This window comes from Maridesulfovibrio sp., assembly GCF_965230075.1.
GTDB lineage: Bacteria > Desulfobacterota > Desulfovibrionia > Desulfovibrionales > Desulfovibrionaceae > Maridesulfovibrio.
Map to the genome: position 1 here is coordinate 1899302 of NZ_OZ245945.1, position 115343 is coordinate 2014644.

Genomic DNA, 115343 nt, shown 5'->3' on the forward strand with positions numbered 1-115343 from the left:
ATGATTATGAAAGAGCAGGGTGGTAAACTGCTTACCCGGCATTATGAGCGGAATGTCGTGCTCGATGACCCGGGGCGTACACTCTATAAAAGATCGGCTTTGCTGCGCGTGCGACAGGCGGAGAAGGTTACCATGACTGTTAAACGTATACCTGCCGATCCTGTTTCATCAAAGGCTAAGGTTTATATTGAGCACGAGACAGAGGTTTCGAATTTTGATGAGACCGTGTCGGCGTTGCAGGTCCTTGGTTATGCCCCTGTCTTTCGGTATGAGAAAATACGCGAGGAGTGGGAATTCGCAGGTTGTCATATTTGTTTGGATTTGCTTCCGTTTGGCCCGTTTATTGAAATTGAAGGAACTGAAGACGGAATTTTGTCTTGTGCTGATAAATTGGAATTAAGTTCTGATGATGCCTGCAAGAAGACGTATCATGAGTTAAACCGCGACCATAGGAAGGAACACGGATTAGAGCCGGACGAAAATTTTGTTTTTACTCCTGAAGAAGCTCAAGGGTTACTTTAAGGTTTGATTTATAGCTATTTAGGTTTTTTATAGCACAAAAATAAATAAATCTTCCTCGACAGGTGGGGAAATTATTCTTATTGTTAACTATAGTAGAACATAAAAATATTTAAAGTTTAAAAAAATGGCTGAATATAAAGAAAATTTTGAGTCAGATGTACTGCTGGAGGACGAGCTGAAGGAACCGCGGAAGTTTCGGGTGCTGTTGCACAATGACGATTACACTTCCATGGAATTCGTAGTAGCCGTGCTCATGCAGGTTTTCAGGAAAACAGAAGAGGAATCCACGAAAATAATGCTCCAGGTCCATAATGATGGGGTCGGGGTGTGTGGAGTTTACACGGCAGAAGTTGCTGAAACTCGCGTTGAATTGGTCAAGCAGCTTGCGCAGCAGGCAGGCTATCCGCTGAAATGCACAATCGAAGAGGTCTAGTATGCTCAGTAAGGCATTGGAACAGGCACTGACTTCTGCGGTTAATGAAGTCAGGCTCAGAAATCACGAATTCCTCACTCTTGAACATCTGTTGTATGCGATAATTCAGGAGGAGATGGGTGCAGACATTCTCGCCGGGTGCGGGGCAGAGCTTTCCAAGCTTCGCAGCCAGCTGGAACGTTTTTTTGATGAAAACCTCGAACCTCTGCCCACTGGTGTGGATACCGAAGTTATCCAGACTTTGGGGGTTAGGCGTGTCCTGCAACGGGCCATCTGGCAGAAGAAGGCCGCAGGCAAGGATACCGTGGAAGTGGGGGATGTTGTCGCCGCTATGTTTGAGGAAGAAGATTCTTACGCAGTCTACTTCTTGAAGACCCACGATATTTCACGTCTTGATATCCTTGAATATATTTCCCATTCAATGACTGAGAACGATTGGACTGACGGGCTGGATATCAGTCCTAATCCACAGCAGGGCGGAAGCGGTGCTTCTCCCGAAGGTAAGCCTTCAGGCGGCAAGGACGATAAGAAGTCCCCGCTGGAAGAGTTCACTACCAATCTTACCCAGCGTGCCCGGGACGGCAAGATTGATCCGCTTATCGGACGCGACAGCGAGGTTGAGCGGACCTTGCAGGTACTTTCTCGCAGGCGTAAGAACAACCCCATTTTCGTGGGTGATCCCGGTGTGGGTAAGACTGCCATGGCCGAAGGTCTGGCCCTTGCCATTGCCAAGGATGATGTCCCGAAGTCTTTTGAGAACACCGATGTGTTCGCACTTGATATGGGCGCACTGCTGGCCGGGACCAAGTATCGTGGTGATTTTGAATCCCGTCTCAAGGGAGTGCTGGCTCAGCTTAAGCATAAGGAAGGGGCCATCCTTTTTGTGGACGAAATCCACACCATAGTAGGAGCCGGAGCAGTAAGCGGCGGTTCCATGGATGCTTCCAATATCCTTAAGCCGTTCCTTGCATCCGGTGAAATCCGGTGCATCGGTGCCACTACTTACGAGGAATATAAGAACCATTTTGAAAAGGACCGTGCACTTTCCCGCAGGTTCCAGAAGATCGATATCAGTGAACCCACTGTTGAAGAAACCATAGAAATCCTCAAGGGCCTCAAGCCTTACTATGAGGAGCACCACAACGTGCTTTATGCTCCTTCAGCAATTAAGGCCGCTGCCGAGCTTTCCGGCAGGCATATCAATGAGCGTTTCCTGCCGGATAAGGCCATTGACGTCATTGATGAGGCCGGGGCTTTTTATAATCTCAGCCAGCGTAAGCGTAAGGACAACCGCATTGTGGTTTCTGATGTGGAAAAGGTCATCTCCAAGATGGCTCGCATCCCCACAAGGCGTATCACCATGTCCGACCGTTCCCGCTTGCAGGAACTGGACATCAACCTCAAGTCTGTTGTCTTCGGACAGGACGAGGCTGTAGACCTGATCACCAAGGCTATCCTGCGCTCCCGTGCAGGTATGAAGCAGGTTGGCAGGCCCACCGGTTCCTTCCTGCTTACCGGACCCACCGGGGTCGGTAAGACTGAACTGGCCCGTCAGTTGGCTTCCACCATGGGTGTACACTTCATGCGTTTTGACATGAGTGAGTACATGGAGAAGCATGCGGTGGCCCGCCTGATCGGTGCGCCTCCGGGCTATGTTGGATTTGATCAGGGCGGTCTGCTTACTGAAGGTGTGCGCAAGAACCCGCATTGCGTTATCCTTTTTGATGAAATCGAGAAGGCTCACCCGGATGTATTCAACATCCTCCTGCAGGTTATGGACTACGCCACCCTGACCGACAACAATGGTCGCAAGGCTGATTTCAGGCACGTTGTCCTACTTATGACCTCCAATGCCGGAGCGCGTGAAATGGCTAAGGGCGGAATCGGTTTCGGTGCCAGCGTGAAGGGCGGCGAAGACAAGGGGCGCGGTCTCAAGGCGGTTGAAAAGATCTTCAGCCCTGAATTCCGCAACAGGCTCGATGGAATCGTACCGTTCAACTCCCTGCAGATTGATGTCATGGAGCTCATAGTTGAGAAGTTCGTCAAGGAACTCAATGGTCAGCTGCTCGACAACAGGGTCACCATTGAGCTGGACAAGAAGTCCCGCCGCTGGTTGGCTGAAAAGGGGCATGACCCGGCCTATGGCGCAAGACCCATGGCTCGTTTGATCCAGACTTCTATCAAGGATGAAATCGCTGATGAAATCCTCTTCGGTAAGCTGGTCAAGGGTGGAACTGTTCAGGTTACCACCAAGGGTAAGGGCGATGACGCAAAGCTCAGCTTTAAGTTTAAGACTTCGGCTAAGAAGTAAGGTTGTTAGGCTGAATTCATAAATAAGATTAGAAGGGGAAGCTCCGGTATGGAGCTTCCTTTTTTACTTGGCAGGTTATAAAATTCTTAGCCAATATTATAAGCCAAACTCTATTGCCAAATCATAATAATCGTTTATTATTAAGTATAGGCGGAAAACCAAAGGATTATTATGGTTGTTTACAGATTGATAGAAGACCCCATTTTCCCACATCCTGAAGAAGCGGAGCCGGATGGACTGCTTGCGGTAGGGGGCGATTTAAGCCCGGAACGGCTGCTCTCTGCTTATGCCTCTGGTATTTTCCCTTGGTATGATGAGCGTTCGCCGATTCTTTGGTGGTCGCTTGATCCCCGTTTGATACTTAATTTTGATAAGCTGCATATTTCCCGCCGTGTAAGGCGCAAGGTCAGGAAAAGAGAATACACTGTAACCTTTGACCGTGCTTTTGAAAGCGTGATCGCCAATTGCGCACGCAAATTTCGTCCGGGGCAGGCCGGAACTTGGATTCTACCTGAAATGATCGAGGCTTATGTGAAGCTGCATAAGCTCGGTTTTGTGCATAGTGTGGAAGTCTGGAATCGGGAAGGCAGTCTTGTCGGTGGGCTTTACGGAGTATCGCTTGGTAAGGTGTTTTCCGGTGAATCTATGTTTTTCCTTGAGCCGGATGCATCCAAGGTCGGTTTTTCATATCTCGTACAATGGTTGAAGAACCGTGAATTTCATTTTGTGGACTGTCAGCAGCCCACGGATCATCTCAAATCCTTAGGGGCTGAAGAAGTCAGCAGGGAGCATTTTTTGGAGTTGCTTGATGAGGCCCTTGAACACCCTGCCTTGAGAGGAACATGGGAGTTTATGGAAGGGGAGTATGAGATGATAACGGAAGTGTTGAGCTAGAATGATTAAAGCGGAGAATTCATGAAGAATCCTCCGCTTTTTTAATACAAATTATCGATGACCTAATTTATTAATTATCATCACCTTCGCGGGTTTCAACCAGCGGGCGGTGAGCGCCGAGGTTGTAGAGGCCGCGCAGGGAGAAGGGCAGGTCAAAGTGAGGTACTTTTTCAAATTTTATCAGTCCGATATCCTTGCCTTCGGTGATGGATGAAAGAGGCGGCAATCCGGTAGGCACGGGAAATTCCATGGGGGTGGAGAAGATGGACTCCAGCCTTGAGGAGTAATGCTCCTTGAGATAATCAACAACCTTGTCGCGTTCTTCCATGGTGAAGGATTCGAGGACGATCTTACGGTCTTTCTTCTCGTCGGGAATGGCATCAAGTGTAGCCGGACTTCCGAAAAGATTATCCCACTTGATTTCATTTTCGTCCGCTTCATCCCATTCGGGACGGAAAAGGTGTACTTCAACATCGCGGCGACCTTTGAAGCTCTTGATGACCATGGATACTGCGTATCCGCGCGGGCTGGGGATTTCTCCGTTTTCAATCTGGATTATAGGAATCATTGCTACCTCGCAAAATGAATGTTTTAATGAGCTTGTCAGCTTGTTACTTTCTTCTCATAACTATTTTAATTTAACAGCACAAGTCGGGAACCCATCATAATGGCGAACAATTTTGAGCTTGTAAGTGATTATACCCTTAAAGGCGACCAGCCCGAAGCGGTAAAGCAACTGGTCGAAAATATTAAGCATGGCGTTCAGGATCAGATTCTGCTCGGTGCTACCGGTACCGGTAAAACCTTTGCCATGGCTAATGTGATTAAGGAGCTTAATCGGCCAACACTGGTCATGGCTCCCAACAAGACCCTTGCTGCCCAGCTTTTTAATGAATTCAAGGCCCTTTTCCCTCATAACGCAGTTGAATATTTCGTCAGTTATTACGATTATTATCAGCCAGAAGCTTATCTTCCACATTCTGATACATACATTGAAAAAGATTCATCCATCAACGATGACATCGATAAACTTCGTCATTCCGCCACCCACGCTTTGCTGACCCGGCGCGATGTGCTCATTGTGGCTTCTGTTTCCTGCATTTACGGTCTTGGTTCTCCGGAATTCTACGCCAAGATGATCATCCCGGTGGAAGAGGGACAGGAATTGTCCATGGAAAGCCTCATGGATAAACTGGTGGAAGTACAGTACGAGCGCAACGATTATGATTTCCATCGCGGGACTTTCCGGGTTCGTGGCGACGTTATCGAAATCATCCCGGCCTACGCCCGAGAGCAGGCTTTGCGCATTGAATTTTTCGGTGACGAGATTGATTCCATTCTTGAAACCGATCCTCTGACCGGGGAAGTTACCGGGCGCAGGCGCAAGACAGTTATTTATCCCGCAAGTCACTTTGTCTCGGATCAGGATAACCTTGAGCGTGCGCGGGAGGATATTCGTAACGAACTCACCGAAACTTTGATCAGCTATAAAAATGACAACAAGCTGATCGAAGCGCAGCGCATCGAGCAGCGCACTATGTATGATCTGGAGATGATCGAGGAGATTGGTTACTGTAACGGTATTGAGAACTACTCCCGTCATTTGGATGGGCGCAAGGAAGGTGATCCTCCGGCGACCCTGATTCACTATTTCCCGGACGATTTTCTGCTGTTCATGGATGAGTCGCACATTGCCGTGCCGCAGGTGGGAGCCATGTATAACGGTGACCGTTCCCGTAAGACTACACTGGTAAATTTCGGTTTTAGGCTGCCTTCAGCGCTTGATAACCGGCCGTTATGCTTTGAGGAGTTTCTCGACAAAATAGGGCAGACCGTTTATGTTTCCGCAACTCCCGGGCCATGGGAAATGGAACGGGCGCAAGGGCTGGTGGTGGAACAGATCATCCGTCCTACCGGGCTGCTTGATCCTGAAATTGAGGTCCGTCCGGTCAAAGGGCAGATGGATGACCTGCTTGCCGAGTGCAAAGAGCGTGAGAAACGTGGCGAGCGTGTCTTAATCACCACCTTAACCAAGCGCATGGCCGAAGACCTGACTGACTATTTTAATCAGATGGGTGTGGAAGCCAAGTATCTGCACTCGGATATCGATACCATGGAGCGTATGGCGATTATCCAGTCTTTACGGGCCGGAGAATTCGTGGCTCTCGTTGGTATTAACCTTTTGCGGGAAGGTCTCGATATACCGGAAGTTTCCCTTGTCGCTATACTGGATGCGGACAAGGAAGGCTTTTTGCGCTCCACTCGTTCATTGATTCAGACCTTTGGCCGTGCTGCCCGTAACTCCGAAGGGCGGGTTATTCTTTATGCGGATAATGTTACCCAATCCATGCGTACAGCCATGGATGAAACTTATCGCCGCCGCGCCAAACAGATGGAGTACAATGAGGCTCATGGTATCGTGCCTCAGACCATTGCTAAATCACTGGATAATATGCTGGGAACATTGTACTCTGATAACTGGTCAGGAGGTGAGGTCAAGATTGCGGCTGAAGATGTGGCCGAATATGGGCTTGATCCCGCTAAAATGGAAAAAGAAGTTCGCAAGCTTGAAAAGGATATGCGCAAGTATGCGGCAGAGCTTGAATTTGAAAAGGCTGCCGAGCTGCGCGACCGCATTCAGAGTTTGCGGGAGAAGATTCTCAGTCTCGGATAATACTGTCGGTTAACAATCAACCTGGACTGTCAGGAATGAAATCCAAATCCATATTCGTAAAGCTGCTCCGTTTGAGACGGGAGTACGGAATGTTCTGGGGACTTATCTCCGGTTTCATTTACATGACTCTTGTCTTTGTCGGCGGGATCATAGGCTACATGTGGCTGGAAGGATGGAATTTACTGAACAGCTTCTACATGGTTGTGATTACCCTTTCCACTGTGGGATTCATGGAAGTATTGCCCCTGTCTGATCAGGGCAGGCTCTTTACCTCCATTCTCATTCTCGGTGGCGTAGGTGGTTTTGCATATTTGATCGGTGCTTTTTCACAGTTATTGGTGGAAGGGCGGTTGCAGGCAATTCTAGGGAGACGCAGGATGCAGAAGACAATCGGAAAACTCAAGAATCACTTTATTGTCTGCGGGTATGGCCGGATCGGTGCCATCGTTACCAAAGAAGTTTTGGATGAGGGATTGGATGTAGTTGTCATTGAGAACAACCCGGACTTGATCTCCCAGATGGAAGCTGCCGGAATTGCCTGTATCGAAGGTGATGCCACCAGCGATGAGACTCTCAAGCTGGCTGGATTGCAAAATGCAAAAACTCTTATTGCCGGACTCTCTGATGAAGCGGCGAACGTCTACGTGACCTTGATTGCCCGGCAGTCTAATATCAATGTGAATATCATTGCCCGCGGTAACGATACAGCAAGCATTTCCCGGCTTGAATTCGCCGGAGCCGACCGAGTTGTGCTGCCGCACACAATAGGTGGAATCCGTATGGCTCAGTCTGCACTGCGGCCCACAGTAACGAACTTTCTTGACATTGCCATGCGTGGAAATATCGACTTGCAGATGGAAGAACTTTTCGTTACCGATGCTTCCGAGCTTGTGGGGCTGGATTTGATTGAATCCAAGATTCGCCCGCGATTCAACCTGATAATCATTGCCATCCGTAAAGGAAACGGCGAAATGGTCTTCAATCCCGGTCCTAAAGAAGTCATCGAAGCTGGTGATACTCTGCTCACAGTCGGTAAGATTTCCGATCTTTCTGCTATTAGCAAGATTTTGTAAGAATGCCTCCGGCGGCTCTACCGAGAGTCCCTCCGGCGGCTTAAACCCTTTTGCAAAAGGGTTTAAGAATCCCAAAATCTTTTGTTAGGGCTTCGCCATTCTACTTTGAAAATTCCCATTAAAAATAAAGTTTACAGTGAAAAATAAAAATAAAGAAATTAAAGATTTAGTTGCGCTTCTTGAGAAGCATAACGAAGCGTACCGTCGCGGCATGCCTACTATCAGTGATGCCCGTTATGATGAGTTGACTGAACAGCTGCGTGACCTTGATCCTGAAAACCCGTTCCTGACTAATGTTGAGCCTGAGAATTTCAGCGAAAAGGTTGAGGTGCGTCATCCTCGGCCTATGCTATCCACTGAGAAAGCGTATACTACCGAAGAACTTGAACGTTTTGTCAGCCGTGTGGAAAAAGAAGCCAAGGCTATGGGAATTAAAGAGGTTACCTATAGGATAACTCCCAAGCTGGACGGCCTTGCTGCCCGTGATGACGGAAAGGTTTTCGCTACCCGCGGTAACGGTGAAGTGGGTTATGAAATTTCCAGTGCCTTTGCCAAGGGCGTGGTTGCTGTTGGCGGTCGCGGACAAGGTGTTGGTGAGATTGTTTGTAGCCTTGAATATTTTGACGAGCATTTGGCAAACTCTTTCGAACACCCGCGTAACATGGTCGTGGGGATCATTACCTCAGACAAGGTGAATGAGGCTTCCAAGCAGGCCTTGCAGGACGAAGCAGTGCGTTTTGTTCCTTACAGTACCTTGCCTAAGAAGGTTGTGAATGGCGAAGAACTTGTCAGCCGCGTCTGGAAAATTACCGACGAACTCTGGGAAGCAGCTGATTACCCGCTGGATGGCATGGTCGCCGAAGTGACCGATACTGCGCTTCAGGAACGTCTCGGAGCCACTGCCCATCACTATCGCTGGCAGATCGCTATTAAGAAAAAGGGCGAGTCTGCGGTGACTGAAGTTGAAGGTATCCGTTGGCAGGTTGGGCGTATGGGCGCAGTTACTCCGGTCATGGAAGTTAAGCCTGTGTCGGTTTCCGGCGCTACCATCCGTAATGTTACTGCGCATAATGCCGGGATGCTTCGTGATCAATCCATCGGTATCGGCGCGACTATACGCATTATTCGCAGCGGTGAGGTTATCCCCAAGCTGGAAGAAGTAATCAAGCCTGCTGCGGAAGTGCAATTGCCCGCTGAATGCCCCTCTTGTGGCGCGGAACTTTTCTGGCAGAATGATTTTCTGAAATGTTCTGATTTCAGCTGTCCGGCCCGTGTTGAGCAGCGTTTGGAATACTGGTTCAAGACCCTCGGCAATGCTGACTGGTTTGGTAAGAAGACTATCGCCAAGCTGGTTAAGGCCGGGCATAATTCTCTTGAATCAGTTTACACCATGGCCGAAGATGATTTTCAGAAGCTGGGCTTCGGTCCGGTGCAGTCCACCAACCTTGCTGAAGCTTTGTATATCAGCAAGACCAAGGAAACCGATGATTGGCGCTTCTTGGCAGCCTTCGGTATCCCTGATCTCGGCAAGGCGGACAGCCGTAAGCTGTTGGGCCATTTCAAGCTCGAAGACGTTGTTAACGTCAAACAGGAGCAGCTCATTGAATTGCATGGTTTCGGCGATATCACCAGTCATTCCGTTACCGAAGGGATCGCGGCGATCAAAGAAACCATCCTGCACATGTTGGAATTTGATTTCAACTTGCGTCGTACTCCACTTGTCTCCGAGACCGAAGCCATGGAAAGCCCCATCACTGGAAAAGGTATTGTTTTCACGGGTAAGATGGAGCAGGGCAGTCGCGAAGACATGCAGGCTATGGCAAGACGACTTGGCGCAAAGGTTCAGACTTCAGTTAGCGGCAAGACAGATTTCCTCGTCTGTGGTAGCAAAGTTGGAGCTAAAAAGATTGAGTCTGCCAAGTCCAAGGGCGTGGAGATCATGACCGAAGCCGAATACATGGATATTGTTAATAATTAGAGCAAATTTAAATAACAGTGGCGAAGCCCTAATAAAAGTTTTTGGGATTCTTAAACCCTTTTGCAAAAGGGTTTAAGGCCCCCGGCAGGGTCGCCGAAGGCAAAAGGAGCCAACTATGACTGATGTAGTAATTATTGGAGCGAAGGGTCGCATGGGCGACACACTGGTTCGCTGCGTACAGCAGAGCGAAGATCTGAACCTTGCAGCAGTCATGGAACGTTCCGGCTGCGAAGAAGGCCTTGATTCTCTGGGCTGTGTTTGCGGCACTGATGCTCAGGAAGTACTGACCAAAGTTCCGGGTGCTGTTGTGGTAGACTTTACCGCTCCTGCAGCGACCTTGAAACTTCTGGAAATCGCTGCTGTTACCGGCAACCCGGTTGTTATCGGTACCACCGGCATGACAAATGAAGAGATTGCGCAGGTGGAAGAATTCGCCAAGAAAGTTCCTGTCTTCCTCGCTCCGAACATGAGCGTGGGCGTGAACGTGCTGCTGAAGGTTCTGCCCGAACTGGTTCGTATGCTTGGGGATGCTTATGATATGGAAATGACTGAAATTCATCATAACAAGAAAGTTGACTCCCCCAGCGGAACTGCTCTTAAGCTGGCCCAGTGCATGGCAGAAGCACGCGGTCTTGTTTATGACGAAGTTAAAAAGCATTCCCGTGACGGTATCATCGGTGCAAGAACCAAGGATGAACTTGGCGTAATGGCAGTTCGCGGCGGTGACGTTGTGGGCGACCATACTGCATACTTCCTCGGACCCGGCGAACGCATTGAAGTTACTCACCGTGCTCATTCCCGTGAAACTTTCGCACAGGGCGCCCTGCGTGCCGCAAGTTGGCTTGCAGGCCAGAAACCCGGCAAGCTTTATGATATGTCTGACGTGCTGGATGTCTAATCCAGATCGTCGATAAAGCACCATCTGCTAAAGTTGATTATGAAAGGCTGCACCGTAACGGTGCAGCCTTTCTTGTATGAATACGAGCAAAGTCTGATGTTTTTACAGCAGCCTATACTTAGTATAAAGTTGGTTTAATCTAAAAATATAAATTTTAATCCATCAGGTTGAATATGTCTTTTTATGTAAGAGCTACAATTACTTATATACTGTTTTATTTGTACATCCGGCTTTGGATTTGCAGATTGCTGGTTGATAACCCCAAGATCAAGCGCGCTGTGCTTGTCGCTACAGATTTGATGACTCTGGTTATGCCGATTACGGTTTTCTTCCCAGAGCACCTGCCGTACCTGCTCAAAATTTTTATGCAGGGGGCAGGTTACAGTTGGGCTGCTATCATTGCCTGTATGGTCCCGGTAGGGCTTTGTTTTGAGCCGATCCGTTGGGGTGTGAAGATTCTTGGTAATGGGATTAAGGTTCCGCGGCTGAAGATTTTTGGTGTGCTTTGTCTGATATCAATTGTGATGACCGTAGGCGGATATATTAACGCCACCTCCCCGACGGTTAAGGAAATTGATTTTAATCTTTCCAAGGGCAGTAAGGATGCCAAAGAATACCGTGTGGTGATGTTCTCTGACCTGCATGCCGGGAAGCTGATGACCCGTGACCGTGTCGGCGCGGTGGTAAATATGGTCAATTCATTGAACCCGGACATTGTGCTTATGGTCGGTGATGTCTTGGATGATCATGATAGTGAATTGACCGGGGCGGTGGAAGAGCTGGCCCGGATTAAGGCTCCCCTCGGCAAGTTTGCCGTGCTGGGTAATCATGAGTATTACCTCGGCAACGGCTGGTCCCGGCGTATGCTGGAAGAGCAGGACGTGAAAGTACTGGCTGACAGCTCTACTGTGGTTGATGACCGGTTTTTGCTGGTGGGGCGCAATGATTTTGCAAACATACGCGGTGCGGGGCTCACCCGCGCTGCGTTAAGAAATGTAATCCCCGAAGGCAATAAGCTGCCGATTATTCTTATGGACCATACTCCGCATGAGCTTGAAGAAGCTGAGCAGAACAATGTGGCATTGCAGGTTTCCGGGCATACCCATAATGGGCAGTTGTTCCCATTTAATCTGGTAGTGAAGCGTATTTATGAAGAAGAATACGGGACTTACCAGAAGGGAGACACCATGTATTACGTCAGTTGCGGGGTCGGAATCTGGGGACCGCCACTACGGACGACTGCCAGACCGGAAGTGGTGCTTATGAAGATTCGAATTTAGATTGAATAGCTCCGGGGAGATTGTTAAATCTCCCCGGATTTTTAATTATCTGGGGAAGGAGCCGTTGTTGATATCAATGCAGGTGCCGTTGATGTATTCAGGGCAGTCTGTTGCCAGCCAGTGCATGGCGGAAGCAACTTCTTCGGGTTTGCCGAAACGTCCGGTGTAGACCGCAGCTTTGACCGCATCACGGCGGGCTTGGGGAATTGTGTGCAGCATGTCGGTTTCAATGGGGCCGGGGGCTACAACATTGATTACAATTCCGTGAGGTCCTAGGAGCTTGGCAAAGCTCTTGGTCATGTTGATTACTCCGGCTTTGGTGATACCGTACCAGACGTCAGGATGGCCGATCTGTCCGGCAATGGATGCGTTGTTGACGATCCGACCATACTTGTTGTCTTTCATTGATTTGGATACTGCGGTAATCAGGGCCACCGGAGCTTCGATATTGATCTTGAGGACTCTGTCAACATCTTCTGCAGTGTATTCATCATACGGAGTAGCAAACATAACCCCTGCATTATTGATGAGCACATCAATTGCGGGCAGGCTTTCAATGAAATCCGGAATTCCTGCTACGTTGGTGAAGTCATAGGTTTCCGTCCTAACCTGCGGGTGCTGGTTATACTTGAAGTTAGAGAAATCGCGGGCCGCGACAATTACGTTGGCTCCGTCTGCAATGAACATTTCTGTCAGCTCAAGGCCGATCCCTTTGTTGCCGCCGGTAATCAGAACAGTTTTATTTTCCATTATTTATTCCTTTTTTGAAGTGATACTTTAAGTTTAGGCGAGTCAGTAAAACTTAAACATTGTTGAAAATCAAGGTAATCATCCTTTTATCTGATCTCCCGATCGTTTGACTATGCTAGCAGATGAATTAAGAATTGAATTTCAGGGCCTGACCGGGAGAGCGGTTGAGGGCGAAGATTAAAGATATGAAGAATGATAGATTAAAAGAAATTGGTGCTTACCTGCTTGGAAAGATAGATTTTGTTGCAGGCAGGCATGCCAAGTTGTTGATAGAGCATCAGCCCCGCTGGTATGCGAGTATGGAATTTGAGGAATGTAAGAGGATCGCCACTTACGGCGTGAACATGAACCTTGAATGCTTTACCCGTGGTGATCTTGTTCCCTTGGAAAATTATTTCAAGAGCTGCGCCGGAATTAAGCTGGATCGCGGCGTGGGTATCCGTGATGTGGTTGAAGGAACCTTGCTTGCTAAGCAATCCTTTATTGCCGCAGGAATGGAATTCTACAAAGATCAGGATGCGTTCCTTGAATTCTTGCGGGAGCTTGAGGACTACTTTGCTCAAGTCCTGACCCTGACCACTGACCGCTATTCCGGGATGCTGCTTTCGCGTTTGAATGCGGAACATGTGCGCAATAAGCTTTTGTTGGAAGCTTCGCGGACAGTAACCAGTGCCCTTGATCCGGATGAGGTCTTGACCAGACTTGCAGAGGTTCTGGCCGGGACTGTGGGCGAGGGCTGCTGCACTATTTTTCTGGTCGACCCGGAAACAGGCGGACTCGCTCCTTGTGCCGGATATGGTTACGGTTCCAAGGAATGCCAGAGTGCTTTGCAGGGCTTAAGACTTTGTCCATCCGGCAATGCTCTTAGCGGTGTGGATGGTAAGAGTTACGGATTTTGTTCATCCAACAAAGCCAGCTTGTCTTTTGCTGATATTCTTCCTGAGGCTGTTCGCTCCGGTAGTGCTTCTCTTTTTCATATCACTAACAGTGATCGCATGGTCGGGGTTGCTCTTGTTTCTTCGGACCAGCCCGGATTTACTTTTGACGATGCCATCACTGAACTAATCGGCGGTATTTTGAATACTGTGGCAGTTGCCATTGAAAGTGCCGCAGCTGCCCGTCAAACCAAGCGTCAGCTCATGGAGAGTGAAAGTTTACGCCGGGTGGCTAACGTCCTCTTGCAGAGTCCTGAAGGCAAGAATGGCACTGTGCTTAGCCTTATTGCCGACGAGGCCCGGACTATTGTTAACGGGATGGGGAGTGCTCTGATGCTTCTTGAGGGCGATTCTCTGCATTATGTATGCGGCGCCGGAGCACCTAGTCCTCCCATGGAATTCTACCCCGTAGACTCCACCTATTACGGTAGTGTTTTTCAGGTTGGTGAAACTGCAATTGTCCGTGATGCCCAGAGCGAAATACCTGAAGCCGAGCGTAGTGACGAAGTTCGTACCCTGATCATTGTCCCCCTGCTGGAAGGTGATAAAAAGCTTGGCTTGCTCATGGTTTCCAATAAGAGCGGCGGTTTTGACCATGCAGATAAGCGCATCATGGAAATGTTTGCGGCGCAGGCTGTTCTGGCTTTGCGTAACAGCCGCATGTTTGAGCAGAGCGAAAAACTTGTTGTGCAGGGTGAGCGTCAGCGCTTGGCTCGTGAACTGCACGATTCAGTTACTCAGGCCCTTTACGCCATTACTTTCTGTTCCGATGCTGCAGTCCGTTCACTTGAATCCGGCAAGGGAGATGCAGCCATTGAACAGCTAAAGGCTTTGCAGGGTATGGCTCAGCAGGGTATGCGTGATATGCGTTCTCTTATTTTTGATTTGCATCCGCCGGAACTGGAAAGTGAAGGACTGGTGGGGGCCATTCAGGCCCGCTTGAATTCCGTGGAAATCCGTTCCGGTCTTGGTGCTGACCTTTTTGTGGAGGGAGACGAGAGACGTCTGCCTCTGCGCGTGGAAGAGGAGCTTTTCCGTATTGCCATTGAGGCCTTGAACAATTCCACTAAGCATTCCAAGGCGGAATCTGTTACTGTGAAAGTCGATTTTGCTGAAGGTGAGGCAATTGTCCAGATCATTGATGATGGGCAGGGGTTTGATCTCGCAACATTGCCCACTGGCGGTATGGGACTACGCGGTATTCGTGAACGAGCAGAGCGGATTAATGCCGATCTTGATATAAACAGCGATCCCGGAAAAGGGACTGTGCTGACTGTGAAAGTTTTTGATGTAGAAGGAAGCGGAGGCGGAGATGAGTAATGTGATTAAAGTTTTGTTGGTTGATGACCATGATATAGTACGTATTGGCGTGCGTAGTTTTCTGACCAGTTTTGACGATATAGAGGTAGTCGGTGAGGCTGCCAACGGTCAGGAAGCTGTGGAGATGACCGCTGAACTTTTTCCGGATATTATCCTTATGGATATGCTTATGCCGGTTATGGACGGGATTCAGGCTATCCGCGAAATACGGGACCGCAAGCTTCCGGGACGGATCATTGCCCTGACCAGCTTTGCTACTGATGATAAGCTTTTTCCGGCAATTAAAGCCGGTGCTATGGGCTATCTGCTCAAGGATTCCACCCCGGATGAATTGCTTGAAGCCATCCGCCGGGTGCATCGCGGTGAACCTTCCCTTGCTCCAGATATTGCCCGCAAAGTTCTTTCCGAACTTTCCCAGCCCGGTGAGGAATCCACAACTCCCACACCTGATCCGCTTACACCGCGTGAGCTGGATACTCTCAAGCTGGTAGCCAAGGGTAAGAGCAACAAGATCATTGCCGCGGAAATGTTCGTCAGTGAAGCCACAGTGCGTACTCATATGACCAGCATTCTTTCCAAGCTGCATTTGGCCAACCGTGTTGAAGCTACTCTTTACGCTCTTCGTGAGGGTATTGCATCGCTTTAAGCTTTTAGATTCTTAAGAATATTTGTGATCCGCTATGATGTGTTGTCATAGCGGATCACTTGTTTTTCAGTACTAACTGCTTATACTTTTTGATTATGCTCTTTATTGTCCCATCATTTTTCATTTCTTGAATAGCTTTTTCGAATCTGGGTAGTATTTTGATATAGTTGCTTTTCTTGCTGAATAGCAGATGGAAAGGTATGGAGTCGACAGTCCCATTTGTTTGCACTATTTTTTGTGAGAGATTTAGGCTTTTGATTTCCAGCCATGCCGCAATGGGCCATTCAATAACTATATCGCCTCTTTTGTGTGACAGCATAGGCCATATAGTCTCAGGGTTCGAGGCTTCATGTGTTATGATGCCCAAGGATTGAATGTTGTCTTTGTTCCATCCATTCCCGACATAGGTAATTACTGACAGTTCTGCTCTTTGTATGTCCTCCGGCGTTTTCACCATATCTATGAATTTTTCTTTGCTATTGTCTTTATAGGTGAATAGCTGGAGATGCTGATGGTAGAAAGGGGTTGGGTGGGTTACGGTGTACTCAGCTCTTTCATTTGTAGGGACAGTCATTATTCCATCGGCCTTTCCTGTTTTCACGTAGTTCTGGCACCTAGCCCAAGGGTAAGATTCCCATTTAATCTTTACGTCTATTCTTGTCATGGCTTCCGATACAATTTCATAAAATATACCGGACATAGTCCCGTTCTGTTCAGTTTTGAAAAGTGGCCAGAAATCACTGTATGTAATGATCATAGGAGCTTCTTTGGCGTGCAGTATCGGTTCGGGAATCATACAAATCGCACAGAGCAGGAATATATTTTTTAGCAAATATTTAAAGTTGATCCTCATCTTATTCTCCATTTCAATGCAAGAATAGCAAGTCCAGAAACAATCGCAACAGTTAATCTTCATATGTGCATTCAAGCATGTTTTTCACATGAGAGGGGATCGAATATTAACCTGTAATTTCTACGACAAATGTCGTGGATGTTACGGTTGTATGTTCATCTTTCCTGTGGATGTGGGGTGCTGACTCCTTTGACTATATAATTAGCAATGAAAGAGGGTGAACCCGAAAGCCCTTCCTAATTAAGTGATAATTAACCCACTCATATAAAAGGAAAGTAGAAATGAAAAAGCAATCCAGACGTTCGGCTATGAAGTTATTTGCTGCACTTGCTGCAAGCGGATCCATTCTTTCAGCCTTGCCCACGAAGGCGGCTGATACAGCGAAGAAATGGTGGACTCCTACTTCCATGGACGCCATGACCGCAATACGTACTCGCCGCAGTGTCCGTTCTTATACTTCCAAGGATGTCAGTGAAGGTCAGATTAATGAAATTCTCGGCGCAGCCATGAGTGCTCCCAGTGCAGGAAACGAGCAGCCTTGGGAATTTGTTGTTATCCGCGACAAAGCTATCCTTTCTCAGGTTAAAGGCATCAACAAGTATGCCGGATATGCTGCCAAGTCCCCGGTTTCCATCCTTGTTTGCGGTGATCTGAATCGTGATAAATTCGGCGGCTACTGGATTGAGGATGTTTCCGCAGCCACTCAGAATGTTTTGCTTGCTGCCCACGCCATGGGACTTGGCGCTGTTTGGACCGGAATTTATCCCATGACAGACCGGGTTGAAAAATTCAGGGAGTTGGTAAACTTGCCTAATAACATTGTACCCATGGCACTGGTTGTGCTCGGACATCCTAAAAAAGCACACAAGGCTGTGAATCGCTTTAAAGCTGAACGTGTCCACAAGGATACTTTTAAAGGTTAATATCATGTTTTGTAGGGATAATTTTATTCTGACTGCCCGTTTAAAAGCTCAGCCCGGAAAAGAGGGCGAGCTCAAGGAAGTCCTTGAAACGGGAGTGCGCGAATGTGTCGGGCAGGAAGGTCTGCTTATTTACAATTTGCATCAAGACAAAGATGATCCTGCAGTATTTTTGTTTTATGGTCATTTCAGTTCTGAAGCATCATATCGTATGCATATGGACAGTGAACCAATTCGTAAGGTTTATGATGCCGTCGCCGGGGTCACTGAAGCCGGAGTTGAAATAAAGTTCTGGACTATGCTTGAAAAAACAGGAGAATAGCAATGCCGGTTATTACTTATGCGGGAGCTGAACTTCCCGATGAAAAGAAAGAAGAATTGATTAAAAAGCTTACAGAAACAGCTTCCGAAGTAACAGGTACTCCTTCCCAGTTTATGACTGTTCTTATTCAGGAATACGCTGATAACAGCCTTGGTATGGGTGGTGAAACTGTTACTGAGATAAAAGCGCGTCTGGCTGAAAAATCCTAAGGAGGATTAAATGAAGAAATCTCTTAAGCCTAATACCATTGCTATGCCGACTCCTGTTTGGTGCGTCGGTAGCTACGATAAAGACGATAAGCCCAACGTTATGACCATTGCCTGGGGCGGCATTTGCAACTCTGCACCTCCCATGCTGACCATCTCACTGCGCAAGGCTACTTATACTTATGGCTCCATTATGGAACGCGGAGCTTATACTGTTTCCATCCCGTCCGTAGAGCATGCTGCTGAAGCGGATTATTTTGGCATGGCCAGCGGTAAGGATGCGGATAAATTTGCTGTTTCCGGTCTTAACCCGGTACGCTCTGATGTAGTGGATGCACCATACGTGGATGAGTTCCCCTTTGTTTTTGAATGTAAGGTTGCCCAGACAATCGAATTGGGGCTGCATACCCAGTTTGTGGGTGAAATTGTCGGCATCAAGGCTGATGAGAGCATTCTTGATGAGAAGGGCAAGCCTATGATTAACAAGGTTAATCCTTTTATCTACGATCACAGCAGCCTTGATTATCTGGCTCTTGGCGATGTCCTAGGTCGTGGATTTAAGATTGGTAAGAAATTTATGGAATAATTGGTGATTCTAAATGGGAATTTCTCATACACTACTTGGCGGCCATGTTGATGGCCGCCCTGATTACCTCCCCTTGATTGCGGACCCCCGTATTAACAACAAGTTATCCCTTGCCGCAATTGAGATTAAAAAAGGCAGCGAACTACATGCCCAAGTTCTGGAAGAGGGCAAATTCAGCCTGAATCTTTTTTCCGGTAAAATTTTGAGTTGTCTTAATCTGCTGCCCAGTCTTTCGGAAAAAGGTGGATGCACCGATTGTCGTTGTGTCAGCTTTTATGGGAACCTTGGAAATGTTCCCTTGCTCGAAGATGCGCCGCTGGCTCTTGAGTGTCGGATATATGAAGTTATAGATCTTGAAGATTCATCCTTTGTCATGGCTGAGATCACTGGCAGCTGGGTAAAGGGTATTTGTTTTAGAAGTAATTGTCGTCCGCCAGCAATTGAGACTCAGCCTATCTCTTTGTCAGATCGGGAAGGGCAGGGCGCCTCTATTTCAGTTATCCAAATGTAACCAGTTAATTCTGTGGGGTAGACATGTTGAACTTTTCGGTAAATGAAGAGCTTTGTGTTAAATGCGGCCTCTGCGCTCAGGACTGTTTTTACGGACTCATTGAACTGGATGAGTTTCCACGGGTTACTGATGAACAGAAATGTTTTCAGTGTCAGCACTGTCTTGCAATCTGTCCCACTGGGGCAATCTCCATTCTGGGTAATTCTCCGGAAGATTCCATTCCGCTTAAAGGGAGTCTCGCAGATGAGGACATGGTAGCTACATTGATTAAAGGACGCCGCTCAATTCGTGCTTACAAGGCGGAACCGCTGGAGCCTGAAAGAATTCAGAAATTGCTTGATGTTGCATGGCATGCTCCCACAGGTGTCAACTCGCGTTGCGTGCATATCACCCTTATGGATGATCCTGAGTCGGTAAAGAAATTTCGTGATGAAGTTTACGATCGCCTTGAAGATGCCCTTGAGAAGGGGACTTCAGAGATTCCTTATGTAGTGAATTTGTTCAAGATGGTCTGCCAGCAGATGAAGGAAAGCAATATTGATGTGCTTTTCCGTGATGCGCCTCATTTTGTAGTTGTGTCCGCACCGCAAAGCGCACCCAGCCGAGTTGCGGATATGACGATCTTTCTTTCCTATTTTGAGCTTATGGCTCAGTCCATGAAAATTGGTACTCTCTGGAACGGGATACTTAAGCGTGTAATTGAGTCCATCCTTCCGGACTTGAAAGAACGGCTTGGTATTCCCGAAGACCATGAGCTTGGTTATGCAATGCTCTTCGGCAAGCCTGCTGTTAAGTATCAGCGCACTATTGAGCGTGGGGAAGCACGGGTCAGGCGTGTTGAGTGGTAGAGTTAGTTGCGGATAAATTTAAATAGCCCGGTATTTCGGAATGAAATGCCGGGCTTTTTGTTGCCCTCTTAGATGGATTGCGTATTATGAAGTAATGGAAAACTCCCACCAATACACACAGACCGTTCGTTATCTGGGCATAACCGTTTTAAGCATTCTGGCCTTGCAATCCTGCATGGTTGTCGTGCATGAATTCACGCACAGCACCATGGCTTATCTGTTGGGCGAGATGAAAAGCCCTCTGGGGATAGTCTGGGGCAATCCGATCATGATGACCGGCTGGGATGAAGGAGTGAACTATACGCGTATTTTTGCCGAAGGAAACGATTGGCATGCAGCGGCCATAGGATTCAGCCCACTGGTAATGCACTCAATTGTGACCGGGATATGTTTGTTCCTGATGAATAGAGGCCGATTACGGGGGAAGTGGGCGTATCATATTGCTTTCTGGCTTGCAGTGGTCAACCTGATGGAGCTTGTCGCATACATCTACATGCGTGCCTTTGCTGACTACGGTGATGTGGGGCGATTCAATCAAGGTCTTCACCTATCCCCATGGTGGGTTTTCCTGCTGGGAGGAGCTTTTCTGACGTGGTTGATTTGGCTGCTCTTCCGATACGGTTTGCCGAGACTACAAAACTTCTTTGCTGCAGATAATCCTATATGCGCATGGAGTATGTTGATCCTGACTTCATTCACTATTTTTCTGTGGGGTAGCGGGATAAGGGTGATGGCTTACGTGGATGGTATGCAGAGTCTATTTGGAGTGGCCGGTATTTTTATCTTTATTGCAACTCTGGTTTTGTTCAGAGTGAAAGCTTGAATGAAACTCCCCGCCTTTCGGTTTGAAGGGCGGGGAGTTGGGGGTTATTGATTTAGTTCAAATTTATTTTTCCAAAATTTTATTACCTCTTGGGCTTCAGTGCTGTTCTTGGTTATTGTTTCAAGATTCGATATTGCCTGTTTTGCTGTTGCCGTGGCATTGTTATATCTTCCGGTGTATTTTGCTGTGCAATTTTTTTGAGTGCCTTTTAAGGCGTACTTATAACCTTTGTATAGATAAAAGTGCGTAAGTAGTTTGCACTCTGTCGCATATATTTTTAGAGGTAATTGGGTTTTTGGATCTTCTATTGCATTATTAAGAGTTTTTATGTTCTGTTCTGATAAAATGTTATCTGTTTTTTTAAGGTTGTAGCAGTTTTTATCAAAGTCTTCTGATGAGTTTGTATAATATTGTTTGGCTTCGTTTAACGCAATTATGCTGGGCATAATCTCAAGTATGTTTTTATCACGATTGGTCAGATTCGCAGCATTTTCATGGGCTAGATCAATTGTCTCATATGCTTCTTTATTTTTGCCAAGTTTCCATAAAGTTAACCCCTTAAGTATCAAGTAGTTGCCGTATAATTTGTTGTTTTTTAATGTAGTCTCTCCTGATTCTCCAATGCTATTGAGTGATTCCAATGTTTCATAATATAGTATTTTCGATGTGTTTTGTGTCTCTATTAGTGTTGCTGAAAAATTATCAGGAGTAATATTGTTAAAATGGTTGTTGTGGGCTTTAAAATTGTCCAGCTCGGCCGCCTTATTGAATGTCTCCTGTGCTGTTCTTAGTTTGTGTACAGTTTTGCATCCGCATAGTGCAAAAACTGAAATTATTATTAATAGAAATGTTATTTTTGAACGTTTGTTGCGATTTAGCATATTCTTCCCCTAAGTTATGTCTTGAAGTTTTTGGTTAGCATCTTTTTTCAATTTAACAAGGTCTATTTTGCCGCCGTCTTTTATCTCAGTGATGAAATCAGTCAGAATTTCATTCAAGGCGTCAACTGCTTTGGGTGCTGCATTTGATTCAGTCAATTCAGCTATAAGAATAGCTACTATTTCTTGTAATATCTCATCCCGGCAAAGGCGCCATTTTACCAAATCGTCCGGGCAGTCGAATATTGAGGATAAGATTGCATCAATTGCAGCTGCAGCGATATTTTTATGGCTTTGGTCTTCGAATATTGTTTCGGTAAGTAGCTCTTGGCGCAGGGCAATTCCTTTGATTACTTCAGCTATTATTTGAGCAGAGGTTTCGGCTGAAATTTCTGCTTTTCGGGATTTAAGACAGGCAATTGTCTGGTCTAAAGCTATAGCTAAAGCTTTTTCATAGTATTTATTGTCGGGATTTTTAGAATTGTCTGAAGTCCAAGCAAAAATCCAAGACGGGTTCTTCTTAATTTCGTCGCAAATAGTTTCAACAACCATGAGCATTTCGGTGTGGGTGAAGTCCGGTCTCCAATAAGGTGAAGTATTCTCTGGGGCTAAACCAGTGTCGGTGTTTGAAAGAGCTTCTAGGGTTGCTTTTGTGGCAATAAAGAGGATGTTTGTTTCTGGTTTATTTTGAGCTTCCGGCCAAACCAAATCGAGATTTTCACCTGTTTTTTCTAATACTATACGAGCCACTTCCGGTAGCATTGTATCGTCAAATAACGGCATATTAGTGCCGGCTATTCCTTTGGCTATTTCGGAGAGCAAACCGTTTATCTTGTCATCAGTTTGGGTTATTAATTTGGGGTGTTTGCTAACCACTTCAAGAGCTGTTTTAGTTAGTCTTTCTGCCCCTGATTGGCTGAATATGGGTTTGAACTTAATGGTGTCATTCCCAATCATCAAATCCAACACATCTTCTCCTACTTTCCGGGCTAGGAGTTGGCTGCCTTCTCCTTGTATGCCGAGGAAACTTCCGGGATCCGATATGGCTGTATGTCCGGCTGCGTCAAGTATTCCACGGAATATGAGTTCCCCCCATGCTTCCATTTCAAAACGTTCTTTTCTTTTTATGGTTTCGGTTTTGCTGCTTTGATTGATTGCATTGTTTTTAGCATTAACAAGGGTTGCAACTTTTTTTGCTGAATTTCCGATTAGTAGATGGACGTTTGTATTGTTTCCAAAAATTTGAGGATTTGCACCGACTGTGTCAAGTGTTGCAGTAAACAAGATAATCGGTAGGTTATCCAAGGAGTTAGTTGAGAATTCTATTTCATCAAGTTCATTGATAAAATGTTTAATTAGTTTGCCTTCAGTTGTGTTGGTGTTGAAAAGTTTTGGGTTCAATTGCAGGAAATCAATACCAACTTCTATCAGTGAGCCGGCAACTCTTTGGAGAGATGTGGCAACTGATGTTCCGTCTTCCCAACCTTGTACTGTGTATAGTGCTGCTGTGCTTTCTCTAGTGCTAGGGTCATACTCTTTTCCTGTTTGTGATCCTGCCCAGAGCATTAATTGATTCTGGGCTTGTATGGCCAAGGCAACTAATTCCTTTTTTTCGGCGTCAGACATATCAGTTAGCTCTTTATCGAGCCTAACGACCCTCGGCCATGGCTTTATGTCGCTTCCTTCAATTTTTCTCGCAAATTTTGCTCCTGGACATTTGTCATTTTCATAGAAAAATAACCAAGCGTCAGCTTTTGTCATCTCAGTTGGCAAATCAGGCAGCGGCAACACCAGTTCCCGGTTACGGGTAATATCCACATAACTCTTGTACCCGGCATCCCCGATTTTAATGGAAGCCCGTATGGCGAAGATAATTATTGTTGCGGTATCCATAATCATTATGCACCTCCGTCGGGTGTTGCTGGTGTTGATTCCGAATCGTCTTTAAGTTGGCGGATTTCTTCTTTCAAACGCTCATTTTCTGCTTTTAAATTGTCTTCTCCCTGAGCCTCAAGAAAACGTTTTTCTCTCTGTTTTGGATCACGCAATTTAAGCTTTTCGAAGAGGGAATTCATACTGCCGCTTCCTCCGGCTAAGAGCATGGAGGTCAGGAAGTAATCAATATTAGCATTCACAGAGTGTCCTTCGCCAAAGAGTATGGCGACCAGCTTTTGAACTATGTTCAGCTCTGCAGATTTGCAGAAAATGAACAGGGTGATGACGATGATGGGGGTTTTCCAGCCTTTGTTATAGGTATGCTTGATGAAGTATCTCCAGTCGAAGAGGGTGGTGAAGGATACTTCTATGAAGGTGGCGAGAATGAAGGTTTTAAAAAGTAAGGTAAGGGCTTGGTCGTATACTTGCTGGTCAGTAGTTGTTGTTGCTGGTTGAGTTGCATTTGCGGCAAAGACTGGGATTGCGCAAAGTAAAATAGCCAACACTGTTATCCAGAAGCTTGGCTTTGAAATTTTTGATGAGACTCCCATAAAACCTCCTATCTAAATCGCTTAGTGAACACTTATTATTGCTTAATGGTTATTCATAAAATACCTCTATTTTGTGGCTTGTCAATGAACTTTTCCCCGTAATCAAGCTTAAGATTGAATATCTATAAGGTGTTTAAATTGCAGTATGTTGCTCGTTTTGCGTAGTGGGGGACATTGTCAAGCTGGGCGCTGACCGCATTTAGCATCAATATGAAGATAAGCTTGGAAGTGAGTAAAGAACTTTGTTCAAGTTTAACTTTAACTTTTTGAGGATGATATTATGCGGAAAGTGGAATTGATACGTCTTGAAGCGACCGATGAGGCAACCCTTGGAGGGCTGCTGGTGGACGGGAAATCCATATGCTGGACACTTGAAGAGCCTTGGCGCGGAAACTGTCAGGACGTTTCGTGTATACCAGCAGGACGATATTCTTTGAGACTAGAATATTCGCCTTCAAAGAAATGTAAGCTATGGACTGTTAAAGGTGTGCCGGGTCGATCGTATGTTAGAATCCATAAAGGGAATACTGTTGATGATACTGAAGGGTGTCTGCTGACAGGAACTAACCCCGGATATTTGGAAGGGAAACGGGCTGTACTTGCTAGTAGGGTGGCTTTTGATGAGTTTATGCACGCTATGGGCGGAAGTCGGGAGGGGATTATTGAAATTTCATATTCTCCAACTCTGACACACGTAGAACATGTGGTTTATTAATATGTTGGCCCACCGGATAAATTCGGTGGGCTTTTTATGTATTTTACGTTTGACAATTTCAAACTATCCAATGTAATTGAGTTTGAAATTCAATTTCATAAATTAGTTCAAATTATAAATTAGGAGAAATTCCCATGCTTGACGGAGTAAACAGATTTGGAACAACAGCGGATATGATTATTCAGGAAGTGGAGTTTGATGGAGAAAAGAAACTTTTAGCCATAGATAACAAAGGATTGTATTTAACCGATCAAAGTCGGGTTGATAAAAAGCAGGCAGACATTAACAGGTACGGTGTTGATCGCCGTGTCTTTTGGGATTTGCTGGAAGAAAACGGATTTGAAACCGTTGAGTTGTTTGAAGAGAACAAGCACCTGATCAAGACTGTAACTGCCGGCAAATCTAAGATGGTCAACCCCCTTAAGGCTTCCAAGCGTAGTATGAAATAACCCTTTTCATACGAAGAAACTGAAATACCCCCTGCCATAGTGAAATGTCAGGGGGTATATTTTTCATGCTGGTTGAAAGATAAGTATTGTACCTAAAGGTATGTACTTGACTAAATGCAATGCTCGCCTATTTTGGGTTACAGGAAATAGGGGGGTAATTACTCAGTTTCAGATCTCATAATATGAACTTATTTTCCTTGATTTACAGCATGATAAGTAAGAGGATGGCTCGCAAATACAGGGGGAATTATGAAAATAACAAAATGGGGTCCGGAAGAAAAAAAGCAGTGGCTTGAACAGGCTGTCATAGAAAAGAACTACCAGCGCGATGTTTTGGATAGAATTTTTGCGTTGTCTAATTCATACCGTAGAGAAAAATACGGCCAGCTTTCCTATGATCCGGAACGTTATCCTATATATGCACTTCTTTCACAGAACTGGGTTGATGGTAAACCTACAGCGCTAATCACAGCCGGGGTACACGGGTACGAAGTCGGCGGTATATACGCAGCCCTTGAATTTCTTGAAACCACTGCACTTGAGTATGCGGATAAATTTAACCTTGTGGTTGTTCCGTGTGTAAGTCCTTGGGGATATGAAACCAACAACCGTTGGAATCCACATGCAGTCGATCCTAACAGGTCCTTTTGTGTTGAGAATAAAGCGGAAGAATCAACGTTATTGAAACAGTTTGCGGCGACGATTCCCGGAGAGATAGCTGTGCATATTGATCTGCATGAAACAACAGACAGGGATAAGACAGTTTTTCGTCCGGCGTTGGCTGCTCGTGACGGGGTAGATATTCCTATCGAGGAAATCCCGCAAGGATTTTATCTTGTTGCAGATGAAGAAAGGCCGGAACTTCCTTTTCAAGAAGCGGTTATTCGCTCGGTGGAGAAGGTTACCCGTATTGCAGATAAAGACGAGGAAGGTAAGATTCTCGGTAAGCCTGCGGTGTCTCATGGAGTCATTTATTACCCCATGCGTGAGTTGGGATTAAGCGGCACACTGACAAATGCGCGCTTTCATACGACTACCGAAGTATATCCTGATGGAGACTGGATGACAGCCGAGGAAAGCGTTGAAGGTCAGCTTGCAGCTATTCGGGGCGGATTGGACTATGTGATTAAGAATCCGGGGTAGTTAATCAGAAAGCATTGTTCAAATCAAAATCCCCTTGCCATGTTGAGGTTGGCAAGGGGATTTTAAGATTTGAGGCTATAAGTATTATCGACGGTCTACATGGATAATAACTTTTTTGGCGCCATGTCTGTCGTTGACTAAACTTACGTTGCTGAATTTTAAATCTTTAATTTCTAGGCCGCCGATTCTTATGGAATATGTTCCGGGGCAATAAACAAAGGCCATATTGTCAACTTTTGCTTCCAGAAGACAGGGACCACTTTGTGCCGGTGTTGGAGTTGAGAGCCTGCCGATAATGAAAGATGTTAATATTACAGTCACAAGCAGTATGCATTTCAGCATTTTGTTACGCACTGTTTCACCCTCGCTGTTTTAGTTAGGCTATATGTTTTAAACGCTACCTATTGGGTCCGTTCCTTCAAGCCCAACACTTCCTGAATTTTGAGATCATCTATATTCTCTTTGGTGATCAGATGTACATCGATTATGGTTTCCGGCGGTATTTTGCCGTCTCTGACTGCCATTGCAGCTTGAGTCACCGCAACTCTTCCTATTTCATATGGGTCCTGCGCTACACCTGCTGCAATTCTGCCTTCCTTAATGTCCTGAATCATTTCCGGGTCAGGGTTGAATGCAACAAAGCTGAGTCCGTCAAGCTTATTTAATTCTCTCAGTGTCTTAAGTAATATTTCACTGCTGCTTTCATTAAAGCCGACAACAGCATTGATAGTCTTTTTCTTGTTTGGATTGTCATTGCCATACATGGCTAAGCGAATTTGGGAGGAGCCTTTCTTGAGTTCTTCACCAACATAAATAGCTTTGCTGATTTTAAGTTTTGATTCAGTTTCCTTAAGCTGGGCCTTAAATCCTTCAAGTCTGCTATTTACAGGAGAGTTACCTCTGACAAACAAACCTAATACGACTGTTCCTGAATCCTTCAATTCGTCTTGCAGGAACTTTGCGGCCATTTTCCCGCCTTTGAAATTTTCAGAATGAACATATCCGGTTTTTTGATTACCGAAGACTTTTGAGACCATCTGAATGACCGGGATTCCTCTGCGCATAGCTTTAATGATGAAATCTTTCATTCTCAGGCTGTGTACCGGGGAAATCACAATGGCGTCCATTTTGTTGTTGATGCACCAATCTATTTCAAGTTTTTGCTCCCTGAAGTCTCCAAGCCCCGCGGGAGTGAGCCAATAAATTTTGACATTACCATCATTGGTCGCAGCTTTGACAGCGCCTTTTTTCAACAGGTGCCAGAAGTCTAGGTCCCCACGTTCCGGAATTACCGCAATTTTAAGTTTATTGGAGCCGGAAATGTCAGCCGCTTTTGCTGGGGGCGCAAAGATCAGGGTTGCGAAAATTAAAATTAATATAGTAGTTATTCTAGCTAGTTGCATGGTGCTGCGTGATGTCATCTTATCTCCTTGGACTGTTGGAAGGTGAGTGGTGATTTTGCGGGTAGTGTAACTTCAAGGAATTATTCATTCAAGGGAGAAGTTTTATTATTACGTAAGACGGCTATCTCTTAACCCATCCCCGAGCCCTCATGCATTTGTCAAATTCTTTGGTTCTGCTGTAATTAGCGGAAAATCTGGCACTATTGGTTGTCATTGTCCTTGATCTGTCTCCTTTACCCATTTGGAGCTTTTCTGTTGTACGCTCCTCGCATTCTTTTCTGTCTTTTTTGAATTCTGATTTGGCGACAGCCGGGTCGGGGTAGTTATCATTATGCCAAGAGGAACAACCACCGAGAACCATTAACAACACAGTAAGAGTAATAATTCTTTTCATATTTAATATCCGTTGGAATAGCAGGTCAGGTTAGTTTCCGGAAGGTGCAAAGCGTTTGCTTAGAAAGTCGCTGAGGCCCTGATTTACGCCCTGACCGCATTTGGCAAACGGGCAGCCAAGTTCGTAAGGAACTTCGATAGGGTCAGGAGAGCCGGAGTATATAACTGTTCCTGCCTGTCCCTTACTTTCTTCTACAAGCAATTCCACAACCAGAAAACAGGTGTTCGGGCCGCTTTTAGCGCGTTCAATTTGAGGTGACCAGGTATTCACCATCACCGGATATTTACGGAATGAAGGTCCATAGGTCAGAGAATCGCTGAATCCGACTTGTTGCTGTGCGCCATGGGCGGCAACTTTCGGGGAAATGGAGCCAACTCGGGCTTCAATAAGGTAATCAACTTCACCGTTAGGCTGATATTTATAGCCCATCCCGGCTAACGTCTGGATCATATTCTGCGCAATAGGAAGTGAGCCGGTTTCGACTCGTTCTGGGCTGCCGCTTTTTTTCAACTGGAAGAGAACGACACGAACGTTAAACGAGCCAAGAGTCGGATTGAAAGAAGATAAAGGTGTTGGGGGTGTCACGGTACGGGTAGAGCATCCGCTGAGGCAGAAGATGGAAAGAATTACAATTGAAAAGAGAAGCAACTTTTTACACATAATAACTCCATGGTGTTTTGTTTTGTCTGAAAATAATTCGATGTGAAGTCCGTTAATAAGGCAAATTTGTCAATGGGGGTATTATAGATTCGGAAAAGTTAGTTGCTTTTTTTACAGATAAATCATCGGCAGAACAATCGATAATGTAATCCACATGATAATTACCAGCGGGGTGCCGACCTTTAAGAAATCCGTAAATGAATATTCACCGGCGTTCATTACCAGCAGATTGGTTTTGTAGGCCATAGGGGTGGCAAAACTCATATTGGCACCGAACAGGACCGCCAATACGAAGGGTTCCGGTTGAAGGTTTAACTGGTGGGCAATGGATAATGCTATGGGAGTGCCGATTACAGCTGTCGCATTATTGGAGATGATGTTGGTGAAGATGGCCATCAGCAACATGAGGCCACTGATAATCATGGCTGCCGGGGCATCACCGCTCAATGCCACGAAAAGCTTACCCAGAAAGTCTGCGCCACCTGTTATAAGCATGGCCTTGCCGAGGGCCAAACTGGTTACAACAATCAGAATTACCTGCACGTTGAGGGCCCTTGTGGCGTCTCTCCACGTTATGCATCCGGTCAGGATCATGAACAATGCTCCGCATGGTGCGCTGATGGCTATTGGCAATATGCCGAATGCGGCGGTCAGTATTATTCCCAGCATGATGCTCATAGCCAGGTGAGCCTTACGGGAATACGGAAGATCCATTGCGGAATCCAGAACCAGCACTTTGGTGTTCGTTTTGAGTTCCGATATTTTTTGTCTTGGACCTTGCACGAGTAGAATGTCACCTAGTTCCAGTTTTATGTCGCTAATTTTATCCAGGTAGCGTTTGAGCTTTTTGCCGGAACGGTGGATAGCTAGCGGAGTCATGCCTGTACGTTCTGCAAAATGATATTTTTTAAGTGTGGTCCCGTTCAGCGGTGAGCCTTGGTATATTACAATTTCTGCTATCTGCTGATCTGTCGCTTCAAAGGGGTGTTCGGCATCAAACGGAACTACTGATCCTACAGGATACAACGTTCCGTGCAGGATTTTTTCGAATTCCTTCAATTGGTCAGGGGTGTCGTTAATGACCAGATGATCCCCGGCCTGTAGAATGGCTCCCGGATGCAGGTATATCGGTTTTCCTTCTCCACGCTCAATGGCTGAAACCTTCATGGCATTGTCTGTCAGTTCAAATGCTTTTGAAAGGGGACTTCCTTCCAGAGGACTGCCCTCGGTAACTTCCAAGTGAGCGGTAAAGATTCGCGGAGAACTGTCTGTAAGGGTAATCTCTATTTGCGGGATGATGCGCGGGGCGACTTGCCAAAGATAAAAAATTCCGATGCTTCCGGCGATAACTGCCGGTAGTACAAAATCAAACATCTCTATACGTTTCAGGCCCATATCTGCTGCGACCGTGACAACCAGCAGGTTTGTGGATGTACCGATAGTTGTGGCAGTTCCGCCGAGCAGGGTGGAAAAGCCCATGGGCATTAATACAGATGAGGCAGGCGCACCTGTTTTTAAGGACACGCTTATAAGGACAGGCAGCAGCAGAACCACTACGGGAACATTATTAATAAAGGCGCTGATGAATGCTCCCAACAGCAGGGTAAGTAGAAATGAAATGGAAGGGCTTTTCTTCCATGCCCGCGCTAACAGGCGGCCCATGGGGTCCAGTGAGCCTGTTCGCAGAATTCCTTGTCCGGCAATCATGAGTGCGCATACTGCAATCAGGGCCTCATTGCCGAAGCCGTAAAAGAAGTTTGCTGCGTGGAAGGGTTCTCCATTTGACATATAGGGGAAAAGTTGAAATCCAACCGTCAGGATCAGGAGGATGAGCAGGCTTGAAGTTTCGAGCGGAATTGTTTTTCTGCTGAATAGTACCAATGCAGCAGCCGTCAAAACCAATACTGCCAGTGCGTGAAGGTCCGGAAGTGGAGGTAGAGTCATGGATATTCTCCAGTAGCAGGATGAGTATGGTTCACATATTTACATGTCTTCCCGAATCTTTCGTTCGAATTCAGTGCGGTCCTTGCCCACGTAGAATATGAAGGTGCAGAGCATAACAATCATGCAGCCGATAAGCGCGTCCTTAGCTGCACCGGAAAGTGCTATGAGGCAGAATGCGCAGGCCAGAAGTGATGATACGATCTGCAGCCATGCTTTCTTGGCGTGGAATCCATAGCGGCGCAGCAGGTTGAGTGCCGAGTAAAAATAGGGTGGTAGAGTCAGGAGAACGGCTATAGATGCAATATTACCGAACAGGGATTGGGTGTTTCCACCTTTTGAAAGCAGCATCAGTACCACCAAAAGAATGCTCATCATGATGGAGGAGAGAATTAAGCCCATGACAGGGGTGCCGTGGTTGTTTTTACGGCCGAAAATTTCCGGAAGGGTTCCGTCGCTGGAAGCCCTCGCTCCCGCTTGTGAAACCAGCATCATCCATGATCCCAGCGATGCCAGACAGGCAAAGGCGGTTACAGCGGAAACCACTTTGGGAATATACTGGGCAAAGGGCAGGGTCGCGCAGATATGACCCATAGCCAGTGAAAAGGGTGCGCCGGAAGCAGTCATCTTCTCCGCAGGGAACATGCCGGAAATAGCGGTGCAGGAAAGGATATAAACCAATCCGGCAAGCGCAGTGCCGATCATGGTGGAAAGGGGAATGGTTCGCTTGGGATTTTTAACCACCGCAGTGTTCACGGCGGCACTTTCAACACCGATAAAACTCCAGATGCACAGGATTATAGCCGCCAGAACCGCAGAGTCCGGGGTATGGCCTTTGACCAGCCAGTTGGCGTTGAACTGTACGCTGTCAAAATAGAACCAGCCCACTGTGCCGGTGACAACCACCGGGATAAGCAGCAGGACAACTCCTACGGAGACCAGACGTCCGATCCAATCCGCACCAAGGATGTTGATTCCGGTAAATACCCAGATGATCACAATGGAGGTGATGCCCGAAGCTATCGGGTCCTGCAGGGGCGGGAAAAATACCGACAGGTAGTCCACGCCGGTAATAGCTATGGCAAGGTTTCCGATCCAGTTGGCGTGATAGTAAAGCAGTCCGGATTGGTACCCGAGTATGGGGGCAACTTCGCCGGAATAGGCAATAGGACCACCTTCTTGAGGATTTTCCATTCCCAGTCGTGAATATACATACGCCAGTGCCAGTGCTCCTACTAATGCAACGGCCCAGCCGAGTATGGTAATACTGCCGATGGATGCAAGGTTGGCAGGTAGTAACGCAATTCCGGACCCCATCATGTTACCGGCTACAACTGCTGTACAGGCAACTACACCCATTTTCTTATGTTCAGCTGACATATCCTGCATCCTCCACTGATTATCAATTATCACTTAAGTTCAGCATGCCTTTTTACGGCTCGATTATAGAAGTAGATCGGGACATAGGTGAACACCGCAATCCCCACGACCAGAAAACCAATGTAGCCCGCTGAAGCCGGAAAACCTTCGTCCAGTACTGCCTTTGGCGGGATGAATCCGAAAACAAAAACAAAGATACAAGTTACTATGGCAAGCCCCGATACGCACCAGATTCCGATCTTGCCGCCGGGAATGGTGTAGCCCCTTTTTACGTCCGGTCTTATGTAACGCAGTCTTATGGCCGCAGCAAACATGAGCAGATACATGATCAGATACAACTGCACCGCAAGTGCGCTCATGAGCATAAACGCGCTCGATACCGTGGGCATGAACAGGATAGCGCAGGAAACCAGCGCCGAAAGTCCGCTCTGGATGATCAGGATATTTGTGGGGATGCCGAAACTGTTGGTTTTCTGCCAGCGTTTGGGCAGGTAACCTTCGTGTGCAACCTCGCGTATACCCTTGGAAGGCCCGACCATCCATGTAATGACCATGGTTAAGGCCCCGTATGCCATCAGGAAACAGATGATCGGGGTCATGAATTCCATTTTATGGATTTGGAAAAGCTTATCGAAAGCCTGACACACTCCGGCGCTGAGGCTGACTCCATCAGCAGGAACAACCATGGCGATTGCCAGTGAACCCAGTGCGGACAGGCCTATTATCAAGGCACTGGCAGCAAAAATAGCCTTGGGATAATTAACTGCCGGGTTGCGGACTTCGTTTACATGTACTGCCGACATTTCCATTCCGGTAAATGAAATCAACATAGCCGCCAGCAGCATAAGTTGTTGCAGGCTTTCAATGTCAGGCATGAGAGCTGCGGGAGTAAAGGGAATCTGTACCGTGCCGCCGGAAAGAACATGTTCAACACCGAGTACAATTATCAGTATGCCGGGTATGATCGTGCCGACTATGGCCCCTGATGAACTGAAGAAAGCTGATAGTTTCATATCCCGGAAGTTCAGGAAGGTAGCCACCCATAAGGTCAACTGAATGACCGCAACAATGAACCATTTGTTGTTCGCGAGTTGCGGATCAAAAGTGTAGGCAATAGCCGATCCGCCAAAAGCCAGCACCGCCGGAAACCATGGCAGGTTTTCCACCCATTGCATGAAGATGGCTACAAAACCCCATTTGGGTCCGAAAGCTTCCTTAACCCAGAGATAAACGCCGCCTTCATCATCCCAGCCCGAAGCAAGCTCTGCAGCAACAAGGGCTGAAGGGATGAAGAAACTCAGCGATCCCAAAGCCAGATAGAATATTAATCCCCAGCCATATTCCGCGAGTCCCGGCAGGGCGCGTAACGACAGAATCGCCGCCACATTAATCATCATCAGTGTAAAGACTGATAATTTATGCTTGGAGCCTGATTCTGTCATACGGCCCTCCGGTTAAATTGTAACGCTTTAGTCAATTTACTTCTTCAAGCACATGGTTTTGAAGTACTTTTTGCCGTCACGCACAACCCGTTCAACTCCGTGAATATCGCTTTCGTATCCGGGGAATACATTTTCGAAATCCTGACGTGCCATAAGGTAATCGAATACGGGCTGCGCTTTGTCGTTAAGAATTTCGCCACCCATGATTACCGGGATGCCGGGAGGATAGGGGACGACCATTACCGCCGGAATACGGTCTTTCATTTCAGAGAGTTCCACATATTCGACGTTTTTACGAACCACGGCGTGATAGGCTTCGGATGGCTTGATGGCTTGATCCGGAATCACTTGGAATGCGGCCTGCATTTTATCAAGCAGCTTGTGTTCTTTGTAATAGTTGTGAATAGCGTTGCAGTGGTTTTTTACGCCGACTCCGGTATATGTTTCAGGGTAATCCTTGACCAGACCGGGTAGAACGATATCCAGCGGCAGGTTGGCGTCGTAGACTTCCTTGAATTTGAGCAAACCGGCAAGCAGCGAGCCCTGCTTGGCCTTGTTCGTGCCCATGGAGTTGAGCATGAGGAAGGAGTAGTAGTCGGTTTTTTCGCAGACTATACCGTGGTTGATCAGGTAGTCGGTTACTATGGAAGCCGGAATACCTTCGTCTTCCATGCTGCCGTCATGACGTAGTCCGGGAGTGGTAAAAGTCAGTTTGATGGGATCGAGCATGGCGTATTCTTCTTCCATATCCTCAAAGCCATGCCAGTTATCATCAGCAGTGAATACCCAGGGATGTTGGTTGGTGCAGAGATATTCCGTGTCTACTTCCTCAAACTTTTTGTAGTCCTTGCCCACGAGCACTTTTTCCGGCTGCCACATCTCAAAGAACCAGCTGCCTTGCTCTTTCATTTCGCTGGCAATCATGGAAACTTTTTTGCGCAGATTAATGGCTTCGACCATGGTGTCATGCATGAGCACTTCACCGTTGTCCTCCATCATCTTTGTGGCAACATCCAGAGATGCGATCATGCTGTACTGCGGCGAGGTAGACCCATGCATCATGTAAGATTCGTTGAGTTCGTCAGGATCAATTTTAACAGCGCTTCCGTCACGCACATGCAACATGGAGGCCTGTGAAAATGCTGTCAGCAGTTTGTGGGTGGAGTGTGAGCAGAAAATGGGTGGATGATGTTCATTGCGATCATCGTTAGCCATGCCGAAATGATCTTTGTACATGGGATGAAAACGGGCGTAGGCATACCAGGCTTCGTCAAAATGGAGGTTGTCCACACTTTTCTGGAGCTGCTTCTTGATGTTTATGACGTTATAGCAGACCCCGTCGTAGGTGGAGTTGGTAAGGGCGGACATGCGTACGCTTTGTTTTTTGAGCTCTTCAGGAATGAGCTTATTGTCACGTACTTTATCTTGTATTGATTTCTGGGAAAATTCAGAAAGTCGGCAGGGACCGATTATGCCGCGTTTGTTGCGCCTAGGCACCATGTAGATGGGATAGGCATCGGTAATGACCATGGCGTAGTTGAGCGACTTATGACAATTGCGGTCTACAAAGGCGATATCGTCACGGACTAACTGGCTGCGCCAGATGATTTGGTTGACGTTGGAAGTGCCGTTAAGCACGTAGTAGGTCTGGTCTGCGCCGAATACGCGGGCCGAGTTCTTCTCAGCATCACCGACCACTCCGCTGTGATCGAGTAGGGAGCCTAATTCAGGTACTGATATGGAAAGGTCGGACCTAAATACATTCTCGCCGTAGAACTTGTGCATTGCCACACCGGCTGGACTTTTGAGAAATCCTTCACCGCCCATATGCCCGGGGGTATGCCATGCGTATTTGTACGCCTCGGAGTACTTGACCATTTCCCCGAAGAACACAGGAAAAACAGATCTGACGTATTCGACAAGACGGGTTTCAATACGTCCGGCCAGAAATTCTGCGGTTTCTGCAGTCTTCCAGAGGCATTCATTGATCTGGCTTAAAACATCAGTGGGGATATTATTCATCGACATCCGTTCGGTTAGCAGAAAAATGGGTATTTTCTTATTCCGCTTACGGATTTCATTAAGCAGATGTTCGGGAGTATCTTCCTCGTCGTCCCTCTCAAAGCGGATGTCCCAGTCAATGACAACCGCCCCCAGATCGGCACGTGAAATGAAGATTTCAACAGCATCTTCATAACTATATGACGGATATACCGAACATTCCTGTTCCTTGATCAATTCATTTTCAAGGCTACGCAGTCTCAAGCCTTCATCGGTCTTTGTGTCAAACTGGGCTGAAACAATAAGCACCGGCCACATATGTTTGGTAATTTTCATCCCCAACTCCTCGTGTTTAAGCAAGATCATATGTTGTCAAAAGAATACTTATAATTTCTACTACACCAATAAAAACGGCAATGCTACATCAATTACGTAATTGAGCATTCAAGTCGTGTAGTGATCAACATTTATCCCCATAGATATTGCAAAAAAAATTAATCAAACTAATTTGGTGAGAGAGGGGATTAAATGAACAACTATACTGACGTAAAGATATTGATAGTCGAAGACAATTTTTCGCTGCGGCGCACCATTACTGACATACTGCGTACAGTTGGTGTAACTGAGATTATTCATGCCGAGGATGGTAAAGTAGGGCTGAAGCGATTGAGGGAAAATGACGACGTTGATCTGATTATGCTGGATTGGGACATGCCTGTGATGACCGGCATTCAGATGCTGCGAGAACTACGTTCCTCAAATTCCCAATACAGCGATCTTCCTGTATTGATGCTTACTGCACACGGTACACAGGAAGACGTGATAGAAGCAATTCAGGCCGGGGCCAGCGACTATATCGTCAAGCCTTTTACTCCCCAAACTGTCTACAACAAACTGAAAAAATTGTTGAAAATCTAAGTCGGAAGCTTCACCCACAGTTCGGTTTCGTTCTGTTCGTCTGAAACCGTGAAACCAATGTCTCCTTCGTGTACTTGCGCGATGAGCCTTGCGGAATAGGTTCCAATCCCGGTGCCGTGATGCTTGCCTGCGGTGGCGTACTTTTCGAAAAACATGTCTCTTATTGCCAGAGGGACTGCTCCCTTGTTTCGCATTTTCAACTTAGCTGGATTACCTGACTCGATGCTGATGTGGATGGCTTCATCTTCGGGCGATGCATCAAGAGCGTTGCGTAAGAGGTTGGCCACCATGGAATAAATGAGCAGCTTCTCGCCCTGTACAAGAATATTTTGTGCTCCATCATATTCGACGTTGTCCACGTTTAGTTTCAAGCCGATGTTCTTGGATGTTGTGATAGTCTCCACTTCTCTGACACACTCGTTTACCACCATCATCAGGTCTACTTCTTCTGGGTGGAGGGTATAGCGACCTTGTTCCATCTTGAAGAGATCAAGTGAACTGTTTATGAGGCGAAGCATGTTTTTGCCGGCGGCTTCGATCCTACTAAGCATGTCTAATTGTGATTCTGTTAGGTTGTCTCCGGTCATTTCCATGAGTTGTGGCAAGCTCAAGATGTCTTGAAGCGGGTTTTTAAGGTCGTGACGGGTCATTCGTTCCACGTCCTCACGCAGCTTTATGGCTTGTCTGAGAGCGAGGTGATTCTTAACCCGTGCTTTGACGATGGATGGGTTAAAAGGTTTGGTGATGTAATCAATGGCTCCCAGTTCAAGGCCCTTAGTTTCGTTCCCGGCCTCGGTCAGTGCGGTAATAAATATGACTGGAATGTCACGGGTCGCTGCATCCTCCTTCAGCCTTTGACAGACCTCGTACCCGTCCATTTCCGGCATCATGATATCGAGCAGGATCAGGTCCGGTTTTTCCTCTTCAATAACTTCCAGTGCATCAATTCCGTTTAAGGCAACGCTGACGTCATAATCTTCGTCAAGGGTTTCTAGGAGAATATCAATATTCTCCTCAGTATCGTCTACAACAAGGATGTTATGTCTTTTAGGCTCTGTATTCACGGTTATTCCTTTCTTTAGATTGGCGGCATCGTGTGTTTTTCGGTCAGGATTGGAATTTTTTGTCCATCTCTTCTTTCATCTGCCAGTACTTCATGATTTCCATCAGCACATCTTCCAGAGATACGAAAATTTTTGCCAGCCTTGGCTCGAACATTCCGTTATTGTCTCCAATATAGGCCAGTGCTTTATCCACGGGCCACGGGTCCTTGTAGGGTCTTTTCATAGTCAGGGCATCAAACACATCGGCGATGGTGACTATGCGTGCTGATTCGGGAATCTGTACACCTCGCAGATCATCGGGATAGCCGCCGCCGTCCCAGCGTTCGTGGTGCGAACGTGCGATTTCGGATGCCATTTCAAAAAGCGGGCTTTTGCTGACTGAGAGAATTTTGTGCCCGATGGCCGAGTGCTTGCGCATGATCACCCATTCCTCGTCTGTGAGAGGGCCGGGCTTTTTGAGAATTGAATCCGGGGTGCCGATCTTGCCGGTGTCGTGCATGGGGGCGGCCATTTTGAGCAGTTGCTGCTTGTGAACGGGCCAGCCTATGGCCCTGGCAAGAGCTACGGAATAATCGGCCATGCGCCAGATATGTACTCCGGTATGGTCGTCGTTGTAGTGACCGGCCTGACCAAGCATGTAGATGGCGTCTTTCTGGCCTTGTTTGATTTCTTTGGTCTGCTCAATCACCACCCATTCACAGGCTCGTTGCTGATCCGCAAGTGCCAGATGAGTTTTTACCCTTGCCCGTACAACGGGCGGGGAGATGGGTTTGGTGATATAGTCCACCGCCCCCATTTCAAAGCCTTTGGTCTCGTCCTCAACTTCGGTCATGGCGGTGATGAAGATTATGGGAATCTTAGCGGTGTGCTTATCCGCCTTCAACCTCCTGCATACTTCATAACCGTCCATTTCCGGCATCATGATATCGAGCAGGATCAGGTCCGGCGGAGTTTCCTCTACGACTTCCAGCGCGTCCAGTCCGTTCATGGCAACACTGAGTTCGTAATCTTCATCAAGAATCTCCAGCAGGAGATCTATATTGGTCTCTGTGTCATCGACAACAAGAATCAACGGTCTGTCTTCGTTACTCATTACCATCTCCGAGAGTTGATTGAATGTTTTCAATTATTGCGGCTGCATCCTTGAACTTATATCTCTTGACGAGTTTTCCCAGTGTGAGGATTTCTTCGCCGAGATTTTCCGGCCACTCGTAGCCGTTCATTTCTTCGATTATGGGCGCGCAAAGCTTGGGCTTACGGGCTTTGACCTGTTCCTGTAGACGGGCGCTTGCATCAAGCAGGGTGGCGTAATCTACCGTTTCGCCACCGATTTCCTCTTCCTGCTTTTGCGCATCTTCGGCGGCTATGGGCGCTAAGGCTTCGATCAGTGTACCGAGTGTGGACTTGAAGCGTGCAAGGTCTTCTGCCCCTGCGGGGTCTCCGCTCTTGAGTGCTCCTTCCACGACTGCTGCGGCCTCCTGTAATTCCCCGGCTCCGATGTTCCCGGCCAGTCCCTTGATGGTATGGGCCAGTATCTGGGCATCATCGGGATGTTCGTTAGCGATGAGTGACTCCACTTCATTGCCACTCTGGGCATAGTTGTCATGCACTTTAACGAGCAGTTCCCGGTAAAGTTTGCGGTTGTTGTTGACCCTCATCAGCCCCGATTGGATGTCGATACCGGGGATTTCATCCGGTAATTCGACTTCTTCCTGAACTGATTCCGGCTTTTCGGGTGCCAGCTCCCTTTCTCCGTCGGGGATCAAGCGGGAAAGGACTTCGTAAAGCTCGCTGGGATCGATGGGTTTGGTAATGTGGTCGTTCATGCCGTGGGCGAGACTCTTTTCGCGATCTCCGGCCATGGCATGGGCAGTCATGGCCACGATGGGCAGATCGTCAAATTTCTTGTCTGCACGCAGGAGAGCGGTGGCTTCAAGACCGTCCATCTCAGGCATCTGGATATCCATGAGTACAAGGTCATATGATTGGGCGTGAGCCTTTTCCACGGCTACGCGGCCATTCTCGGCGATATCCACCACAAGGCCGACCCCTTCGAGCAGCTCGCAGGCCACCTGCTGGTTGATCTCGTTATCCTCGGCCAGCAGAATCTGAGCTCCACGGGTATGGAGCATGGTATGTGAGAATTCGTCGCTGCCGATGTCGCGTAAGCCGCTTCTTTCCACCTGCTGCCCGAATACTTCCATTATGGTATTGAAGAGCACCGACTGTCCTACAGGCTTGACCAGAAAACCGTCGAGGCCCACTTCCTGCGCTTGGTTGATAACCTCCTCGCGCCCGTAGGCGGTGACCATGATGATAGTCGGCACATCCTTGAGTACAGAGTTGTCCTTGATGCGACGGGAGGTTTCAATGCCGTCCATTTCAGGCATCTTCCAATCCATGAGCACCAACTTGAAGGGGGGCTCGGCTGTTTCCAGAATATCAAGGGCCTCGGGTCCTCCGGAAGCAACTGTGACTTTGAATTCGAAGTCTTCCAGCATTTCGCGGAGAATGTTCTGGGAGGTGATATTGTCATCCACTACTAGAACATTTAGGCCTACGAAATCTTCCTTGATTAGGAATTTCTTCCGGCCTTTTTCTTCATTTATGGCTAGCTTCGCATTGAACCAGAAGGTAGAACCTTTGCCGTATTCGGAATCAGCCCCGATCTCGCCGTCCATCATTTCCACAAGACGTTTGGAGATAGTTAGCCCCAGACCTGTGCCGCCGAATTTGCGGGTGGTGGAGGTATCGGCTTGTGAAAAGGCGGTGAAGAGTTTACTCTTCTGCTCCTCGGTCATGCCTACGCCGGTGTCGCTGACTTCGAAACGCAGCCTGATGTCCTTGTCGCGTTGTTCCTCAACCCCGATGTTTACCACGATTTCACCTTCTGAGGTGAACTTCACGGCATTACCACACAGGTTGATGAGAATCTGGCCCAGCCGCAGCGGGTCTCCGATGAGATTGAGCGGTACGTCCTGATCAACACGGAAGAAGAGTTCAACCCCTTTCTCCTGTGCCTTGACGCTGATCAGGTTGGAGAGATTGTCCAGAATATCTTCAAGGCTGAAGTCCACGTGCTCGATATCAAGCTTCCCGGCTTCAATTTTGGAGAAGTCCAGAATGTCGTTGATGATGCGCAGTAATGCCTTGGCTGCCATGTCGATTTTTTCTAGGTAATCACGTTGCTTGGAGGTGAGTTCGGTTTTCAGTGCAAGATGGCCCATGCCTAGGATGGCGTTCATGGGGGTCCGGATTTCGTGGCTCATATTAGCCAGAAAATCAGACTTGGCTCGGGTGGCCTCCTCAGCTTCATCAAGAGCAGCAACAAGCTGAGTTTCCATTTCTTTACGGATGGTTATGTCTTCGAAAGCAACCGCCACACCGCCGCCGACTTCTTCATCTACAGGAGCTGCACTGGTGCTGATCCAGACCGTATCGCCCTGAGGTCTGTTGACTCCCATTTCCACACTTTTGATGACCCGATTTTCTTCAAGGCATCTGGAGGCCGGGAATTCTTCAACATTCATCAGGGTTCCATCTGGGTGTATAATTTCCCATTTGTCATCACTGACTTTTCTTTCGGTGTGCTCATCAGCCGTAACTCCTAGAATTTCGTTGGAGATAGAGTTGGCTGTTATTATCTTGCCGCTCTGGGCTATCATGGTTACGCCGACCGGGAGAGCATCGAAGAGTGCTGATAGTTGTTTCTGTGAGCGTTCGATTTCCTGAAAGGCTTTATTGCGATCTGTGATATCCAGCAACCAGCCGAGGATTCCTTCCTCTCCGTCATAAGTAATGGGCAGGTAGGTGATCAGGATGTCACGTTCTTCGCCTTCAGCGTTGTACATCTTGATTTCCCAGTTGCTGACAATGCCGTGCTCCTTCATTTCCCGGACAATATTATCCCGGTCAGATGTGTTCACATAAAGGTCAGGGGATTCGTCGCCAATGCTGACACCGTACATTTCCCTGAATCTGGGATTGGCAAAATGGATGACACCTTTGGTAGAGAAAGCCACTCCCACCGGACTGGTGTCGAGGATGTATTGCAACTGTTCTTTGGATTTGAGCAGTTCTTCTTCCATGGCTTTCTGGTCGGTTATGTCCTGCTTGATTGCCACATAGAATTCGATTTCATCTTTGTTGCCCAGAATTGGTGAGATAACTGCGCTTTCCCAGAACAGGTCTCCGTTTTTCTTTTTATTGATGAATTCGCCATGCCATGTGTTCTTGGAATTGATGGTTTCCCAGAGCTCTTTGTAAAAATCATCCGAATGCTGTCCGGACTTCATTACATTGGTGCTGATACCTACCGCCTCTTCGGCGGTGTAGCCAGTCACTTCGGAGAACATGGGGTTCACATATTCAATGATGCCGTTCTTGTCAGTGATGACAACTGTGACAGGGCTTTGCTCAACAACGGATGATAGCTTTTTCAGAGCCCACTCAGCTTCACGCCTTTCGGAAATATCATGAAAGACGACTACTGCCCCATCAACCTCATTTTCCCGTTCAATAGGAGCAGCCGTATATTCGACCGGGAAGCTGCTGCCGTCCTTGCGCCAGAGAACTTCGTTGTCGATTTTGAAGCGGCGTGCTTCGGTGAAAGCACGATGCATGGGGCAATCTTCCACTCCGTATTCTGAACCGTCAGCGTGGTGGTGATGGATCAGATCGTGAATGGGCTGTCCGAAGACTTCGTTCGGTTCATAGCCGAGCATATTGAGTGCTGCCTGATTGATGAACAGGATGCAGCCTTCGCTGTCCACACCGAAAATACCTTCACCCACAGATTGCAGGATATTGCGGTTCATTTCTTCTGCATGAAGCAGAGCTTCTTCCTGCTTTTTCCTTTCGGATATATCGCGTAAGGAGCCCACGGCGAACCATTCGTCTTCGTGTTTGAAAGAAGAAATAGCTATTTCCACCGGGAAGCTGCTTCCGTCCTCACGTATTGCGGTTTCTTCCATAATACCGCCGATGACCGGTCCTTGACCTGTTTCGCGGAATTTCTCCAAACCGAGTAGGGCCTTTCCACGGGCTTCTTCAGGTACAAAAATCTCATGCATCTGTTTACCCACGGCCTCTTCTGCCGAAAGATCAAACATCACTGCTGCTGCAGAGTTCCAAAATTGAACCTTGCCGCGCGAATCGATCATGATCATGGCGTCAAGGGATGCGTCGGACATGGCCCGGACAATGGACATAGTGCGTTCAAGCTCCTGAGTCCGTTCCTGAACTCGTTGCTCCAGTTCATCCTTGGCCTTGGTTAGCGACCTGCTGGTCTTTTCCCCAACCATGAGAACAAAAAGTACGGCAGCTATGAAAAGGATCTGGGTCAATCCCAGAACCACCCAGACCACAAGCCTGATATCATAATATTGAGCGTAGAAATCTGCCTCGTCCATCTCTACAGCGATGCCCATGTTCATATCCGAACGCCATGCCCAGCAGCCGACCACCGGCACGCCTCGGTAATCCCGATAGGTTCCGTCCACCCAGACAATGCCGGAATTCAGCCTGACTTCATTGGTCTGGGACAGCTCCTTGCTCTTGTTAATGGCAGCCGCAGCGAGTTTCGTCAGCGGAAGCTCAGAACGCTCCATAGTTTGGCTGCCGCCTTCCAAAAGATTTACTCCCGGATTGAGCAACCGGATGGCAAGTTCACTGGTCTGCCCCTGTTGGAGCAAGCCAATATTAAGAAGCTGCTTTTCGAAAAGTGAACGGGTCAGCATCCTGCCGATGTTGTCGAACAAATATGCTTCTTCGGTCTTGGTGATCCTTTTAATGTTTGCAATCTTCGAGAGGTCGTTGCGCATGTCAATTCGCACGGTCATGACGGCGAGTACACCACCGGCCCTGTTTCTTACCGGCCCTATGACAAACATGGTGGCCGGAAGGGATTCGCCCGAACTGTTCAACATCACATCCGAGGTTAAAGGCGGAACAATTGAAACCTCTCCCTTGAATGCCGCATCCACAAGATGCGGATATTTTTGCCAGATGAGGTTGGTTGACCCAATGTTTGAGTCACGCATTGATCCTATGCTGATATGATCGCGGTTTATGATGAAAAATCCGATATTGGGTTGTTTCTGGCGGTATTCGGCAAAGAAGGTTCTTATATCCGCAAGGGCTTTTGATTGCAGTAATTTGTCTTTTTCCACCTCGACCTGAAGCAGTTCCTGCGTCAACTCGGCCAATCGGGGAGTCTTACCAAATAATTCAAAATTCTTTTTCCAGGCCATCAGCCAGTTGTCGAGCCGGTCATCTATCATCAGGGCAACAGTAGCCATACTGTTCTGCATGCTTTTATCGTAAATGTTTTTGACCCTTTTCATGGAAACGGTTCCCAGCAGCAGAACCACTACAGTGAAAAAGAGCAGCCCGATATAAACGACGATCCTGAATTTACGGGTTCCGAACAACCTGTTGATTTTTTCGCTTCTGGAAAGTTTGAACAGTCCAAAAATCAGAAGCAGAACCAGAGCTAAAATTCCCAGCGCAATGTAAATAATTTCATCCACCGTGAAATGGAGTTCCTCAAAGCCATAGCTGTCATTGGCGTTGATATTGGCAGATTGATTTTGTACAGCAAGGGCGGCGCTACGGAGCCATTTTTTACGTAGCTCACTTTTTTCTGCCTCTGTGATGGATTTCATTCCTTTGGTGAGAATGGAGTTTAGCTCAGGCTGGTCCTTGCGGGTGGCAATGTTGACCCGCGAGTACTCTGGATTGCCGAACTTTACATCTCCGGATACAGCAAGATTGGTCATCATGTTGCTTTCAATATAGTAGCTGAAGACAGCCAGTTCACCGAATGCAGCATCGGCCTTACCATAGCTTACTTCCGTCATGGACCCGAGGGTGTCCTGAACAGTCTTGATTTTGATATCGGGATAATCTCTTTTAAGGATTTCCTCGTAGAAGAACCCCTTGGGTATAGCGACGGTTTTTCCAAAAAGTTCTTCCAAGCTGTGGTATGGAGTGTCTTTGCGACTGATTATGGTGTTCGGGTTCTTGGCATATGAAGGCGTGAAGCTCAGGTATTCCATACGCTCAGGTGTCTTCACAACATCGAGCATGACATCAAGGGTCCCATCCTTCATCATTTCAAGAAAATCATTCCAGCTCGGACCGGTGACATACTCAATCTTGGCTCCGGTCTTTTTTGCCAACAGATTCATGTAGTCGATGGAAAACCCGCGAAGTTTGCCGTCCTTGGAAAAGTTGAACGGTGGCCAGCCGATGTCTCCGGCGACCTTGATTGTGGGCTGTTTGGCGAGCCATGCTTTTTCTTTTTCCGAGAGGCTAACCAGCGCCTCATCTTTCTTGAACCCTGCCCATTTAACAGAGATCTCGCGGTGTTCGGCCTGATCGATACTATCGAGTGCCTTCTGCAGAATAGTGGCGAATTCCGGCCAGTCTTTTCTTATCCCCATACTCGTCCCTCCACTACCCATAGAGGTAAGAGCTGCAAATTTAAGATTAAAAAAGCTGTATTTTTGTATCAGGTAGTGCATAACCGCCATATTTGCCACAGTGGCATCTGCTTCGCCCAGCACAACAGCCTCTAAGCACTCATAGGGAGAGCCTTTCAGGATTAGCTTTGTTGATGGATATTTATTTTCAATCCATTGGACACTGCTATAGCCTTTAGGCAGGGCAAGTTTTTTGCCTTTAAGATCTTCAACCCCTTGGATTTTATTATTACTTTTCAAGGTCACGATAGCGTTTTGATAGCGGACATAGGGTTTGGTGAAATTCAAAAAGGACCGCCGCTCAGGTTTGTTGTCAATTACTGGTATCATATCAACAACATCATTCTTAACGCCTTCAAGTACTTCGTTCCAGCTGAGGTCTGGAACAACCTCGAATTCAACACCCAGACGTTGGCTGATGATTTCCAGATAGTCTGCTCCTACACCGCTTAACTTTCCGCTATCATTAAAAAATTCAAAGGGAGGATACTGCCCATCCGTACCTAGACGAATGACGGGGTGTTTTTCGAGCCAGATACGCTCGGCGCTGGTCAGCTTCTTTTTTAAGACTGTATCGCCTTCAGGTTTGACCCATTGCCCGAAGATTGCGTCACGTTCAGCAGGACTGATGGTATCAAGAGCTTTTTGCAGGATTTTATGTAGTATGGGCCAATCCTTGCGAACTCCCATCGCGTTATATGAAACAAATCCCTTGATTTTGCCTTGAATATGAAGGTTGGTAATCAATTCATTTTTTATCAGGTAGAGGGCGACAGCACGGTTACCCACATATGCATCGGCAGCTCCGCTTGATACGGCATGCAGGGCGTCGCTCGTATTGGGGTAGAGGGCGACCTTGATCTGTGGATAATCCTGCTTCAACAGATTACCGAGATAAAAATTCTCTTCAACTGCAACCCGTTTACCGTTCAAGTCGGAAAGCTGTTCTGCTGAGGCCTCGTTGATCCTCGTTATGATGGCATGGGGAACTTTGATGTAGGAGGATGTAAAGTTGAAAAAAGGTTCCCTGTCAGGTCGGGGGGTGATTCCTACCAGAGCCGCCATCTGCTTGTTTTTTACCCCGAGAAAAATATCATTCCATGAGCCGGGTTTTATCTGCAGCCTGCCGCCGATTCGCTTGTTGACGGCGTGTATGAATTCAACACCGATCCCCTGCGGTTTTCCGGACTCATCCACATATTCCATGGGCGGCCATGCATTCATCACTCCGATTTCTATTTGTGGATGATCTTCAAGCCATTTTTGTTCTTCGGCGGTAAGTTTGAAGTCAGGATAACTAGTCTGGATATCAGTTGGTCTGTTGTTCTCTGCTTCAGCGGCAAAGGTGGAAGATGCGTAACAGATCAATAGGAACAATAAAATAAACCCTGCGTATTTGTATGAGGCAATGCGCATTGATAGCACTCCTGATTACTAACTCTCTGGTGATAAAGAATGTATTAAATTAAAACATACATTAAGTTAGCAAAAATACCACTATAAAATATTTATCGGCCGAGTTCTGCTAGATATGGTTACGTTGATATTTGGATAGGGGGGGCACAAGTAATTTAGACATCCAAACAATAAAAAAAGGGTTCCAAGCACGCTTGGAACCCTTTTTTTATTAAGAATCTGAGATTAACTACATTAGGCCGAATTCTTTCATGGAGAATGCCACTCTTTCTTGAGCTGAAGCCTTGCCGTCGGCAACGGCATTGATAGCATCAATTCGGGGCTGAAGACCTTGCCCGTTTGTCATCTGAATGGCTAACCCCGGACGTGCGTTAAGCTCAAGAATCAAGGGACCGCGATTTACATCCAGAACAATATCTGCACCAAGGTAGCCCAGTTCGGTCATTTCATAGCACATTGAAGCAAGCCGTAAGCATTCTGTCCAATCAGGAATTGCAAGCTCTGACAATTTCTTGTTTGTGTCAGGATGATGCTCAATAGGAAGTCCGTGCTGGATAGCCAGAAGAGCGCGGCCAGTTCCTATGTCAATTCCTGCTCCGACAGCTCCCTGATGAAGATTGGCTTTTCCCCCGGAGTTGGCTGTGGATAATCTGGCCATGGACATGACCGGATAGCCTTTATAAACGATAATTCGCAGGTCGGGTACGCCCTGATAGGTAAATCCCTCAAATACATTCGAGAATTTTACCATTTCCTCAATCATGGCTACATCCGGATTACCGCCGAGACTGAAAAGACCACTTAAGGTGTTTGACGCATGCCGATGTAGCTCCGCTTCGCCGATAACCTTTCCGTTTGGGGTGACAAATCCATCTACATCGCGTCCTGTAATGACGAGAATTCCTTTTCCTCCGCTGCCTTTAGCCGGCTTGATCACGAAATCCGGCTGGCCTTCCAGAAACGAAACCATTTGCTTGACGTGTTTCTGGACGCGCATAACGCCCAGCAGCTTTGGGACGGCAATGCCGGCAGATTCCGCAAGAAGTTTGGTCTTAAGCTTGTCATCTACGCGGGGGTACAGATGTCTTGGGTTGTTTTCGGCAATATGGCGAACATTGCGCATGTTCATGCCTACAATTCCAAGATTCTTCAGCTTGCCCGGAGAAATAAAGCGCATCAGCTATTCCCTCCCCAAGGGCTCAAATCTGCGAAGTTCGCTCAGTCTGTATCCGGTATAGCTGCCGATGGATAGAATGATGGCCAGAACCACCAACAGAAGTTCAGGGAATGAATAAGTCAGGTGCTCGATCATCCTGTTTATCAACAACAGGTATACAATACTCGCTGTAAGGAGTGAGCCGCCTCCCTGTATCAATACTTCTTTGGGGCCTTCTTCCTCCCAGAGGATAGACATCCTTTCGATGGTCCATGAAATAATGATCATCGGGAAGAAAGTGACCAGCAGCCCGATATCACTGCCCATCTTGTAGCTGATGACCGAGATGGCTAGGTAAATAATGATTACAAAGACCAGCACGGCCGATATTCTCGGTACCAAAAGCAGGTTAAGGTGACTCAGATATGACCGAAGCACCAAGCCCACGCTGACTATCAAAATGAAAAGAATCAGACCGGTAAGCAGTGAGGTCTGTAAAAATGTCAATGCTATTAAAATGGGCAGGAAAGTGCCGGATGTTCTTACGCCGACAAGGTTACGCATCACAACGACGACTAGAGCGCCGAAGGGAATCAGCAGCAGTAGTTTGAATGAATTTTGCGCTTGGATCGGAAGAGTATAGATTGAAAAGTCCACAAACAGTGACTTTTGTTTTCCAAGGCCTGCGTTGATTGCAGCCTGATTGGCCAGAATTTTGGTTTGCATAGAAGAGAACTTAACTTTGGAATTGGTTCCTCCGGTAACTTCCAACAAAGATTCATCGTCAAGCTGCCACAAAAGAAAATCATCTGAATTTAAAACTGTTCCTCTTACCGGGTCCAATAGAACCCAATGAGAACCGTCAAGGACTTCAAGATAGGTCCTTAGCTTTTTCTTCTTTCCTTTTGAATTCAGAGCGGTGCCCTTAACCACATGGGCTTTCAAGCCAGCCTGATACAACACGGAACGGACCAAGCCAAGAGCCCCTCCATGTTCTTCCTTTAGCTCATAAAGTCTCGCAGCATGAGCGTTCAGTTCCGGCTCATTCATAAGGCGGAGAATTTCCTGAGCAAGAATGGTATGCCCTCCCGTCGTTGACTTTGCCTCCTTGATAAGCAGATCCGCGGCGGTTTTATGTGTATCAATAAGGGGTATGCCCGGATAATCCTCCAGTTCAACAAGTTCGCCGGAACCTTGGTCGCGCCTATATATATTGGCACGGGCATATACTTTCTGGGAGCCGTGAACATCTGCGGCTTTCCAGACCCCCCGGCGGGTTTTACCTTTTTGAACAATTTCATATGAGTATCCGGGAGTGTCATAAGCCTCGGAAACAGCCACAAGCCCTTCATGATTGTCCGGCAGGTTAAGTGAAATTTCGGCCGGACCACCGTCAGCTTCATAAGTAATGGTAGCTTCAATAGTCCAGACAGTAGTTTTTTCGTCAGGAGAAAGAGAAAATCCGAGTCCGATGATTTTGTAGGCTGTTAAGCCGAAACCAAGGAGAAATAGAATCGCGATAAGGAATAGGAGTTGTTTTTTGTCTTTCATGATTATTTCAGCGGAGAGGTTGAGTATTCCTGATTTACATCCACAACGGCTCTATCATCAAGGAAAGAGCGGCCTATCAGGACTGGAAATTCAAATTTGGAACGATCAGTGAGAGTGAATTCTGTCTTGGCTTTGATATCGCCCAAGATAAGATTGAGCATGACGGAAGGCCGTTCCTGAGTTTCTGCTCCATGGCGTTTTATAGAAGCAACACGTTCAAGTGGGCGTTCCAGCACTGTTGATTTTTTTGACCTTGGATCTGTGATAGTAAAACGGACCCAATTTTCACCGTCTCTCTCGTATCTTTTTACGTTAGTGGCACTTATGGATGAAGTAGTAGCTCCTGTATCAATGCGGGCTGCCAATTTCATATTAGCTTCAACAATCACCACATATTCCATTTGTCCAATAACAGGGAGGCCCACAGGTTTGCTGTGCTTTTTTTTAGGCGCATTTTCTTTTGCCTTCAATGGACTTTCCATTTTAGGACTAGGGTTGTTTTGATGTGCGCAACCTATAAATGAAAAGGTAATAACAATCACGGCAACAAGGATAAGACGATTCATATCATTCCCTAACTCTTTTGCTTGGTGAAAAAAATGTTTTGCTCAATGAAGATAATTTTGTATCAAAGTAAATCGATATGGAAAACTATCTAAATTAAATAAATGAAACTCATTATGTATACAAGATACTCTTTCTATTTGATCATCTCTTTTATTGCAACTGTGTTTGTTATTTGGCCTGCTAATTCTAATTGCGCTGAGAAATCTGAATATCAAAATATATCTCAAGATCTTTTTGACATAATGGAGGTTCCAGATCCCCCTGCTGGTTTTGTCAGTCCTAATGGTAAGTATCTTTTAGTTCTTCAACACGGATCTCTGACACCTGTTGAGGTGCTGGCTAAACCCAACCTCGGTCTGGCGGGAATCCTGATTAATCCCACAAGCAATACCAGATGGAATTTGACTACTACTGGCAGTCTTGAAGTTTACGAGCTGGGAACAAACATTGTAAAAAAAGTAACCAATCTTCCGGAAGGCAGGACAGTCGGGTATATTCAGTGGTCTCCGGACAGTAAGTATATTGCTATGGCTGTCTACATGGAATCCCAACTTGAGCTTTGGATCGTGGACACTCAAACTTTTGAATCCCGCAAACTGGCCGAGGTGGCGCTTAATGACATCCTTACAACACCGTATCTCTGGCATCCGGACAGTAGGAGTCTTCTCTGTCTGACTGTTCCTGAACACAGGGCCAATAAGCCTGACGTAGCGAAACTCCGTTTCGGGCCACATATTTCAGACTCCGAGGGTAAAGCAAAGCCTGCAAGGACGTACCAAAACCTATTGCAGAACTATTACGAAACCCTCTTGTTTGAATACATGGCGAAAGCCAGCTTAATTTCCCTTGCACTTGACGGTAGCTCCCGGGGTATTGCTGAACCCGCATTATTTAAGAGTGTGCAAATTTCACCGAGCGGCTCTTACCTCTTAACTGAAACTATTCATCGCCCATTTTCATACCTTTTCCCGTATGATCGTTTCCCTTGCAGGGTTGAAGTTCTCAATATGAATGGAGAAACCGTACGTTTGATTGATGATTTACCTCTTGCAGCCGGAATCCCCCTTGGCCGATGGGGTGTTCGAAAGGGGGCAAGACACTCTGCTTGGCACGTAAGTGAGCCTGATACAGTCTGGTGGGTAGAAGCAAAAGATGAAGGTGATCCCCGTGTGGACGTCGAGATTCGTGATGAACTTTTCGCTCTGCCTGCTCCGTTCAAGGGAGAACCTACGTCAATGGCACAGCTTCCATCCCGATTTAAAAAGGCATGCTGGGGAGCAACCCCATTTGTTTATATCTCATCAGTAGACCCCGATACCGGGGAGAGTCTCTCATGGACTGTAAACACCAAAGCGGGGGGGCTGAAGCCTAAAAAAATTAAGGAACATTGGCGTAACTACTTAGCCCCTGAGTTCTCTCTTCTGACAACATCCAAAAGCGAGCCGTTCGGGACCTACAGAACCTCCAAAGATGGCAGGAAGATATATCTGTTTGGCAGCAATGCTCCACAATATAAAGGACGTGATGTCCTGCTTTCATTGGACATTAAATCAGGTAGGGATTTTGTAATCTGGGAAGGAGCAGGCGATATTGAGGAACAGCCGATTCGCCCAATAGACGACAAGGCAGAGACATGGCTTGTTCAGAAAGAGTCCTTCAATTCTCCAGTAAATTTTGCGCTGCGTAATATAAAAAATAAATCAGTAGAAAATGTAACGAACTTCGGGCATCCAATTCCGGAATTGGAACAGATTCGTAAAGAACGTCTGGTTTATAATCGTGTAGACGGCGTAAGGCTTGAAGGGGATTTATACCTTCCTCCGGGGTATACTAAAGAAGACGGTCCGCTTCCGACATTGATCTGGATTTACCCTAGAGAATATACGACACGCGCAAAAGCAGAAGCAGCAATCAATCAGGATGACTCATTTATCAGGTTGGGGCGCAAATCCAGAATGTATTGGCCGCTCATGGGGTATGCTCTGCTGGATAACCCGACAATGCCTATTATCGGTTCAGACGGTACGTACCCGAACGATACTTTCGTTCAACAATTGGTAATGGATGCCCAAGCAGCTGTTGAGGAACTTGTTAAACAGGGGGTTTCTGCTGCAGATAAAATTGCTGTCGGCGGGCATTCATACGGAGCCTTTGCAACAGCCAACTTATTGGCGCACAGTGACCTATTTGCAGCCGGCATCGCCAGAAGCGGAGCCTATAACCGCACCTTGACTCCTTTTGGATTTCAGAGGGAACATCGCAACTATTGGCTTAAGCCGGATTTATACAGAAAGATGTCTCCATTTAACCATGCATCAAAGATAAAGAACCCTCTTCTTCTCATTCATGGAGAACAGGATCAAAATGCCGGAACATATCCTGAGCAGTCGATCCGCTTCTATCAGGCCTTGGCCGGATTGGGCAAAACAGCCCGATTAGTATTGCTTCCGCATGAAGGCCACTCATATTATGGCCGAGAATCCATTTCGCATATGATTTGGGAAATGAAGCGCTGGTTGGATATGTATCTCAAAAGTAAGTCAAAAGGCATATGAGGCATATTTTTTTATTGCTACGGCAAGTGCAAGAGTAGGTTTGTTTTACGAGATAATAGTGGTTGAGAAGGCAGGGATAATTTAACTACCGTCCAAGAATGTTCTACAGCAACGTCTACAGACTTAGCTCAAGTATTGTATCTCGCCCATATGAACGCCTCTAAGCAGGTAACATATGAGCCTGCGCGTGCTAGGTTTTTCACTTTGCATGATATTTAAAAAAACGATTTTATGAATTGATGCTACCTCAAATTTGCTTAAACTAGACAACAAAATAAATTTAAAAAAACTGAAGTCCTGACCGCCCTGAAATCTTTGAATAATGTCCGGTTTCGGGCTGGATATACAACTTGAGAAAGCGCCTAAAATCGCTGAAACCCGTTGACACAGGCTGTTTTATAGGAGATGTATAGACATCAAGACAAGCAGATGTATAGACATCTATCTGATTTGATATTTAACCACTGTTTGGTGAGGACATAATGCAATTGAATACCAGAGGAATACCCAGATATATTCAAGCCCGGGAACACATTAGTGCTAAAATACGCTCGGGTGAATTGCGTTGCGGCGATCGGCTTCCCCCGGAACATGATCTTGCCGCCCAGTTCGGGGTCAGCCGCATGACCATCCGTAAGAGCATTGACGGGTTAGTTGATGCCGGACTGGTTTACCGCAGGCACGGAGTAGGTGTTTTTGTCAGTCAGTCACCTTTCCAGCGTGACCATACCCATCTGACCGATTTTTTCGCTACCTGCCGCATGGAAGGACATGCCCCCTCCGCAAAGTTGCTTAAGCGAGAGATTGTTGCGGCCGATGAAATTCAGGCCGAGGCTTTACAGATTAAAGTCGGTGATGAGCTTATCCGTTTGACCACCCTACGTTATATGGACGGAACCCCCATCACCTATCACGATGCTTTCTTACCGCTTTCCTTATTTCCGAATCTGGTCGACCTCCCTACAGCCGACCTTGCTCTAGATAAGCAACACACTTGGCAGCTGATCGAGAATATAGGCTTCGGTCTGGCCAATGTTGTTGAGAAGTTGAAAGCGCAATTAGCCGACAAGGAACTTGCCGAAATCCTTGAAACAGAAACAGGCAGTCCTGTCCTTTACGGGGAAAGAGTGCTCTACTCTGAAGAGGGTAGACCCTTGAAATATGCTAGGTGTTTCAACAGGGGAGACAGTTATTCACTGACTGTTGTTCTCGTAAAATAGGAAAGGAGGAAACTTAAAGGGAAACTTTAAAAAAAAGGGAAGCCAGACATTGCTGTCTGGCTTTGGGAAAACGAAAGCGTACTGATCAGTTTTTCTGCTGCAACAGAAAATCAGATCACATTACCTGAAGTCTGCGAGCAGATTCGACAGGAGAGGTGCGCCTTCTGAACTTTAAAAGATAAATCATACTTTAGCTGTCAGTCAATGCGGAAGCGGTCCGTGAAGGTCAGGAAAACGGATTGCAGGCAGAATTGAAATTTTGAAAGAGTTTCAACTCTGTATGGGAATTGGCACAAGAGTTGGTTTTAAGAGGTGAAGAATGGAAACTTTAAGTTTATTGGTAGCTTTTGCTGGTGGGATTTTCGGTGCCGCGATCGGCGGGCTGGCAGCCTTTGTTTTTGTAGGTATCCTTATTTTGGTTGGTGTTGCTGCTCAGGCAACCGGCGCGGATTTGCTCAGTGTTCCCCTTGGTGCAGCATTCGGCCCTCATGTAGGTGGTTTTGCTTCCGGTGTGGCTGCAGCGGCTTACGCGGCCAAAAAAGGTGTTCTCGAAGGAGGCGGTAAAGATATTGTTTCTCCCATGATGGGCCTCAACAAGCCTGATGTTCTGCTTATCGGCGGAATTTTCGGTATAGTCGGTTATCTTTTAAACTATTGCTTCACTCTGGTTAATTTCCCTTGGACCGACACTATAGCTCTTTCAGTTGTTGTGTCCGGCATTATAGTCCGGGTTCTCTGGGGTAATGGTGTGTTCGGTCATGTTGCTGAAGGTTCCAGCAGATATGAGCCTACACCTGGTACAGAATGGGTGCCCTGGCAGAGTAGCATTGGTCAGCGCTTGATCATCGGGCTTGGAGCCGGAGCCCTTTCCGCTTACCTGACCACCGCCATCGGTGTTGATAACGGAGGCGTTGTATTCGGCTTCGCTATTTCAGCAGCTAGCCTCGCTTTCCTTTTTTTCGGCCTTCAGGTTCCTGTAACCCATCATATTACTCTTATTGCTGCAGTCGTAACCGCATCCAGTGGCAGTATTCTCATGGGTACTATTTTTGCCATGATCGCAGCTGTGCTCGGTGAATTCTTCGCCGATACGTTTCATGTACATGGAGACACCCACATTGATCCTCCGGCTTGTACCATTGCCGCAGTGACCAGTTTATCTTTGATTTGCGGAAATCTCGGCCTCTACAAAATACCCATGCCGTTCTAAATGGGATATGGTCATAGTACGAAATAACTGACTTAAAAGAGGATAAAGAGATGGAAAGAAAATATATAATGGTCATTGATGAAGGTACCACCGGAACCCGGGCGCTTATCTTCAACCGTAACAGTGAAATCAAAGCGCAGGCCTATACTGAATTTGAACAGCATCATCCCGCTCCGGACCGCGTGGAGCACGATGCACAAGAAATCTGGCGTGCAACTCGCAGCATGGCCCGCAAAGCCCTTGAAAAGGCAGGACTGAAGGCTTCACAGATTGCAGCCATCGGTATCACCAACCAGCGTGCGACTACGATCGTCTGGGATAAACGTACAGGTAAACCCATCTCCCGCGCAATTGTCTGGCAGGATACCCGTACCGCTGACTATGTGGAAGAGATTCGTGACGAGTGGGCAGATAAAACTTACAGCAAGACCGGTTGGGCCATGGCTCCGGTTTATTCCTCACTTATGCTGCACTGGATGAAGAATAATGTTGCAGGCTTCAACAAGCGTGCTTCAGAGGGCGATCTTGCCTTCGGTACCATTGATTCATGGCTGATCTATAAGCTCACTGGTGGCAAGACCCACGCTATTTCCGCATCAAATGCTTCTGTAACCGGAGCATATGACCTTCACAAAGATGATTGGTATTCCGAATGGCTGGACTTCCTCGGCTTGCCGCTGAACATGTTCCCTAAAGTAATGCCTGATTCCGGTGACTACGGCATGACCGATGAATCCTTTCTCGGTGTGCCTATTCCCATTACCGGGGCTATAGCCGACCAGCACGCTGCACTTTTTGCGCAGGGCTGTATTGAGCCGGGTACTTTGAAAGTGACTCACGGAACCGGGTCTTTTGTTGACATGAACATCGGTACTAAGCCTGAAATCTCCAAAAATGGCCTGAACACCATCATCGCATGGCGCATGAATGGCGAAACCACCTACGGTCTAGAAGGTTATTCCGCAGTTACCGGGTCTGCAGTGCAATGGTTGCGTGACGGCGCGGAAATGATCCCCGCATCTCCGGATACCGAGGAACTTGCCAAGTCTGTTGATGACAACGGCGGCGTTTTCTTTGTCCCCGCGTTGGCCGGACTCTCCGCTCCTTACTGGGATTCCTACGCCCGTGGTATGATCATAGGTATTACTCGCGGAACTACTCGTGCACACCTGATCAGGGCTACTCTCGAAGGTATTATTTATTCCATGAAAGATTTTATCGGCGCCATGCAGGAAGATTCCGGTGTGCAAATCAAGAAGATGGCTACTGACGGTGGCGCTTCTGCAAACAATTTCCTCATGCAGTTTCAGGCAGACATGCTTGATGCAGAAGTTGTCCGTCCTTCTGTTACTGAGGCCACCAGCCTTGGTGCAGCTTACATGGCCGGACTGGCTGTGGGCTACTGGCCTAGCCCGGAGGCCTGCTTTGACGATCAGACAGTTGACCGTATTTTCACGCCTAAAATGAGCAGTGAAGAACGTGAAAGTCTGTATCGCAACTGGGGTCGGGCCGTTAAGAGGGCTATGAACTGGGCCAAGGACGAAGACCTTTAATCCACTAACTCGCAACAACATTACCACCACCATGTTTTTCTGCCGGGAGTCGGACATCACTCCCACGCGGCTTCCGGCAGAAAAACAATTAACCAAGGTGGCTTAACGTTTAGGATTTTTACAATGGAAAGAACTACCATCGCGCAATTTGCCAACGAGACCTATGACATTCTAGTCATTGGCGGCGGAATCACCGGAGCTGTAACAGCAAGGGATGCCGCACTTCGAGGTTTGAAAGTTGCGTTAGTTGAAAAGAATGATTTCGCATGGGGCACCAGCAGCCGCTCCACCAAATTACTTCACGGCGGACTGCGTTATCTGGAAAGTTATGAATTCCGTATGGTTCGCGAGGCCTGTCGGGAACGCGAACTCATGCTCAAGCTTGCTCCGCACCTCTCTCATCCCAGACCTTTCATGTACCTGCAGTATGAAGGTTATCCCGAAGGTCTGCTTAAGCTCAATCTGGGACTGACTTTTTATGACTTTTTTTCCGGCGCACCTTCCATCCGCCGTCACAAGATGTTTAAAGCCAAAAAGCTGCGTGAGATGGAACCCCATCTCAACTCCAACGGCCTCAAAGGTTGCGGCTACTACTACGATTTCCTTACTGACGATGCCCGGCTGACCATTGAAACCATTAAGGGTGCTGCAGCAGGCGGAGCGCATGTCGCCAACTATGCTGAAGTTATCGGGTTTACTGAGAGTAACGGGCGCATCAACGGAGTGGAAATTAAAGACGTTCTTTCCGGCGAAGTGGGAACAATTTCCGCCAAGCAGGTCGTCAACACCACCGGCCCTTGGGTGGATACCATCCGTCACATGGAGCAGGGTATTGCCGACAAACGACTGCGTCCCACCAAGGGCGTGCACATAGTGTTCAGCAAGGAAGATTTTCCGCTGAACCATGCAGTCTTCCTGCGTGCTCCCGGTGATAATCGCGTGGTCTGGCCTATTCCCGCACTGGACGGTGATCTGGTCTATGTCGGTACCACCGATACTGATTACGACGGACCGTTGGATGATGTTACCGCCACTGATGAAGACATAGACTATCTGCTTGAAGTTGCCAATCATACAATTCCGGGCCGCAATTTAACCCGTGAGCATGTCATCGCCACTTGGGCCGGACTTCGTCCGCTCATCGCGCCTGATGATTCCCGTAACGCCAGCGCTGTTTCTCGTGAACATGAAATCTTTGTTAGTCCCAAAGGTCTGCTGACCATCGGCGGAGGTAAGCTTACCACCGCTAGGGTCATGGGACTTCAGGTGGTGGATAAAGCTGTTGAACTGCTTGGTCAGACCTTCGGCATGAAGGACATCCCGGCCAGCAATACCCACGAAGTTCCGGTCAGCGGCGGGGATGCAGGGCAGACCTACGCTGCTAAAGCCAAGCTTGCTTCCATGAATCTGCCGGAAGCAGTGAAGGAACGTCTGCTTTCCCTTTACGGCGGAAACGCGCTGATCATGGCTCAGATGATCGAAGACGATCCTTCCTGTGCCGAAGACATGGGCGGTTACGATGTGATCAGGGCTGAAGTCATTTACGCAGTTAAATATGAAATGTCTCGAACCATAACCGACTTTTTTACCAGAAGGGCCTCACTCTTCTACTGGCGGCGTGACGGAGGCCTCTCTATTGCCTCCGCCGTCGCTGATGAAATGGCAAAATACCTTGGCTGGTCAGCAGAACAGGCAGGGGAAGAAGTTAATAATTATTCACAATGGGTTGCTGCAAACCGTTGCGCACCCGGAACAAATGATTTTGTAAATTAGGAGTTATAAAATGAATGCCAGAAGAAATACCCTCGTGAACTTTATTGCTGAGACTGAAAAAAACTTTAAACCTGCTAAGAACCCTGAATGGATCGACAGCCTAAAGGCAGCCATTGGCGCAGCTGCAGTGCTTACCGATGAAGAAACCATCATGGATCACAGCTACGACACCTGGCCCGCTTGCTTCAAATGGAAGAATCAGGGCAAGCGCATGTTCGGTCCCGATGTTGTAGTTAAAGCTAACAGCACCGAGCAAGTCAGCCAGATCCTTAAATGGGCTGATGAAAACAAAGTGCCTGTAACTCCTTACGGTGGCGGTTCCAGTGTAACCGGTCAGGCTTTGCCTGCAAAAGGCGGTATCGCTCTTGATACTACTGCCATGACCGATGTTGTTGCCCTTGATGAGAATTCTTTGATGGTCAAAGTTCAGTGCGGTAAATTCGGCCACAAGCTGGAAGCTGAACTGAACGAACGCGGCTACACCCTGAACCACTCTCCGCAGTCTCTGGATCGTTCCACTGTTGCCGGTTGGGTAGCCACCCGCGCAATGGGACAGCTTTCCTCCCGTTACGGGGGCATTGAAGACCTCGTGGTTACTTACACAGCAGTTATGCCCGGCGGTGAGATCATTGAGACCATGAATGTTCCCCGCGCAGCCATGGGGCCGGATCTTCGCCACATCTTCATGGGTTCTGAAGGAACCCTCGGTGTTGTTACCGACGTAACCCTGAAAATCTTTCCCCTGCTTGATGACCGCATTCTCGAAGCAATCACCTTTGATTCCGTACAGGATGGTGTGGACGTCATGCGCCTGATCATGCGCGAAGGTCTTAAACCCGCTCTGGTTCGCTACTATGACTTCGAAGAAGCAAAGCATGCCATGCAGGATAAGGGTTTTGACAAGTGCGTCATGTTCCTCGGTTTCGAAGGAGTTGAAGCTGTTGCTAAGGCTGAATATGAAGCATGCATGGATATCTGCGCCAAGTTCGGTGGCAGGAAGATCGGTCCCGATGCAGTTGAAGCATGGCGCGGTCGCCGTTACGATTTCTCCACTGTTGAGAACCTGCTTAAGAGTAAGGGCGGACTTGCCGAGACCATTGAAATCGCTCACTTCTGGCACGGCATCATGGATACTTACACCGAGCTGAAGGAAGCCCTAAAACCTTACGCAGCTGAAGTTCTCGGTCATTTCTCCCATGTTTATCCCCAGGGCACCTCCCTGTACATCATTTTGCTTGGTCAGGAAGAAGATGATGCTACCGCTGAGAAGAAAATGCTCGAAATTTGGGATGTGGCCATGTCCATCTGCGTAAAGCATGGCGCCTGCCTTTCCCACCACCATGGTGGCGGCCTGGCTCGTCTGCCTTATGTAAAAGACACTCTCGGTTCCAGCTGGAAAGTCCTTGAGCGTGTCAAGAGAGCCATCGACCCCAACGGCATCATGAACCCCGGTAAACTTGATCTTTAATATGTAAATTAAGGGCCGCAGGGTTCTTCCCTTCCCTGCGGTTCTTTCTAAATACACTGCCAAAGCTTCCTCCAAAAGGAGTTCCGAATTTACATGGATTTCAGCCGTGAAATATACTGGAACACAGGACCTGAGTTTTTTTCCCTGTTCCTCATGTTCTTCCTCTTACTGCTTGCAGTTGCTGTAGCGGTTAAAGGGGTGACCCGTCTTGTAACTACTTACAGGAAGGGGCGCCCCTTCGGCCGCCGCTTGAAAGGGAAAACAATGCTCCGCAATTTGGCGGGTGTTCTTTTTCAAAATAAAGTTGCCCGGGGAAGTTTCAGCGGCAAGTTTCACAGGGCGCTGTTCTGGTCTGTGCTGGTTCTTATGGTTGGAAGCCTGCTGATAGCTTTGCAGACCCATCTGAGTGAACCTGTTTTCGGGATCAAATTTCTGAAAGGGTCTTTTTACGGACTATTCTCGCTGGTTCTTGATCTTGGTGGATTGATCGGAACTGGGGCATTGGGCTATTTTTTAGCCAAAAGGATTCGGAGCAAAGATGCGAAGTGTAGAACTGGCAAAATAGCCGTTCTATTAATGTTGTTGGCTGTATTTCTGACCGGTTTTGCGGTTGAGGGAATGCGCGTGGCCTCTACAGAGATGAACAGTGTGAAATCTCTATGGTCTCCGGTAGGGTATACGTTAGCATTGATTTTTGAGGGGATCGGACAGGGGGGGCTGCTGTCCCTGCATAGGGTGCTCTGGTGGGTTCATGCAGTTCTGGCCTTTGGGTTTATAGGGCTGATTCCTTACACAGCCATGAAGCATATGCTGACCGCCAGTGCAACTTCATTTCTCGCTGAGCAGGGACCCAAAGCGGCCCTTGTCCCCCTCAATCTTGCGGATGAGTCCGTTGAGACATTTGGCGCCGCGCATGTCCATGACTTTAACTGGAAAGATCTGCTGGAGCTGGACAGCTGCACTCAATGCGGTCGTTGTGACGAAGTTTGTCCGGCCTTTAATATAGGGATTCCCCTTTCACCCATGGGGATTGTGGGAAAGATAAATGAAATTTCTTTTAATTCCCCGCAGGAGGGAATTATCGGGTTGGTGGGTAATGATGCAATCTGGTCCTGCACCACCTGTCTGGCCTGCGAGGAAGTTTGTCCCGTGTCAATTGTCCATGTGGACAGGATTGTAGAAATGCGCCGGAATATTACCTTAATGGAAGGAGAGTTTCCGGGGCCGGAAGTACAACAAGCTATGGAGAGAATTGAAGTGACCGGTAACCCTTTTGGAAGTTCGCCTTCCATACGTGATTCCTTGATCGAGGAACTGAATGTTATCGACCTGTCTGCAAGGCCTACAGCGGATGTGGTGTATTTTTCAGGTTGTTATGCTTCTTACAATGAACGTAGTAAAAATGTTGCCCGCAGTTTTATTCAGCTCTGTCAGTCTGCCGGGATAAATGTTGCCATTCTCGGCAAGCAGGAGCAGTGTTGCGGCGAACCTGCCCGTAAGCTGGGCAACGAGTATCTTTTTCAGGAATTGGCTATGAAAAATATCCGCCGGATCAGGAAATACGGTATCAATACCGTGGTTACCACCTGCCCGCACTGTTTCAACACCCTGAATAAAGATTATCGCGATTTCGGTTTCACAGCCGAAGTCATTTCCCATACCGAATACCTTGAGCGGCTGTTGGTCGAGAGTAAGTTGAAAATCAAAGCGGAAAAGTTTTCCTGCACCTATCACGATCCCTGTTATCTTGGACGTCATAATGAGATCTACGGCCCTACACGTAATCTAATCATGGCCGCTGGCGGACGATTGAGCGAGATGGACCAGCATCATCAGAAGGCTCTCTGTTGCGGAGCTGGAGGCGGGCGTTTTCTTGCTCAGACTCTCAGGGGCAAGAAGATGAATATAAAGCGTGCAGAAATGGCAGCTTCTACCGGCACAGATCAACTGGTAACCAGCTGTCCATTCTGCCTGACCACTCTTGAAGAGGGCATGAAGCAGACTGGGAATTCCGGTATGAAAGTTCGTGATATAGCAGAAGTATTAGCTGATATTATTTAACAAATTAAATTTATGAAAAGGCAAAGCCTAATAACAGGTTTTGGGATTTTTTAAACCCTTTTGTAAAAGGATTTAAGCCGCCGGAGGCATTTTCCATGAAAATCCTAATTTGCATTAAACAGGTCCCTGATTTAGATGCGCGTTTCACGCTCAAGGACGACGGCTCTCTTGATGAGAGCAACCTTGTCTGGCGCATAAATAAATATGACACCTACGCTGTTGAACAAGGACTGCTGCTCAAAGATCAGGGGGTTGCATCAACTGTTGATGTACTGACAGTTGGCCCGCAAATGGCCGAGGCCGTTGTGCGTAAAGCCTTGGAAATGGGAGCGGACCGGGGGATACATATTTTTGATGAGACTTCTGCTGTCAGAACTCCTTCTACAATAGCCAAATCCATCGTCAGCTATGCTGAAGATAAAGGTTACGATCTGATCCTCTGCGGCTTGCAATCTGAAGATTTCGGCAATGCGCAGGTCGGTCCCATGCTGGGCGAAATGCTTTCCATGGCTGCTGTAACCGGAGTAATTGATTTTTCAATTGAACAGGATCGTTTCGTGCTCAAACGGGAACAGGAGCAGGGAAGACGTTGTAAAGTCTCCGTTGCTTCCCCGGCAGTTATAACTTGTCAGTCCGGCCTGAATTTGCCTCGCTATCCTACATTTCCAAATATCATGAAGGCTAAGAAGAAGCCGCTGAACACCATTGCGATTGGGGATTTGTTTGAGCTGCCAGTTAATGAAGAGAATCGGTTTGTCGTTCCTCAAAAAACAGATTGCCTAGTACTGGACGGCCCTGTTGAATATGTCTCCGAAGATGTGGCTGATATTCTCAAATTGCGTCTGGCTATGGAGCAGGGGGAATGATGAAAATACTGCTGATTGTTGAACAGTGGGAAAAAGTTGTCTCCGGGAGGCTCAGCGAACTTACCGCCTTTGCTGAACAGCTGGGTGCGGAAACGGTCATGTTCATGGCTGGAACTCGTGATCAATTGCCTTCGGTTAATGGAAAACTTTATCTTTTGGAGTCCGAAGGTTACACACCTGAAACTCACAAAGAAGCCATTCTTAAAGCTGTCAGTGTTGAACAGCCGGATATGGTTGTTTTTATGCATTCCAGTTACGGCTGGGATTTAGCTCCGCGTGTTGCATGTGCACTTAATGCTGAATGTGTTTCCGGCGTGGCCGGATATCGGGATGAAAAGCTGGTTGTTCCGGTATACAACGGGAAGCTGCATCGTGAAGTTTCTCTAAGTGAAGGCTGTACAGTGCTTACCCTCCAATCCGGGGCTTTCTCCGCTGAAGCACGAAATAGCAAACACGTTGAAATTATTCCCATACAGGTTGAAGCTGATAGCAAAATTGAGTTTATCGGCTATGAAGCAGGGGATGAAAACTTCGTAGACCTTACCAAGGCTGAGGTTATTGTTGGAGCCGGAAGGGGGGTGATGAATGACAAGTCGCTCTCCAAGATTAAAGAACTGGCTGCTAAGCTGGGCGGCGAATACGCTGCCACCCGTCCGGTTGTTGATGCTCAGGAAGTGGAGCACTGCCGTCAGATAGGCATAACCGGGCAGTCGATTCAGCCTACGATTTACATAGCTTGTGGTATTTCCGGAGCGGTTGAACATTCTGCCGGGGCTCGTTCATCAAAATATGTTATCGCGGTGAATACAGATTCTGATGCCCCCATCCAGAATATTGCTGATGTGATGGTCGTAGCCGATGCAAACGAATTTCTCCCGCTTTTACTGGAAAAGATATAACGGATGTCCTGTTCCAGTCTGAACAAATAGTGAGTTAGTAATGATTCCCCATCTTGATTGTCAGGTCTGCCTGTTATCGCAGGGGCTGAAAATGGCTCGTATCGCCGCGCCGGAAGAGCCGGAAAAGCATGAGCGTCTTCTGCATGAGTGGGCCGCGAAACTCAACACATTGTCCATGGAGCAGACCGTTCCGCATTGGGCTCAGAAGTTATATCCGTTGGGATATGAAATTCTCGGCAATAACGATCCTTACGCAGAGATCAAACGTGATGCCAACCGTATGGTTATGCAATCGGTCCCCGAAGTATTCGAACTGGTTGCTGCTGCTAATGATTCATTGCGCGTGGCCATGAATGTGTCCATTATCGGTAATTATATCGATCATGGTCCGCCGGAAATGTTCGATTGGCAGGTGTCACTTGATCGGGAGAATGATACTTCATTCATGGATGGTGCTATGCAGGAATTGGAAACATTGCTTACGCCCGGAGCGCAAGTGCTTGTCTTAGGTGATAATGCCGGTGAAATTGCGTTGGATACCATTTTGGTAAAACAGTTGGTAGAGCGTGGTGTTGAAGTTATATACGCCGTACGCAGCGCACCTATCCTCAACGATGCTCTAATGGAAGATGCAGAATTTGTGGGTATGGATAAAATTTGTCGGGTTATCCCTTCCGGTTGCACGACCTTCGGGACGATCATGGACCAAGCTTCCCCTGAATTGCTAAAAGTATACAATTCTGCCGACATCGTGCTCAGCAAAGGGCAGGGTAATTTTGAGGCACTTTATGAGCGTTCCAATCGTCCGGTCTTTTTTGCCTTTAAGGCTAAGTGCAAGGTAGTGGCTGATAAGCTAAGGTGTGTACAGGGTAGTTCTGTCTTTATGTGTTCGGGATAAAGGTTCTCTATTTAACAGGAGTTAAATAAACAAAGCTCGGTCTTTCGTATAAAAGACCGGGCTTTTTTGGGTGTAATTTATGATGTTCTCGTGTGACCCCCCGTATTCAGTGATATAGTAAGGTCCGGGCGCTGAGTTGGCTGCTGAGAATATACAAATTGCTTTGGCGGAAATTTTCGGTGGCGAGCCTGTACGAAGTAAAACTAAGCATGCAGTTGAAGGCGATGACAAGGAAAAAGGTCTTGTGGAGTGTATCCTGATTGGGTTGGCCATACCGCCTGCGCTAGTCGCTTCAATGGATCTTGCTACCCGGCTTGACGTAGTCAATAAGCTTGAGAAGGTCATTGAATATGTTGAAAAGATTAAGGATAATGTCCCGGACTTTTATGTTAATTTTGTCATTGGCAGCGTTTCCGTCAGTTTGAAAAAAGCCAAGCCGGAAGATCTGACCAACAGCATCGCTGAAGAGCAAAGGAAGGTCAAAGATGACTAGGCCTTATTTTGAAAAAACAGGGGACAATGTCATTGCTCATGGCAATGGAGCAAGCGGTCCGGTTGCTCTTGATAAAGAATACCCTCTTTTGGAAAAGTGGCGTGAAGCCTACCAGAATTTGTATATAAGCAAGCCCGGAGCTGACGCCTACAAGGAGCTTGGAAATGAAATGCTTGCTTGGCTCAAGGGAAATGGGCTGTGGGATGCTGTCAGGGATGAAGTTCACCGGAATGGATTTCTTGAGATCAGGGTTCTGCCCGGTGAACTGCGCTGGACTGAATAGGAAAAAGTATAGATGGCATTGCGTCGACTTGCTTTGATATAGCTCAAATTTATCTTGCAAGGGAAAATGAAGAACGGGCCTTACCTCTACTTAAGCGTTCTTTTGGAATCCTACTCTCTATTGGACGCGTGGATGGTATTATTGCGGTCGGCCAGCTTTATGCCGGGGTGTTGTTGAAACAAATTGAACATGAAGCGGCTCTGGGGGTACTTGAGAAGCTGGCTGAAGTTCATGAGGAACTTGGTCAGACTGAGGAGTTTGAGCAGATCAAAAGCCTGATTGAGCAGCTTCGAGAAGCATTATAGTGGATTGTCGCTTTAGAGACTTTCCGCCCATTACCTGGATGAAAAAACAAAACCCCGTGCAATTCTGATAAATTGCACGGGGTTAATTCAAATGGGTGGTGGAGGCGGGGGACATCAAATTGAAGGTGTATAGTTCCGTGATGTATTGATTTTTTAAGTTTTGGAAATTGGTGTACTCGTGTGGGTACTCGTGGTGAAACTTTTTAGTTTGATTTTTTATGGCTAGAGCTGATTGGCAAGATAGTTTTAGCCTGACTAATGTAAATAACGGGTTGAAAAATCATTCCAACAAATATAAGAACACTGCTGTTGTTGTTCTGTTGATCATTCTTTAAAAGTTAGAGGTTTTTATATATGGCACCAAATGATTTTGTTAAACCAGTGATAGCTTTCAAAAAGGAAGGAAAAACAAATCCCGATGCTGGACTAATTGTGCCAGTCGCGTTTGTAACTCAAGAAGGTAATTATGAAAAAATTCCAGTAGATTACTTTCCTCCATTTGGTGAAATTTTTGTTGCAGGTGGTTATACGGATGACATTGACAATATCTTTTCCGAAAGCGACTTATTCAAGGTCCATTTTTATCAAGAAAAAGAACAAAGATTAGAGTCTGAAGCAAAATATAGGACTACGACACGGCACTATAATAATCTTAACGTTGAGCCGTTGTCTCCTCTAGAGCTTAATATGATCCTTGACGTTACTGAATTACCTTCAGCAGATTCACCATATGTCACTTTAGAATTTAATAACAAGAACATATTTTTATGTGATAATGAAACCATTCTTGGGCCATTTGAGATGGCTAAAGATGATGTTGGATACAAAGTAAGACCTTCTGAACGCGTGAACCTGCCTGGGCTACGTGCTAATCATGTTTACAAATTTTCATATGAGATATCGACCGATTACGATGCATTGGAATACTTCACTGTTAATGGAGAAACGAGATGTTATATCAAGGATTTTCAAAAAAATTACAAACATATTGCTTGTGATCAAGAAGATTTTATTTCTGATGAAGCCCTTTTGAAATGGGGAGCGGCAAGAGAGCTTGTTGAAAAGCGCGAAGACAGACCATCGAGAAAGGCTTTAAAGTCGTGGAAAGAGGCTTTGCAGGCTTTAAGTACAGAGTTAGATAGTGTTGATCATAGCAGAAGAGAACGATTAATTAATCTTCTTAATGAAATTGAAGTTCATGATGAATTTTGGGATTCGGCTCTAAGGCGAGCTCTTCTTTCTAACGAGGCTGCTCTTGAGAATTATGTTCAAAAACATGAAAGTGATTTACTCGGTAAAGAGTTAGACTTTTTGAAAAGTAAACTCGATAAAGAAGAGGCTAATCTGCGCCAGCAGTTGCACGGTCTTAAACAGGAAAAGAGCGAATTAGAAAATGAGATCGCAATTGCACGTCAAAACAAAAATGAATTAGAGGATAAGCTTCTTCAAGATGTTGAAAAGAAAGATGAATTTCTTGCAGATAAAATAAAAAAATCTGAAAAAAGAATTACTGAATTAACTGATACAATAACACAAAAGACACAAGAGCTTGAGTTAACATCTAACATTGAAGATTTGCAAAAAAAAGCAACCTATTATGAGGAACATATTAAGGAACTGGAGCGCAAAGAAAAAAAACTTAAGGACTCCCGTCTTCCAGAGGCTTTGCATGATTTGAAGTTAAACTTAGAAGTAATTCATGGATCATTTAATCAACTATCTATGCAATCTAGTAAGGATAATCAATCCATTAATATAAGTACTTATGAGAAAGATGAATTTTCTCCTAAGGATTATATTAATTTTTTAGCCAACTATATTGAAGATCATTACAAACGCGACATTTCTTTCACATCCCTCGTTAACTACATTGTATCAATTGCTAACAATTTTTTAGTTGTTTTTGCAGGTTCTCCTGGATGCGGAAAAACATCTACAGCATATTTTTTAGCAGAAGCGCTGGGATTATCGAAAGAAACTGGAACTTTTTTACCAATTTCTGTTGCTCGCGGATGGACATCACAAAGAGATATCTTGGGGTATTTTAATCCATTAAATTCTTCTTTTCAGCCTGCACGAACAGGCCTTTCTCAATTTCTCAAGCCTAAAGCTCATTTGAAAGAGACTTTAAGAATTGCTTTGCTTGACGAGGCAAACTTATCTCCAATTGAGCATTATTGGGCAGATTTTTTGCCAATGTGTGATGAAGAAGTTTGTCATGATATTGACTTCGGAGGAACTCCCGAAGATAACATTTCTGTCGGATGTTCTACTAGATTTATTGCTACAATTAACAATGATAATACAACAGAACGACTCTCTCCGCGACTCATTGACCGAGCTCCAATTATTAGATTTTCTGAAGAGCCAATAAACCCATCTCAAGATAATGACATTGATTTTGAAGAATCAGAAATTGTAAGTCAGGCACTTTTATTCGAGAATTTTGAATCAATGTTTAAGGTTCCTAAAACAGGTGCACATTTTCTTCAAAAAGAAATTGATATGCTTACCGAGATAGCGAAAAAGCTCTCAGGACGAGATGGAGAAGGAAGTCAAAAAATATTTCTTAGCCACAGAAAATTAGCTAGCATGAAGCGATACTGTACAGTCGCTCGCGAGCTTTTCCCAAATGATAATGACCCCCTAGATTACGCCATAGCACAATTTATTCTCCCGATAATCGAAGGCTTTGGGGTTAATTTTGGGAAAAGACTAATCTCTTTCCGTGAAGAGATTAAGACAGGATACCCATTTTCTCATGCTATTCTTGATGAAATCATTGTTCGAGGGGAGCGCAATCATCATTCGTACTCTTATTTTGAGTAATGCTTATGAGTATCAAGTTAGAAATTTGGAATTTTGAAACTAAGACGACATTGTATGAGATTCCTTTAATCGATTCAGATAGATTGGATCGCCAGCATTCAGGATTTGAGTTAATTGAAGATGAAAAGATTGAAATTCGTGTAGTTGCACCGATTGCATACCGAGAATTTACTCTTTATTTGACAGATATAGCACTACATCCATCAGAGTCATACTTGGTTAGTGATGACACTGTCTGTCATAAATGGGTTCCAACTCCTAGAACAATTCCACTCTTTTGCAATTTGTTTGGCGAAGTTGATATTACAGCTATGTATACAGTTGATAATAGCAGTTATACAGCTAGATTCAAATCAATTGACGTTATCGGGCGAAAATTATCTAAAGAAACTTTAATTCATATGCTGAAATATCTGGTTAGCCGTAAATCAGATAATATTTGGGCAGTATGTTCACTCGGACAAATGGAGATAGGAGCTGAAGGTGAAAGGGATTGTTTACTTTTCATTCGTGAAGCTGAAATGAGTTTACAGATACTTGAAAGAACCTTACCGACGATAATAAGGTCTCCATGTTCTCGTCTTATTCCGGTTCAAGTACAAACACGAACAACTCATTCTACTTTTTTTGATGGAGCTAGTCTCGAATGGTTGATTGAAAATTTAGACGTATTTGAACCAACCCAATCATCTCCTGAAAGTGTAAATCTTTATGGTCAAAGTTATTATCCTTCAGAAATTGTTCAAAATAAGCTAGTAGAAGATACAGATATATATGAGAATCAAGTAATTTTAGGATACATAAATCTTGTTACTGTATTTTTAAATAATTTTAAAAATAAATTTCATTTACACGACAGAGAAGATGCGACTAGCAAAAGAACTAGAATCCCGCTTTATCAGGTTCTTAAAAAAGAAAACAGGAAAATTTTTTCTACATACATTAAGAAGTCTGATGAGCTTTTGTCTTCCTACCAAATGCATGCAAAAGCAATAAAAAGGCATTTAAATACAAGTAAAGGTATTTCTGACCCGCCTATTTTTACTTCGCGAGCACGAAAAAATCCATTCTATTTGCGAATATTCAAGCAAATAGCGATTTGGCATTCATTAGGTACTCCTAGTTGGAATAAACTAAATGCGTATTCAGGAGTCAAATCAATAGACCAAATATATGAGACATATTGTTTTCATAGACTTGATGATGCTATTATAAATGCAGGCTATACTCCTGTGAAGACAGATGAGTTTGGTTCTACAATAAATAATTTGTGTCTCTCATATGCTAAAAATAGTACTGTTATAAACTTATACTATGAAAAAAAATTCTATTCAGAAGAATCATTAGACTCAAGTGAGTCAATTTGCCATACAGAACGATGGAGATATGTTTCATATGGGAATCCTTCCTTGGAGGATCGGGTTGCAAAAAGAAAAAGAGATAGTAAACACTCTCATCGGTGTCCAGATTTTGTTGTTGAGTTGTATAGTAAGAATAGTCCAAAAGATAAGAAACTACTAGTTTTTGATGCTAAGTACACAGACTCAACTCGAGCATTTACTAATTATTTACCATCTTGTGTTATGAAATATGTACATGGATTAGGTCAGACATCAGGGGGGCCTAACCCCGTTTTGTTGTTCTATATTCTTTATTCTGGGGCAGAATATTTCAACAAACAAATAAGAGAAATGCATTATAATAATGGATCGTTTAGCCGTCCTGAAGATGTACATACCCCGTGTGTTGGTAGTGTTGAGCTTTCACCTAGAGAAGATTGGGGATTTGACTTATTTATACGGAACTCGATTAGAATTGCAGAATATTATTTGGAAAAATATTAAAAATTTTACATATTGTGATTTTTTTAAATTTAAATCAGACTTTACTTAGCTGTCATTGCTTAAATCCCTCGACAATCACCGCAAATTGTGCGGCGAATAAGCGCCACATTCACCGCAAACAAGGGCAAAAGCAATGTGGATACTACCCATGGATATCAAGGTTGCTTCAATTTCTCATGGAATAGCTAAACCAAGCATACGTCCGGTATAAGCAGGGCGTATAGCTTGGTAAGATGGGAATTTGGGCTTTGATCTGAGAAATGAAGCTGACAGAATGTAAGCGATATTTTGAGCGAAAGGTGTGAGAGGAGCGAACTTGCTACTCGTAATCAAAACTTCTGAGAAGAATGGAAAATATTTAGAATATCCACAGCATCACCCTGAATACGGTAGGGGATGATGTAAGGTGAGATAACAACTTCTCGTGTCATTGGAACTCGACCGGGACGACCACTTTCTGGGAATTGTTTTAATCGCTGGCAACCGTCCCATATGCGTTTCGCTTCGGATTCCATGACTTCTTCGTCAGCTTGCTCGGCTAGATAGCGGCGGATAGAATTAAGATCTCTGATTGCGTTCTTTGTCCAATTGATTCTAGTCAGCTTCAACCTCTAATCCCCACTTTCCGAAAGCTTCTTCTACTTCGGATGCTGTCGCGAATTCGCCTCTGTCGGCCTGTTCAAGGCTTTCAACCGTCTGGGCTATCTGCCATGCCTGTTCTTCAAGAAAACGCTCAAGCGCGCTTGCAACAAGAAAGGACTTGCTGCGATTCGTGGCCTTGGCAAGTGCATCAAGTTTTGATGCTGTTTCATCTGAAACTCGTGCGGTTACTGTGCTCATAGTTAACTCCTTTTAGACAATGTATACATTGTATACATTGTAGTCAACTTTCTGATCGAGAGCTTTTTAGCCTAGTTATTGAGCGTTTCCGTCAGGCAGTTGCTATAGTGCGCTTATTGATTTTGCAGCCAAATAGCAATGACTCGAGCTCGTTTTGATTAGGAATTTTTTGGCTTTCAATTATACGTAAAAGAGCGTTTCGCATAATTAAATATGTTTCGACGAATGGTTCAATGTTGATATCCTTAGTGGTATGTGCAGCTGTAGATCTATCATTATATAGTTTGGCAATTTTTTTATATAAATTATATCTTTCCTGTCCTGGTTCTTCTAGATAAGAAGCAAGATATGCTGCAATTCTAAATCTTAGCTCTCCTTTATTTCCTAAAAATAATTCTTCAATTCCTCCCCATAGAGCCAGCATTCCTAATGCTACTTTCCCGTTTATTGCTGAAGAGTCAAATGCCTTAAGTGCATTATATAGTTTGGGGTGAGAGTTGAGCATTTTGACTACAGAAACTATATTCTGCTGCATCCACTCTAGCACGTCATTATTTAGTACGCTTTCTCCCTCTAATGGTTTTGAAAAATATCTTTTCTCAATTTCAAATGGAGTTATAAGTGTCTCTTTTGAAGAGCGGGAAACAGCGTTAAAGGACATGCCAGAAAGTACAGGTACTGACAAATATGGATATTGGGTAATTCTTAGTAGTGATGCAATGATCCAAACTATTTCGTGTTGGGGGTAATATATACTTAGCTGATTGTTAGGAGAAACAACAATCTCGACTTCTATATCATAACTGAATCCTCCTTTCGCTGGCTTCCATGGGGCTGGGTGGAACCCTTCCGGGCCAGGAGGATTGAATGCCATCATGTTTGTTGAAAACAGGTGACAATATGTTTTGCGCAGTTCGATACCCTCAATGAGGGTGAAAGAGTTTTTATATAGTGTAATATCGGTAATGCCGGCATATAAAGTGTCCTTTGGCTCTTGGTCTTTGGGCTTCATTTTATACCTTCTATTTGTAATAGGAATATTCACTCTAGCGTGCACGAGACAGTTTATTAATTATGCTTTTTTTCTTAGTAGTTTGCATTAACTTTTTCATTATGAGAACAACCTTTCCAATTCGTTCAAAACTTGCTCCAATTCGCTTTGCAAGTCCCGGCAACCTTGTACTTCCTTTTCCAGCATGGCTATCTTCTGATCTTGTTCGTCCAATCGGCGTACTTGTTCTTCTTCGATTCGGCTCAGCGCGTCCAATAAGCTCTTCTGTAATTCGTTCATGGCTTAATCCTTGAGTAAAATGGCGGGACGGTTTCCTGATTGCCAATTCTGCTTCAGGCTTGTCCCGGCTGGTAGAATTATGAACCTGCGGTTGTTGTCCAGAAGGGGCGTTACTCCCCAGCTTACGAGCTTTTTCTCTATTGTCCTCTGGTGTTCTATCTTCTGGGAAAGTTCTGCTAGGGTTGTTCCCTGAAGATCTATCCAGAATAGAGTTCCGCCCACTAGGACCAGACAACACACGATTGTCACCGCTAATGACACTGCGACTGGGATCTTCAAGGATCGGTGCATGTCGCGGAGTAAGGTTTTTTGAATTTTCGAGAGTTCTGCGGTCTCTGTTTTTATAGCGGTTTCGATGGTACTCAGCTCGTGTTTGGCGGATTTTAGAAACGCTTTTCTCAAGCTCTGCAATCCTTCTTGAATTATCTGCTTGGAACTTTGCGCTTGTTCTTCCATCTGCTCCTTCATTTTCTCGGCTAAGCTCAGCGCGTTGTTTGAACTGCTCGGCTGTCCATGATCTTGCATAAAGTACTCCTTTTAGCCTGATGCGGCGGTTTTTTCGTTTCTGGGAAACAGTGCTGTTGTCGTTTTCTGGTAGTTCAATAGTTATGTATTCTTTGCCTTGGCGCGGTACACCAAAGCCGAATTCCTCAAGAGTCCTGACGATGTCTTGCCGGTTATGAATAAGACCGGCTTCCACACCTTGAACTATCGCTTCAGTTACGGTCCGCCTTACTTCTGAGGCATTGCCGGATTTATAGCTCTGTATCGAGCTTCCCGGACTGACCAACCTTGCGCGTTTCATTTCATCAGGGCGTGCCCAGTTGTGACGACGGTTGTGAAGTTCACACCACGGATTATATTGCTTCTCCCATCCCGGCGGGCAGGGATTAAGGGCTTTATCTGTTCGTAGTTCTGTGCGCGGAATCACAAAATGCATTTCATGATGGCCAGCATGGCTGTGGCGAACCCAAAGGATTGAATATTGATCCGCTTCAAGTCCTGCAAAAGCGTATGATTCAAAGCTGTCCATGAGCTTTCTTTCGTCTTCAGGCGTGACCTTGTCCTCCGGAGCCCATGAGAGAACTCCGGAAGTGTATCGCCATTTACGGGTAGTGGTATCGATAAGGTCTGAGGTTAATTCAGGATCTCCACGCAGTACTTCAGGTGGATTCTCCTTTCTCTTGGAGTCCTTCTTACCCGTCACATATTCAACGACTTTTGCCCCGCGTCCGACTCCGTGCCGGAAGACTTTCATAAGCATTTGAGCTGCTCCTTTATTTCGAGGAGAGCTAGAACCACCTGTGCAGCTTCAGCATTTTTCTTATAAGTATTTGCCCAACGAGCTACTTGGTTCATGTTGTTGCCGATGCGGGCTAAGTGGATGACTTTTTGTCTTTCTGCTTTTGTCTTTCTGACTCGTGGGCGATTCAGTTTTTCGCGCACATAATCGCCTAGACTCATGTCTTCGGCTTCAGCCTGAAGCTTGAGTATTTTCTTTTCCGATGGAGTGACACGTGTGTTCACGAACTCGGTGCGTTTCTCTTCATTATTCTTCATGGAGTCCAAACCTCGCAGAGAGTGGAGTGCTTGCACGACTCTTAATCTTACGTGGGATCGAAGGGAGAGAATCTCCCTCGCCAGTTCCCGATGTGCAACATTGGGTAAACTGGCTTGGACAGCTACAGCACATTACTATGTACGAATCTTGGTCTATCGTGCTGGCGCGAAATTGGGTCGCAGGTTTAACTCCATGGAGAAATGTGAGAGCACTTTTACCAATATGAGTTATTAACCCTAAAATACGTGTCATAGGTGTCATAGCCGTCATTCCTATTGTAGGTCCTTGTTTTCATAACCATTTTTAGAAGTGACACCTGATGACACCTGAAAAATAGGTGTCACCTTAGATGTCACTTGCTTATCTCCTTGAAATTCTGAATTTTTGTTATCCTCAGTGACATCTGTGACGCCTATGACACCTTTTTCTACTGGGAAGTATCTTGAAAGCGTTTCGATGATTTCCGGGGTCAGTTTGGCGCCACGTTCCTTGCTGTTACGTCCGGTTTCGATGCCTAATTTTTTGTATGTTTTGCCAACTGCATCCGGCTTGATGTGAAATGATTCTGGCAATTCATGATTAAGGAATTCAACAATACGTGAGGTGGGAAGCAGAGCCTGATTTAGTTTTTTGGAAAGGGCAACAATTGCTTGCGCAACTCTCCGTTCAATGGCTGAAGCTTCCTGAAATTTGTTTCCGGCAGAAAGTAGAGTCCAGACTTGTCTTTGCTGTTCCTGAAGCCATTCCATCAAAACAATGGTTCGCTGAATTGATTCATGATGAACAGGACTCATTTCAGATTTGTCAGTACTCCAGCAATCTAACATGTGAATAATCAGGCAGACTTTGAAGAATGCACCGCGTAACTTAGGTGCAAGAGATTCGAACTGCTCAAGCTCCGGTTGATACCAGTGAGACAGAACCTGATTGTCGTACCAGTCTTTGACTTTGTGTTTGGCTGCATCGGATAGCTTGATTATTTCAGGGGAGTTCTCCGGGCCAAAATTCAAGTCTAATGCCTGATGAATGAATCCATGGATATGCTCAGCCGGTTCTCCATCAAAACTTTCTGATGTCCATAGGGGTGGAGCTTCTTGCTCACAACGAATGAAAAGGAATCGAGGCAGGAAGCCGGAAACGGTATCTTTATGTTTGAAGAGTGATGGAAGCAGATCCGGCTGGACTGTCCCGAAGATAGAAACGCAGGCGTGCGGTATGTGAAGGGCATCTTTAGTACTGCGAGATACTTTCCATGCTCCACAGTCGTATGCGGAAAGCAGGCGGGCTTTGTCGCCTCCGTCACTGCCTTTGTTGTCATAGCGGCCTAGGTCGGCCAGCAGGCCGGAAAGCTCATCACGGTACCAGAGAATGCCACGGGGATTATTGGACAGAATTGAACCAACGGCTTGTGTGGTACTGTCCTCAACGTAAATCTGCTCCCAAGTAGGGTAGATGGGCTTGTCTGGAAGTGTGTCGTTCTTTCGCTGAGCGCGAGCAAAAGAGCTTTGCCATTCCCTTAATTCCAGCTCGTATGCTTCTAACTCTCGCTTATGCTCTTTAAATGCAGCATTCTCTTGCTCATGAATTGGTTTTAATATGGCATTTGAGCACGGACTTTTACCCATGCCCGACCGCGCTACCAGTCCCCAATAGAGATTCGGGTGTGTGATCCAGCTTGGTTTAACTTCAAGTCCTCTGGTTCTTCCGACTGCTGCACCGATCACAGCAAGAAAAGTTACGGCAGGAACGGCAAAAGGAACCGTAAAAGCTGAAGCTGCTACGGATAGCGAGTCTTCAACACTGGCCGGAAGAACTCCTAGAGGGAAAGAGGTTGGCGAGGGGAGCAGGTTACTCCCCTCAAAAGCCATGGACGCCATCTTAGACATGTTAGGCTTCGCTCTGATTTGGGAGTTCATCAATCAGTCTGCGAATATCACAAACACGCCATGCTGTTGTGCGCTCAGTGAGTTTGACCGGCTTCGGGAATCTGCCGGTCTGAATACCTTTCCACCACGTTGTTTTAGATACCGGGATGACCTTCAGGACATCTACAAGTCTCACAAAGCCCGTATTGGGCAGGTGGTATGAAGTCTGGTTCAATTCGGTTCTCATAAGCTTTCCTCCGTTTTTTGACGTTTGAGGAAAGCCTACAAGAATCGGATTTGTTTGCTAGACGGGTAAAGAGGGTGAAAGGGGTAAAAAAAAATAAGCATCTGATAATATGATGTATTTAAAGTTTTATTTATGCTTAGACCAAAAAATATTGCTGAGTAATAGAGTTTGGTTACTGGTTAGATGATCAGGGCTGCCAAAAGTGTTCTGTAATATATTTACTTAGTTAATCGGGGTTGAACTACCTTATGGCAGTACCTGATTTTACTAAAGGATATTGATTGAAGGAGAGGGGAAGGGAGTGCCACGATGCGTTAGTTCTCCTTGTTTGGCAAATTCGTGTCTTACTTGTTCAAGGTCAATAACCTTCGGTTCTACCAGAGTAAATCCTTGAGCTTCGCACCAGTCATTGCGGTCCGCGAATTCTCCATTATACCTTGCATCGTCGAGGATGAAATAGTCTTCTTCGCCCATAATGCGATCCCATTGATGGAGCATGAATTCAAATTTATCAGGGTTGAATTCTGTCACATTGTCCCATTCCCACGAAAAATTGCATATTTCGTTGTCATAGCCGAGCACCGCGAGATACTTCGCGTTGCTGTCAAGAAAGATTCGCCGCCTGATCTGCACCGGATTTTTGGTGATAATGCCGTAGTCAAACTCAACCGGTTTGTCATCGAGAGTTATGCGTAAAGAACAGTCCGAATCAATCTTCATGCCCCATGTAGTGGTTTTGCCTTTGCGCCACCAGTTCATGATTTTCATGGAATATACTTTCTGGCCGTATTCATTGATGGTCTTTGCCGTTTTTTCAGAAACAGGATGCAGGGCTAAATCGCACGAGCGTCCATGAGCGGAAATCTCCTGAAAGTTAGCTTTGCGCTTATTTTTTTGAGGACTTATTTTGCATAGCCTATGCCACAATTTATGGAGCGATTCTTTTTGTTTTTGAGACAGTAATTCAGGTGCTTATCTGTTTTGCCAGTTGTTTGAGATCTGGCAAAATCGGCCTTTTGCGCAATTGCGTATTGCATGGGAAGGGCTTTTCCCATGCAATACGGCTGGCTCCATTTAAGATCTATTCGTCTACTATGTATCGGGTTGAAGGTCCGCGACCTGTCTTGCGGAGTTTTCCGGCTTTAACCAGAATTTGTAAGTCGTAAATGGCGGTACGGGACGGAAGTCTTCCCCCTACAATTTTTTGATATTCATTGCGGGAGACGGAATCCATTGTGCGAATGACTTTCCATGCCTTGAGCTGGCGGTCATTAAGTGAAGTGCTCTGTGATTGATTTGAATCCATATTTTCTTCGAGCGTATCTTCATCAGGGGAAATCGTTTCCTCGGAGGCAAGGCTCTGTTTTACACTCTCGGGGTGCTCGTCTTCTGCATAAGAGCAGCTTTCACCTTCAAGTTTGATCTCGTCAGCCTGAATGAGCTTGTTGTTAGCCATGACGACAGCTCTGGTGATGCTGTTGACCAGTTCGCGTACGTTTCCCGGCCATTGATAACTTTTAAGCTTGGCAACTGCTCCACGGCTGAGGGTAATATCTTTCTTGTCGGTGAGGTTCTCAGCCTGCTTCATGTAGTACAGGCTTAACAGGGGAATGCTTTCCGGATGTTCGCGCAGCGCAGGAGTCTGGATCATGAGAACTTTAAGCCGATAGTACAGGTCCTCCCTGAAAAGTTTTTCTTTAATAAGGGTTGTTAGATCCGCGTTGGTAGCAACGATGATTCTGATGTCAAAGGATATTTCCTTGTCGCTGCCCAGTGGCTTGAGTCGGCGTGATGCAATTGCCCGTAATAGGGATTGCTGAACTTTCAGTGAAGCTGACTGGATTTCATCCAGGAACAACGTGCCGCCATGGGCTTCAATGAAAGCTCCGTTACGGTCGGTCTTTGCATCTGAAAATGCTCCTTTGACATGCCCAAAGAGTGCATCAAGAAGAAGATTTTCATCCAAAGCCCCGCAGTTAACTGAGATAAAGGGCTTTTCACGGCGAGCACTGTTGTTGTGGACAGCTTCAGCCACCAGCTGTTTCCCTGTTCCTGTTTCGCCGTAAATAAGAACATCAACGTCTACCTCAGCGGCTTTGAGGATTTCATTCTTAAGGTTATTGATCTGTTTTCCGTAGCCTATAATTTCCGGAATGACAGTGACATCAAGATTTGCAAGGGCTTGAGTTTCCTTTTTCAGATCAGCTTTTTCCTGACTGTTGATGGCTACAAGCTTTTCGTCTTTCGCTTTCATCAAAATATACTGGCTGTTAACGTGTCGGATGATTCTGTTAAAAGCCTTTTGCAGCACTTGTAGATCATTGTCTTTGTACGGTAAATCGACTTCTTTAAGCTGATCCAGTGAAGTCTGCTCCGACATTACCGCAGCAAATTCCCGTATCGGTCTGGTCAGTGACCTGCCGAAGAAAAGAACCACCAGTATTGTTGCAGCAACTGCGATACCGGAAACGACAAGCAGAATGCTCATGAAATCATAGCCCGCAACTTTCGGCAGAACACTACGGTCGGTATAGATAATGGCTCCATAAACTTCAGATTCACCGCCGGAAGTTTTTTTGAAACATACCGGGGCATATGCAAGGGTGGGTATTGTCGAGGAATACTGACCGGATTCGTGAAATAAAAATTCCAGTCCTTTTTCTTTCTTCTGTATTTTTCCGATTCTTTCCCAGTAGTCCGCGTGAATCTCGCTGGGGCGGAAGGCTACGTTGTGTTCTGCTTTGCCCAGAGTCCCCTGATAGCCCTGTCTTGCGAGGAATGATGTCAGTTCAGAGCTGTCGTCTTCCTTAGGTATTGACTGGAAAAGTATCCAGCCTTGCGGGTCAACAAAATAACTGAATCGTAATTCATCACTTCGTTGAAATGACCATAGCGGAGATCTTTTCGAGTCATATAATGTTAGGAAATTTCGTAGTTTTTCAGCTTTGACCGAGAGAAATATTATTCCGTCAGGGTGTCCCTTACTATCTGAGGTCTTTATGTAAAAGCGGACAACCTTCTCTTTGATCAGCATATTTCCGTTTTTATTGTTTTGTACCGGATAGGTAATTTCGCGGATGTATGAAGGTTGAACCTCTCTGTCTTTTAATGTCGATAGTTTCTCAAGCTCCAGCAGCGGGTTGGGACTGACCCTGCTCAGCGCTGCATCATCCAGCTTTGTCACTACACCGCTTTTGTTGATCAGTATCTGAGGTTTTCCAGTGGAGGCCGGAATATACGCCAATTCATAATATGGAATTCCCCCAGCCGTAATCATATTTTGAAACTGTACGCTGATGTCTTTGTTTTTCTGCTTGCTGAGAGCGAAATAGCGGAGATCTGTTGCGCAATTATTCATGAACATTTCTATGTCGTGGACAATTGCAAGGTTCTGCATAGCCACTGTTCTACCAAGAGCTATCCTTATGTAATCCTTAGAGACTTTGTAAGATGCTGCCCCCACGATAAGAATGATGATCAGAATTGTCGGCAACAGCGACAGCAGAAGCTTACCGCGCAGACCGGTCCTGTTCCAAAGTTTCTTGGGAGAAAACATACTGCCGTTGCTATGTTCATTGGTCTGAGCATTTTCGGACATGGCATTTATTCCATAGTAGTATTTTTATTTAAAATTTAAGCGTCACTGTTATTAGCGTTAGAGTCGTGCCCTGTGCTTGTCAAGGCAATTCGGCATGGTGATTGCTTTCTTTTGCTTGTAGTTACATGCGGAATTTATACCAGAACTGTACTTGACTTAACTATTTTAAATAATGGAACTAAATCTAGCAAAGAAGGTGGGTGGTCACGTGGAGAGAACGCGCAAGTATCATGGAATAAGAAGGGTGCTACTGTTATCGATGATCGTTGTTCCTTTTGTCCCTTTAATTGTGGCAGCAACTATCGGTTATTATTCTCATGTAAAGTCGATGGAGCAGTTGGCTATGTCTGCAGTCAGGTTGGCAGCCGTAGACCATGCTGAAATGGTGTCCTTTTTTCTGAATGAACGCAGGGCTGACTTGATGGAATCATTGGACCTGCTAGGAAGAGATATCAAGGATACTGCTAAAGTCAGGGAGATACTGGGAGAGTTACGCAGTTTAAGGCGGAATATGTATTCAGATCTGGGGGTAATTGACCCTGAAGGCAATCAAGTTGCTTATGTGGGTGAATATCGTCTTGAAAACAAGAATTACCTTGATTCGAGGTGGTATAAAGAGACGGTCGGCAAAGGATACAACATCAGTGATATTTATCTCGGACTAAGGGGAGTTCCGCATTTGAATGTGTCTGTATCGAAGCTGATTGATAATAAAGAGTGGGTGTTGCGGGCTACATTGCGACCTGCGGCGTTAAGAAGGATAGTGGAAAAGGTTAATATTGGTGTGTCCGGGGAAGCATACATAATCAACAGCGCCAATAGATTACAGACTTCCCGGCGTAGTGGGGGAGGTCTTTTCGATCGGGATAGTTATCTTTACCCGGATCAGAAAGACGGGGTTATAACTTTCGACGGTTCAGAAAATGATGAAGCATACATCTTTGCCACGACCAGTCTTAATAACGGAAAATGGCGGCTAGTAGTTCGTCAAAAGCATTCCGATGCTTTCCGCTCCAGCAGTAGTGCCTTGTATCTTATCCTTGCCATATTGATTTGTGGCGGATCGGTTCTGGTCCTGCTGGCAGTTGTTGCCAGTAATAAGGTTTATGACATGCTAACCAGACAGGCAGATACCGTCTGTGCCCTTGAAGCCCAGTTTCTGCGTGCGGCCAAGCTTGCTGAACTAGGGGAGATGTCAGCAGGGTTCGCTCATGAAATCAACAATCCTTTGCAGATAATGAAAAGTGATCTGACTCTGCTTGAAATGTTGTTGCATGAGGAGATTGAAAGAATCGGCGAAGGAAAAAACAGTGTTGAAATCGCAGAAATTAATAAGCAATTGAAGTTGCAGATTGATCGTTGCGCAGGTATTACGCGCCAAATTCTTAATTTTGGGCGCCAGAATAAACCGGAATTCAAAAAGATAAATATGGTGGATTATCTCCCGCAGGTTGCCAAGATGGTGGAGAAAAAAGCTGAACTGGAAGGAATCCGGTTTATCATGGATGTGGACAGTCGGACGCCTTCTGTCCTCGCGGATCAGGGGCTTCTTCAGCAGGTCATGGTTAATTTGTTGAACAATGCCATTCATGCTGCTGTGGATGAACATGGTTCCGAGAACGGCGAAATTGTGATCGCGTCTGGTCAGGATCAAAATGGAAATGCTTTGATTAAAGTGTGCGATAATGGTGTGGGTATTCATGAAAAAGATATGGAGCGCATTTTCCTGCCTTTCTATTCCACGAAGAAAAATAGTGACGGGACCGGACTGGGCCTTGCCGTATGCCATACCGTAATAGATTCACTTGGTGGAACTATGAGGGTTAAGAGTGAACGGCACAAGGGTACTGAATTCAGCATTATCCTTCCTGCTGCCGGTTAGTTGTTAATGAATAGTTAAAGGCCGGAGCCTGCCTTTTTAATATGTGCAGGTTCCGGCCTTTGTTATTGGATGATGTTTCTTACGATGCTTTTGCTGGAGCAAGGATTCTATCCAGCTCTAGGAGATAACCTTCATGTCTCCGCAGGTAAAAGGATAGTGGTTTCGAAAAGTTGTTGCCAATCAAGCCGTCCACTATAATATGTGAGACTGATTTCTTTTCGCTGAGAATCTGCTGGGATGATTTGAAAATTTCTTTTTCATCCTTCGACATGCCTCTGATTGATTGTTGCAGGGCTTCTTTAGCCCTTGGCTGGTACATGCGCAGATAGAGCAGGTCTAAAGCGTTTGCCATTAATATGGAATCGTCATTGATACCTCGGCTGCGGCACAGCTTAATGAATTCGGCTGGATTTTCGAGTAGTGAAAGCAGGTCTTTGTTCGGGAATCTGACTTCCATTTCTGAGAAGAAATTGAGAACCTGACGTATTTTTTCTTCGTAATCCCATGAGCGGGCTATTATGTTTTCCTTGCGGTCTGCCATACCTTCAAGAAATCCGGCAGCAAAGTCCGAAGCCAGCTTTGATATGACTGCCGCCCATTGCTGAATGAGCATGTCTATTTCCGGCACCCCGCAGACATAGAGAATTGCGGAAATGGTGTAACTGAAAACAATTGCAATGGGGATTGAAATTATGCTGCGAAAGAAATTGCCGAAGGCAGCCTCTTTGGGCAGTTCCCGCATGATATTGTGACCTGTTATATATATACCGTTGGTTATTGCCATGATCGTGTAAAGCATGGTCGGGTCGGTGGTTACATTGATGTCGAACATCCCATCCAGCACCACGGATTTACATAACCAATCCAGCAGGGGCACAGAGAATCCTGTGAAGAGAAGGGAATCGGCAATGCGGTTCCAGTTTATAAAGTCACTCCAGACCAGATAAGGAGACCGTTTGAGGCCGCCTCCACCAAGTATCGACTGAATGATGTTACGGAATCCGGTGATGGAAAACCAGATCAGGCCGCCCAGCCACGCCAGAACCCACCAGTCTTTGGTGAGGTAAAAAGTCAGAAAGGCCGGAATGAAGCCGATGATAATTTTAAATATGTTCTTAAGGGTACTGTTTATGTACTGCGGTTCGGTCTTGTTTACGGTATCCGGTTTTTGCCTGATCAATGAGAGCCCGTTTCCGGTATTTTGCGATAATCCTCCCAGGGGGCTGATGTTACCGCACTGTCCGTGTTCAATTTGATAGTTGGAAATTTCCCATTTCTTTTCTTTGCGCTGTAATATTTCGCGCAATAGAAAGGTATCTTTTACGTGGCTTAGGAAATTGCTTGAAATCAGCGGAATGTTGCGCTGCGACATATATTTGATAACCAGAGACAAGTTTGCCGAAACAGGTAGACATTTTCTGTCTGGATTTTCTTTGATTTCCTTGCGCGCACGTGGTGGCAGGGTCTCGGCAACAGCGAATCCCATACCGATGGCCCGCAATGAGCCTCCGGTTGAACCGCTTCCGATCCTTGTCCTGATTTTGCGATGCTTATAGATGTTTTTCAGTTCCTCAATATGCTGTTGAATATGAATGAGCTTTGTAAGCTGTTCATTCTGTTCGGGCTCTTTTCTTCTTTTTAATTTATCAACACAGCCGCGAACAATCTTTTTTAATCCTATAGAGTTGCCTGTGTTCAGCGCCTGTTGCAACCTGTTGAACGGTACGCGGTTCGGGAAGTGTTCTTCGGTGATATTTTTGAGATTAATCAATTCAAAGTGCGTAATTCGTCCTTTGCAGTCGTATACAAGTTCCAGCGCATCTTCCAATTCCATTTTTTCCAGAATCAGGGTTATTCTACTGGAAGGGCTTGCACTGAGCAGCTTTCCCGTCAATCTACTAGGCGAGAACACTATGGGGGCGGGGTCCTCCTTAGAAACTGGCGGTCGATTAGGGTTCGGGAGTTCTGAATTGGCTTGCGGCGAAAGATAACGGACCGTGATCGTATCCGGATCAAGGAGATTGATGGAGTCCACCTGCTTGTCGATTCTGCTTTTTTCCTCAACACTTGCAACAAGGTATACAGCGGCAAGATCCTTCACCCTCTGCTTGAAGTGGGGGAGTGAAATCTCATGAACATACTTTCCGAGATGGGTCAGTGTTGGTGCTATGGATTTTAGGCTGTTCTGAAATTCCGTGTAATCAATTTCAGGAATTTTTACTCCGACTTCCCGTTCAATGGATTGCCGGTGCACAGAGTTAAATTTTGCAGTCACACGGCGAATATATTCAGCATGTTTTTTTTGGGAAGATCTGCCAAATTGCATGATTTCCTGTACCTTGGCATTTTCGAAAAAGTCCATGATATCATTTTGGTCTATAATATTTTTCGGGGTCCATACGAATTTTATATATCGGTTGCGGAGCAGGGCTCTTAATTCAATTCCAAATTCCACTTTTATGTCCAGAATTTTTGCTGCGGAATATAGTTCGGTTGCCACTTCCGGGGATAGGAAGTCGTAATAGACAACGCGCAACCTGCGAACTCCTTTTATCCATGCATCCATAACCAGATGGGAAGCAGATTTCCTACCTTTACTATTCGCATCATGCACTCGGTCATCAAATGTTAGCTGATTCCATTCTTCCGGCATTTCGAGAAGATGATATTTTTTTAGTTGCATACGTATAAAGCTACTTTTTCCGAAGGAAACAGTTCGGAAATCGTGAGCCAGCCGGAGTTGCTTATGTTCATCGTTTCGGGATCTTATGATTTCCTTCGCGATCTGAATAAGGACCCGCGCCCTGTTGTTTCTCAACGTGGCCTTTGAAGTGGCCAGAACTTCATTCTTAAGGGTTGATAAAGCGTTCAGCCGTTCATTTACTTCATCAGATTCAAGAGAACCCAGCAGGTTGAATACTGCATAGGCTATTCTGATACCGTAGGGAGCGGCTAGTTCTTTAATTCCGTGGGGTTTGAGGTAAGGGCTGAGCAGTGACCTGAAGCGTGCTTGGTCTTTCTTGCGGGAAATTATGTCGTTGAAAAGTTCAACCAGTAGATGGTCGTTACGGTCGAAGTAGATGTTATTGTAATTTAGCATGTCGTCTCCTGTTCATATCTATTGCTTAATAATCTTTGCATTTCCAGTGCCAGCCTCATTTATTTGGTCCTTTTGTTTATTTTAGTGCCCTTCCTGCTGTCTTTCTTTGCTTAAAAGAAGTCTTGTCTTTGCTTGTTGCGAGTTTGTTTTGCGGTTTTTTTATTATTTAAATCAAATACTTATCTTTTGGCATGTCGTCTGCATTAATGAGGTCGGTTTCATTGGTTTGCTCTGTGCAACCGTAATCAATTTAAAAGGATGAACTCAAAATGAGGAACACAAGAATCATGCTTGTAGACGACGAGGAACGTCTGCTTTGCACTACCAAGAAGCTTTTCGAGAAATTGGGTTTTGAAGTCTTGACCTGTTCGTCAGGAAAAGAAGCACTCGAATTGCTGGAGCAGACAGATGTTCACGTTGTCTTTCTTGACATCAAAATGCCGGGCATGGACGGCATCGAAACATTGCAGCGAATCAAAAAAAAGTTCCCGTTTGTGGAAGTGGTTATCCTGACAGGGCACGCCTCAATGGAGGTGGCGGTAGAAGGCTTGAAATTAGGTGCATTCGATTTCTTGATCAAACCGGTGAGTATGAAGGAGCTGCTTGAAAATGTAGAGGAGGCATCAGCAAAAATACACAGACAGAAACAACGATTTCTTTCGGCCCGGAAGGAAAATCAGGAATAGGTTTTCCTTCCGGTTAAAGTTGAAATTAAAGGAGGTTACATAATGGAAATTATCAAAGTCCTCATGGTTGATGATGAGGAACGTTTTCGCGAGACAACTGCAAAAATCCTTACCCGCAAGGGCTTCGAAACGATGCTTGCGGCTAGTGGAGAAGAGGCTCTGGGTATTCTGTCTCATTCGCCGGATGTCATCATTCTTGATGTCAGAATGGGGGGAATGGACGGTCATGAAACCCTTGAAAGAATCAGGGAAAAGGATCCGGATATTCCCATCATTATGCTTACAGGGCATGGCGATATTTCGGGGGCTAAAAAGGCTTATTCCGCAGGCGCTTATGACTATCTGGCAAAGCCCTGCGATATCGACCTGCTTGCAGCCAAAATCAATGATGCATTTCACAGTGTGGCAAAAGTGAAGCTGCCGGAAAAATCGGTCGGAAGTGTGATGGTTCCCCTTGATGAGTACACGGAGGTCGAAGCGGACAGCACCATAAGCGAAGCAATTGCTGCTTTGCGGAAGTCTATGCAGGGGCTGGTTGCGACAAACAGACTCATGGAGTCCGGGCATCGCTCTGTAATCGCACGGAACGCGGACGGTAGTACTGCCGGTATCCTCAGTCCCCGCGATCTGCTTTATGCTGTTCTTCCTGAATACCTTTCAGCACCGAAGCCTTCCACTGCGGACAGTCTTCAATATTCGGCAATGTTTTGGGATGGCCAATTCACAACTCTTGCAGAGAAGCTTGCGGGCAGGACTGTTCGCTCTCTGCTGTCTGGAGAGTTCCTGACTATCGAATCCTCAGCGAACCTTATGGATGCGACTAATGCCCTTATCACCTCAGGCAAGAGACGCATAATCGTTCAAGAGAACGGCATAGATGTTGGCATCGTCAGGGAGCAGGAACTCTTTTACGAAATAGCTCGAATTATTTCGTCCAGATAATCACAGCAGATTTGCAATATAGGGGTAAACATATGTCAAACTCAAAGAAAAAAGCAACCGGATACGATAAGTTTGTCAACTGGAGGCTGCTGATTATTCCGGTGGTACTGTTTTTTATTATTCTGGCTTTGCCCACACCGCAGGGTATGAAAAAAGTCGGGATGCAATATTCAGTAGGTCCGAAGGTTGTAACAAATTACATCAGTGAACAGCTTTTCGGTGCGGGAAGTGCCGCTGTGGAACAATGGCAGGTTCTCACGGCGCGTATGATGGAACGGAATATGCGTATGGGCGCTTTAAGCAAGAAACGTTTTATGAGCCGTAACGAGAAGTGGGTCAAGAAATATAAGATTCCGGTTGATTCTGCCAACCTCGTTAAGGCTAGAGATTATGTGGAAAAGAACATCTCTGATGAAGTTTTTTTGAATATTATGAAAAGTGCGTACAACCTGCGCACAAAGAATTTGAATTATTCCGACCTTTCCAAAAATGATAAAAAAAACGCTGATGGCGGGGCATGGAAAATTAAAGTTGCCATTGCCATGGTCGTATTTGTCGTCTTCTGTTTTATGACCGAGTGCATGCCCCTTCCGGGGGTAGCCTTCTGCATCGGGTTGATTCTGGTCTTCTCAGGGGTTGTTACCCGAAGTCAGGTGGCCGGGTTGTACTGGAGTGATGCGGTCTGGTTTATCATGGGGTCGCTTATGTTCGCGGCTGCTTTCGTTAAAACGGGAGTGGACAAGCGCATGTGCATGCTCATGTTCAAGAAGCTGGCTGTGCCTAATGTGCGTTGGATTACTCTCATTTTTTTTGTGGTCATCAGCCCGCTTGCGGCTTTCATCTCCGACCACGCCCTTGCCGCAATGTTCCTGCCCATCGGTATGTTGCTCTATCAGAACAGCCTGACCGACGAAGTTCCTGAGGACAAGGAACTGGCTAAAATGCTCATGATCTCCATTGCAATGGCCTGTAACATCGGTGGTCCCGGTGCTCCTTCAGGAGGCGCCCGAAATGTAATCATGATGACTTACCTTACTGATATGTTCGGTATGGATATCGGTTATGCTCAGTGGATCATGTACTGCATGCCCTTTGTTATAGTTATGATTCCGCTTACCTGGATTGTCTGCAATATGCTTTTCAAGCCCCGGATTACTTCTTTGGCTCCGGCTATGCGTCATCTTGAAAGTGAAATCAATAAGATGGGCCGTTGGAACAGGGATCAGATCTGGGCCATGGTTATTTTCCTCGTCATGGTTTTCGGCTGGTTCACAGAAAAAGCTTTTTACAACATCGGCATTTACCCGATTCGCCTCGGTATCGGTGTAATCGCGGTTGCCGGTGCGGTGGCCTACCTGCTGGCCGGAGTTGTTAACTGGCGCGATTATCAGGAAAAAGTAGATTGGGGTGTTGTCTGGCTCTACGCTGGTGCAATCATCTTCGGTAGAACTCTTGACCAGACCGGTGCGGCATATTGGCTGGCTCAATCCTGCATCGATATGCTGGCTCCGCTGGGTATGAGTGAAGGTCTTCCTCTCATGTTGACTTCCAACGGTCTGACCGCAGTGTTGACCAACTTGATGGCTGACGGACCTGCCGCGGCCGCAGTTGGTCCGATTACCCTGAATATGGCCAGTATCGTGCACCCCGGCACAACCTTCCTTCCATTTATGGCTATGTCCACCGCGGTGGCATCATCATTTGCATACTGCCTGATCATTGGAACTCCCCCCAACGCAATTGTCTACGCTTCCGGTTATCTGGAGCCGAAGGACTACCTGCGTGTGGGTATTCCCATGTGGTTTGTTGCGAACATTCTCATCATCCTGCTCACAGCGGTTTACTGGAGCGGAATAGGTTTCGGCAGCCTGCCGTCCTTCTAAACCGGAAAAAACGCGGTCGGCCCCGGTCGGCCGCACCTTAAGGGGATAGCCAATGAAAACGGGAAATAAGGTTGAAAAGAAATTCATTCATAAAAACGGAACCACATATTTTTCAAAAAGAACAGAGCAGCAGATCCTTTTTGTGCTGACCTCAGCCATGCTTCTCTGGGGACTGGTTGAAGGGATCAGCAGCTATCTGAATTAGGAGTATGTCATGACTAATACACAGGCACCGTCGGTGAAAATGGGAGTACGGGAATATCTGGAATCTCTAATCTTCATTATACGTTCCCCGGCTTCATTTTTTGAGAGCGCTAACGATGAAACAGGCAGCAGGCGCGCGCTTCTTTTCCTGATGATTTCAGGCCTGTTCTACTGTTCGGTCAGTATAACCTATTTTTTTGAAAATTCACTGATAATGGGCGTGGTTATGATGATCAACGCTCTGTTCATGCCTGCACTGGGAGCCTGTTTCTCGTTTTGCATTATGCGGATGATGACCCCGTCCATGGCTTCTTATTCCTGTGTTTTCAATGTTTATGCCTACTCCAGTGGAGCGGTGATGGTTATTTCATGGATACCGGGACTGGCTGTTGTAATGGAGCCAGTCCGGGCCATCCTTGTTGGGGTGGGGCTTTATAAAACTGGAAAACTGGGAAGATTTCAATCTTTCATAACTGTGGTGCTCACAGCTGTTCTGCTTTTGTTGTTTTTCTGGACGTTTGCGCCGCTTATTGTAGCCGTTCGTGATTTTTTGGGAAACTAGTCTTTCGTAATTATTGTGACCGCATAATGCTGATCACCATCCCCCCCTCACTAGCAGGTCGGGAACTTCCCGCCCGGCCTGCGCTTGGGAGGTTTAAGGAGGTAGATAATGAAAAGTATCCACGTTCTTCTAGTTGATGATGAAAATGATTTCCTTACAGCTTACAAACGCCGTCTCATTTGTCGCAATGTTGAAGTTAGTATTGCCTCAAGCGGTCAAGAGGCTTTGCGAATGGTTGAAGCTGCTGATTTTGACGTAATTGTGCTGGATATCATGATGCCTGAGATGTCCGGGATTGAGACATTGAAGCACTTAAGAGCCTTGAAGTCGTCAATTCCGGTGATAATACTGACTGGTCATGCGAATATGGAAGCTCTTGCGCAAGTCTCCGGAGGAGGGGCTTTTGACTATCTTCTCAAGCCTGCCAGCACTGAAGAATTGTATTTTAAAATTGTAGATGCGGTCAGAGAATCCAGGATTAGAATCCGTTGATGTTGGAGGCTGGATATGCGTACCTTCATAAATGCAATCTCCCGTATATTGAGAAATCCGTCTGCTGAAGATCACAGTACCTCAGCACGTTTCATTGAACGATGTGAAAATTTCCGACAGCTGCTTTCAGCTAATAGCAGTGCCCTCAAAAGGATGGCTGAACTAACTGAAGCCTCAAAAAGCTTTAAGCCTGTGGGAATGACTTACATAAGGGCTGAAAATGTTCGGATTTCCGCTGATGTGCGTAATATGATTGAGCGGCTATGCCGTATTGCCCCCGGAAGGTACGAAGGACTCAAGGATGCTTTCAACAGGATTCTTGCGCTCATGGATAAAGAGCTTTCAGTGGATGAAAAGGATCATGACGGACCTAATATTATTAATCTTCGAGATTTGAATTCTGATCTGATATCCGAAGTTGGTTCAAAAATGGCTTTGCTGGGCGAAATAGCCTCTATCCCCGGAATTTCTGTCCCTGAGGGTTTTTCCATTACCGCCTCAGCCTTCAACTCTTTACTGCGCGAAACCGGTCTGGGCGATGAGGTGAAAAGGGTGGCTCAGATCTGCGGTGAAGATAGTTATGCCACTCTCAGAGTGCTTGAAAGAAATATCCGGGAAACCATCAGCCTTTGTCCGTTTCCTAAAGATTTTGAAAATGAAATTTCTGTAGCGGTAGGGAAGTTGGCTGCAGGGCGAAAAGTATCCCACGCGGTGCGCAGTAGTGCTCTTTGTGAAGACAGTACGGAAACAAGTTTTGCAGGACAATTTCATACAGAGCTGGGTGTTGCGCCTGAAGATGTGGTGGAGGCTTACCGCGATGTCCTTGCCAGTATGTATACTGCCTCCGCAATTACTTATCGCCTGAATCATGGAATACGTGATGATGAGATGGTCATGTGCGTGGGGTGTGTGGAAATGATTGATGCTGTGGCCGGCGGGGTGGCCTATAGTCGTGATCCTTCCGGACTTCACGAAGGGCAGATAGTTGTTGCTGCTGCTCATGGTCTCCCCAACTGTATTGTCGACGGGATTACAAGAAGTGATCTTTGGCGGTTGGATAGGGAATCGCTTGCAGTACTTCATGAGGAAATTGCTGATCAGGAATGGGGGCAGTTCATGGCTTACGATGGAAGTGTTGTCCGTCGGAGGTTGAGAAATGATCAAGTGGACTTGCCGTCGATCGACCGCGAAGTGCTTGTCCGTATAGGACAGACTGTCTTGAAGTTAGAAGCTCATTTCGATTGCCCCCAGGATATGGAGTGGGCATTGACCGGAGACGGGACACTGTATGTCCTGCAATGTCGTCCTCTCGGGATAATGGCTCTGCAGGGAGTACAGGAAAGTTTTAATGAGGATCATAATTATCCTGTAATTTTAGAGTCCTGCCAGCCTGCCAGTTCGGGAATCGCATCAGGAATTCCTTATTATATCGAACATGCCCACGACATGATCGATTTCCCCCTCGGGGGCGTCCTCCTTACCAGAGTCGCCGGTCCTGAATTGGCGGCTCTGCTTCCCAATGCATCAGCCGTGATAGCTGAATTCGGCAGTTGTACCGGGCATCTGGCAAATGTAGCTCGTGAGTATGAGATCCCCGCTTTGATCGGTGTCCCCAATGCTGTTGAGAAATTGAAGGGGGCTGGAGAGGTTATAGTGGATGCTGTCCGGGGGCGTATTCTTTCGGGAAGCCTTGGCTGTATTGTTGAGCCACGTAAAATCCGAAATCAGGATACTCCGGTTCGCAGAGCTTTCGGTGCTGTGCTTAAACTGATTACCCCGCTGACTTTAACCGATCCACGCAGTTCGGAATTTATACCGGAAAGATGTGAAACCTTGCACGACATAACTCGTTTCTGCCATGAAAAAGCCGTTGCAGAAATGTTCAAGGAGCGTGCCGGAATTGATGATTCAGCAAGGCAGATTCTGGACGGCGAAAGGTTGCAGTATTGGGTTATCGATCTTGGGGGGGGGATTTCTGAGAACATTGTTGCCAATAATGATGAATATGTGCGTTTCGAGGATATCCGTTCCAATGCGATGAAGTCATTGTGGGGCGGGATGACCGGTTTCCCATGGGAGGGGCCTCCTGATGTGTGTGTTGATGGATTTACTTCGGTTCTATTTGGTGCCACCTGCAATCCGTCTTTGGTTCCAGGAGTGCGCAACAGTATTGGGGAACGCAGCTATTTCATCGTGGGTCGTAACTATTGCAGCTTGCAATCCCGTTTAGGCTTTCATTATTGCACGATTGAAGGTTTCGCCGGTGATAATGCGGAAATGAATTACGTTCTTTTCCAATTTAAGGGTGGCGCTGCGGATATGGGGAGGCGGTCTTTGCGGTTGCGGTTGGTGGCCGAAATATTGTCGGAGCATGGGTTTCATACTGCTGTCCGCGAGGATGTCCTGTTTGCTCGTATGGAAGGGATTCCTCAAAATATGGCCGAGCGCGGACTAGTTGTTGTCGGATATTTGCTTGTGCAGACCAGGCAACTGGACATGATAATGAAGGACGGTCCTGCCTTTGAGAACTACAGGAATAAATTCCGCAGGGAAATTGAAGTCCTGCTCTCCGGGGATGGAAAATGAAGGCTTTCCACTATCTTCAGCTAAAATGGAAATTGACTGCAACAGCTCTGTCTTTTTCGCTTATCCCCTTGTTTCTGTTGGGTTTTGTCCTGCATGGTCAGTTCAGTGATTCTTATGAGGATAAGTTGCGCAGCAATTTGCGGCTGACTGTACTCAATAAGGCTGATGCCATTGATATGTTTCTGGAAGAACGTGTCGTTCAGTTACAGAACATCGCCAATACCAACTTCTTTTCTGAAATTTCAAATCAGGAAAAGCTGAATAGTCTTTTTGATGCCATTTACAGCACATCGAACTCCTTCATCGATCTTGGCGTTTTCGATCAGCATGGCAACCACGTTGCCTATTGCGGGCCTTACGATTTGAAGAACATCAATTATCAGGATCAGCGCTGGTTTAATCAGGCCATGCTTAAAGGGGTTTTTATAAGTGATGTTTTCATGGGCTACAGGAATTTTCCGCATTTTGTAATAGCCGTTAAGCGCAGGGAACAGGGGCGGACATGGATACTGCGCGCTACCATTGACTCAGATGTATTCAATTCATTGGTAAGTAATGTTCGGACCGGTCAACTCGGTGATGCTTATCTGATCAATTCCAAACTGTTGCTGCAAACATCATCCAGACGCGGCGGCGATGTTCTTTCCAAGGCAATCCTTCCTGATTTTTCCCCCGGCGGCAACGTAGAGATAATCAAATGGAACGATTACGGAACCGGAATGGTGGCCGGGATAATGCAATTAAACATGGTCGATTGGAGCCTCGTGGTTCTTGAGAATCCTGAAGAGGAGCTTTCTCCGGTCATTCGGGATCAGTCACTTGTATTTGTTCTGCTTTTTGTCTGCGCCCTGATGATTTCCATCGGGACATATTTCGTTATTACTTCCATTGTCCGCAAATTGATGACTGCGGATAAAGAAAAATCTCTTATGGATGCCACGGTCATGCAATCCTCTAAGATGGCTTCACTTGGAAAGATGGCAGCCGGAGTAGCGCATGAAGTCAATAATCCTCTTTCCATTATCAGGGAAAGTGCCGGATGGATCAGGGACATGATTTCCGATGGCGGTTTTGAAGGGGTTAAAGATCTTCCGAATCTGGAAGAGGCTCTTGGGGATATTGAACGCCATGTGGAACGGGCCCGTTCAGTAACACACAGAATGCTTGGTTTTGCACGCAGTATGGAACCGGCGCAGGATGATGTCGATCTTAATCAACTGGTCCGGGAGACAGTGTCTTTTCTTGATAACGAGATTTTATACCGGACCATCTGGGTCACCTACGATCTCAGCCCGGACCTTCCTTCTATCTCCACTGATTTTAATCAGGTTCAGCAGGTTGTTTTGAACCTCATGGAAAATGCAATTGATGCCGTAGGAAATGACGGTTCTATCAAGCTTTCAACCCGGTGTAACGGTGATTTTGTTGAGCTTGAGATTACTGATTCCGGTCCGGGAATTCCGCCGGAGATTCTTTCTAAGGTCTTTGATCCTTTCTTCACTACCAAGTCTGCCGGGGAAGGCACCGGATTAGGACTTTCCATCATTTACACGATCCTCACAAGAGTAGGAGGAAGCGTTAAGGCCAGAAATCTGCCTGAAGGCGGAGCCCAATTCATTGTGCGGTTACCGCTGGTGAACAGGAATATCTACATACAGGAGGAATCATGTCCAGAATAAAGCTGCTTGTGGTGGATGACGAAGCTGATTTCTTGAAACTGGTTAAAAGAAGGCTTGAAAGAAGGAATTTTGATGTTGAAGTGGCCTCCAACGGTGCTGATGCCTTGCGTTTCCTTTCTGCCAATCCTGTAGATGTAGTAATTCTTGATGTGAGGATGCCCGGTATGAGCGGAATGGATGTTTTAAAGCATATGCGCCGCAAGCACAGTGAAGTGGAAGTGATCATGCTTACAGGCCATAGCTCGGTTGCATCCGGATTGGAGGGAATAAGTCACGGGGCCTATGATTACATTCTCAAACCTTTTGAAATCGATGACCTTATTGAAAGGATTCGAAGCGCTCATGAGCATGCTCTTTTAAAACGTGAAGGCGGTGGCGGGAATGTCAGCTCTGGAAGTTAGAGAGTTTAATATTTTACGGCATGTTTTTTTTGGGCTTGCGTTAATTGGTGCTGTAGGATCGCTGATCAATGCAGGGTACGGCACCTGCGTTGAGATTATAGCTGCTGTTGCAGGTTTTTCGTTGCTTGGGTTTATTTTGCAGGAATTGCAGCGTGCGAGGCGTAGGAGTCTTGAGCTGGAAGGTCAGCTTGTTCAGCTCAAGCGTATGAATTCTTTTGACGAGATGTCTGCTGGAATAGCCCACGAAATTAATAATCCTCTGAATATAATCATGCAGGAAGCTGAGATAATAAGGGGCAGTCTCGAATTTTCAGAGAGTTGTGTGCTTACCGATGAGATTGATGAAAGTCTTGCGGTAATTATGGCTCAGGTAAGGCGATGTTCGGAAGTCACTCATAAGTTGCTGGATATGGGCCAAAAAAGGCTGCCTGTAACCCAGCAGGTGGACATCAACAAGTTATTGAAGGGACTGCTCGCGTTGGTGGATGAAGAAGTGGGCGGTAAGAAAATAAAAGTAGTCCGGGACATTCCTTCCGGTGCGCTTCCAGTCAATACAGACCCTCCGCTGTTGCGGCAGGTTTTTTTGAACCTCTTTAAAAATGCAATTCAAGCTGTCGGGCACAGGGGTGAGATTGTCATTTCCAGCAGGCGGGAAGGCGGAAAGGTTGTTGTCCGTGTTGCAGATAACGGCTGTGGAATAGCTGAAGATAAACTTCCACATATTTTTACTCCCTTCTTCACAACTAAAAGTTCTGAAGAAGGGACAGGAATCGGTCTTGCCGTAAGTCTGCGTATTATCAATCAATTGGGAGGAAATATCGATGTAGAGTCCTCTGTCGGTGAAGGGACGGTTTTTTCGGTGGCAATTCCTACAGATGTAACGAGGTCGTAATGAGTAACAAAGGGCGAATTCTGATTGTTGATGATGAGGATCGTTTCAGAGCAAGCCTGAAACACATTCTTGGCAAATCTGGGTTTGAGGCTATGGCCGTTGCCGACGGAATGGCCGCCCTGCATGTGCTTGAAAAAGGGGAGGTCGATGTTGTTGTACTGGACAGCAATATGCCGAATCTCTCGGGAGAGGATGTTTTCACAATTATCAAGAAACATGGAATTGCTGTAGAAATAATTCTCCTGACTGGGGTTCCGGTCATTGAAAATGCTCTCAAAATGATGCGCAACGGTGTTTTTGATTATCTGACAAAACCGATAGCTATTGAGCAGCTTTTATCTGTGATCGAGTCGGCGGTGGCAAATAAGAGAATCAGGAATTGGGATACGGGTGCTGTAGATATTCTCAACAATAATGTTGACTGACGTTGTCCTTTTTCCCGGTTAAACAACGTAAAGTATGGCGCATGGAGTATTTATGAGTATCAAAGCAAAATTAATGTTGGTGTTTATGACATCATTTTTGGGCCTTGTTGCTATTTTCGGCGTTAACTATTGGGGTGACAGGGTCATTGAAAACAGCCGTAAGGTTGAGATGCTTGCAAATGAAGGGGTTGAATTGTTTCTGCAAGCGAGGAGGCAGGAGAAAAATTTCCTGTTGCGTATGGATTCTTCTTCTTTTGAAAAGGCCATTAAGCATGCGGATGATTCTGTGAAGAAAGTGAAAGAGGTTGAGGCCCTTTCATTTGAATTGAAAGAGCCCTGCGTCAAGGTTGTTAGCTTTATTGATGCCTATAAGAAATATCTGACTGAAGTGCATAATCATTATGTATCAAAAGGGCTTACCATGAATGAAGGTCTGCGTTGGAATTTCATCAATGCGGCAAGAAACATGGAAGAAGCTTTCAAGGAAGGCACAATCAACTCCGAATTGTTGATTCTAGTTCTTCAAATGCGCAGACAGGAGAAGAATTACATAATCCGCGGAGGTGAAACCCCGGTTAAGCGTGTTGATTCCATGATCTTGAGGATCAGGGATGAGGTGCGTGCAGCCTTTCCCGAAGAGCGTGCCAAGACTTTGCTGACTGCTCTGGATGATTACAGCGAAGCCTTTCATGAATACATTGCCCTGGAGAATTCCATAATCAAGCTTAAAGCTGAGCTCATTATGTCCGCTAGGGCTGTAGAACCTTTATATGATAAAATTCTGACGATCAGTTCCGAAAGATTGGAGCATGATTCTGCCGTAATCGGATACACGGTTATAGCTATAGAAGTCGCTGTGGGCGTTGCGGTCCTGTTCATATTGCTCTGGGTCATGCTGACGGTTTCATCTTCGTTGAAAAGGCTGGGAGGGTACGCTAAGTCCGTGGCTGGCGGAGATCTTGATTGCGAGCCGGAAGGACGGTTTGCTGCCGAATTGCAGGAGCTGCGTGATGTGCTGGTCGTTATGGTCGGCAAACTCAAAGAAGGCATTGATGAGGCCCGTTCACTTGAAGAGGATGCTGTAAATCAGGCCGCACTTGCAGAGAAGGCAAGAGATGAGGCTGTTGAACAGCATAACTACACTCTTTCGCTTATGGAGAAGATTACCGGGGCTTCTACTCAGGCCGAAGCAATTGTCCTGCGGCTGACTGCAGCTTCCGCTGATTTAAAAGTCAGGATGCAAGCAATTGCTGATGGGGCTTTGGAACAACAGGGACATATGAATGCTTCAGCAACTGCAGTGGAGCAAATGCATCTTACCGCCAGAGAGGTTGCGGAAAATGCGGAGGGGGTTTCTTCCACGGCTAATGATGCCAGAAAAGAAGCCGGTGGCGGAATTGAAGTCGTCTTTAGGGCAAGAGATGCTATGAGTATGGTTTCCGGGACGGTATCAAGCCTAGAGACTGATATGGTAAGCCTCGGAACCGAGATCGAGTCTATAGGTGAAGTTGTCGGCGTAATTAATGAGATCGCCGATCAGACAAACCTGCTGGCCTTAAACGCCGCTATTGAAGCTGCCCGTGCCGGAGAAGCCGGCAAAGGCTTTGCTGTAGTTGCTGACGAAGTTCGCAAGCTGGCCGAAAAGACTATGGTTGCTACCAAGGAAGTGGATAAATGTATTTCCAGCATTCAGGATCGGACTCATGAAAATATTGAGGGGGTCAAGAAAGCTCTCGCTTATGCGTGTTCGGCTGATAGTGAGGTCAACAACTCTGTGAACGTTTTCAAACATATTCAAGGGCTGTCCGACAATGTGGCTGAGAAAATTGAGGGTATAGCTCTCTCCGCCTCCCAACAGTCGGTTGCATCTAAAGATATTGAGAGGACGGTTTCACATATTGCACAACTGGCGGAAGGTTCAACAGATAGCGCTCAGCAATCCGCATGCTCAATTGCCGATCTCGCAATGATGGCAGAAGATTTACAGGATGCCATTGTACAGCTCAATTCAGGTAGTAACTAATCCCGGATTATTACTGTCGTAAGAATTCCCCGAAAGAACTGCCTTTCGGGGAATTTATTGTTTTGTTTGGTAACAATTTATTTGATTTTTACACTGTCTGGAAGTAAATCCCATGCTTTTTTTGATGCAGAATCAAAAGTCTCTGATCCTGGATGGTGGGCGGCAACACGGTGATAGAAATCAATTCTTTTAATTTTGACTTCATTTCCGTATCCAAGCTTTAAGGCATTTTCTTTAACGGTATCAGCGATAGCTTTACAGCAGGGGGTAAACCATACTCTCCAGTTTTGATTTTTAATAATGCCATCTTTCTCTTGTATGCTTAATTCCAATGATTCTATTTTAGCCTTGCATACCTGCAATTCATCTAAAGTATGTTCATACACTTCTGGGTTCTTTTTAAGTGCATTTATTTTTTCTTTTAACTGATCATTTTCAATTCTCAATTTATTTATAATTTCTTCTTTTTCTTTAACACTTGCTACGCCTTCAGCTATGATTTCTTTGATTTTAGCTTGATTTAAAATAAATGATAAAAGAATAGTAAAGAGTCCGGTTATAACCATATAGAATATGGAATTGTATAATTTTGTTGATATGGCAGAAGAAGATAATATTAATAGGCTAAATGCGAAGCCAAGGAAAAGAAAGAAAAATCCTTTTAAGTACTTTTTGATAGATTTTTGATTTTCTTTTGAATTCATTTTTTAACCCTCCCTAATCAATAAGCGGAATTTCAGTTTCATTCTTTAAAGCATCCAAATAATCAGCCCACCACTGCATCATTTTGCGGCGTTCCGGGAGATAATCGGCATGGTTATAAGCTGCCCGCACGCTATTTCCCTCAACGTGAGCAAGCTGTCTTTCAATCACGTCTGGCTTCCAACCGTTTTCATTAAGGTTGGTTGAAGCCATGGAGCGGAAACCGTGTCCTGTGAGTTCCTCTTTGGTGTAGCCAAGGCGGCGCAACGCTCCGTTGACAGTGTTTTCACTCATGGGCGTTAGCTTGCTGCGTACACTTGGAAATAGAAACTCACCATCACCGGTCAGTAGTTTTAGTTCATATAAAATTTCTAAGGCTTGCCGGGATAGCGGCACAATGTGTGGACGGCGAGCCTTCATTTTGCCCGCAGGGATTCGCCATTCAGCTGCTTCGAGGTCAATCTCACTCCATAGACCATGTCTAAGTTCTCCGGGGCGGACGAAAACTAACGGAGCCAGTTGCAAAGCGCACTTGGTTATGTGTCTGCCTTCATATTCATCAATGCTGTTGAGTAGGGGGCCGATTTGTTTAGGGTCAGTGATTGACGCCATGTGTTTGTGCTTTACTGGCGGAAGAGCACCTTTAAGATCTGAAGTAGCATCACGGGTGGCGCGGCCGGTGGCTACGGCATAACGTAAAATCTGACCGAGAATACTGCGTACACGGTGGGCTGTTTCAAGCGCACCCCGGCTTTCAATTCTTCTGAGGACTTTTAAGATATCCGGTGGTTCAATCTCACTGACAACCATTTTGCCTATCCAAGGAAAACAGTTCAGCTCTAGGCGTCTGATAACCGTTTGGGCGTGTCCTGCGGTCCATGTGTTTTTGAATTTAGTGTGCCATTCGCGGGCGATTGATTCAAATTCATTTTCCCCGCTTACTGCGGCCTGTTGATCTTTTCTATATTCTGATGGGTCTATATCACGCTCTAGGATCTTCCGTTGCTCGTCACGTTTATCTCTAGCGTCCTTCAGGCTTGTTGCAGGGAAGGAGCCAAGTCCTATCATTTTCCCTTTCCCGTTAAACCTGTATCGGAATCTCCACAATTTTGATCCGGTGGGCCTTATTTCCAGACATAAGCCGTTTGAGTCCGTTATTCGATAAAGCTTCTCTTTGGGTTTTGCTGCTTGGATCTGCTTCACAGTTAAAGCCATGAGACCTCCATGTGTTTTGTGAGTACGGCAACCTTGCAGGTGGTGAGTAAGCTCATCCGTACTCACACAGAACCACGGATGTCAACGGGGTTAAGCGAACTATAACGAACGTAGAAGAAACGAAAAAACCCTTGCTATTCGTATGAATAACAAGGGTTTAGCGTTCTTTGTGAAACTGTATGGGACAGTATGAAATCAATGAAATGGTGGAGGCGGGGAGAATCGAACTCCCGTCCGAGAATGCTCCACCAAGATGTCTACAGGCTTAGTTCTAGTATTGTTTCTCGCCCATATGAACGCCCCAGAACAGGCAACATATGGACCAGCGCGTGCTAGGTTCTCGCCTCTCTACGGACGTGCAACGCAGAGATAGCCAGCCTGATGGGGTTGTTGTCAAAGCTAATATCAGACATCAAAGCTATGACATGGCAAAGCTTAATTAAGCTGCCATTGCGTAATCGTAATTGTCGTTTGCAATTATGATTGTGCCGCTTTTTACGTGGCCAGCGGCGCCACGACCTGCAACCTTGGCTTCATTCACCCCCGTCGAAACCAGTGCGCCCCCATTTTTTCAAAGAACTCCTTCCTACTTATACTGTATGTACGTAAACAGTTGGTGCAAGTGGTGTGAGTAAAAATTACTCTCACCTTTCAACTGTATACACGCAGGAAGATGATGCAAGGGGTTTCAAGTAAAATGAATACTTATGCCCCTTCAGGTGAAGAGATGTTTTCTATAACATTGCCGTGCCGTTGGCAAGGGGTGTTGGAGCACTAAATTAAATTATTTCCAGCCTTCTTTGCACGGGCCGCAGAGCTTGGAGCATAATGATTCTGCCATGGGATCGAAGCCGCCTTTACGCACTTCTCCGGTCAATTTGTTCGTGCAGGTATATTCCAGCTCGTATTCGCAAATCCAGTCTGAAAGAACGTCTCCATTGACGTCAGTGCATTTGATCTGGGCAGTACCGAAATTAACCCTCTCGTCGATGCAGGTCGGACCTTTATTGCATTTGTAGGTCAGTATTTCAGCTGACGCAGTTGAACATGTAAATATTACGAGGAAAAATATTGCGTATGCAATCGGGGGGATGGTGGTAGATTTCATGCCTGCTCCCAGAGTTTTTACTATTAATGTTCGGGTTGTTGATTAAATTCTTATAATATTAGTCCTTTCTTGTCATTGCGCAAAGTGATAAAAGCGCAGTGTTTGTGAACATTAATTTTATGGAGGAACTATGCAGAATCCTTTTAAGTTTTATATCTATGAAGAAGCGGCTTATATTTATGACTCCAACCAGAAACGCATCTTTAAGATGGGCGTTGATGAGAGTGCCGACGTGGACGGGGAAATCGAAGCCCTGATTCTGGAAAGCGGTGAAGAGGTGGATAAAGAAAAAGCGTGGGAAGTTTCCGGGCTGGATAAGCTTAACCCTGTTTAGAATTTCAGTACAACGGGCTGTCATTCTCTAGCATGACAGCCTGAAAAGCCTTAGCACACTCCGGGCAAAGCTCTACAGCAGCCTTCTCCTCAATGAATTCCATGGTATCTTGATGAGTGAAGGCTTTTTTGTATGGACGGTCAGTGGTCAAGGCGTCATACACGTCGGCGATGGAAATGATTCTCGCCCAGAGCGGGATCTCATTGCCAACCAGCCCGTGCGGATAACCTTTGCCATTTATTTTTTCATGGTGATGCAGTACCGCAGGGATGATGTCTTCCATACTGGGGATCGGACTTAGGATATCAGCTCCAAGCACCGGGTGTTCCTTTATTTTAGCAAATTCATCATCGCTCAGGGGGCCGTTTTTTAGCAGTATATCGTCGCGGATTCCGATCTTGCCAAGATCGTGTAGTTTTGCCGCAAATTCTATTCTTTCCTGATCAAAACCATTCAGCGAAAGCTTTTCCGCAATTTTTACCGACAGTTTGGAAACAGTATCGGAATGGCCTCTTGTATAGGAGTCCCTTGCTTCCAAAGCCTGAATCAGGCTGGTGATACTGCCCATGAGCAGAGTACGTTCTTTTTTGAAAATTTCACGCTGCTGCAGCACTATCTGGAAATGGTCGCTGAGGAGTTTCTCAGCAGTAATTACCAACTGGTCTATGTTGAAAGGTTTAACCAGAAATGCGGAAGCGCCTTTGTGCAGAAGTTCGCGCATGGTTCGGCGGTCTGCGCCGGAACTCATGATGACGAAAGGTACATGTGAAAGAGAGGGGTGATTCTGGATTTTTTCACAGAGCTTGATGCCATCCATTACCGGCATGTTAATGTCGGAGAGTATGAGATGAGGCACAATCTCGCTTGCTATTTCAAATGCCTCAAATCCGTTGCTGGCTGTGATAACCTTGAATCCGGCTGATGTAAGGCCGTTTTCAACAACATTTAAGATGTATTTGGAATCGTCCACAACAAGCACAAGCTTGTCGCGAAGCAGTTTAGCACGATCCAGAATTTCTTTAATGTAGGGGAGTAGATCCTGACGGGCTTTATTCTTGGTTATGTATGCCGCAGCCCCGACTTCGAACCCTTTTTCGATCTGTTCGTGCCGTTCGTTGCTGGATAAAATGATTACCGGAGTGGATTGGGTATCCGGATTGTTCTTGATTTCAGTGCATAGCTGGTAACCGTCAATCCCCGGCATGGTGATATCAGTAATTACCAGATCATAGTGATGATTGCGGGTGTAATCCAATCCTTGAATGCCGTTTACAGCTTCAGTCACATCAATGGAATGCTTCTTCAATTCCGAGCTGATCACAGTGCGGATAGTCTTGCTGTCATCGACAACTAGAACTTGAGGGTTGAGCATTCGTTCTCCATTGAGAGTTGGTGATTACTATAAATAAAAACAATATATTACATGGTCTTCGCAAACTGCATTAAATGATGTCATAATTAGCTTAAAGACAAAAGTAAAGGCCGGAGGGAGTTCCTTCGGCCTTTTGGTTAGTTTTATTATAAAACGAGGTGGTTATTTTTTCTTATACGGAAGCATTTCAATCCAGAGAACTGCGCCCAGTTCAACATCTTTGCCCTTAATTTTGTAATCAGCATCGTTCAGCGCTGCAAAACCCCACCAGCCAGCCTTTGGGCAGGCAAAAGTGAAGACACCGTTTTCATCACACAGAACTTCCTGAGTTACCATACATTCATACGGTGCTTCAAATTTTCCGTCTTTATTGTAGAGTTCAACTTCTACGCGAGTAAAAGGGGCAGGCTTGCCGTCCAGCAGAACAATACCCTGAAAAACATTGCCGGCATAATTACCCCAAGGGCGGGTTAAGGGAACGATTTCAGTTTTCACGCCAAGGGACTTGTTCCAGTCTTCACCTTCGTTAAAAGCGGAAACTACGGTCTTTGTGTAGTGGATGATGTAATTGTCTTCTGCCGGCTCAGGATAGGGTACCGGCTCCATGAAGAATGTATACATACCTGGGCGCTTAAATTTGTATTCAGTTTTGAAGGAGTCGTGGTCCATGACTTTTGTCTTTTTAAGAGCAGGAAGCAGATCTGTTTCTTTTCCGTCATAAAAGACACTGAATTTCTTGGGCTTAACCAGATTCATCCCAGCAAGTTCAAATGGGTGAGAAAAAGAAAGGAGGAGTTCGGTTTTCTTTTTTTCCGGTTTGATGATTGAGTCCTCAGGAATCAACATTCCGAAATGGGCAAACGCAGAACTGCTGAAGGCCAGGATCAGCAAAATGGTCATAACTGGAACAATCTGTTTTCGCATGAAATCACTCCGTGCATTAAGGTGTCAGGACGGCTATTTTTTCCGGGAGAGAAAAAAAGCAGCAACTCCGAAAAGTCCGAGGATGTATCCAATCCCCGAAAATATTTCATTCGCACCGGGACCTTTTTCCTGCTGACTGATAATCAACCGTTTCAAGGTCTCGATTTTATTTGTTAAGTTTTCAATCTGTGCGGTAAGTTGAGCAATTTCCGAGGAGGACGCTTTGGGCGATTCCACTGCAGGAGATTCAGAGGATGGAGCAGGGGATGGAGTTAGGGCCGGTTCTGTAGCTTCAGTTGTCTCCGGGAAAATTTCATCTGCGGTCAAGGTCCAGACGGCGCGGTGCCCTTCTGATGCATATAAATTAATCAACAGGCCACTTCTATCCATTTTGATTGCATCCGGGATGGGGAAGTTAAAATTGCCATCATTATCGGTAACGCCTTTCAGGATTTCCTCTCCGGTTTTCGTGCTGAATATCTCGAGTTTCCCTTTATGAACCTTTCTTTTCTTGCTGAAATAGCTCTCAGTATAGACGGTGTCGCCTTCAACATAGGCGAAGAGGTTTACCCTGTGTGCAAATGAAGGAATACTCAGAGTTAATAGTGCTAGGGTGACAAAAAATACTGAGAGATATTTTACATTCATCAGTTTTCCCTTTGGGGTTAGTTCTTAAAATGCTTACTTGTATTGTGCTACTCATTTTTAAATGGTAGTACCTTCTTGGGTTTAACAAGTCAATAATGAAATAAAAAAGCCCTTAACTTATAGAAAGTTAAGGGCTTGTATGTGCCTATGGATCGAAGACGTCAGTCGAACGTATAGCCGATGTTGAACATTGTGTCGAAGAAACCGCTGGGATCGTCTTTTTTGCCGCCAAAGGTCTTCAGGTAACGGGAGTCAAGACCGATGGTAAAGCCGGAGTCAAATTCATATAGAAAGCCGGCTCCACCACCAGCAACAGGCGCTCCGTCAGATATTTTGAATATTGTTCCCGGATAATCAAATACTGAATATCCTCCATGAGCTGCTATGTATGGCGTGAAATTTCTGTCAGCGTAAAACCTATAGAGCAATGACCCTGTAAAGGTGTATGTTGTGAAGTTTTTGTTTTTATAGTCATAGTCTGTTCCATTACTGTTGACGGTCCCATTGTCATAATAAGTAGTTCCGTAAGTTCCTGACTTGCCGGAACTACTGCTCATAAAAAAGTCGCCACCGATACCGAATCCTGAAGGGTAGAAGTGTCGGGCTGAGATTCCGCCCATTCCACCAAAGGATGAGTAGGGTGCTTCGTTTTTAGAGGTCATGGACGCCTGTGCTCCGCCTCCGACTCCTACAAATGTTTCCGAGCTTTTCTTGGGAACAAAAAATCCCTTGTTCTTGGTTCGTCTGGATCTCTTCTGAACTCTTACGGCCAGTTCATAGTCACGCTTTGCGGCGTCACCCGGAGTCTGCATTTGCTGAGGATCACTTTGCTGTTGTGCTGTTGGTGCCGACGCCTGAGCATTTTGCAGTCCGGGCTGCTGGACATGAAATACCTGTGAAGCCGATTGCGGTGCTGCCGCTGGAGCAGGGCGTCCCGGCCAAAGCCCTAATTGTTGTTGAGGCTGGTATGCCTGAACATATCGAACCTGTTGCTGAGGTTGAGCCTGTCGCGGTTGTTGCACTGGTTCAGGAATTTGTTCCTGTATAACCTGAGGGGCGGGTTGCTTCACAGGTTCCGGAAAAAGGTTGTCAGCGATTTCAACTGCACTTGCTTCAGCAGCGGGCGCTGTTTGTGTTTGCATAGTTGGAGTCTGTTCAACAGAAGCAGGAGGCTGAGTGACTTCTTTGGGTATTTCAACTGGTGTAGTCTCTATCGCCGGCGGAGCCTGAACGGTGCTTTGTACTATACCTTCATCAAGAAGTTCTTTGGAGATTGATTTTCCGTCAACGGTTATATCGCCGATGACGGTTCCATCATCAGTCTTGCTGATTTCCCTCACTTCAACATCACGCATGAGGACGAGATTGCTACTTTCAAGTCGGGCCTTGGCCGCATCCAGTTCTGTTGCAGCCTTAACTCCGGGAATATTGACTTTTACTGGGGTTTGACCATCTTTGAGTACAATAAAAGAAGTTGCTCCTTCCACAGCCACGATTTTTCCCGACCATGCAAAGGCCAACGCAGGCAGTAGGAGTATAGTGATAAGTATGGTCAATAATCTCAACATAATTCAGCCATTTTTATAGTTTTTACCGTATTACAAAAATGATCGGCATTAACAGGATAAACTTAACACCAAATTTGATTATTTTATCACACTGGGGATCTTTTTTTCAAAGATACCCTAAATTTGGAAATATTTAAAATGTTCGCCCATGTTTTGGGGGCTGGGAAATGATTGGATTGTTTCGGGATGTTTTTGCTGTTACTATGTAGTTGAAATTAAAAGGAGGTGGAAAATATTGTGCTAAGACTTAGTCTGCTTGTTCTTTTTGCTTTATTGATTTTTCCGCCCGCAATTAGTGCGAAAAGCCTTATTCTTGTGACTCTGGATACTCCTCCTCAAACATATCTTGAGAATGGTAAACCAACTGGTTTTCTGGTTGAAATAGTAGCCGAGGCCGTTAAACGGGCTGGATATATTCCGGATATACGTATCGTGCCATGGAAAAGAGCAATGGCTATGGCAGAGAAAGGGACGGCTGATGCTGTTTTTAATGCTGGGTTTAATGAAGAACGTTATAAATTTTTAAGGTACCCGGAGACGATTTTGATAACCGAAAAAGTGGTCGCATTGCGCCGTGCAGGTTCTGATACTTATTTCTCGGCTGATTTTGTCGGGGCGGAAAAGTATATCGGTGGTGTTGGGCGAGCTTTTTATTATGGAGAGAAAGTAGATAAGGCCTTGAAAGATAAATTGTTCAAGCGAATTGAAGAAGTTCCCAATCTTGACCTTAATGCAAAGAAGCTGCTCATGGGCAGGATAGATTTCTTTTTTGCTGATTATTATCCGGCACTGAGTTTCTTGAATGATCATAACTTATTGGATAAAGTAGAAGCTGTGCTTGATCCGAAGACGGGCTTGCCGTTGGTCTACTCTAAGTCAGATACATACCTTGCTTTTTCACGTAAGAAAGCTCCTGAAGCTTTTAAAAAAGTCAGTGCTGAGCTTAAAAAGATGAAACAGGATGGGATTTATAAGAAAATAATGTTTAAATATATCCCCGTACATGACGGATTCTAAGGGCCGGGATTACTTCCAGCCCATTGTTTCGTATCCCTTTTCCCGTAGGCAGCGTTCGACAAATTTCCTATACAGTGGATCAGGATTGTCTTGAACCGCTCCTCCGACCGCCCCACCTGCTGCGCCACCAGCTGCTCCGGCTAATGCTGAAGAACCGGGGCTTCCGGTAACTATGCCGATTCCAAGCCCGACAGCTCCACCTATTAAGCCTCCCTGAATTCCAGTTTTAACCGAAGTTTTTGCTTTGGATGTTTTGCCGACACTTTTTTCAGCAAATTCCATGCAGTAAGCAATATCTTCTGAAACTTTTGCTTCACCTGCTTTTTTGTATTGCTCATTAGGATAGAGGACAGGTTTTTTAGCGCAAGCCGGGCAGGCCAGCACCAACATGGTCAGAATCATAAGAATTGTTTTTTTATTCATAATATTTGTCATACAATAGGTATTTTTATTGTGAATTTCGTTCCTTTTCCGATTTCAGTCTTTATTTCAAATGTGCCTTTGTGATTCTGGGTTATTATAAAATATGAGACTGAAAGTCCAAGCCCGGTTCCAACTCCGGGTGATTTGGTGGTGAAAAATGGTTCAAATACCCGCCGTTTCACTTCAGGGCTCATGCCCGGACCGTTATCTTCCACTTCGGCGATTATATACTTCTCATCCATCCTGGTTCTTAGGGTGATTGTCGGAGTCCTTATGTCAGAAATTTCATTGGTGGCATAGGCTGCGTTTTTTACTAGATTCAGCAGCACCTGTTCAATTTCTATACGCAGGCAACTTACTTCACCAAGGTCTTCTTGGTAATCCTTATTAATTTTAGTGTGCTTAAAGTCGTACTTTTTTTTGAGATCATAATCGCATGTGATGATGTTCATAATATCATCAAAAAGCCGGTTAAGATTGCAAACGGTCATGCCTTCATCATTGCGGCGGGTAAAGTTCAGCATGGTATGCACAATATTAGCCGCACGTTCACCAGATGAGTGAATACCGTTCAACATTCTGACAATGCCTCTTTCTTCGAGGTAGCTCTGAATCTTTTCACAGGAGCACCCTATGTTCTTAGCAACTTTGGTGTTTGCAGGAACATCCGGAGATGTTCTGCGGTAGATGTTTTGTACAGCCTGAAGTATTCCGGCTAGTGGGTTGTTGATCTCATGGGCCATGCCGGCGGCTAGTGCACCTACAGATACCATTTTTTCTGTTTGTATAAGTAATTCCTGTGTTTTTACTTTCTCGGTCATGTCAATGATTGAGGCGACACAGTCAGTGCTTTCGTCAATTACTCCTACATCTACATGGACATTTCTTATCTCGCCATTTGCCTTTAAGAATTTGAAATCATATGATTTTGGTGAAGATTGGTTGATAGAAAAGCGTGCTGCGGCATAGCTTTTCATTCGTTCCAATTCTTCCGGTGCTATGAAATCTGTCCACTTGCGTTTGTTCTCGATTTCTTCAACTGTCGAGCCACATAATTGAGCAAAGTTTTCATTACATTTTATGATGGTATGTTCTTTATCAATAATAACTGTAGCTGCTCCTGTGTTATCAAAAAGACTTCGATAGTATTTTTCGCTTTTTTTGAGCTTCTCTTCTACTTCCTGACGGTTGTTGATTTCCTGTTTGAATTTTCCAGCAACAAAAATAGAGGCAAGCAGAACAATCATGATGGTTGCAAATATCGCTGCAGCCAGAAAAGCGGTCTCTTCCCTGATGGTTACTTTTCCCTCAGCTGGATTAAAAAAGAAATTTGAAAGATCCTTAGTTGCATCTACCAATCCTTGCTGTTTAAATTCAGCTCCTATTTGTTCCCAGCGTACCGGATTGTTGTGTCCTATACGTACCAGATTCGGCAGAATCAGGGTTCTGATTGTGTCTGCTTCATATTTGAGGTGTTCTTTAGATTTTAGTGAGCCGAACTTCTCAGCAATAATATCGACCAGCTCTTGAGGGTGTTCAAGTGCGTATTGCCATCCTTTAAGACTGGCTCGCACAAATTTACTAACCCGTTCCGGATGTTTTTGTATCTGAGATCGGGAGGTGAATAGGGTGTCACCGTAAAAATCGACTCCGTGGGTGTAGGGGTAGATTATTGAGTAGGGGACATTTTCTTTTTTAAGGTAGTAGGGCTGGTTTGTGATGTACGCTGCGATAACGTCAATGGATGGGTCAAAGTAGTCTTCCGGGGTGGCAAAGCGGTCTACAAGATTTACATCATCTAAGGATATGCCGTTTCGTTCCATCATGACTTTCAATTCAATGTCTTGGGACGCAGAACTCATAAGGATGTTTTTATCTTTTAAATCCTTCGCCGTATGAATCAAAGGTTGTGTTTTTGAAATGAAAACCAACGGAGAATGTTGAAATACAGAAGCAAGTAAGACAACATTTTTTCCATTTAAATAATGAAGAAGCACTTCGGAGTTGCTTATTCCGAAATCGGCCTGTCCTTTGAGTACCTGATCGATAGGATTGTGTCGCAAGTCCCGTTCGACTATGCTCACATCAAGTCCTTCTTCTTCATAGAATCCCTTCTCAAGGGCGGCATAGTAACCGGCAAACTGGAACTGATGAAACCATTTAAGTTGTAAGGTGACTTGATCCAGTTTTTTTGCTGCAACCGGGCTGGGATTAATGCAAAGCAGGAAGCCCAAAAGCAATATAAGGATATAAAGGGAAAATTTATTGGGATAGGCAGGGGGGTGTGTACTGAAATGTTTTTTCAAAGCGGTAATCCTGTATTGGGTATGAAGATCACCTAGATAAATAGCAGAAATGGAAGCTCTTGAAAATAACGAGTATCAGCTAATAATAGACTTGGAGAGTGAGGGTAAAAGAAAAGGCCCTGCAAGATTTGCAGGACCTTGTGATTCTCGTGGTAGCGAGGGAGGGAATTGAACCCCCGACACTGCGGATATGAGCCGCATGCTCTAACCATCTGAGCTACCTCGCCACGTTTGTGGTGCTGAACTTCCCGTCCAACGAGGACAGTGTTTATACATTCTTGATTCGCTTGGCAAGTAAAAAATGATATAAATTTCGGTATAATAATTATATGTTGATTCGGGCGGTTCTGGAACGAAAAAAGGCCCTGCAAAATTGCAGAGCCTTGTGATTCTCGTGGTAGCGAGGGAGGGAATTGAACCCCCGACACTGCGGATATGAGCCGCATGCTCTAACCATCTGAGCTACCTCGCCACGTTTGTGGTGTTGAACTTCCCGTCCAACGAGGGAAAGTATTTATACACTCTCCGGGTGCTTGGCAAGTAAAAAATAATAAAAATTTCAGTATAATATTTATACGTTGCTTGCCTGCTTCATTGAAAAAGAAAAAGCCCTGCAAAACTGCAGGGCTTTGTGATCTTTATGGTAGCGAGGGAGGGAATTGAACCCCCGACACTGCGGATATGAGCCGCATGCTCTAACCATCTGAGCTACCTCGCCACGTTTGTGGTGTTGAACTTCCCGTCCAACGAGGGAAGTAAATATATATTCTCCGTGCGCTTGGCAAGCAAAAAATGAACTTTTTTTAAACTTTTTTTAAAATAATTCATTTTGTCAGACAATTAGAAGTTTTTAGCTCCAGAAAAAAAGTACCAGCGGGGCAATGGCCAACCTGTAATAAGCAAAGGGGCGCAGGGTCAGCTTGCCAAGCAGGTAGATAAACCCTTTCACCGCTGCCCATGCGGAAAGGAAAGAGACAATAAATCCAACCGCCAGAAAGGGCATATCAGCCATGGTGAAGAGTTTGTAGCTTTTGAGCATGTCGTAGCCGGTGGCTGCAAACATGATCGGTACAGCAGCGATAAAAGAGTATTCCGCAGCGATCTTGCGCTTGGCACCAAGCAGCATACCACCCATGATGGTTGCGGCAGAGCGGGAAAATCCGGGCCAGAGTGCGAGGCACTGGAAGCAGCCGATACCTAAAGCCAGTTTCGGGGTGACTTCATCCAGAGTGTAACAGGAAGGTCGGGTTTCTTTTTTTTCAACAATCAGGATCATGATCGCGCCGACACCCAATGCCCATGCAACAGTATAAGGATTAAAGAGATGTTGTTTGATGAAGTCGTGTGCCAGCAAACCGAGAACGGATGCCGGGAGACTGGTAAGGAAAAGCAGGTAGAGCCCGCGAATACCGGAAAAGCGTTGTCCCGGTTGGGGGAAGAGCAGTCCCCAGAAGCGGGACCAGTAGAGCACTACCACTGCGAGAATTGCGCCGAGCTGAATGGCTACTTCAAACGAAGCAGCTTTTTCCCCGGTAAAGCCGAGCAGGTGCCCGGTGATGATCAAGTGCCCAGTGCTCGAAACCGGGAGAAATTCAGTAAGTCCTTCCACAATGCCGAGTATGGCGGCGGTAAATAGAGATGTCATTGGTATTCCTTTATTATTGCCGGGAATTCCGGTCTAGAATTCAAGTTACCCGCTTTGGGTAAGCCAGCCTGCACAAAGTTGCAAGGGGCGGCAAGCTGGTGTACTGCTAAATATTAATCAATTACGTCTTTAACCAAGGATTAAATATATGACTACTGTTGTGCCTCCCTGCGAACTGACCAGAAAAGCTATTAAATGGATTTCCGAACAGCATACAGAGACTGGAAAGCCTTTGAAATCACTGCTTGAAGAGGCCGCCATGAGATTCAATCTTTCTCCCAAGGATATGGAATTCATGGAACGTTTCTACGCTGAAAACAATGGTGAAATCCCTAACTGCTAAATTCTTTTTTCTATTTGATTCTGCTGCCCGGATTTGAATTAGATCTGCGGTTTTTTTGTGATTAACTTATATTGTCTGCATATTATGCGGGAATTAAATTGAAGCTTCTTCATCGCAATATTTTTAAAGAACTCATATCCATATTTACCCTGAGTATTTCAGGGTTCATGGGGCTTATCCTCATCGGCAGGTTGCTCCAGTTCAGAGAACTGTTCATGGGACAGAGTCTTGGTGCATTGGAAATGGCTAAGCTTTTCATGTACCTATGTCCTTTTTTTCTGCTTATGCTCACCCCGATCGCGACTATGCTCTCGATCTTTCTTACCTTTTTGAGGATGAATGCGGATAATGAGATAACTGCGCTTAAATCCGGCGGATTGAGTCTTTACAGGTTGTTGCCGGCACCGATTATATTTTGTCTGCTCTGTACCGGGGCGGATTTTTATTTTTCACTCTATGGGCTTTCATGGGGTACGGAGAATTTCCGTAACGCACTCATGGAGTTTGCCCGTACCCAGAGTCAGCTGGCAATCAAGCCCGGAGTCTTTAACAAAAATTTTCCAGGACTTGTTTTCTACGCTGATGGCGTGGACGAAGATAGCGGCATTATGCGCTCTGTATTTGTACGTGACAATACCCGTAAAGGTATGACCGCGACAATCGTTGCTCCGTTAGGTGAAATTCGTACTGACCCTAAAATGGGCCGCCTGCTTATTCATTTGGAAAATGGTCGTATTTATCAGCAGGAACGGGATCAACTCAGCGTGCTCAAGTTTAAGAACTACGACGTGCGTATCCCTCTGGCCAATATCCTTAAAGGGTATGATGTGGATGAATTACGGCCTAAAGAAATGTCTTGGGAAAAGCTGGTCCGGATCAGCCGGGCCGGGGATCGCGCAGGGGAAATTGACCCCGGTTTCTTTAAAAAAGTTCAAGTAGAGGTTCAAAAAAGGTTGGCCCTGCCTGTTGCCTGTTTGGTGCTCGGCATGTTTGCTGTGCCTATTGCATGTATTTTCAGGGGATTGAAACAGCAGTACGGCTTGATTATCTCTATGGGCTTGTTCTTGGTTTACTACACCATGCTTTCTCTCGGAGTGACTTTCGGGGAGAGTGGTGTGCTTACTCCGGTGGTCGGTCTTTGGTTGCCAAATATAACATTTGCAGTGATTTCAGTGGTTCTGCTTAAAATGGCGGTTATGGAACATTCATTCAGCATCAGGATTCCGTTCCTGAAGAAATTCAAGAGGAAAGAAGCATGATTCGCAGACTTCTTCCCGGATATCTTGCGTCGTATGTATTGAAGCAGAACCTGTTTCTTATGTGTGTCTGCCTCGGGGTCGGCACAGGGATTTACCTGCTGTCCGACCTCTTTGACCGTCTGGATGACTTCATTGAGGCCGGGTTGGGTATGGGTACCATCCTCAAGTATTTTCTGGTTAAAATGCCACTCATCTTTTCTCAGATCCTGCCTGCAGTTTTTCTGATTTCCATGATCGTGCAGCTTTGCGTCATGGCCCGGAGCAAGGAACTTCTGGCGTTGCGAACAGGCGGTCTTTCACTGATCTGGTTTTTGAAATTCTTTGTGATCTATGCCGTGATCTGGTCCTTCGGGCAGCTGCTGTTTTCGCAGGTAATCGGTGTATACGGGGAACAGGAGGCTTACCGCATCTGGAAAGAGGATGTGCGTAAGAGCATGCTTGATAAGAGAGTGCTTAAGAATATCTGGCTCAAGGAAGGGCGTTTCATGGTCGAGGCCAAGGAAGTTATGCCCTTCGGGAATCGCGCTAAAGGTCTCACTGTTTACGAATTTGCCGAAGGTAATGGCGGGATTAAACGGGTTATTACTTCCGAGAGTGCCGAGGTCAGCGATAAATACGGCTGGAAACTGGAAAATGCTGTTGAACTCAGCCCGGACAAGTTCGCTTCGCACAAGCATCCGATTTTTACCATGCCCATCAAGCTGAATCTTAATGTCTTCAAGGTCGTTGACCCTGATATTGATCCAGCCCAGTTGCCGCTCTGGCAGCTTGACCAGGTAATTGAACAGCTCAAGCTTTCCGGTTCCAGTGTTGATAGGCTGATCACAGCATGGCATTCCAAGTGGGCCTACGCGTTTTCGCTTCTTACCATGGCCTTGGTGTCGCTGGCACTGGTCACCATTAGCGAGAATATTTATTTAAATATCGGTCTTGGATTGGGGATGACCTTTGCTTATTATGCCCTGTTCATGGTTGGTGCTTCCGCAGGGGATAGCGGTGCCTTGCCGCCTATAGTCGCTGCATGGCTGGGAAATATTCTGGTCAGTTCCTTGGCCTTGGGCCGCATCGCATGGGTATTTGTTCCCGAGCACTTGGGCAAATATGTGACTAAATTTAAAACAAGATAATAATAAAGGGCATTTCATCATATGATGAAATGCCCTTGAACTGCGGATAAAATTATATCTGTAGTGTTTTTTATTCAGTTTCTTCTTCAACCTCTGCCAGTTCGGGAATTGCGGTAACATCCAGCAGATTCCAGAGCTTGGTGCGGTTCATGCCGGTTTTGCTGGAAACGCAGATCGGCTTAACCTTGAGGATGTCTTCCCATTTTTTCTGAACCTTTGCGCGGTCCCGCTGCTTGGTCTTGTCCGATTTGGTCATGATCGGAATGATGGGAATGTTGCAGTGCTTGAAGTAGGAAATGAGATCCAGATCATTCTGCTGCGGGCTGTGGCGGCTGTCCAGCAGGACTGCAGCAGCAGCTACGTAAGCATTATCAAGCAGATATTTATCAATTAGTTTGGCCCACTTGACCCGCTCGGTCTTTGAGCAGCGTGCGTAGCCGTAACCGGGCAGGTCTACAATATAGTAGCCGTGCGGGGTAACTTCGTAGTAGTTAAGACTGCGGGTCTTGCCCGGAGTTGAACTGATCTTGGCCAGCTTTTTCCTGCTTGCAAGGCAGTTGATCAGCGAGGATTTCCCGACATTGGAACGTCCGGCCAGAATTATCTGTGGAGCTGCGAGTTCCTCAAGCTGATTGATCTCGTAAACTGTTTTAATTAGTGTAAGTGTATTATCCATAAGGAATTGTCCTTGATTATTCGTTATTGCGTGAACCTGACTTGTTCACTTATTTATCAAGGCTAGTCAAGCCGGACAATCATTACAAGGATATTTTCTGCGAACCTGAACACAAAAGGTGAATTTGATGAAAACCTTCCTGATCTTGAACGGACCTAATCTCGGATATGTGGGTAAACGCCAGCCCGAGATATACGGGTCTGATAAAATTGAAGATATTCCCGAACATCTCAAGACCCTCATGGGTGATAAGGCTGACGAAATCAAGCTGGAATTCTTTCAGTCCAATTCTGAAGGTGCATTGATAGATAGATTGGAAAAAGCCCGTGAAGACGGCATAGACGGCGTGGCCTTTAATGCCGGAGCATATACTCATACCAGTCTTGCTATTGCTGACTGCCTTGCATGGATTGAAGTTCCTTGTGTGGAAGTTCACATCAGCAATATTTGGGCGCGGACCGAAGATCCTGTTCGCCAGCAAAGTTTTATGGGAAAACAGTGCATTGGAGTAATTGCCGGATTCGGAATAATGAGCTATGCCTTGGCCGTTCAAGCATTGTTTTCACATGTGGCAGCGGATTAGTTTTTAGAGACGAGATTCTAGCTGCAGAAAACCGCTGCTGCTGTCACTTTTATCACGAAGACAGCGGGGTAACGCTTAAGGCGCCATTCAAGGCCCTGCAAATAATATTTTATTGGAGGAAATATGATTTCTACTAAAGATTTTAGAAACGGACTTAAAATTGAGATTGACGGTAAACCTTACGAAATCGTTGAATTTCAGCATTTCAAACCCGGTAAGGGCGGCGCTTTTGTCCGTACCAAGCTGCGTAACATGTTTACCGGCCGTATCACCGACCAGACTTTCCGCTCCGGTGAAAAAGTAGTTAAGCCTGATATGGCTACCAAGGAAATGCAGTACCTCTACAAAGATGGTGAAGACTTCGTACTTATGGATCTCGAATCCTATGACCAGATGAACGTAGCTGCTGACGTTATTGGTACCGCTGGCGGTTTTATGAAAGAAGGCGAAACCAACAAAGCTCTGCTTTACAATGGTGAAGTAATCGGTGTTGACCTGCCTGCTTCCGTAATCCTCGAAGTTACTCAGACCGATCCCGGCGTACAGGGCGACCGCGTAAGTAACGCAACCAAGCCTGCTACCCTCGAAACAGGTCTCGGTATCAACGTACCTCTCTTCATCAACGAAGGGGATAAGATCAAAGTAGATACTCGTTCCAGCGAATACCTCGGTCGCGAAAAGTAATTTACGCTTACTTCTTTCGGGGAGCTGCGTGCTCCCCGAAAATTGAATATTTCATACATCTTATATAGATGGTTATTGCGCCAACCTGCCCCTATCCGGGAACAAACGGAGGATGAGACACTGCCAAGCGGAAAATTCGCAAAAGAGATTTCCGGCCTGTTC

98 protein-coding genes, 3 tRNA genes and 1 other RNA gene (2 of these 102 running past the window's edge) are annotated in these 115343 nt (G+C 46.0%); 58 read left to right on the forward strand and 44 right to left on the reverse strand.

Annotation, left to right across the window (positions count from 1 at the left end; all coding sequences use genetic code 11):
- The 4 genes from ACO05Z_RS08615 to aat all read left to right on the forward strand — a co-directional run.
- Positions 1-522: the 3' portion of a class IV adenylate cyclase gene (locus ACO05Z_RS08615; protein WP_421901762.1), read on the forward strand. It extends 54 nt beyond the left edge of the window; the window shows 522 of its 576 coding nt (coding positions 55-576); its start codon lies beyond the left edge, outside the window; it ends in the stop codon at positions 520-522.
- A 124-nt stretch (positions 523-646) separates the two neighbouring features.
- Positions 647-955 carry an ATP-dependent Clp protease adapter ClpS gene (clpS, locus tag ACO05Z_RS08620; RefSeq protein ID WP_421901763.1) on the forward strand — a complete coding sequence of 103 codons (309 nt, stop codon included), beginning with the start codon at positions 647-649 and terminating at the stop codon, positions 953-955.
- Between the two features lies 1 nt (position 956).
- Positions 957-3266: an ATP-dependent Clp protease ATP-binding subunit ClpA gene (clpA, locus tag ACO05Z_RS08625; protein WP_421901765.1), complete on the forward strand. Its 2310-nt coding sequence runs from the start codon at positions 957-959 to the stop codon at positions 3264-3266.
- 171 nt (positions 3267-3437) lie between these two features.
- The gene (aat, locus tag ACO05Z_RS08630) at positions 3438-4160 is read left to right on the forward strand and encodes a leucyl/phenylalanyl-tRNA--protein transferase (RefSeq protein WP_421901766.1); all 723 of its coding nucleotides are present in this window, start codon (positions 3438-3440) and stop codon (positions 4158-4160) included.
- 70 nt (positions 4161-4230) lie between these two features.
- Here aat and ACO05Z_RS08635 read toward each other — a convergent pair whose 3' ends face one another.
- Positions 4231-4728: a hypothetical protein gene (locus tag ACO05Z_RS08635; RefSeq protein WP_421901768.1), complete on the reverse strand. Its 498-nt coding sequence runs from the start codon at positions 4726-4728 to the stop codon at positions 4231-4233.
- A 99-nt stretch (positions 4729-4827) separates the two neighbouring features.
- Between ACO05Z_RS08635 and uvrB the strand changes: the two genes are divergently transcribed.
- The 5 genes from uvrB to ACO05Z_RS08660 all read left to right on the forward strand — a co-directional run bounded on the left by uvrB (position 4828) and on the right by ACO05Z_RS08660 (position 12063).
- Complete coding sequence (uvrB, locus tag ACO05Z_RS08640) at positions 4828-6834, forward strand: excinuclease ABC subunit UvrB (protein WP_421901769.1); 2007 nt, start codon at positions 4828-4830, stop codon at positions 6832-6834.
- Positions 6835-6869: 35 nt separating this feature from the next.
- Entirely contained in the window at positions 6870-7907 is a 1038-nt protein-coding gene (locus tag ACO05Z_RS08645; protein ID WP_421901770.1) for a potassium channel family protein, read from the forward strand.
- A gap of 136 nt (positions 7908-8043) precedes the next feature.
- Complete coding sequence (locus ACO05Z_RS08650; RefSeq protein WP_421901772.1) at positions 8044-9885, forward strand: BRCT domain-containing protein; 1842 nt, start codon at positions 8044-8046, stop codon at positions 9883-9885.
- A gap of 115 nt (positions 9886-10000) precedes the next feature.
- A complete protein-coding gene (dapB, locus tag ACO05Z_RS08655; protein WP_421901774.1) occupies positions 10001-10783 on the forward strand; it encodes a 4-hydroxy-tetrahydrodipicolinate reductase in 783 nt (260 codons plus the stop codon).
- Positions 10784-11028: 245 nt separating this feature from the next.
- Positions 11029-12063 carry a metallophosphoesterase gene (locus ACO05Z_RS08660; protein WP_421901775.1) on the forward strand — a complete coding sequence of 345 codons (1035 nt, stop codon included), beginning with the start codon at positions 11029-11031 and terminating at the stop codon, positions 12061-12063.
- Positions 12064-12108: 45 nt separating this feature from the next.
- Here ACO05Z_RS08660 and ACO05Z_RS08665 read toward each other — a convergent pair whose 3' ends face one another.
- On the reverse strand, positions 12109-12813 hold the full coding sequence (locus ACO05Z_RS08665) for an SDR family NAD(P)-dependent oxidoreductase (RefSeq protein WP_421901776.1): 705 nt from the start codon (positions 12811-12813) through the stop codon (positions 12109-12111).
- Positions 12814-12998: 185 nt separating this feature from the next.
- On the opposite strand from ACO05Z_RS08665, the gene ACO05Z_RS08670 reads away from it, so the two are divergent.
- Complete coding sequence (locus ACO05Z_RS08670) at positions 12999-15068, forward strand: GAF domain-containing protein (RefSeq protein WP_421901777.1); 2070 nt, start codon at positions 12999-13001, stop codon at positions 15066-15068.
- The gene (locus ACO05Z_RS08675; RefSeq protein ID WP_421901778.1) at positions 15061-15714 is read left to right on the forward strand and encodes a response regulator; all 654 of its coding nucleotides are present in this window, start codon (positions 15061-15063) and stop codon (positions 15712-15714) included. The genes ACO05Z_RS08670 and ACO05Z_RS08675 overlap by 8 nt, the downstream gene beginning before the upstream one ends.
- A gap of 55 nt (positions 15715-15769) precedes the next feature.
- On the opposite strand, the gene ACO05Z_RS08680 is transcribed toward ACO05Z_RS08675, so the two are convergent.
- On the reverse strand, positions 15770-16567 hold the full coding sequence (locus tag ACO05Z_RS08680; RefSeq protein ID WP_421901779.1) for a substrate-binding periplasmic protein: 798 nt from the start codon (positions 16565-16567) through the stop codon (positions 15770-15772).
- A gap of 281 nt (positions 16568-16848) precedes the next feature.
- Here ACO05Z_RS08680 and ACO05Z_RS08685 point away from each other — a divergent pair, with 281 nt between their 5' ends.
- The 7 genes from ACO05Z_RS08685 to ACO05Z_RS08715 all read left to right on the forward strand — a co-directional run bounded on the left by ACO05Z_RS08685 (position 16849) and on the right by ACO05Z_RS08715 (position 20783).
- A complete protein-coding gene (locus ACO05Z_RS08685) occupies positions 16849-17490 on the forward strand; it encodes a nitroreductase family protein (RefSeq protein ID WP_421901780.1) in 642 nt (213 codons plus the stop codon).
- Between the two features lie 4 nt (positions 17491-17494).
- A complete protein-coding gene (locus ACO05Z_RS08690; protein WP_421901781.1) occupies positions 17495-17809 on the forward strand; it encodes a putative quinol monooxygenase in 315 nt (104 codons plus the stop codon).
- Between the two features lie 2 nt (positions 17810-17811).
- Entirely contained in the window at positions 17812-18018 is a 207-nt protein-coding gene (gene dmpI / locus ACO05Z_RS08695; RefSeq protein WP_421901782.1) for a 4-oxalocrotonate tautomerase DmpI, read from the forward strand.
- Between the two features lie 10 nt (positions 18019-18028).
- Positions 18029-18601, forward strand: coding sequence for a flavin reductase family protein (locus ACO05Z_RS08700; RefSeq protein WP_421901783.1), 573 nt, complete (start codon positions 18029-18031; stop codon positions 18599-18601).
- Positions 18602-18614: 13 nt separating this feature from the next.
- Entirely contained in the window at positions 18615-19112 is a 498-nt protein-coding gene (locus ACO05Z_RS08705; RefSeq protein ID WP_421901784.1) for a flavin reductase, read from the forward strand.
- 23 nt (positions 19113-19135) lie between these two features.
- Positions 19136-19960, forward strand: a complete 825-nt coding sequence (locus ACO05Z_RS08710) for a nitroreductase family protein (protein ID WP_421901786.1) — start codon at positions 19136-19138, stop codon at positions 19958-19960.
- Positions 19961-20054: 94 nt separating this feature from the next.
- Positions 20055-20783, forward strand: a complete 729-nt coding sequence (locus ACO05Z_RS08715) for a hypothetical protein (RefSeq protein ID WP_421901787.1) — start codon at positions 20055-20057, stop codon at positions 20781-20783.
- A gap of 44 nt (positions 20784-20827) precedes the next feature.
- Here the strand turns inward: ACO05Z_RS08715 and ACO05Z_RS08720 are convergent, their stop codons facing one another.
- The 3 genes from ACO05Z_RS08720 to ACO05Z_RS08730 are packed head-to-tail and all read right to left on the reverse strand — an operon-like array spanning position 20828 to position 24147.
- Positions 20828-21664, reverse strand: a complete 837-nt coding sequence (locus tag ACO05Z_RS08720) for a hypothetical protein (RefSeq protein WP_421901789.1) — start codon at positions 21662-21664, stop codon at positions 20828-20830.
- A gap of 9 nt (positions 21665-21673) precedes the next feature.
- Positions 21674-23560, reverse strand: a complete 1887-nt coding sequence (locus tag ACO05Z_RS08725; RefSeq protein ID WP_421901790.1) for a hypothetical protein — start codon at positions 23558-23560, stop codon at positions 21674-21676.
- The gene (locus ACO05Z_RS08730; RefSeq protein WP_421901791.1) at positions 23560-24147 is read right to left on the reverse strand and encodes a hypothetical protein; all 588 of its coding nucleotides are present in this window, start codon (positions 24145-24147) and stop codon (positions 23560-23562) included. Before ACO05Z_RS08730 ends, ACO05Z_RS08725 begins: the two co-directional genes overlap by 1 nt.
- Positions 24148-24427: 280 nt before the next feature.
- Between ACO05Z_RS08730 and ACO05Z_RS08735 the strand changes: the two genes are divergently transcribed.
- From ACO05Z_RS08735 to ACO05Z_RS08745, 3 genes are all read left to right on the forward strand, one after another.
- Complete coding sequence (locus ACO05Z_RS08735; RefSeq protein ID WP_421901792.1) at positions 24428-24862, forward strand: DUF5675 family protein; 435 nt, start codon at positions 24428-24430, stop codon at positions 24860-24862.
- Positions 24863-24996: 134 nt separating this feature from the next.
- Entirely contained in the window at positions 24997-25311 is a 315-nt protein-coding gene (locus tag ACO05Z_RS08740) for a hypothetical protein (RefSeq protein WP_421901793.1), read from the forward strand.
- 249 nt (positions 25312-25560) lie between these two features.
- On the forward strand, positions 25561-26454 hold the full coding sequence (locus ACO05Z_RS08745) for a M14 family metallopeptidase (RefSeq protein ID WP_421901794.1): 894 nt from the start codon (positions 25561-25563) through the stop codon (positions 26452-26454).
- Positions 26455-26855: 401 nt separating this feature from the next.
- Here the strand turns inward: ACO05Z_RS08745 and ACO05Z_RS08750 are convergent, their stop codons facing one another.
- From ACO05Z_RS08750 to ACO05Z_RS08780, 7 genes are all read right to left on the reverse strand, one after another.
- Positions 26856-27875, reverse strand: a complete 1020-nt coding sequence (locus ACO05Z_RS08750; RefSeq protein WP_421901795.1) for a substrate-binding domain-containing protein — start codon at positions 27873-27875, stop codon at positions 26856-26858.
- A 103-nt stretch (positions 27876-27978) separates the two neighbouring features.
- On the reverse strand, positions 27979-28251 hold the full coding sequence (locus tag ACO05Z_RS08755) for a hypothetical protein (RefSeq protein ID WP_421901796.1): 273 nt from the start codon (positions 28249-28251) through the stop codon (positions 27979-27981).
- Between the two features lie 30 nt (positions 28252-28281).
- A complete protein-coding gene (locus ACO05Z_RS08760) occupies positions 28282-28911 on the reverse strand; it encodes a hypothetical protein (protein ID WP_421901797.1) in 630 nt (209 codons plus the stop codon).
- Between the two features lie 111 nt (positions 28912-29022).
- Complete coding sequence (locus tag ACO05Z_RS08765; protein ID WP_421901798.1) at positions 29023-30855, reverse strand: SLC13 family permease; 1833 nt, start codon at positions 30853-30855, stop codon at positions 29023-29025.
- Between the two features lie 39 nt (positions 30856-30894).
- Positions 30895-32232, reverse strand: coding sequence for a cadaverine/lysine antiporter (gene cadB, locus ACO05Z_RS08770; RefSeq protein WP_421901799.1), 1338 nt, complete (start codon positions 32230-32232; stop codon positions 30895-30897).
- A gap of 29 nt (positions 32233-32261) precedes the next feature.
- Positions 32262-33674, reverse strand: a complete 1413-nt coding sequence (locus ACO05Z_RS08775) for an amino acid permease (RefSeq protein WP_421901800.1) — start codon at positions 33672-33674, stop codon at positions 32262-32264.
- A gap of 36 nt (positions 33675-33710) precedes the next feature.
- Positions 33711-36011, reverse strand: a complete 2301-nt coding sequence (locus tag ACO05Z_RS08780; RefSeq protein WP_421901801.1) for an Orn/Lys/Arg decarboxylase N-terminal domain-containing protein — start codon at positions 36009-36011, stop codon at positions 33711-33713.
- Between the two features lie 192 nt (positions 36012-36203).
- On the opposite strand from ACO05Z_RS08780, the gene ACO05Z_RS08785 reads away from it, so the two are divergent.
- On the forward strand, positions 36204-36593 hold the full coding sequence (locus ACO05Z_RS08785; RefSeq protein WP_421901802.1) for a response regulator: 390 nt from the start codon (positions 36204-36206) through the stop codon (positions 36591-36593).
- Here the strand turns inward: ACO05Z_RS08785 and ACO05Z_RS08790 are convergent.
- The 6 genes from ACO05Z_RS08790 to ACO05Z_RS08815 all read right to left on the reverse strand — a co-directional run bounded on the left by ACO05Z_RS08790 (position 36590) and on the right by ACO05Z_RS08815 (position 49830).
- Entirely contained in the window at positions 36590-37657 is a 1068-nt protein-coding gene (locus ACO05Z_RS08790) for a hybrid sensor histidine kinase/response regulator (protein ID WP_421901803.1), read from the reverse strand. The two genes, ACO05Z_RS08785 and ACO05Z_RS08790, sit on opposite strands and share 4 nt — an antisense overlap.
- Positions 37658-37700: 43 nt before the next feature.
- Complete coding sequence (locus ACO05Z_RS08795; protein ID WP_421901804.1) at positions 37701-38750, reverse strand: response regulator; 1050 nt, start codon at positions 38748-38750, stop codon at positions 37701-37703.
- Entirely contained in the window at positions 38743-46557 is a 7815-nt protein-coding gene (locus ACO05Z_RS08800) for a PAS domain S-box protein (RefSeq protein WP_421901805.1), read from the reverse strand. Before ACO05Z_RS08800 ends, ACO05Z_RS08795 begins: the two co-directional genes overlap by 8 nt.
- Positions 46558-46786: 229 nt before the next feature.
- A complete protein-coding gene (locus tag ACO05Z_RS08805) occupies positions 46787-47734 on the reverse strand; it encodes an alpha-L-glutamate ligase-like protein (RefSeq protein WP_421901806.1) in 948 nt (315 codons plus the stop codon).
- Between the two features lie 3 nt (positions 47735-47737).
- Positions 47738-49264 carry a UUP1 family membrane protein gene (locus tag ACO05Z_RS08810; RefSeq protein ID WP_421901807.1) on the reverse strand — a complete coding sequence of 509 codons (1527 nt, stop codon included), beginning with the start codon at positions 49262-49264 and terminating at the stop codon, positions 47738-47740.
- A gap of 2 nt (positions 49265-49266) precedes the next feature.
- Entirely contained in the window at positions 49267-49830 is a 564-nt protein-coding gene (locus tag ACO05Z_RS08815; RefSeq protein ID WP_421901808.1) for an ATP-dependent zinc protease, read from the reverse strand.
- Positions 49831-49944: 114 nt separating this feature from the next.
- Here ACO05Z_RS08815 and ACO05Z_RS08820 point away from each other — a divergent pair, with 114 nt between their 5' ends.
- The 15 genes from ACO05Z_RS08820 (at position 49945) to ACO05Z_RS08890 (ending at position 70088) form a co-directional block, all read left to right on the forward strand.
- A complete protein-coding gene (locus ACO05Z_RS08820) occupies positions 49945-52386 on the forward strand; it encodes a prolyl oligopeptidase family serine peptidase (RefSeq protein ID WP_421901809.1) in 2442 nt (813 codons plus the stop codon).
- A 482-nt stretch (positions 52387-52868) separates the two neighbouring features.
- Positions 52869-53606 (forward strand): GntR family transcriptional regulator, encoded by a 738-nt coding sequence (locus ACO05Z_RS08825; RefSeq protein ID WP_421901810.1) that lies wholly within the window; start codon positions 52869-52871, stop codon positions 53604-53606.
- 319 nt (positions 53607-53925) lie between these two features.
- A complete protein-coding gene (locus ACO05Z_RS08830; protein ID WP_421901811.1) occupies positions 53926-54816 on the forward strand; it encodes a hypothetical protein in 891 nt (296 codons plus the stop codon).
- Between the two features lie 50 nt (positions 54817-54866).
- Positions 54867-56369, forward strand: a complete 1503-nt coding sequence (gene glpK, locus ACO05Z_RS08835) for a glycerol kinase GlpK (protein WP_421901812.1) — start codon at positions 54867-54869, stop codon at positions 56367-56369.
- A gap of 123 nt (positions 56370-56492) precedes the next feature.
- Positions 56493-58142: an FAD-dependent oxidoreductase gene (locus tag ACO05Z_RS08840; RefSeq protein ID WP_421901813.1), complete on the forward strand. Its 1650-nt coding sequence runs from the start codon at positions 56493-56495 to the stop codon at positions 58140-58142.
- A 10-nt stretch (positions 58143-58152) separates the two neighbouring features.
- On the forward strand, positions 58153-59610 hold the full coding sequence (locus ACO05Z_RS08845; RefSeq protein ID WP_421901814.1) for an FAD-binding oxidoreductase: 1458 nt from the start codon (positions 58153-58155) through the stop codon (positions 59608-59610).
- Between the two features lie 93 nt (positions 59611-59703).
- Positions 59704-61671, forward strand: coding sequence for a heterodisulfide reductase-related iron-sulfur binding cluster (locus ACO05Z_RS08850; RefSeq protein WP_421901815.1), 1968 nt, complete (start codon positions 59704-59706; stop codon positions 61669-61671).
- Positions 61672-61766: 95 nt separating this feature from the next.
- The gene (locus ACO05Z_RS08855) at positions 61767-62537 is read left to right on the forward strand and encodes an electron transfer flavoprotein subunit beta/FixA family protein (protein WP_421901816.1); all 771 of its coding nucleotides are present in this window, start codon (positions 61767-61769) and stop codon (positions 62535-62537) included.
- Positions 62534-63436, forward strand: a complete 903-nt coding sequence (locus ACO05Z_RS08860) for an electron transfer flavoprotein subunit alpha/FixB family protein (protein ID WP_421901817.1) — start codon at positions 62534-62536, stop codon at positions 63434-63436. The genes ACO05Z_RS08855 and ACO05Z_RS08860 overlap by 4 nt, the downstream gene beginning before the upstream one ends.
- Before the next feature lie 40 nt (positions 63437-63476).
- Positions 63477-64334, forward strand: a complete 858-nt coding sequence (locus ACO05Z_RS08865; protein ID WP_421901818.1) for a damage-control phosphatase ARMT1 family protein — start codon at positions 63477-63479, stop codon at positions 64332-64334.
- Between the two features lie 136 nt (positions 64335-64470).
- The gene (locus ACO05Z_RS08870; protein WP_421901819.1) at positions 64471-64827 is read left to right on the forward strand and encodes a hypothetical protein; all 357 of its coding nucleotides are present in this window, start codon (positions 64471-64473) and stop codon (positions 64825-64827) included.
- A complete protein-coding gene (locus ACO05Z_RS08875; RefSeq protein WP_421901820.1) occupies positions 64820-65110 on the forward strand; it encodes a hypothetical protein in 291 nt (96 codons plus the stop codon). The genes ACO05Z_RS08870 and ACO05Z_RS08875 overlap by 8 nt, the downstream gene beginning before the upstream one ends.
- Before the next feature lie 173 nt (positions 65111-65283).
- A complete protein-coding gene (locus ACO05Z_RS08880) occupies positions 65284-65415 on the forward strand; it encodes a hypothetical protein (protein ID WP_421901821.1) in 132 nt (43 codons plus the stop codon).
- A gap of 354 nt (positions 65416-65769) precedes the next feature.
- Complete coding sequence (locus tag ACO05Z_RS08885; RefSeq protein WP_421901822.1) at positions 65770-68244, forward strand: hypothetical protein; 2475 nt, start codon at positions 65770-65772, stop codon at positions 68242-68244.
- 5 nt (positions 68245-68249) lie between these two features.
- On the forward strand, positions 68250-70088 hold the full coding sequence (locus tag ACO05Z_RS08890; RefSeq protein ID WP_421901823.1) for a hypothetical protein: 1839 nt from the start codon (positions 68250-68252) through the stop codon (positions 70086-70088).
- 329 nt (positions 70089-70417) lie between these two features.
- Here ACO05Z_RS08890 and ACO05Z_RS08895 read toward each other — a convergent pair whose 3' ends face one another.
- From ACO05Z_RS08895 to ACO05Z_RS08935, 9 genes are all read right to left on the reverse strand, one after another.
- On the reverse strand, positions 70418-70696 hold the full coding sequence (locus tag ACO05Z_RS08895; protein ID WP_421901824.1) for a type II toxin-antitoxin system RelE/ParE family toxin: 279 nt from the start codon (positions 70694-70696) through the stop codon (positions 70418-70420).
- Positions 70683-70928 carry a CopG family ribbon-helix-helix protein gene (locus tag ACO05Z_RS08900; protein WP_319760068.1) on the reverse strand — a complete coding sequence of 82 codons (246 nt, stop codon included), beginning with the start codon at positions 70926-70928 and terminating at the stop codon, positions 70683-70685. The genes ACO05Z_RS08895 and ACO05Z_RS08900 overlap by 14 nt, the downstream gene beginning before the upstream one ends.
- A gap of 91 nt (positions 70929-71019) precedes the next feature.
- A complete protein-coding gene (locus ACO05Z_RS08905; RefSeq protein ID WP_421901826.1) occupies positions 71020-71940 on the reverse strand; it encodes a hypothetical protein in 921 nt (306 codons plus the stop codon).
- A gap of 34 nt (positions 71941-71974) precedes the next feature.
- Positions 71975-73483: a relaxase/mobilization nuclease domain-containing protein gene (locus ACO05Z_RS08910; RefSeq protein WP_421901827.1), complete on the reverse strand. Its 1509-nt coding sequence runs from the start codon at positions 73481-73483 to the stop codon at positions 71975-71977.
- Positions 73474-73779 (reverse strand): plasmid mobilization protein, encoded by a 306-nt coding sequence (locus tag ACO05Z_RS08915; protein WP_421901829.1) that lies wholly within the window; start codon positions 73777-73779, stop codon positions 73474-73476. The genes ACO05Z_RS08910 and ACO05Z_RS08915 overlap by 10 nt, the downstream gene beginning before the upstream one ends.
- A gap of 273 nt (positions 73780-74052) precedes the next feature.
- Positions 74053-75666, reverse strand: coding sequence for a DUF3987 domain-containing protein (locus ACO05Z_RS08920; RefSeq protein ID WP_421901830.1), 1614 nt, complete (start codon positions 75664-75666; stop codon positions 74053-74055).
- 1 nt (position 75667) lies between these two features.
- On the reverse strand, positions 75668-75892 hold the full coding sequence (locus tag ACO05Z_RS08925) for a helix-turn-helix transcriptional regulator (RefSeq protein WP_421901831.1): 225 nt from the start codon (positions 75890-75892) through the stop codon (positions 75668-75670).
- A gap of 267 nt (positions 75893-76159) precedes the next feature.
- Positions 76160-76660, reverse strand: a complete 501-nt coding sequence (locus ACO05Z_RS08930) for a hypothetical protein (RefSeq protein WP_421901832.1) — start codon at positions 76658-76660, stop codon at positions 76160-76162.
- 313 nt (positions 76661-76973) lie between these two features.
- Complete coding sequence (locus tag ACO05Z_RS08935) at positions 76974-79490, reverse strand: sigma 54-interacting transcriptional regulator (RefSeq protein ID WP_421901833.1); 2517 nt, start codon at positions 79488-79490, stop codon at positions 76974-76976.
- A 328-nt stretch (positions 79491-79818) separates the two neighbouring features.
- On the opposite strand from ACO05Z_RS08935, the gene ACO05Z_RS08940 reads away from it, so the two are divergent.
- Complete coding sequence (locus ACO05Z_RS08940; RefSeq protein WP_421904177.1) at positions 79819-81372, forward strand: sensor histidine kinase; 1554 nt, start codon at positions 79819-79821, stop codon at positions 81370-81372.
- A gap of 79 nt (positions 81373-81451) precedes the next feature.
- On the opposite strand, the gene ACO05Z_RS08945 is transcribed toward ACO05Z_RS08940, so the two are convergent.
- The gene (locus ACO05Z_RS08945; protein ID WP_421901834.1) at positions 81452-84472 is read right to left on the reverse strand and encodes a hypothetical protein; all 3021 of its coding nucleotides are present in this window, start codon (positions 84470-84472) and stop codon (positions 81452-81454) included.
- Between the two features lie 269 nt (positions 84473-84741).
- On the opposite strand from ACO05Z_RS08945, the gene ACO05Z_RS08950 reads away from it, so the two are divergent.
- From ACO05Z_RS08950 to ACO05Z_RS09005, 12 genes are all read left to right on the forward strand, one after another.
- Positions 84742-85158, forward strand: a complete 417-nt coding sequence (locus ACO05Z_RS08950) for a response regulator (RefSeq protein WP_421901835.1) — start codon at positions 84742-84744, stop codon at positions 85156-85158.
- Between the two features lie 42 nt (positions 85159-85200).
- Positions 85201-86100, forward strand: a complete 900-nt coding sequence (locus ACO05Z_RS08955; RefSeq protein ID WP_421901836.1) for a response regulator — start codon at positions 85201-85203, stop codon at positions 86098-86100.
- A 32-nt stretch (positions 86101-86132) separates the two neighbouring features.
- Entirely contained in the window at positions 86133-87983 is a 1851-nt protein-coding gene (locus tag ACO05Z_RS08960) for an SLC13 family permease (RefSeq protein ID WP_421901837.1), read from the forward strand.
- Positions 87984-88035: 52 nt separating this feature from the next.
- The gene (locus ACO05Z_RS08965) at positions 88036-88188 is read left to right on the forward strand and encodes a hypothetical protein (RefSeq protein WP_015851738.1); all 153 of its coding nucleotides are present in this window, start codon (positions 88036-88038) and stop codon (positions 88186-88188) included.
- A gap of 9 nt (positions 88189-88197) precedes the next feature.
- Positions 88198-88749: a hypothetical protein gene (locus ACO05Z_RS08970; RefSeq protein ID WP_421901838.1), complete on the forward strand. Its 552-nt coding sequence runs from the start codon at positions 88198-88200 to the stop codon at positions 88747-88749.
- Positions 88750-88857: 108 nt separating this feature from the next.
- Complete coding sequence (locus ACO05Z_RS08975; protein WP_421901839.1) at positions 88858-89241, forward strand: response regulator; 384 nt, start codon at positions 88858-88860, stop codon at positions 89239-89241.
- A 153-nt stretch (positions 89242-89394) separates the two neighbouring features.
- Positions 89395-91827, forward strand: coding sequence for a PEP/pyruvate-binding domain-containing protein (locus tag ACO05Z_RS08980; protein ID WP_421901840.1), 2433 nt, complete (start codon positions 89395-89397; stop codon positions 91825-91827).
- Positions 91824-93506 carry a sensor histidine kinase gene (locus ACO05Z_RS08985; RefSeq protein WP_421901841.1) on the forward strand — a complete coding sequence of 561 codons (1683 nt, stop codon included), beginning with the start codon at positions 91824-91826 and terminating at the stop codon, positions 93504-93506. The genes ACO05Z_RS08980 and ACO05Z_RS08985 overlap by 4 nt, the downstream gene beginning before the upstream one ends.
- The gene (locus tag ACO05Z_RS08990; protein ID WP_421901842.1) at positions 93494-93907 is read left to right on the forward strand and encodes a sigma-54-dependent transcriptional regulator; all 414 of its coding nucleotides are present in this window, start codon (positions 93494-93496) and stop codon (positions 93905-93907) included. Before ACO05Z_RS08985 ends, ACO05Z_RS08990 begins: the two co-directional genes overlap by 13 nt.
- Positions 93888-94799 carry a sensor histidine kinase gene (locus ACO05Z_RS08995; protein WP_421901843.1) on the forward strand — a complete coding sequence of 304 codons (912 nt, stop codon included), beginning with the start codon at positions 93888-93890 and terminating at the stop codon, positions 94797-94799. Before ACO05Z_RS08990 ends, ACO05Z_RS08995 begins: the two co-directional genes overlap by 20 nt.
- Complete coding sequence (locus tag ACO05Z_RS09000) at positions 94799-95224, forward strand: response regulator (RefSeq protein WP_421901844.1); 426 nt, start codon at positions 94799-94801, stop codon at positions 95222-95224. Before ACO05Z_RS08995 ends, ACO05Z_RS09000 begins: the two co-directional genes overlap by 1 nt.
- A gap of 52 nt (positions 95225-95276) precedes the next feature.
- Positions 95277-97247 (forward strand): methyl-accepting chemotaxis protein, encoded by a 1971-nt coding sequence (locus ACO05Z_RS09005; protein ID WP_421901845.1) that lies wholly within the window; start codon positions 95277-95279, stop codon positions 97245-97247.
- Between the two features lie 77 nt (positions 97248-97324).
- On the opposite strand, the gene ACO05Z_RS09010 is transcribed toward ACO05Z_RS09005, so the two are convergent.
- From ACO05Z_RS09010 to ACO05Z_RS09025, 4 genes are all read right to left on the reverse strand, one after another.
- Positions 97325-97951 (reverse strand): hypothetical protein, encoded by a 627-nt coding sequence (locus ACO05Z_RS09010; protein WP_421901846.1) that lies wholly within the window; start codon positions 97949-97951, stop codon positions 97325-97327.
- A 13-nt stretch (positions 97952-97964) separates the two neighbouring features.
- Positions 97965-99164, reverse strand: a complete 1200-nt coding sequence (locus ACO05Z_RS09015; protein ID WP_421901847.1) for a tyrosine-type recombinase/integrase — start codon at positions 99162-99164, stop codon at positions 97965-97967.
- 204 nt (positions 99165-99368) lie between these two features.
- Positions 99369-99729, reverse strand: a transfer-messenger RNA (tmRNA) gene (ssrA, locus tag ACO05Z_RS09020).
- Between the two features lie 219 nt (positions 99730-99948).
- Entirely contained in the window at positions 99949-100272 is a 324-nt protein-coding gene (locus ACO05Z_RS09025; protein WP_421901848.1) for a hypothetical protein, read from the reverse strand.
- Between the two features lie 130 nt (positions 100273-100402).
- Here ACO05Z_RS09025 and ACO05Z_RS09030 point away from each other — a divergent pair, with 130 nt between their 5' ends.
- Positions 100403-100606 (forward strand): hypothetical protein, encoded by a 204-nt coding sequence (locus ACO05Z_RS09030; RefSeq protein ID WP_421901849.1) that lies wholly within the window; start codon positions 100403-100405, stop codon positions 100604-100606.
- Positions 100607-100610: 4 nt separating this feature from the next.
- Here the strand turns inward: ACO05Z_RS09030 and ACO05Z_RS09035 are convergent, their stop codons facing one another.
- The 4 genes from ACO05Z_RS09035 to ACO05Z_RS09050 all read right to left on the reverse strand — a co-directional run bounded on the left by ACO05Z_RS09035 (position 100611) and on the right by ACO05Z_RS09050 (position 105043).
- Positions 100611-101978, reverse strand: coding sequence for a response regulator (locus tag ACO05Z_RS09035; protein ID WP_421901850.1), 1368 nt, complete (start codon positions 101976-101978; stop codon positions 100611-100613).
- 162 nt (positions 101979-102140) lie between these two features.
- A complete protein-coding gene (locus ACO05Z_RS09040) occupies positions 102141-102902 on the reverse strand; it encodes a DUF4198 domain-containing protein (RefSeq protein ID WP_421901851.1) in 762 nt (253 codons plus the stop codon).
- Between the two features lie 33 nt (positions 102903-102935).
- The gene (locus tag ACO05Z_RS09045; RefSeq protein WP_421901852.1) at positions 102936-103550 is read right to left on the reverse strand and encodes a hypothetical protein; all 615 of its coding nucleotides are present in this window, start codon (positions 103548-103550) and stop codon (positions 102936-102938) included.
- Positions 103551-103711: 161 nt separating this feature from the next.
- Positions 103712-105043, reverse strand: a complete 1332-nt coding sequence (locus ACO05Z_RS09050; RefSeq protein ID WP_421901853.1) for a hypothetical protein — start codon at positions 105041-105043, stop codon at positions 103712-103714.
- A 312-nt stretch (positions 105044-105355) separates the two neighbouring features.
- Here ACO05Z_RS09050 and ACO05Z_RS09055 point away from each other — a divergent pair, with 312 nt between their 5' ends.
- Entirely contained in the window at positions 105356-106135 is a 780-nt protein-coding gene (locus ACO05Z_RS09055) for a substrate-binding periplasmic protein (protein ID WP_421901854.1), read from the forward strand.
- A 9-nt stretch (positions 106136-106144) separates the two neighbouring features.
- Here ACO05Z_RS09055 and ACO05Z_RS09060 read toward each other — a convergent pair whose 3' ends face one another.
- The 6 genes from ACO05Z_RS09060 to ACO05Z_RS09085 all read right to left on the reverse strand — a co-directional run bounded on the left by ACO05Z_RS09060 (position 106145) and on the right by ACO05Z_RS09085 (position 110509).
- Positions 106145-106558, reverse strand: coding sequence for a hypothetical protein (locus ACO05Z_RS09060; protein WP_421901855.1), 414 nt, complete (start codon positions 106556-106558; stop codon positions 106145-106147).
- An 8-nt stretch (positions 106559-106566) separates the two neighbouring features.
- A complete protein-coding gene (locus ACO05Z_RS09065; RefSeq protein WP_421901856.1) occupies positions 106567-108864 on the reverse strand; it encodes an ABC transporter substrate-binding protein in 2298 nt (765 codons plus the stop codon).
- Positions 108865-109014: 150 nt separating this feature from the next.
- Positions 109015-109091: transfer RNA gene (locus ACO05Z_RS09070), tRNA-Met, on the reverse strand.
- Between the two features lie 168 nt (positions 109092-109259).
- Positions 109260-109336: transfer RNA gene (locus ACO05Z_RS09075), tRNA-Met, on the reverse strand.
- Between the two features lie 169 nt (positions 109337-109505).
- A tRNA-Met gene (locus ACO05Z_RS09080) sits at positions 109506-109582 on the reverse strand.
- A 132-nt stretch (positions 109583-109714) separates the two neighbouring features.
- Positions 109715-110509, reverse strand: coding sequence for an undecaprenyl-diphosphate phosphatase (locus tag ACO05Z_RS09085; RefSeq protein ID WP_421901857.1), 795 nt, complete (start codon positions 110507-110509; stop codon positions 109715-109717).
- A 148-nt stretch (positions 110510-110657) separates the two neighbouring features.
- Here ACO05Z_RS09085 and ACO05Z_RS09090 point away from each other — a divergent pair, with 148 nt between their 5' ends.
- From ACO05Z_RS09090 to ACO05Z_RS09100, 3 genes are all read left to right on the forward strand, one after another.
- Positions 110658-110852, forward strand: a complete 195-nt coding sequence (locus ACO05Z_RS09090; RefSeq protein ID WP_421901858.1) for a hypothetical protein — start codon at positions 110658-110660, stop codon at positions 110850-110852.
- Between the two features lie 98 nt (positions 110853-110950).
- A complete protein-coding gene (gene lptF, locus ACO05Z_RS09095) occupies positions 110951-112111 on the forward strand; it encodes an LPS export ABC transporter permease LptF (protein WP_421901859.1) in 1161 nt (386 codons plus the stop codon).
- Positions 112108-113238: an LptF/LptG family permease gene (locus ACO05Z_RS09100; RefSeq protein WP_421901861.1), complete on the forward strand. Its 1131-nt coding sequence runs from the start codon at positions 112108-112110 to the stop codon at positions 113236-113238. The genes lptF and ACO05Z_RS09100 overlap by 4 nt, the downstream gene beginning before the upstream one ends.
- A 70-nt stretch (positions 113239-113308) precedes the next feature.
- On the opposite strand, the gene yihA is transcribed toward ACO05Z_RS09100, so the two are convergent.
- Complete coding sequence (gene yihA, locus ACO05Z_RS09105; protein WP_421901862.1) at positions 113309-113914, reverse strand: ribosome biogenesis GTP-binding protein YihA/YsxC; 606 nt, start codon at positions 113912-113914, stop codon at positions 113309-113311.
- A gap of 127 nt (positions 113915-114041) precedes the next feature.
- Between yihA and ACO05Z_RS09110 the strand changes: the two genes are divergently transcribed.
- The 3 genes from ACO05Z_RS09110 to ACO05Z_RS09120 form a co-directional block, all read left to right on the forward strand.
- Positions 114042-114497, forward strand: a complete 456-nt coding sequence (locus ACO05Z_RS09110) for a type II 3-dehydroquinate dehydratase (protein ID WP_421901863.1) — start codon at positions 114042-114044, stop codon at positions 114495-114497.
- Positions 114498-114620: 123 nt separating this feature from the next.
- Positions 114621-115181, forward strand: coding sequence for an elongation factor P (gene efp, locus ACO05Z_RS09115; protein ID WP_421901864.1), 561 nt, complete (start codon positions 114621-114623; stop codon positions 115179-115181).
- A gap of 93 nt (positions 115182-115274) precedes the next feature.
- Positions 115275-115343: the 5' portion of a DNA translocase FtsK gene (locus ACO05Z_RS09120; RefSeq protein ID WP_421904178.1), read on the forward strand. 2190 nt of this gene lie beyond the right edge of the window; only the first 69 of its 2259 coding nucleotides appear in the window; its start codon is at positions 115275-115277; its stop codon lies off the right edge, out of view.

Coding starts and splice junctions, on each gene's coding strand:
- clpS (WP_421901763.1), top strand. CDS start 647: ATGGCTGAATATAAAGAAAATTTTGAGTCAGATGTACTGCTGGAGGAC.
- clpA (WP_421901765.1), top strand. CDS start 957: ATGCTCAGTAAGGCATTGGAACAGGCACTGACTTCTGCGGTTAATGAA.
- aat (WP_421901766.1), top strand. CDS start 3,438: ATGGTTGTTTACAGATTGATAGAAGACCCCATTTTCCCACATCCTGAA.
- ACO05Z_RS08635 (WP_421901768.1), bottom strand. CDS start 4,728: ATGATTCCTATAATCCAGATTGAAAACGGAGAAATCCCCAGCCCGCGC.
- uvrB (WP_421901769.1), top strand. CDS start 4,828: ATGGCGAACAATTTTGAGCTTGTAAGTGATTATACCCTTAAAGGCGAC.
- ACO05Z_RS08645 (WP_421901770.1), top strand. CDS start 6,870: ATGAAATCCAAATCCATATTCGTAAAGCTGCTCCGTTTGAGACGGGAG.
- dapB (WP_421901774.1), top strand. CDS start 10,001: ATGACTGATGTAGTAATTATTGGAGCGAAGGGTCGCATGGGCGACACA.
- ACO05Z_RS08665 (WP_421901776.1), bottom strand. CDS start 12,813: ATGGAAAATAAAACTGTTCTGATTACCGGCGGCAACAAAGGGATCGGC.
- ACO05Z_RS08670 (WP_421901777.1), top strand. CDS start 12,999: ATGAAGAATGATAGATTAAAAGAAATTGGTGCTTACCTGCTTGGAAAG.
- ACO05Z_RS08675 (WP_421901778.1), top strand. CDS start 15,061: ATGAGTAATGTGATTAAAGTTTTGTTGGTTGATGACCATGATATAGTA.
- ACO05Z_RS08680 (WP_421901779.1), bottom strand. CDS start 16,567: ATGAGGATCAACTTTAAATATTTGCTAAAAAATATATTCCTGCTCTGT.
- ACO05Z_RS08685 (WP_421901780.1), top strand. CDS start 16,849: ATGAAAAAGCAATCCAGACGTTCGGCTATGAAGTTATTTGCTGCACTT.
- ACO05Z_RS08690 (WP_421901781.1), top strand. CDS start 17,495: ATGTTTTGTAGGGATAATTTTATTCTGACTGCCCGTTTAAAAGCTCAG.
- dmpI (WP_421901782.1), top strand. CDS start 17,812: ATGCCGGTTATTACTTATGCGGGAGCTGAACTTCCCGATGAAAAGAAA.
- ACO05Z_RS08700 (WP_421901783.1), top strand. CDS start 18,029: ATGAAGAAATCTCTTAAGCCTAATACCATTGCTATGCCGACTCCTGTT.
- ACO05Z_RS08705 (WP_421901784.1), top strand. CDS start 18,615: ATGGGAATTTCTCATACACTACTTGGCGGCCATGTTGATGGCCGCCCT.
- ACO05Z_RS08710 (WP_421901786.1), top strand. CDS start 19,136: ATGTTGAACTTTTCGGTAAATGAAGAGCTTTGTGTTAAATGCGGCCTC.
- ACO05Z_RS08715 (WP_421901787.1), top strand. CDS start 20,055: ATGGAAAACTCCCACCAATACACACAGACCGTTCGTTATCTGGGCATA.
- ACO05Z_RS08720 (WP_421901789.1), bottom strand. CDS start 21,664: ATGCTAAATCGCAACAAACGTTCAAAAATAACATTTCTATTAATAATA.
- ACO05Z_RS08725 (WP_421901790.1), bottom strand. CDS start 23,560: ATGATTATGGATACCGCAACAATAATTATCTTCGCCATACGGGCTTCC.
- ACO05Z_RS08730 (WP_421901791.1), bottom strand. CDS start 24,147: ATGGGAGTCTCATCAAAAATTTCAAAGCCAAGCTTCTGGATAACAGTG.
- ACO05Z_RS08735 (WP_421901792.1), top strand. CDS start 24,428: ATGCGGAAAGTGGAATTGATACGTCTTGAAGCGACCGATGAGGCAACC.
- ACO05Z_RS08740 (WP_421901793.1), top strand. CDS start 24,997: ATGCTTGACGGAGTAAACAGATTTGGAACAACAGCGGATATGATTATT.
- ACO05Z_RS08745 (WP_421901794.1), top strand. CDS start 25,561: ATGAAAATAACAAAATGGGGTCCGGAAGAAAAAAAGCAGTGGCTTGAA.
- ACO05Z_RS08750 (WP_421901795.1), bottom strand. CDS start 27,875: ATGACATCACGCAGCACCATGCAACTAGCTAGAATAACTACTATATTA.
- ACO05Z_RS08755 (WP_421901796.1), bottom strand. CDS start 28,251: ATGAAAAGAATTATTACTCTTACTGTGTTGTTAATGGTTCTCGGTGGT.
- ACO05Z_RS08760 (WP_421901797.1), bottom strand. CDS start 28,911: ATGTGTAAAAAGTTGCTTCTCTTTTCAATTGTAATTCTTTCCATCTTC.
- ACO05Z_RS08765 (WP_421901798.1), bottom strand. CDS start 30,855: ATGACTCTACCTCCACTTCCGGACCTTCACGCACTGGCAGTATTGGTT.
- cadB (WP_421901799.1), bottom strand. CDS start 32,232: ATGTCAGCTGAACATAAGAAAATGGGTGTAGTTGCCTGTACAGCAGTT.
- ACO05Z_RS08775 (WP_421901800.1), bottom strand. CDS start 33,674: ATGACAGAATCAGGCTCCAAGCATAAATTATCAGTCTTTACACTGATG.
- ACO05Z_RS08780 (WP_421901801.1), bottom strand. CDS start 36,011: ATGAAAATTACCAAACATATGTGGCCGGTGCTTATTGTTTCAGCCCAG.
- ACO05Z_RS08785 (WP_421901802.1), top strand. CDS start 36,204: ATGAACAACTATACTGACGTAAAGATATTGATAGTCGAAGACAATTTT.
- ACO05Z_RS08795 (WP_421901804.1), bottom strand. CDS start 38,750: ATGAGTAACGAAGACAGACCGTTGATTCTTGTTGTCGATGACACAGAG.
- ACO05Z_RS08800 (WP_421901805.1), bottom strand. CDS start 46,557: ATGCGCATTGCCTCATACAAATACGCAGGGTTTATTTTATTGTTCCTA.
- ACO05Z_RS08805 (WP_421901806.1), bottom strand. CDS start 47,734: ATGCGCTTTATTTCTCCGGGCAAGCTGAAGAATCTTGGAATTGTAGGC.
- ACO05Z_RS08810 (WP_421901807.1), bottom strand. CDS start 49,264: ATGAAAGACAAAAAACAACTCCTATTCCTTATCGCGATTCTATTTCTC.
- ACO05Z_RS08815 (WP_421901808.1), bottom strand. CDS start 49,830: ATGAATCGTCTTATCCTTGTTGCCGTGATTGTTATTACCTTTTCATTT.
- ACO05Z_RS08820 (WP_421901809.1), top strand. CDS start 49,945: ATGTATACAAGATACTCTTTCTATTTGATCATCTCTTTTATTGCAACT.
- ACO05Z_RS08825 (WP_421901810.1), top strand. CDS start 52,869: ATGCAATTGAATACCAGAGGAATACCCAGATATATTCAAGCCCGGGAA.
- ACO05Z_RS08830 (WP_421901811.1), top strand. CDS start 53,926: ATGGAAACTTTAAGTTTATTGGTAGCTTTTGCTGGTGGGATTTTCGGT.
- glpK (WP_421901812.1), top strand. CDS start 54,867: ATGGAAAGAAAATATATAATGGTCATTGATGAAGGTACCACCGGAACC.
- ACO05Z_RS08840 (WP_421901813.1), top strand. CDS start 56,493: ATGGAAAGAACTACCATCGCGCAATTTGCCAACGAGACCTATGACATT.
- ACO05Z_RS08845 (WP_421901814.1), top strand. CDS start 58,153: ATGAATGCCAGAAGAAATACCCTCGTGAACTTTATTGCTGAGACTGAA.
- ACO05Z_RS08850 (WP_421901815.1), top strand. CDS start 59,704: ATGGATTTCAGCCGTGAAATATACTGGAACACAGGACCTGAGTTTTTT.
- ACO05Z_RS08855 (WP_421901816.1), top strand. CDS start 61,767: ATGAAAATCCTAATTTGCATTAAACAGGTCCCTGATTTAGATGCGCGT.
- ACO05Z_RS08860 (WP_421901817.1), top strand. CDS start 62,534: ATGATGAAAATACTGCTGATTGTTGAACAGTGGGAAAAAGTTGTCTCC.
- ACO05Z_RS08865 (WP_421901818.1), top strand. CDS start 63,477: ATGATTCCCCATCTTGATTGTCAGGTCTGCCTGTTATCGCAGGGGCTG.
- ACO05Z_RS08875 (WP_421901820.1), top strand. CDS start 64,820: ATGACTAGGCCTTATTTTGAAAAAACAGGGGACAATGTCATTGCTCAT.
- ACO05Z_RS08885 (WP_421901822.1), top strand. CDS start 65,770: ATGGCACCAAATGATTTTGTTAAACCAGTGATAGCTTTCAAAAAGGAA.
- ACO05Z_RS08890 (WP_421901823.1), top strand. CDS start 68,250: ATGAGTATCAAGTTAGAAATTTGGAATTTTGAAACTAAGACGACATTG.
- ACO05Z_RS08900 (WP_319760068.1), bottom strand. CDS start 70,928: ATGAGCACAGTAACCGCACGAGTTTCAGATGAAACAGCATCAAAACTT.
- ACO05Z_RS08905 (WP_421901826.1), bottom strand. CDS start 71,940: ATGAAGCCCAAAGACCAAGAGCCAAAGGACACTTTATATGCCGGCATT.
- ACO05Z_RS08910 (WP_421901827.1), bottom strand. CDS start 73,483: ATGCTTATGAAAGTCTTCCGGCACGGAGTCGGACGCGGGGCAAAAGTC.
- ACO05Z_RS08915 (WP_421901829.1), bottom strand. CDS start 73,779: ATGAAGAATAATGAAGAGAAACGCACCGAGTTCGTGAACACACGTGTC.
- ACO05Z_RS08920 (WP_421901830.1), bottom strand. CDS start 75,666: ATGTCTAAGATGGCGTCCATGGCTTTTGAGGGGAGTAACCTGCTCCCC.
- ACO05Z_RS08925 (WP_421901831.1), bottom strand. CDS start 75,892: ATGAGAACCGAATTGAACCAGACTTCATACCACCTGCCCAATACGGGC.
- ACO05Z_RS08930 (WP_421901832.1), bottom strand. CDS start 76,660: ATGAAAATCATGAACTGGTGGCGCAAAGGCAAAACCACTACATGGGGC.
- ACO05Z_RS08935 (WP_421901833.1), bottom strand. CDS start 79,490: ATGTCCGAAAATGCTCAGACCAATGAACATAGCAACGGCAGTATGTTT.
- ACO05Z_RS08940 (WP_421904177.1), top strand. CDS start 79,819: ATGGAGCAGTTGGCTATGTCTGCAGTCAGGTTGGCAGCCGTAGACCAT.
- ACO05Z_RS08945 (WP_421901834.1), bottom strand. CDS start 84,472: ATGCTAAATTACAATAACATCTACTTCGACCGTAACGACCATCTACTG.
- ACO05Z_RS08950 (WP_421901835.1), top strand. CDS start 84,742: ATGAGGAACACAAGAATCATGCTTGTAGACGACGAGGAACGTCTGCTT.
- ACO05Z_RS08955 (WP_421901836.1), top strand. CDS start 85,201: ATGGAAATTATCAAAGTCCTCATGGTTGATGATGAGGAACGTTTTCGC.
- ACO05Z_RS08960 (WP_421901837.1), top strand. CDS start 86,133: ATGTCAAACTCAAAGAAAAAAGCAACCGGATACGATAAGTTTGTCAAC.
- ACO05Z_RS08965 (WP_015851738.1), top strand. CDS start 88,036: ATGAAAACGGGAAATAAGGTTGAAAAGAAATTCATTCATAAAAACGGA.
- ACO05Z_RS08970 (WP_421901838.1), top strand. CDS start 88,198: ATGACTAATACACAGGCACCGTCGGTGAAAATGGGAGTACGGGAATAT.
- ACO05Z_RS08975 (WP_421901839.1), top strand. CDS start 88,858: ATGAAAAGTATCCACGTTCTTCTAGTTGATGATGAAAATGATTTCCTT.
- ACO05Z_RS08980 (WP_421901840.1), top strand. CDS start 89,395: ATGGCTGAACTAACTGAAGCCTCAAAAAGCTTTAAGCCTGTGGGAATG.
- ACO05Z_RS08985 (WP_421901841.1), top strand. CDS start 91,824: ATGAAGGCTTTCCACTATCTTCAGCTAAAATGGAAATTGACTGCAACA.
- ACO05Z_RS08990 (WP_421901842.1), top strand. CDS start 93,494: ATGTCCAGAATAAAGCTGCTTGTGGTGGATGACGAAGCTGATTTCTTG.
- ACO05Z_RS08995 (WP_421901843.1), top strand. CDS start 93,888: ATGTCAGCTCTGGAAGTTAGAGAGTTTAATATTTTACGGCATGTTTTT.
- ACO05Z_RS09000 (WP_421901844.1), top strand. CDS start 94,799: ATGAGTAACAAAGGGCGAATTCTGATTGTTGATGATGAGGATCGTTTC.
- ACO05Z_RS09005 (WP_421901845.1), top strand. CDS start 95,277: ATGAGTATCAAAGCAAAATTAATGTTGGTGTTTATGACATCATTTTTG.
- ACO05Z_RS09010 (WP_421901846.1), bottom strand. CDS start 97,951: ATGAATTCAAAAGAAAATCAAAAATCTATCAAAAAGTACTTAAAAGGA.
- ACO05Z_RS09015 (WP_421901847.1), bottom strand. CDS start 99,164: ATGGCTTTAACTGTGAAGCAGATCCAAGCAGCAAAACCCAAAGAGAAG.
- ACO05Z_RS09025 (WP_421901848.1), bottom strand. CDS start 100,272: ATGAAATCTACCACCATCCCCCCGATTGCATACGCAATATTTTTCCTC.
- ACO05Z_RS09030 (WP_421901849.1), top strand. CDS start 100,403: ATGCAGAATCCTTTTAAGTTTTATATCTATGAAGAAGCGGCTTATATT.
- ACO05Z_RS09035 (WP_421901850.1), bottom strand. CDS start 101,978: ATGCTCAACCCTCAAGTTCTAGTTGTCGATGACAGCAAGACTATCCGC.
- ACO05Z_RS09040 (WP_421901851.1), bottom strand. CDS start 102,902: ATGCGAAAACAGATTGTTCCAGTTATGACCATTTTGCTGATCCTGGCC.
- ACO05Z_RS09045 (WP_421901852.1), bottom strand. CDS start 103,550: ATGAATGTAAAATATCTCTCAGTATTTTTTGTCACCCTAGCACTATTA.
- ACO05Z_RS09060 (WP_421901855.1), bottom strand. CDS start 106,558: ATGAATAAAAAAACAATTCTTATGATTCTGACCATGTTGGTGCTGGCC.
- ACO05Z_RS09085 (WP_421901857.1), bottom strand. CDS start 110,509: ATGACATCTCTATTTACCGCCGCCATACTCGGCATTGTGGAAGGACTT.
- ACO05Z_RS09090 (WP_421901858.1), top strand. CDS start 110,658: ATGACTACTGTTGTGCCTCCCTGCGAACTGACCAGAAAAGCTATTAAA.
- ACO05Z_RS09100 (WP_421901861.1), top strand. CDS start 112,108: ATGATTCGCAGACTTCTTCCCGGATATCTTGCGTCGTATGTATTGAAG.
- yihA (WP_421901862.1), bottom strand. CDS start 113,914: ATGGATAATACACTTACACTAATTAAAACAGTTTACGAGATCAATCAG.
- ACO05Z_RS09110 (WP_421901863.1), top strand. CDS start 114,042: ATGAAAACCTTCCTGATCTTGAACGGACCTAATCTCGGATATGTGGGT.
- efp (WP_421901864.1), top strand. CDS start 114,621: ATGATTTCTACTAAAGATTTTAGAAACGGACTTAAAATTGAGATTGAC.